This is a genomic window from Citrobacter sp. Cf118 (assembly GCF_030334095.1).
GTDB lineage: Bacteria > Pseudomonadota > Gammaproteobacteria > Enterobacterales > Enterobacteriaceae > Citrobacter > Citrobacter freundii.
On record NZ_JAOWES010000062.1, the window covers coordinates 230,687 to 345,100 of the forward strand.

Below are 114,414 nucleotides of genomic sequence, written 5' to 3' on the forward strand. Positions count from 1 at the left end.
GTGCTGTGCAGCAGATGGTCACCCTGGTTACGGGTCTGAACCAGCTCTTCAAACTTACGGTCAGATTCTGCGTTCGCTTCTGCTTCGCGAACTATTTTCTGAATTTCTTCTTCGTTCAGACCAGAAGAAGCCTTGATGGTGATCTTCTGCTCTTTACCGCTGTTTTTGTCTTTCGCGGAAACGTGCAGGATACCGTCGGCATCGATGTCAAAAGTAACTTCGATCTGCGGCATACCGCGCGGAGCCGGGCTGATACCATCCAGGTTAAACTGACCCAGATCTTTGTTATCAGCAGCGCGTTTACGTTCACCCTGCAGCACGTGGATGGTTACCGCAGACTGGTTGTCTTCAGCGGTAGAGAACACCTGGCTGTGCTTGGTCGGGATAGTGGTGTTTTTCGCGATCAGCGGAGTCATTACGCCACCCATGGTTTCGATACCCAGAGACAGCGGGGTAACGTCCAGCAGCAGCACGTCTTTAACATCACCGGTCAATACACCACCCTGAACAGCAGCACCGATTGCTACGGCTTCGTCCGGGTTAACGTCTTTACGCGGTTCTTTACCGAAGAACTCAGCAACTTTCTTCTGCACCATCGGCATACGCGTCTGACCACCAACGAGGATAACGTCGTTGATATCAGATACGGACAGGCCAGCATCCTGCAGAGCAACTTTCAGCGGCTCGATAGAACGGTTAACCAGGTCTTCAACCAGGCTTTCCAGTTTCGCACGGGTCACTTTGATGTTCATGTGTTTCGGACCGGTCGCGTCTGCAGTGATGTACGGCAGGTTCACGTCGGTCTGCTGAGCGGAAGACAGCTCGATCTTCGCTTTCTCAGCGGCTTCTTTCAGACGCTGCATCGCCAGCGGGTCATTACGCAGGTCGATACCCTGATCTTTCTTAAACTCGTCAACCAGGTAGTTGATCATACGGCTGTCGAAGTCTTCACCACCCAGGTGGGTATCACCGTTGGTTGCCAGAACTTCGAAGGTTTTTTCGCCGTCAACTTCGTCGATTTCGATAATAGAGATATCGAAAGTACCACCACCGAGGTCATATACCGCGATAGTACGGTTGCCGACTTCTTTATCCAGACCGTAAGCCAGCGCAGCTGCGGTTGGTTCGTTGATGATACGTTTTACTTCCAGACCTGCGATACGACCGGCGTCTTTAGTTGCCTGACGCTGAGCATCGTTAAAGTATGCAGGTACGGTGATAACTGCTTCAGTTACCGGCTCACCCAGGTAATCTTCAGCCGTTTTCTTCATTTTTTTCAGCACTTCAGCAGAAATCTGCGGCGGTGCCAGTTTCTGACCTTTTACGTCAATCCATGCATCACCGTTGTCAGCACCGATGATTTTGTACGGCATGATGGCTTCATCACGCTGTACTTCTTCGTCCTGGAAGCGGCGGCCAATCAGGCGTTTAATCGCAAACAGGGTGTTTTGCGGGTTTGTCACTGCCTGACGTTTAGCCGGCTGACCAACCAGAGTTTCACCATCCTGGGTATAAGCAATGATAGAAGGCGTGGTGCGATCGCCCTCGGCGTTCTCCAGCACACGTGCAGTAGTGCCATCCATAATCGCTACACAAGAGTTGGTAGTACCCAGGTCGATACCAATAATTTTACCCATCTAAACGTCTCCACTAAAAATTCGGTCATCATGTGGTTGTGAATCTGTAATAAGGGCGAAACGTGCGGTTTCAACTACCCTGAATCGTTTTTTTTCAGACTCACCACTGCGGTTGCTTACAAGATGGGGTCGTAACCCACTTCATCAAGGGGGGCATGAAAATTTTTTTTAGCCTTGTGGCAATAAAATCGCAGAAAAAAGGCTAAAAGATTAAAAAATGAATAGTCTCAAATCAAAATTAATTCATAAAACAGATAAATTCAGCACAGCCATTCACATAAAAATTGTAATAAAAAGAAAAGATTACAAGCATGAATCATGATTCTGACAGCGGTAAGATGGTCTGAAACGACACACTTTTACAGCCGTCAAAGAGAAATTCCATGAAATCCGTATTAACCCTTTCCGCCAGCCTGCTTATGGGCCTACTGCTGAGCAGCGCCGCACACGCTAACGATCATAAAGTCCTCGGCGTGATCGCCATGCCCCGTAATGAAACCAACGATCTGACGCTGAAACTTCCCGTTTGCCGCGTGGTGAAACGCATTCAACTTACGGCCGATCATGGTGATTTACAGCTCAGTGGTGCATCGGTTTATTTCAAAGCTGCCCGCATGTCCAGCCAGAGTCTGAACGTGCCTTCCTCCATCAAAGAAGGGCAAACGACCAATTGGATCAACATCAATAGCGACAACGACAATAAGCGCTGCGTGAAAAAAATTACCTTCTCCGGCCATACGGTGAACTCTTCTGATATGGCGACGCTGAAAATCATCGGCGACGACTAACTCCCCATACTTTTATTCAAAAGCCATAGAAACATGAATGTCACCTATTTGAATGACGACGATCTCGATTTTCTTCAGCATTGCAGCGAGGAGCAGCTCGCCAATATTGCCCGTCTGCTTACACATAATGAAAAGGGGAAAGCCCGTCTGTCGAGCGTTCTCAACCACAACGATTTATTTAAATCGATGGAAGGACATCCGGAACAGCACCGCCGCAACTGGCAACTGATTGCTGGCGAACTGCAGCATTATGGGGGCGACAGCATTGCCAATAAACTCCGTGGACATGGAAAACTGTATCGGGCGATTTTGCTGGACGTTTCGAAGCGTCTGAAGATTAAAGCTGATAAAGAGATGTCCACGTTCGAAATTGAACAGTCTCTGCTGGAGCACTTTTTACGCAACGCCTGGCAAAAAATGGATGCCGGACAAAAGCAGGAATTTCTGCAGGCTGTCGATGCAAAAGTTTCTGAACTGGAAGAACTGCTACCGTTATTATTGAAGGATCGTCACCTGGCAAAAGGCGTCTCTCACCTGCTCTCCGGCCAGTTAACCAAAATTCTGCGAACCCACGCCGCCGTCAGCGTAATAGGGCACGGATTACTGCGCGGAGCCGGACTTGGCGGCCCGGTAGGTGCGGCTTTAAACGGGGTTAAAGCGGTGAGCGGCAGCGCTTATCGCGTGACGATCCCGGCGGTACTCCACATTGCCTGCCTGCGCAGAATGCTCAACCACACACAAGCGTGATGCCCATCACAGGGAAAATAATTCGTTTTTCCTTCGTTAGATCATAGACAGTGCCCTCTCCCCTGATTATTATGCCGCGCCCCGAAGACAGCGATCGTTATTCGGGGAAACTATTTCACCATTCAATCAATGATGATTTTGAGGAATTATGGGCAACACTAAGTTGGCTAATCCGGCACCGCTGGGCCTGATGGGCTTTGGCATGACCACCATTCTGCTTAACCTGCATAACGCGGGTTTCTTCGCTTTAGACGTTATTATTCTGGCGATGGGCATTTTCTACGGCGGTATCGCGCAAATTTTTGCCGGTCTTCTGGAATATAAAAAAGGCAACACCTTCGGTTTAACCGCCTTTACCTCCTACGGTTCGTTCTGGCTGACGCTGGTTGCGATTCTGCTGATGCCGAAAATGGGCCTCGCGGATGCAACCAATGGTCAGTTCCTGGGCGCTTACCTGGGTCTGTGGGGCGTGTTCACTCTGTTCATGTTCTTCGGTACGCTGAAAGCCGCGCGCATGCTGCAGTTCGTGTTCCTGAGCCTGACAGTGCTGTTCGCCCTGCTGGCCGTTGGCAACATTGCAGGTAACGAAGCAATCATTCACGTAGCGGGTTGGGTTGGCTTAGTGTGTGGTGCAAGCGCCATTTACCTGGCGATGGGTGAAGTGCTGAACGAACAGTTTGGCCGTACCATCCTGCCGATTGGTGAAGCGCACTAATCTGACAATATCCCCCCTGAAGGGGGGATATTCCTTACAAACGCTGTAACTCTCCCTGTACGCTCGTATCGCGATGATAAATATCCTGTCGCAGCCAAATCCCCAGACCTAACCCCACCAGCGATAACGCCAGCACATACCAGGCCGGAGCCATTGGCGACACGCCCATTAACATCGTCACGGCAATTGGCGTCAGACCACCAAAAATGGCATATGAGACGTTATAGGAAAAGGAAATACCGGTAAAACGGACTTCCGCCGGAAACGCCCGCACCATTACATAAGGCACTGCGCCGACCACGCCAACGCATAATCCCACCAGCCCGTATAACAGGAACAAGTGCTGAGGATGGCTGCCGGTCAGGTGATAGAAAAACCAGCTCGAACAGGCCAGCAGCAGGCTGCCGACAATAAAGGTTTTGCTGGCGCCGACCCTGTCGACAATAAATCCGGCCAGCAGACAGCCGACGCACAGCATAATGGTAGCGACACTGTTGGCCTGTAGCGTTAGCGCGGGTGCAAAGCCATACTGCTTCTGCAACCAGACTGGTGACATCAGGATCACCACCACAATCCCGGCCGATAACAACCAGGTCAGCAGCATTGAAATAACCACCGCTTTTTTATGCTTACCCACCACCGACTTCACCGGTAGCTCTTGCGCAAGTGCTTTACGCTGCTGCATTTCGAGGAAGATGGGCGTTTCCTGCAACCAGCGACGCAGGTACATCGCCACCAGCCCAAAAACGCCCCCCAACAGGAACGGGATACGCCAGCCGTAGTCATGCACCGCCTGTTGCGTCAGGTTGGTATTCACCAGCGTCGCAACCACCGATCCCAACAGAATCCCCACCGTCAGCCCGGCGGTCAGCGTGCCACAGGCAATGCCGATGCGGCGCTCCGGTACATGCTCCGCCACGAACACCCACGCGCCCGGCACTTCTCCGCCGATGGCAGCGCCTTGCAAAATGCGCATCAGCAGTAACAACAGCGGTGCGAGGATCCCCATTGAGGCGTAGGTAGGCAAAAGACCAATCGCCAGCGTCGGTATCGCCATCAGCAAAATGCTCAGGGTGAACATTTTCTTACGCCCGACCAGATCGCCAAAGTGCGCCATGATGATGCCACCCAGCGGACGCGCCAGATATCCGGCGGCAAAAATGCCGAAGGTTTGCAGCTGACGTAGCCACTCAGGAATATCTGCCGGAAAGAACAGTTCACCAACAACAGCGGCAAAGAAGACGAAGATAATGAAATCATAAAACTCAAGCGCACCGCCGAGGGCAGCAAGCGTAAGAGTTTTATAATCCTGGCGATTCAGCGGTCGAGTGTGTTGTGACATAGCAAACCATCAGTCAGTGGAGTTATTGAATCTGTCTGTCGATACATGTAAAGCAAAAATTACTATATCGTAAACAATTCAATACTCCACTGTGATTGGCACTTATGTCACGATCGGGCTACTTTCAGGCGTTTGTATCGCGAATTGCGCTTTTAGGACGAAAAGATGCTACAACAGCCGGTGCGGTTTCCACATACGGCCCATCCAGCAACTGTATACAATACGGTACACTTGCAAAAATACCCGGTACGATAACCTTACCGTCGGCATCTTTCACGCCTTCCAGCGTTTCTTTGATCGATTTCGGCTGCCCAGGCAGATTCAGGATCAACGCCTGTTTGCGAATCACACCGACCTGGCGGGAGAGAATAGCCGTTGGCACAAAGTGCAGACTTATCTGGCGCATCTGTTCGCCAAAGCCTGGCATCTGGCGGTCAGCGACGGCAAGCGTAGCATCGGGGGTCACGTCGCGACGTGCCGGACCCGTTCCGCCGGTAGTCAGCACCAGATGACAGCTCATTTCATCCACCAGCTCGCATAAGGTCTGTTCGATGATCGCCTGTTCATCCGGGATCAGTCGCGTTTGCAGCTCAAAAGGGGTGGTAAGGGCAGATGCCAGCCACTCTTCAAGGGCCGGGATACCTTTATCCTGGTAAACGCCGCTGGAAGCACGGTCAGAAATGGAAACCAGGCCAATGCGTAAAGTATTCATGATTATTCCGTTTAAACAGTCTCGTTAAACAGAATGATACACTGCGAAAGGAAGGACAGACAGGTTTCAGAAGAGGTAGCGTGACCCATATCAGGGCCACGCTTAAATGATTACAGCAGATCGCCGATCATTTTTTCCAGTTTACCCTGGTCTACAGCAAACTTACGGATACCGTCCGCCAGTTTATCTACAGCCATCGGATCCTGGTTGTGCTGCCACAGGAACTCAGCTTCGGTGATGCGTGCAGGACGCGCTTTCACTTCGCCGGAGAAGGACAGTTTACGTTCGATAGCGCCTTCGCTTTCCGCCAGCTCTTTCAGCAGTGCCGGAGCAATCGTCAGACGATCGCAGCCTGCCAGCTCAATGATTTCGCCGATGTTACGGAAGCTCGCCCCCATCACCACGGTTTCGTAACCGTGCTGTTTGTAGTACTCGTAGATTTCCGTTACGGAAACCACACCCGGATCTTCTGCCGGTGCATACTCTTTCTTGTCGGTGTTGGCTTTGTACCAGTCAAGAATACGACCAACGAACGGAGAAATCAGGTATACGCCAGCTTCTGCACATGCACGTGCCTGCGCGAAGGAGAACAGCAGAGTCAGGTTACAGTTGATGCCTTCTTTTTCCAGCTGCTCAGCGGCACGGATGCCCTGCCAGGTTGAAGCCAGTTTAATCAGAATGCGATCGTTGCTGATGCCAGCGTCGTTGTACATCTTGATCAGACGTTTTGCTTTCGCGATGGACGCGTCGGTGTCGTAAGACAGACGAGCGTCAACTTCAGTAGAGATACGACCCGGGACCAGTTTCAGGATCTCCAGACCGATATTTACTGCCAGTTTGTCGGTCGCGTCGACGATCTGCTGTGCGCGGTCGTTGCTCTGCTGCTTAGCCCAGGCTACAGCGTCATCAATCAGCTTGCGGTATTCTGGGATCTGCGCTGCGTTAAGAATGAGAGAAGGGTTAGTTGTGGCATCCTGAGGCTGATACAGCTTCATTGCCGCGATGTCTCCGGTGTCGGCCACTACTGTGGTGAACTGACGAAGGGAGGTCAATTTGTCCGTCATGATAGCGATTCTCTTTAAACAGCTTGTTAGGGGGATGTAACCGATCTTCCCTGATGATAGCACGACGCACTCTCAGCGCAACCGCCTGGATTGTCCGACCCGCTGCTCAGCCCTGATTACGCATCTCAAAGCCTGTGATGCGCAATTGCGGGATATAACGATTGTTATGATAAACTCCCGCAATCACTCTCATGACAAGGTATATACTGGTCGATTATTGGTAGCGCTTACACGGAAATCTTCGCGCTTACCGGCATCAACAAGAGGGATGTTAATGCCTGATTTTTTCTCATTTATTAATGAAATACTCTGGGGATCGGTGATGATCTACCTCCTGCTTGGCGCAGGATGTTGGTTCACCTGGCGTACAGGGTTCGTGCAGTTCCGCTACATTCGCCAGTTTGGCACAAGTCTTAAAAACAGCATTAGCCCGCAGCCGGGCGGTTTAACTTCCTTTCAGGCTCTGTGCACCAGCCTTGCCGCGCGTATCGGTAGCGGGAACCTGGCCGGCGTAGCGTTGGCGATCGCCGCTGGCGGCCCTGGAGCCATTTTCTGGATGTGGGTCTCAGCGGTCATTGGTATGGCAACGTCATTCGCCGAGTGCTCACTTGCCCAACTGTATAAAGAACGCGATAGCAAAGGACAGTTCCGCGGTGGTCCTGCGTGGTATATGGCACGTGGTCTGGGCATGCGCTGGATGGGCGTCCTTTTTGCCATCTTTTTACTGATTGCCTATGGACTGATTTTTAACAGCGTTCAGGCGAACTCGGTCTCTCGTGCGTTGACCTTTGCTTTTGACATCCCTCCCCTCTTCTCCGGTATCGCACTGGCAATAGTGTCATTACTGGTCATCGTCGGCGGTATTAAAGGCGTCGCACGCCTGATGCAATGGTTCGTTCCGATGATGGCACTGCTGTGGGTTGGAAGTAGCATCATCATCTGTCTGTGGCATATCGGGCAGCTTCCCGACATTATCGTCACCATTATAAAAAGCGCCTTTGGCTGGCAGGAAGCGGCAGCGGGTGCGGCCGGATATACGCTAAGCCAGGCTATTGCCAACGGTTTTCAACGCGGCATGTTTTCTAACGAAGCCGGAATGGGATCTACGCCGAATGCAGCCGCATCGGCCGCCTCCTGGCCACCGCATCCTGCGGCACAAGGCATTGTGCAAATGATTGGGGTATTAGGCGACACTCTCGTGGTCTGTACGGCTAGCGCGATGATTATTCTGTTGGCAGGCAATGGCACCAGCTATGTGCCAATGGAAGGCATCCAGTTACTTCAAAAAGCAATGGTAACGCTGACGGGAGAATGGGGAGCCGGATTCGTGGCTTTTATTGTGATTCTCTTTGCCTTTAGCTCGATCGTCGCCAACTACATCTATGCGGAGAACAATCTCGTCTTTCTGAAACTGGACAATATGCGCGTCATCTGGCTATTGCGAATCGCTACCATTAGCACCATTATCGGCGGAACGTTTGTCAGCTTCCCGCTGGTCTGGCAGTTGGCCGATATCATTATGGCTTGTATGGCCATTACTAACCTGACAGCGATTCTGCTGCTTTCTCCGGTTGTCCATACCATCGCCAGCGACTATCTGCGCCAGCGTAAACTCGGGGTGCGCCCGGAATTCGATCCGCACCGTTATCCTGATATCAGACAACAGCTTGCCCCCGAAAGCTGGGATGAAACGCCGCGCGGATAGCGCGGCAATCACAACCATCGATCAAATATGTCGTTTTTTTTGCTAAAGTCGCAGTAAATTTCCTGCAAGGACTGGATATGCTGATTCTGATTTCACCTGCAAAAACGCTCGACTACCAAAGTCCGCTGGCAACAACACGCCATACGCTACCCGAACTGCTGGATCACTCTCAGCAGCTTATCCATGTGGCGCGCCAGCTCTCTGCGCCGCAGATTGGCAAGCTGATGGGAATTAGCGACAAACTGGCGGATTTGAATGCCACGCGTTTCCATGACTGGCAGCCTGACTTCACGCCGGACAATGCGCGCCAGGCCATTCTGGCATTTAAGGGCGACGTGTATACCGGGCTGCAGGCTGAAACCTTCAGCGAGGCGGATTTCGACTTCGCTCAGCAGCATTTACGGATGTTGTCCGGACTGTACGGCGTTCTACGTCCGCTGGATTTGATGCAGCCTTATCGTCTGGAGATGGGCATTCGTTTGGCCAATGCGAAGGGTAAAGATCTCTACCAGTTCTGGGGAGATATCATCACCGATAAACTTAATGAAGCACTTGAAGCACAAGGCGACAGCGTGGTGATTAATCTCGCTTCGGATGAGTATTTTAAATCGGTGAAGCCGAAAAAGCTCAATGCCGAGCTGATTAAACCAGTCTTCCTCGACGAGAAAAACGGCAAGTTCAAAGTCATCAGCTTTTATGCCAAGAAAGCGCGCGGCCTGATGAGCCGCTACATCATTGAGAACCGCTTAACGCAGCCGGAACAGCTGACCGCATTTAACAGCGAAGGCTATTTCTTTGATGAAGAATCGTCAGGGAAAGGTGAACTGGTGTTCAAGCGTCACGAGCAGTAGTGTACATGCCGGATGACGGCTAACGCCTCATCCGGCACAAGAATTACCCGCGGGTCATCATCAGCTTACGCAGTTGCGCAAAATCAGCAGGCAGGTGATGAGAAAGCAGCGGCAAGTCCGCGCGTTCCGCCAGCTCTTTTGGCAACGCCAGCGTCAGATCAAGAATCTCTTCAACGCTTTCTTTAAACTTCGCCGGATGCGCAGTACCAAGGAACAGGCCGTACTCGCCAGGGTTCAGTTGGTCACGCAGCGCACGGTAAGCCACCGCCGCATGCGGTTCTGAGGTGTAGCCTATCTCATGTAACTCACGCATGGTGTCCTGGGTCGTGGCATCATCAACGGCGGCATAACCCAGCTCATTCAGACGCCAGATTTTACGGCGGAACAGTTCTTCCACGCGCGGCCAGTTGTTCGGCTGGCTGACATCCATCGCATTCGATAACGTCGCCTGAGTCGCTTTCGGCGCCCACTCACCTTCAGCAAGGAAACGCGGAACCGTATCGTTAACGTTAGTCGCCGCGATAAAACGCTTCACCGGCAAGCCCAGTGATTTCGCCAGCAGCCCGGCGGTCAGATCGCCAAAGTTACCGCTGGGAACAGAAATCACCAGCTGATTCCGCGCCTCTTGCGGTAGCTGAGCCACAGCCTCAAAGTAGTAACAGATTTGCGCCAGCAAACGGCTGATGTTAATTGAATTAGCCGAGTTCAGTCCCAGAGCCACCTTCAGCTCTTCGTCATCAAACGCCTGTTTCACCAGCGCCTGGCAGGCATCAAAATCGCCATCAATCGCTACAGTTTCAATGTTACCGCCCAGCGTACAGAACAGTTTTTCCTGTAATGGGCTGATCTTGCCGTTCGGGTAGAGGATCACCACGCGCACATTTTTCAGGCCATAAAAGGCATGTGCAACCGCCGCGCCAGTATCACCTGAGGTCGCCGTCAGAATGGTTACCGGCTTGTCGCCGCTGATGTGCGTCAGCATTTGCGCCATAAAGCGTCCGCCAAAGTCTTTAAATGCAAGCGTAGGGCCGTGGAACAGTTCCAGACAACCGATATCTGCAGCAACCTGAGCAACCGGTGCCGGAAAAGCAAATGCAGCACGCACGCGTTTTTCCAGAATTTCCTGAGGGATCTCATCACCAATAAATGCGGACAGGATCTTCGCGCTGCGGCTAACGAAGTCCTGGTTCAGCATCTCATCCACTTCTGTCAGATTGAATTCCGGTAGATCGTGCGGAAAAAACAATCCCTGATTCTTGCCAAGCCCTTGCGTGACGGCCTGCGCAAAGCTGACCTGCTCGTTATGATCTTTCAGATTATACAGTTTCATTGATTATCCCAGTACCCGTGCGCCCGCCGTGTCCAGCCGGCAAATATGAACAAAGCCTTCCTGATTTTGCAGGTAATTTTTACTCAGCCAATCTGCTACGCGCTGCGCCGTATCCGGCTTATCGCACAAGGCGAACAGCGTCGGCCCTGACCCGGAGATCCCGCTGGCCAGCGCGCCAATTTCTGTTACCGCCTGACGCGCCTGACTAAAGCCTGGTAGCAAGCGGGTACGATACGGCTCAGCAATGACGTCCTTCATCAGCTTCGCGGCAAGCCCAGGCTGACGGGAATAGCAGGCATGGATAAATCCAGCCAGATGTCGCCCGTGGGCGATACAGTCCTGACGGCGATACTGCGCAGGTAGAATCGCCCGCGCTTCTGCCGTCGACACTTTAATCCCCGGATACGCCAGTACCCATAGCCACTCATCAAAGCCTGGCACCTGCTGGCTAATAATGCCGTTTTCTTCAATCATTAACTGCATGCCGCCCAAAAAGCACGGGGCAACGTTATCGTAATGAATACTGCCGGAGATACGCCCTTCCAGCTCGCCCATTATCGCCAACAGGCGCGTATCGTTGAGCGGCTTACCGCAGTGTTCGTTCATAGCGACTAATGCCGCCACGACGGAACAGGCGCTGGAGCCTAACCCGGAGCCAATCGGCATATTTTTTTCCAGCGTCATCGCCACCGGAACCGTTTTACCCAGCTCCTGGCAGAATCGCTCCCAACACTGATAGACAATATTTTCGCGCGGCTCTGACGGCAGCTTGTTGGCAAAGCGCCCAAGGTTGTTCAGGCTGAACTGATCAGCCGCCTCAACGGTCACCACATCGCCCAACAGCGAACCGTCCACCGGAGTTACCGCCGCACCGAGCACATCAAACCCGACGCTCATATTGGCACTGGAAGCCGGGGCATAAACTCTCACCATGTCAGACTCCTAACTTCCATGAAAGGGTGCGTAGCAGGTCGGCAAAGACGCCCGCTGCCGTCACGTCGTTACCCGCGCCATATCCGCGCAGAACCAACGGTAACGGCTGATAGTAGTGGCTATAGAATGCCAGCGCGTTCTCACCGTTTTTCACTTTAAACAGCGGATCGTTGCCGTCTACTGCATCAATTTTCACGCGACAAACGCCGTCCTCTTCGATATTGCCAACATAACGCAATACTTTTCCCTCATCACGGGCTTTCGCCACGCGCGCGGCAAACACGTCATCCAGCTGCGGTAATTTCGCCATAAACGCGGATACATCACCGGAATCATCAAATTCTTTTGGCAGAACTGGTTCAATGACCACGTCTGAAAGCTCCAGCTCACGACCGGTCTCACGGGCGAGGATCAACAGCTTACGTGCCACATCCATGCCGGAAAGATCGTCACGCGGATCGGGCTCGGTATAGCCCATCTCACGCGCCATGGTGGTGGCTTGCGAGAAGCTCATGCCTTCATCCAGCTTGCCGAAAATAAACGACAGCGAGCCGGAAAGAATACCGGAGAAACGCTGCAATTCATCACCTGCGCTGAGCAGGTTTTGCAGGTTTTCAATTACCGGCAAGCCTGCGCCCACGTTGGTGTCGTAGAGGAATTTACGCCTGGACTTCGCGGCGGCAAAACGCAGCTGATGGTAGTAATCCATCGACGAGGTGTTGGCCTTTTTGTTCGGCGTAACCACATGGAAGCCTTCGCGCAGGAAATCAGCATACTGATCTGCCACCGCCTGGCTTGACGTACAGTCGACAATCACCGGATTAAGCAGATGATATTCTTTCACCAGGCGAATTAAGCGCCCAAGGTTGAAAGGCTCTTTCGCACTTTCCAGCTCCGACTGCCAGTTTTCCAGATTCAGTCCGTGGACGTTGGTCAACAGGGCCTTCGAGTTCGCCACGCCGCACACGCGCAGATCGATATGCTTCTTTTTGAGCCAGGTTTGCTGACGTTTAAGCTGCTCCAGTAGCGCACCGCCCACGCCGCCTACACCAATCACAAACACTTCAATCACCTGGTCGGTGTTGAACAGCATTTGATGGGTCACGCGAACGCCGGTAGTCGCGTCGTCGTTGTTCACCACCACTGAAATAGAACGCTCAGACGAACCCTGGGCGATCGCCACGATATTGATGTTCGCACGAGCCAGCGCGGCAAAGAATTTCGCCGAAATGCCACGCAGAGTACGCATACCATCGCCAACAACAGAGATGATAGCCAGACGCTCAGTCACCGCCAGCGGCTCCAGCAGGCCTTCTTTCAGTTCGAGGTAGAATTCATCCTGCATCGCGCGTTGCGCACGCGCGCAGTCGCCCTGCGGGACGCAGAAGCTGATGCTGTATTCGGAAGAGGATTGGGTGATCAGCACTACCGAGATGCCCGCACGCGACATTGCGGCAAAAACGCGTGCCGCCATACCCACCATGCCTTTCATTCCTGGGCCGGAAACGCTAAACATCGCCATGTTATTGAGATTAGAAATACCTTTTACCGGCAAATCGTCGTCATCACTGCTGGCGCCAATCAACGTGCCAGGCGCTTGTGGATTCCCGGTATTTTTAATCAGGCAAGGGATCTGGAACTGGGCAATAGGGGTAATGGTGCGCGGGTGCAGCACTTTGGCGCCGAAGTAAGAAAGCTCCATCGCTTCCTGATAAGACATCGACTTCAGCAGTCGGGCGTCGGGTACCTGACGCGGATCGCAAGTATATACGCCGTCAACATCGGTCCAGATCTCACAACAATCCGCGCGCAAACAGGCGGCCAGTACGGCGGCAGAGTAGTCGGAGCCATTACGCCCCAGCACCACTAACTCACCTTTCTCATTCCCGGCGGTAAATCCGGCCATCAAAATCATGTGGTCCGCAGGAATACGGCTGGCGGCAATGCGGCGCGTAGATTCGGCGATATCAACGGTAGATTCGAGGTAATGGCCGACTGCCAGCAATTTCTCCACCGGATCGATGACCGTCACGTTGTGCCCGCGCGCTTCCAGCAGGCCAGCCATGATGGCGATCGACATTTTTTCGCCGCGGCAGATAAGCGCGGCATTGATGCTGTCCGGGCACTGTCCCAACAGGCTGATGCCATGCAGGACGTGTTTAATCTGGGCAAACTCTTGTTCAACAAAGGCTTTGAGCGGAGCCAGCGGAAAACCCGTCTGCGCAGCGGCCAAACCCACCAACAGCTCAGAGAAAATACGTTCGGCGTCGCTGATATTGGCTAAAGCATCCTGACCACCGATGGTCTTCTCAATCATCGCCACCAGATGGTTGGTAATTTTTGCGGGGGCAGAGAGCACGGTCGCGACCTGCCCCTGTCTGGCATTGCTTTCCAGAATATCGGCAACCCGCAGAAAGCGCTCTGCATTTGCCACTGATGTACCGCCGAACTTCAACACTCGCATGGTTTACCTCATTGCCTTTGGTCGAAAAAAAAGCCCGCACTGTTTAGGTGCGGGCTTTTTCTTGTGTTTCCTGTACGCGTCAGCCCGCACCGTTACCTGTGGTAATGGTGATGGTTGTGGTAATAGTGATGCTGATGCGTTTCATGATGTTGTGTGCTCTGTAATTATTATCTGTCTGTCTTGTATTCTTTTAGGGTTAAAGTATCTGCTGACCTAAGTCAATAAATTTTTAAATTGATCACATTCCGACACTTGTTCATGAGCGACTGCTTGCCCTTTTACTTTCAACCAATACAGTATGTCTCGCCCACTTGAAACCAGAGTAAAACACCACACAACAAACATTTATCAATACTTTATTTTGTTAGATTTTTTTCTATATCATGTAAAAAACGGTGCAACATTGCCGTGTCTCGCTGCTCTAACAGACCCATTCGCTGTTGCAGCCAGTCCGTCAACTTAATGTCGTCAGAAACGTTCAGCGTGGCTAATAAACGCAAAACACGTTCGCGCAATGCCTGTAGCTGATGCTCATCCGTCATCTCAATGTTTCTGGCCGGTTGTTGTATTAAACCTGCTAATTGATAGCAATATACCATCACCGCCTGCCCCAAATTGAGTGATGGATAGTCAGCCACCATAGGTACCCCGGTGAGGACATCCGCCAGAGCCAATTCTTCGTTGGTCAGCCCCGAATCTTCACGACCAAAAACCAGCGCGGCGTGATCCATCCACGTTGATTTTTCCTGCAACAGGGGAACCAGTTCGACCGGCGTAGCGTAATAATGAAACTTCGCGCGGCTGCGCGCCGTGGTCGCGACGGTAAAATCCACGTCGTGAAGCGCCTCGGCTAACGTTGGAAAAACGTTAATATTATCAATAATATCACCCGAACCATGCGCAACCCATCGCGTGGCGGGTTCCAGGTGGGCCTCGCTGTCAACGATTCGCAACTGGGTGAATCCCATGGTCTTCATCGCACGGGCTGCCGCACCAATATTTTCCGCTCTGGCGGGGGCAACCAGAATAATTGTTAAACGCATTTCGATACTCTTTTGGCCTGTGTGCAGGTAATAATGTGACATGCATCAACATATTACGCAGCGAGAATTTACATATTTTTAACATGAATCACTGAAAAAGCATTTCGCATCCGGTAAAAAATGCTAAACTATTTCCAGACTGAATTATTGCCCTTTATGTTAACAAAAGTTGCATATCCTTCTGTTTATCCATGATAATTTAATTTAAAATGGATCGCATTGGTTGGATTCATTACATTTATTAATTAGCGCGTGCAACTAGTTGTAATATTGCAATTTTGTGATGAAAGCAAACATTTGGATACGTTGATTTCATCAAACTGTTAACGTGCTACAATTGAACTTGATATATGTCAACGAAGCGTAGTTTTATTGGGTGTCCGGCATGTCTTAGCCTGTTATGTTGCTGTTAAAATGGTTAGGATGACAGCCGTTTTTGACACTGTCGGGTCCAGAGGGAAACTACCCACGACCAAGCTAATGATGTTGTTGACGTTGATGGAAAGTGCATCAAGAACGCAATTACGTACTTTAGTCATGTTACGCCGATCATGTTAATTTACGGCATGCATCAGGCAGGTCAGGGACTTTTGTACTTCCTGTTTCGATTTAGTTGGCAATTTAGGTAGCAAACATGCAGACCCCGCACATTCTTATCGTTGAAGACGAGTTAGTAACACGCAACACGTTGAAAAGCATTTTCGAAGCAGAAGGCTATGATGTATTCGAAGCGACAGATGGCGCGGAAATGCATCAGATTCTCTCTGAATATGACATCAACCTTGTGATTATGGATATCAATCTGCCTGGGAAAAATGGCCTCCTGTTAGCGCGCGAACTCCGCGAACAAGCTAACGTTGCGCTGATGTTCCTGACGGGCCGTGATAACGAAGTCGATAAAATTCTCGGCCTCGAAATCGGCGCAGACGATTACATCACCAAGCCGTTTAACCCGCGCGAACTGACTATCCGTGCTCGTAACCTGCTGTCGCGTACCATGAACCTGGGTACCGTCAGCGAAGAACGCCGTAGCGTCGAGAGCTACAAATTCAATGGCTGGGAGCTGGACATCAACAGCCGCTCTCTGATTGGTCCTGATGGCGAGCAGTATAAACTGCCACGCAGCGAATTCCGCGCCATGCTTCACTTCTGTGAGAATCCGGGCAAAATCCAGTCTCGCGCAGAACTGCTGAAAAAAATGACCGGTCGCGAACTGAAGCCGCATGACCGTACCGTTGACGTGACTATCCGCCGCATTCGTAAACATTTCGAATCAACGCCGGATACGCCAGAAATCATCGCCACCATTCACGGTGAAGGCTACCGTTTCTGCGGCGACCTGCAGGATTAATTCAATCCTCACAGGTAAAAAAACGGCGCAATATGCGCCGTTTTTCATTTCACCACAGCCCTATTTCCATAAGCGAAACTCGTCACTCTGCGCAGGCTGAGACTCCGAAATTTCTGTCGGCTTTGGTTTTGGCTGTGCCAGCGAGTGCCAGTCAAGATGACGCGTCAGGAACATCACGCCACACAACGCGACCAACAGCACGCCGGTTCCCAGCAGTAAAGAGCTGTCCTGTGAACGGAGCAACACCCACATCACACCGTCCAGCCCCAGCAGCGCTACGGTGAACAAAATACTCTTACGCCAACCCTGTAATATCGCCTGCAGATACACACCGTTCATCAACGCCCCCACCAGACTGGCCGTAATCCACGCGGCGGTAAAACCAATATGTTCTGACAACGCCAGCAGCAACAGATAAAACATCACCAGCGATAATCCCACCAGCAGGTACTGCATCGGGTGCAGTCGAAGGCTGGTCATGCTTTCAAGGACAAAGAAAGACATAAAGGTCAGCACAATTAGCAAAATGGCATATTTTGTCGCCCTGTCCGTCAGTTGGTATTGATCCGCAGGCGTGGCGACAGCGACGCTAAATGCAGGCATTCCCTCCCAGCCAATCTTTTCGCCATCAAAGCGTTCGCCGAGGTTATTGGCAAACCAACTGCTTTGCCACTGGGCATTGAATCCAGACTTACTGATTTCGCGCTTAGCCGGAAGAAAATCCCCAAGAAAGTTGGGATGCGACCAATTGCTGGTTAAGGTCATTTCACTGTTACGGCCAACCGGAACAACGGAGAAATCTCCTGTTCCGCTCAAATTCAGCAACAGCGTCATGCTCAGGTTTTGCTCCGCCCAGCTCGCGTCGTGTAACGGAATGTGAATCCCCTGCGCACGTCCATCCAGCCCCGTCCCCGGCTCAACCGCCAGCGACGTTCCATTGACCTGCGGCGCTTGCACCACACCAATCCCGCGCGCATCCCCCACGCCAACCACGATAAACGGTTTGCCGACGCTGACATTGGGATGGTTTAAATCACGCAAACGTTCAGCGTTAAACTCGGCCTTCACCGAGAGGTCATTGTGCCAGACCTGGCCCTCATAAATACCGATTTTACGCGCTTCAACGTTCTGACTCCCCTCAACCAGCAACGACTCCGGCAGCCAGAAATGGATATAGCTTCGCTTACGCTGGATCTCTTTGCCATCCTCCAGCGAGGTATAAAGCTCTGTCACCGGAATGGCTATCAACGGGCCGACCATCTTTTGCGGTCCGCTGGTGCTCTGGCGGATTGCATCTTCAACATCATTGCGATAATCCGATCGCTCTACGATTATCTGCCTGACCATTGTCAGGGGAATTAACAGCAGCAGCATGGCGCCACCCAGAGTGACGATTTTCCAGAACAGGGGTGATTTCAACATAGCGTTCTCCTTTGCAATATCAGCAAGGTAGAACAGCTATGTGCGGAGAATTTGAAGTTATGTGAAGTGACGGTGAAGCGTAAACGAAGCTTGTGCGCCGCCCTCTGGTCGGTTAGATAATGTCACCGCGCCTTCATGCAGTCGTGCAACTTCACTGACAAACGCCAGCCCCAAACCGCTGCTCTTGTGTCCATTCTCGCGGGGCAGCGAGTAGAAGCGCTCAAAAATACGTGGCAACGCAAAGTCAGGGATCCCGCTACCGCTGTCGGTAACCTGCAACGTGACCCGATCCTCGTGCTGATGTGCACTCAGCACAATCGTCCCGTCCTGTGGCGTAAAGTCGATAGCGTTGTCGAGTAAATTCCCCAATGCCTGCTCCAGTAACGCGGGATCGGCTGCGACGCTAAGCGATGAAGGCAAAATGGTCAGCGTGATGTTTTTTGCCGCCAGCTGCACGCTACGCGCCTCTTTGAGCTGAGCAAACAGTACATCTACCGCCACTGGCGTCAACGTAATGTCCTGCCGATTCTCCAGTCGCGCCTGACGTAACAAGGTTTCAACCAGCGCCTGCATGCGCGCATTTTGCGTCAGAATATTATCGGTAAAGCGCGCTACCACATTTGGCGGCGGACCTTCGCGCAGTATCTCTGCCGCGCCACGAATGGCCGCCAGCGGGCTTTTCAGCTCATGCGTTAACGCGTAGACATACTGCTCAATGTAGTTCTTGCCTTCGAGCTTCAGACGCATACTTTCCAGCGCCTGCGCCAGTTTGCGTAACTCGCTACTGCCTAAATCAGGCAGTGGGACGGGGCGATTCTCAGTAACGGAGTCGGCATAACGCGCCAGCCGGGCAATGGAGCGGTTTATCCACCATACCATCCCGAAGCCAATCACCAGGGCAATACCCAGCAATACGGCGCTGGCCCACAGCATTCGCCGTTCACTGCGTTTAATCACCGGCGCCATCGCTGCATTTGGTTTGCCGACACTGAGCACACCGATAATACGACCACCGTCTACAATCGGCGCGGCAACGTACATCACCGAGCTTTCCGGATCATCCGGGTTTTGCGGCGTACTACGAGCGCCATACTGCCCACGTAACGTTAACCACACGTCGTTCCAGCGGGAGTAGTCCTGACCGACGGCCTGGTTAGCTGAATCAAACACCACCTTGCCCTGCGCGTCCGTCATGTAGACATGGTATTCATTACGTACTTTGTTAATGCCGCTGATATTGGCGCGGAATGGGCGGTTATGCAGTTGCGAAAAGGCCTGCGCAAGCTTGCCGTTGGCGGGGGTATCAGAGAGTAAGTCATCACGCGCCAGCACAGCCAGCAGCGTGGCGGTATCAATCAATGTGCCCTCAGTCGCTCGACGGACGCCTGGCTTAATTTCCTGCACAAAGATAGACAGAACGAACCAGGCAGCGACGGCAACAATCAGAAAATAGCCGAGCAGCAAACGCATGCCAATGCGCATCAGACGCTCCTCAGGCTGTATCCCATACCACGATGCGTATTGATGGGGGAAAGCTCGGGGTTGATGGCCCGCAGCTTGGCGCGCAGCGTTTTGATGTGGGTATCGACCGTTCTGTCAAAGGTATCCTGCGCATCGGCCCAGACTAAATCCATCAGTTGTTGGCGGGAGTAAATACGTCCCGGCGACATCAGGAATGTTTTCAGCAGCAGGAATTCATAGCGCGTCAGGTTCAACGGCATGCCGAACCAGGTAATCTGCGCGGCCAGCTCATTAAGTTCAAAATCCCCACAGCGCGTTGTCAATGAAGGCGTGGAGAATTTTTGCACCCGCCGCAGCAGCGTACGCACACGAGCGCACACTTCACGCGGCGAGAAAGGCTTGGCAACATAGTCATCCGCGCCAATTTCCAGCCCCAACAGGCGATCCACTTCATCGCTGCGTGCGGTCAGAAACAGGATCGGCAACGCCGGGTGGCGTTCAAGTAAACGTCGGCACAGTTCAAAACCGCTTATATCCGGTAGCCCGACATCCAGAATGATGGCATCAGGGCATTGCTGGCGAGATTTCTCCAGCACGGGAAATCCGCGCTCAAACGCCTCTACGCTAAACCCCTCTTGCTGCAGCATGTAGATAAGCGTATCAGCGATTCCCTGCTCATCCTCAACCAACCAGATCAACGGCTGTTGCATTGTGCTTCCTTGTTATTGCCGCCACGGCATGATGGGTACCGCGCTAATGGCATTTTTGGGCGATCCATCGACGACTTTATCTGAATAAGCCAGATAGGCCAGCGCATTACGTTTCGCATCGTAAAAACGCACGACCTGTAAAGATTTAAACACCAGCGAGGTACGTTTTTTAAATACCACTTCGCCCTGAGCTTTACCGTTCTTGATTCTGTCGCTCAGTTCTACCGGCCCAACCTGCTGGCAGGAAATGGCGGCATCGGAGGTATCTTCCGCCAGCCCCAGACCACCTTTGATGCCGCCAGTCTTCGCCCGACTCACGTAGCAGGTCACGTTGGTAACATCCGGATCGTCAAACGCTTCGACCACAATTTTATGATCCGGGCCGAACATTTTGAACACCGTATCGACAGATCCAATCTGCTCCGCATGGGCAACCTGCGCCAACATCAGCAGAATTGAGGAAATGACTAAGCTCTTATATTTCATATTGTTACCATTTTTAAAAGTTACTCTGTGCAATTATTCGACATTCTAAGATAAAACGTATACAGATCACAGGATTACAATAATCACGCTTTCGTATGTCCGAAAAAAGCATTTATGAGCAAAAAAAACACTGAATGCTAAAACAGCAAAAAATGCTATTATCCTCATACCTGACGTCAGGTACTCGTTGTTGAAAGGATGAGGATATTTTATGGATCAGGCTGGCATTATTCGCGACCTATTAATCTGGCTGGAAGGTCATCTGGATCAGCCTTTGTCGCTTGACAATGTGGCGGCAAAAGCGGGCTATTCCAAGTGGCACCTGCAGAGAATGTTTAAGGACGTGACGGGCCATGCTATTGGCGCCTATATCCGCGCCCGTCGTTTATCGAAATCTGCAGTGGCGCTGCGCCTGACTGCGCGCCCAATTTTGGATATTGCGCTGCAATATCGCTTCGACTCTCAACAAACCTTTACTCGCGCGTTCAAGAAACAGTTTTCCCAAACGCCTGCGCTGTATCGTCGCTCCCCGGAATGGAGTGCGTTTGGTATTCGCCCGCCAATGCGCCTGGGTGAATTTGCGATGCCTGCGCACGAGTTTGTCACCCTGGAAGATACGCAACTACTCGGCACCACGCAAAGCTATTCCTGCTCGCTGGAACAGATTTCAGATTTCCGTCATGAAATGCGTATTCAGTTCTGGCGCGACTTCCTCAGTCAGGCTCCTGCGATCCCGCCAGTCCTGTACGGGCTTAACGAAACGCGTCCGAGCATTGAAAAAGATGACGAGCAGGAAGTGTTTTACACCACTGCACTGACGCCGGAACAGGCCAATGGCTATGTGCCGTCGGCGCAGCCTATCCTGTTACAGGGTGGCGAGTACGTGATGTTTACCTACGAAGGGCTGGGAACCGGCGTGCAAGAGTTTATCCTGACGGTTTACGGCACATGCATGCCAATGCTGAACCTGACGCGCCGTAAAGGACAGGATATCGAGCGATATTACCCGGCAGAAGATGCCAAAGCGGGAGATCGCCCGATCAACCTGCGCTGCGAATTCCTGATTCCGATTCGCCGCTAGCGCTGTAGTTCATCCAACGCAGGGGCGTCCAGATGTGAGATGTCCCCTGCCGTTTCAACGACCCATCCCGGCGCCAGCCATAAGCTTTCCTGGTAATCAACGCGAGAAATAGAACAGTTGCGCAGACGCAAGCGACGTTCAGCCCATGCCGGTAATCCAAGAATTGTACTCACCAGGCAACCCAGCGCGATACCGTGACTGACCAGCAGCGGACGACTTCCCGGCGGCAATTCCAGACAGGATGCCAGCGCTGCGTTGACGCGATCGCTCAATTCCTGCATCGATTCCCCTTCCGGGATACGACCATCCACCGTACCGTTCACCAACTGGCGACGCCAGCCCTCTTCCTCCGGCGTCAGCGTATCGATGTGACGTTTTTCCAGCACACCCATATTTAGCTCGCGCAGACGGGAGTCATAGGTGATATCACAGCCACAGGCCTGGGCGATGATTTCTGCGGTGCGTCGTGTACGACCAAGATCGCTACTGATGACATGCGTAATACCAAACGAGCGAGCGCGTTCACCCACCTGCATGGCTTGCTGTTCACCTTTAGCGGTTAGTGGGCTGTCTGACTGGCCTTGAATACGTCGCTCGGCGTTCCACTGCGTTTCGCCATGGCGAACAAGGTATACCTGTAACATGCTTTTTTTCCGTTATACTGCGATGCGATGAATTTTCAAACTGAGCTTAATTATGCACAAGGTTATCTCTGCGACCACCAATCCTGCCAAAATTCAGGCAATTCTGCGGGCATTTGAAGAGATTTTCGGGGAAGGATCCTGCCATATTGAACCCGTCGCCGTCGAGAGTGGCGTGCCGGAACAACCTTTCGGAAACCAGGAAACGCGCACTGGCGCACGAAATCGCGTTGATAACGCTCGCCGCCAGCACCCGCAGGCTGATTTCTGGGTCGCCATTGAAGCAGGAATTGACGACGATGCCACCTTCAGTTGGGTAGTAATTGATAACGGCATCCAGCGCGGTGAAGCCCGTTCAGCCACGCTGCCTTTGCCTACTGTCATTCTCGACAGAGTCCGCAAAGGTGAAGCACTCGGCCCGGTGATGTCGGACTATACAGGTATTGATGAGATTGGCCGTAAAGAGGGCGCAATCGGCGTCTTTACCGCGGGTAAGCTGACGCGTTCGAGCGTCTACCACCAGGCGGTGATTCTGGCGCTCAGCCCGTTTCATAACGCGGTGTATTTATAGCATTGTGCCGGATGTTCAATCGTAGGCCGGATAAGGCAAAGCCACATCCGGCGGATCAATTTTTCCCGAGCAACACCTGTTCCAGCCACTGACGCAGATCCACCGGTGCGGATTTGAGGCTGTTCGACCCTCGCGTAATAGTAGCAATCCCCGCCCCGAGCTCGTTTTTAAGCTCACGCTGGCTCATCTCACCGCGCAGCAGCTCTTCAATGATACGCACACGCGTGCCCAACGCTTCACGCTCATCCGGCGTTAACATCAAATTGAGCAGTGGCAGGTGTAAATCTTGTTCGTAGGCGTGTTTAAGCAGATCGACAAAACGTAACCACTCCTGGTGACGTTGTTCTGCCATCTCTGCTGAATAGGGTGATTGCTGAGTCATAAGATATCGCCATCGTTGCGGGGGAAGCGTGCTTGCCTCCCCCTTTTGTACTCTTTAACGAGTACGATAGCATAACACAATCGACACGATCAGTAACGACGTTGCCATTCTGCGTCGCTCATCAACTCCGGTTTATCGCCGAGGAAATAGCGATAGTACGCATCGTAAGCCAGCACGTTCTTCACATAACCACGCGTCTCTGAGAATGGAATGCTCTCGACAAACGCGACGGCATCAATGCGGCCAGCGCTATTGCCAAGCCAGGTGCGAACGCGTCCCGGACCGGCGTTATAGGCTGCTGACGCAAAGATGCGGTTATTGCCAAATTGCTGATACACGTACTGCAAATAGCTGGTTCCGATGTTGATGTTGGTATCAGGATCCAATAGCTGGCTCGGACTGCTGTAACCTGGAATCGAGAACATTTTCACCGTATGCGTCGCCGTACCCGGCATAATCTGCATCAGCCCGCTTGCGCCAACCGGTGATTTCACTTTCGGGTTCCAGGCGCTTTCCTGACGCGCTATCGCCATCGCATAGCTTGGCTGAATATCCTTGCCGCTGGTGTAACGGGTAAAAAGATCTTTATAGGCCAACGGGAATCGCTCTTCCAGATGATCCCACAACTTTCCGGCGATCGTCGCCTGAACGCTTAGATCCCACCAGTGATTGTTGAACGCGTAACGCGCCAACTGAGCCTGCTCGGACTTGGTACGGCTGGTGACCAGATTCGCCCATTCACTGCGCGCGGTATTATCCATGTTCCAGTACATTAGCTCGCGTACGCGTGCCATTTCCGGGCCCTGAGTCAGCGCAGAATCAACGTTAGCTGGTGCTTTATCCACTTTCAGCTCGTACTCTTCGCCCAGGCGCTGTGCCGCCACCATCGGATAGAAACCGCGCTGCTGCATGAGTTGGTGCAGGATCTCTTTGGCTTCCGCATCGCGTCCGCGCTCCAGCAGCAGATCCGCTTGCCAGTAGCGCCACTCATCTTTTTCTTTGGCTTCCATTGGCAGACGCGCCAGCCAGGTATTCAGGCCACGACGATCGCCGGTTCCCAGCGCCATGCGCACCCGGCGCTCCACAAGCGAGGTGGAGTTGGAGCGCATAATCGCATCATCACGCCATTTGGCCTGCTCGTCGGTAACGTCATTGCCCATCAGACGCCAGGCGACAATGTCGCGCAGCTCCTGGGTTTGCTCGTCATTAAGCTGTTGCGCCTGCACCAGGGAAGGGATCATCAGGCGGGCATTCTCCACATCCTGACGCGCCACGCTGGCAAAGGCGACCGCCGCCATCTGTCGGGTGAAATCCGTTGCGCCGGTGGTGCGAGCAAAGGTCATTACCGAATTCGGATCGTTGGCCAGCGCGATGATCGCTGAAGCAATGGTTTGGTATTGCGCGGGCATCTGTCCGGCCAACGCCGTGACCAGTCCGGTATTCCCGGCTTTCATCGCCAGACGAATACGTTCCAGATACGCCAGCGGATCCTGAGTGCCTGAGGCACGCCATACGCCGAATAATTTGTCACAGGCGTTCGGCTGACTTTTTCCGCTCAGCCACAGTTCTTTCGCCCCCTGCCAGGCTTCTTCAGTTTGTCCGGTACTCCATTTCGCGAAGTAATAGTTACATTGCGCTTCGGTGGTGCCCGGTTTTTCCGGACTGAACGCCAGCAGCCCACGCCAGTCTTCGCGGCGCGCCAGTTCATTCACGAAACGAGATTGCAGAGTACGCGCCGGGGGCAGCGTCGGGTTGGCGCGCACAAAATTGGTGACGGTAATGGTGGGCTGATTCATCAGAACGTCAGTGATCTGGCGATATTCCAGATAAGGATACAGAGGGTAGTTCTTCAGGCCAGGCATCATCTGCTCTACGACATCCATCTGTCGGTTATCCCAGGCCTGCTTAATTTGCGCATAGCGATTGCGCTGCTCATCCAGGGAATCCGCTCGCGCTACTTGACTGACCGTCAGCAGACATACGCTGGCAGCCAGCAGGCGCCAGGTAAATTGTTTGGCTTTGTCCACAAGCTCTTCCTCTTCTCATGTTACGTCTGTGCAGCATCATGCCGCTTAATTCATTCATGCTAACCAGACATTGCAGAATGCGCCACGTCACGGACACTTTTTTACTTTTGTTGCGAGTGGGATCTGCTGGCTGGGATTGGACAATGAAAAAGGCTACACTTCGCCTTTGATAACTATTTACCAATAATTAGCCCTAAATAATTCAAGTTGCAGCAAGGCGGCGAGGAAGTGAATCCCCTGAGCGTACAAAAGTACGTGACTGGGGTGAACGACACAGCCAACGCATCTGCGGCTTGAAGTATGACGGGATAAACATAGAGGCGAGTCCAACGTGGCCCAATTCGTTTATACCATGCATCGTGTCGGCAAGGTCGTTCCGCCGAAACGTCATATTCTTAAAAACATCTCACTGAGCTTCTTCCCTGGCGCCAAAATCGGTGTTCTCGGTCTGAACGGTGCGGGTAAATCTACCCTGCTGCGCATCATGGCCGGTATTGATACTGATATCGAAGGTGAAGCTCGCCCACAGCCTGGCATTAAAATCGGTTACCTGCCACAGGAACCAAAACTGAACCCGGAACATACCGTTCGTGAATCCGTGGAAGAAGCGGTTGCCGAAGTGGTTAACGCGCTGAAAGGTCTGGATGAAGTGTACGCCAAGTACGCCGAACCGGACGCTGACTTCGATAAGCTGGCCGCACAGCAGGGCAAGTTTGAAGAGATCATTCAGGCGCACGACGGTCATAACCTGAACGTGCAGCTTGAGCGTGCCGCTGACGCCCTGCGTCTGCCGGACTGGGACGCTAAAATTGAGAATCTCTCCGGTGGTGAACGCCGCCGCGTCGCGCTGTGCCGCCTGCTGCTGGAAAAACCAGACATGCTGCTGCTCGACGAACCGACTAACCACCTGGACGCCGAATCCGTCGCGTGGCTGGAACGCTTCCTGCACGACTTCGAAGGTACCGTGGTGGCGATTACCCACGACCGTTACTTCCTCGACAACGTTGCCGGCTGGATCCTGGAGCTGGACCGTGGTGAAGGTATTCCATGGGAAGGTAACTACTCTTCCTGGCTGGAGCAGAAAGATCAGCGTCTGGCCCAGGAAGCCTCTCAGGAAGCGGCTCGCCGTAAATCCATTGAGAAAGAGCTGGAGTGGGTTCGTCAGGGCGCGAAAGGCCGTCAGTCTAAGGGCAAAGCCCGTCTGGCACGCTTTGAAGAGCTGAACAACACTGAATACCAGAAACGTAACGAAACCAACGAATTGTTTATCCCACCTGGAGCACGTCTGGGCGATAAAGTCGTTGAAGTTACCAATCTGCGTAAATCCTACGGGGATCGCGTGCTGATTGACGACCTGAGCTTCTCGGTACCGAAAGGCGCTATCGTCGGCATCATCGGTCCGAACGGTGCGGGTAAATCAACCCTGTTCCGTATGATGTCCGGCCAGGAACAGCCTGACAGCGGTACCATCACGCTGGGTGAAACCGTCAAACTGGCCTCCGTTGACCAGTTCCGTGACGCCATGGACAACAGCAAAACCGTGTGGGAAGAAGTGTCCGGCGGGCTGGATATCATGAAGATCGGCAACACCGAAATGCCAAGCCGTGCCTACGTGGGCCGCTTCAACTTCAAAGGTGTGGATCAGGGTAAACGCGTTGGCGAGTTGTCCGGCGGTGAGCGTGGTCGTCTGCACCTGGCGAAGCTGCTGCAAGTTGGCGGCAACATGCTGCTGCTCGATGAACCAACCAACGACCTGGATATCGAAACCCTGCGCGCGCTGGAAAACGCCCTGCTGGAGTTCCCGGGCTGCGCGATGGTTATCTCGCACGACCGTTGGTTCCTTGACCGTATCGCGACCCACATTCTGGATTACCAGGATGAGGGTAAGGTTGAGTTCTTCGAAGGTAACTTTACCGAATACGAAGAGTACAAGAAACGCACGCTGGGCGCCGATGCGCTGGAGCCGAAGCGTATTAAGTACAAGCGTATTTCTAAGTAATTAGCGTTAAGCGCCGGATGGCGGCGTCATGCCACATCCGGCCTACGAGGTTAGTGCGACTTGTAGGCCGGATAAGCGCAGCGCATCCGGCATTAAAACCTACCTCTGCTCGCCCATCAACTCTTTCACCAACTCCACGCAGCGCAGGAAGCGACCATCGTAGTCCGGCTCCTGAACGTGCACAAAATTGATATTGTTCTCCTGCAGCATCTCGACCAACAGCGTCTGAAACGCTTTTCTGTCAACCGAACTTCCAAGGCTGCGCAAGCCATCCGCTACCCACGGGGTGTTGTTTTCCAGCAGGATAACCAGGTCGAAGCGATACTCGTCAATCAGCGCTTGCACAAACGGGTGTTCACGCCCTTCATACTTTTTGCAGAAAGCCTGAGTGGTCACAAAATCGGTGTCGATGAACGCCACTTTATTGGCGTACTTAACAGCAAAATCAATGTATTGTGCTTGTCCCAGGGCGATTTTATCGTAGTCAGAATACTGTAATGCCATCTCGTCGCCGCCCAAATGGGAGAAGACGTAATCACGCCCATATTCCCACGCACTGGTGGTGTTAAAGATGTTGGCGAGCTTGTTCACCAGCGTCGATTTACCGCTCGACTCCCCGCCGAGGATCGCCACGGTGCGCACGAAAAACGGCTTCACTTCGGTCGGAATATACTCCCAGTAGCGAAACGGGTTTTCACGGATTTGCCCGCCGCTGATGCTCATAAACGTCCGTTTGGGATCCACCAGCACGGTTTCGATCCCCAGATGTTCGAGATACTGCGGGGCATCTGATTCTTCAGAGGTGTAGATCCAGTTTGGCTGGATCCCTTTCTCCTGCATAAACGTTTTGATCCCGTTGCTCCACACGTCCCAACCGTGTGGATACGGCTCCATGCCCTCTTCGTTGAAGGCATGAATACGGATATTTTTCTGATACTTAAAGGTTTGCAGCAGCCAGCGTAGACGATCGGGCACCGTAGGCTGTTGCGACATGGCACTGTCTTCAAACAGGCTGCGATCGCGCGTGTCGTCATAGCCCATGATGATATGCAGTTCATCAACCTGACTACAGGCGCGCTGGATAAGATAGATATGGCCGGTATGCAGCGGATAAAACTTACCAAATACCACACCGATATTTTTCTGCTGGCGCGGAAACTCCAGTCCGAGAAAACGGTGCAACGCCTCCAGCTTTTGCGCGCTGGGGCTTTTAATTTTGGCATTCAGAAGCTGGCTTAGATATCCCTTGGTCATGCCACTGGCATCTGCCACCTGTTGCAGGGTACAACCCTTTTTCTTAATGGCGGTTTTCAGATAATCAAATGACACAAGAGCCTCCTGCTGGAAAAATCGCGTAACACTGCCTGATGACGCATCGCTTATCAGGCCTACAAATTCAGTACGTACGGGTATTTGATTATAGGTCGTCAAACACGCTTAACGCATCCGCAAGCTTCTTAACGCCAAAGACCTGCATCCCTTCCGGTACTTTTTTCGGTACGTTAGCGGCAGGAACAATCGCCCGGCGAAAACCGTGTTTCGCCGCCTCCGAAATACGCTCCTGCCCGCTGGGTACCGGACGGATTTCTCCCGCCAACCCCACTTCGCCAAAGACCACTAAATCCTGTGGCAGCGGCCTGTCGCGCAGGCTGGAGACCATTGCCAGCAGCAACGCCAGGTCGGCGCTGGTTTCGGTGACTTTTACGCCGCCAACTACGTTAACGAACACGTCCTGATCCGCCATCTGCAAGCCACCGTGACGATGTAACACTGCCAGCAGAATCGCCAGACGGTTCTGTTCCAGACCGACCGCCACACGACGCGGGTTCGCCATCATTGAGTGATCGACCAGCGCCTGAATCTCGACCAGCAGCGGGCGCGTGCCTTCCCAGACTACCATCACCGAACTACCGGAAGTGACTTCATCGCCACGGCTTAAGAAAATTGCAGAAGGGTTGCTGACTTCACGCAGCCCCTGTTCCGTCATGGCAAAGACGCCCAGCTCATTCACCGCGCCAAAGCGGTTTTTATGGCTACGCAGTGTACGGAAGCGGGAATCGGCGTCGCCGTCGAGCAACACCGAGCAGTCAATACAGTGCTCCAGTACCTTCGGCCCGGCCAGCGAGCCATCTTTGGTGACGTGGCCGACCATCACAATCGCCACGCCGCGCGTTTTAGCAAAGCGCGTCAGGTAAGCAGCGGTTTCACGCACCTGCGCCACGCTGCCCGGCGAAGACTGAATATCCGCCATGTGCATCACCTGAATGGAGTCGATCACCATCAGCTTCGGCTGTTCTTCTTCAGCAATCAGGCAAATTTGTTCGATACTGGTTTCCGACAGCATGTTCAGGTTCGCCGTCGGCAGGCCAAGCCGATGCGCGCGCATCGCCACCTGTTGCAGCGACTCTTCGCCGGTGACGTACAGGGTTTTCATCTGCTCGGCGAGCCTGCACAGCGTTTGCAACAGCAGCGTTGATTTGCCCGCGCCAGGGTTACCGCCAATCAGTATGGCGCTGCCGGGCACCACACCACCGCCGAGCACGCGGTCAAACTCTTTAAATCCGGTAGAAAAACGCGGCAGTTCCTCAAGGCTGATGTCAGAGAGCTTCTGCACTTTTGCAACGCCCGCATTTCCGGCGTAGCCGCTGAGTCGCTCGTTGCGCGCCACCGTTGGCGATGCGGCAAGGCGCACCTCGGTAATGGTATTCCAGGCCTGACAGGCGCTGCATTGCCCCTGCCAGCGCGGGTAATCGGCCCCGCATTCATTACAAACAAAGGCGCGTTTAGGAGCTTTTGCCACGTTTTACCTCATTATTTCTGATTCATACTGCCAGAGAGAATGCAGAACACGCCCATCAGGTCAGCGTGACGGATAGTAATCTCCGTCTTTTCATTCACTTTGGGTTTCGCATGATACGCAATCCCCAGCCCGGCCGTTTTGATCATCGGCAGATCGTTGGCACCGTCGCCGATCGCCACCGTCTGCGCCATCGGGATCTCATATTCTTGCGCCAGGCGGGTCAGAGTACTGGCTTTGTACTGAGCATCGACGATATCGCCGATCACGTTGCCAGTAAATTTACCGTCCATGATCTCCAGCTCATTCGCCACAGCTGCCGTCAGGCGCAGCTTGTTACGCAGATAATCGGCAAAGAAAGTAAACCCGCCGGAAGCGATAGCCACTTTCCAGCCAAGCGTTTCCAGTTTTAACACCAACTGAGTCAGGCCTGGCATTAGCGGCAATGTTTCGCGCACCTGGTGCAGAATATTGGCATCAGCGCCCTTCAGCGTCGCCACGCGGCTGCGCAGGCTGGCGGTAAAGTCCAGCTCGCCGCGCATTGCGCGTTCGGTGACTTCGGCAACCATCTCACCGGTTCCGGCCAGTTTAGCAATTTCATCAATGCATTCGATCTGGATAGCCGTTGAATCCATGTCCATCACCAGCAAACCCGGCGTGCGCAGATGCGGAATTTTACCCAGCGGCGCAACATCCAGTTTGGCGTCATGCGCCAGTTTTGCCGCACGCGGCGTTAACGAGCCCGCCAGACGAATTACCTGATAATCCTCAACGCACCACGCCGCCACGATCACCATCGCCGCGCCCAGTTTACTCTGGTATTGCGTTAACCGTTGTTTATCCAGCCCACGACCGTACAGCAGCCAGCCACTGCGGCCCGCGTGGTAATCTAGCGGCATCACTTCATCACCGCTTAAAGAGAGGGGCAGACCTGGCCACAGAGAGACATCTTCAGGTAGATCGCACCAGGTAATGTTAGGCATTAAAGCTCCTGTAAAATCGTTCGGGTCGGAATCATCAGGGGAAAATAACGCATGAGGCTACCCTGTAACCAGCGCTTCTGGCAACATTAAGTCTCAAATTTTCAGCAGGTGGAATATGGCTCGCACAAAACTGAAATTCCGACTTCATCGTGCAGTGATTGTATTGTCCTGCCTTGCGCTGCTCGTCGCGCTGATGCAGGGGGCTTCCTGGTTTAGTCAAAGCCACCAGCAGCAGCGTAATCCGCAGCTCGAAGAGCTGGCCCGCACGCTGGCCCGTCAGGTCGCGCTGAACGTCGCCCCGCTGATGCGTACCGAAACGCCGGATGAAAAGCGTATTAAGGCGGTGCTCACACAGTTGACGGAGAGTAGCCGTATTCTGGACGCAGGCGTGTACGACGAACAGGGAGACCTGATTACGCGCACCGGTGAGAGCGTCAATGTTCGTGATCGTCTGGCGCTCGACGGCAAAAAAGCCGGGGGCTATTTTAACCAGCAGATCGTCGAACCCATTCAGGGAAAAAATGGTCCGCTGGGCTATCTGCGCCTGACGCTGGATACCCACACTCTTGCCACTGAAGCCAAGCAGGTGGATAACACCACCAACATCTTACGCCTGATGCTGCTACTGTCACTGGCAATCGGTGTAGTGCTGACCCGTACCTTATTGCAAGGTAAGCGTACCCGCTGGCAGCAATCTCCTTTCCTTCTCACTGCCAACAAACCGGTGCAGGAAGAAGACAACGAGAAGATAGAGTAAAAGCTGTAAAAACTGTAAAACAGAAGGGAAATCAACATGACAACACTACGCCTGCTTATCTCAGACTCTTACGATCCGTGGTTTAACCTCGCGGTCGAAGAGTGCATTTTTCGCCAGATGCCCGCCACGCAGCGCGTTCTGTTCTTGTGGCGTAACGCCGATACGGTGGTAATTGGCCGGGCGCAAAACCCGTGGAAAGAGTGTAATACCCGCCGCATGGAAGAAGACAACGTGCGGCTCGCCAGGCGCAGCAGCGGTGGCGGCGCGGTGTTCCATGACTTAGGCAATACCTGCTTTACCTTTATGGCTGGTAAACCGGAATACGACAAAACCATCTCCACCGCGATCGTCCTCAATGCGCTGAATTCGCTGGGCGTAGAAGCTGATGCCTCCGGGCGTAACGATCTGGTGGTGAAAACGCCGGACGGCGATCGCAAAGTTTCCGGCTCTGCTTATCGGGAAACGAAAGATCGCGGATTCCACCACGGCACGCTGCTGTTGAATGCCGATCTCAGCCGCCTGGCAAACTATCTCAATCCCGATAAAAAGAAACTTGCCGCCAAAGGCATCACTTCGGTTCGCTCGCGCGTAGCGAATTTGACCGAGCTGTTACCGGGCATCACTCATCAACAGGTCTGTCAGGCCATCACGGAAGCCTTTTTCGCCCACTACGGCGAACGCGTAGAAGCCGAGATCATCTCCCCAGACAAAGCGCCGGATCTGCCGAACTTCGCCGAAACCTTTGCCCGCCAGAGCAGTTGGGAGTGGAATTTTGGGCAGGCGCCTGCCTTCTCGCACCTGCTGGACGAACGTTTCACCTGGGGTGGCGTTGAGCTGCATTTTGACGTCGAAAAAGGGCATATTACGCGTACGCAGGTGTTTACCGATAGCCTCAATCCCGCGCCATTAGAAGCGCTGGCGGGTCGTCTGCAAGGATGCTTGTACCGTGCGGATATGCTGCAACAGGAGTGCGAGGCTCTGCTGGTTGATTTCCCACAGCAGGAGAAAGAGTTACGCGAGCTGTCGGCATGGATTGCCAGAGCGGTGCGTTAAGCACTGGCCTGAAAAATGCCGGATGGCGGCTACGCCTTATCCGGCCTGCGAGAAGAATGGTAAGCCCGGCCAGCGCAGCGCCTCCGGGCCACAACAAAACTTACTCTTTATCGCCCAGCAGAACGGATTCCAGCGCGATTTTGATCATGTCGTTGAAAGTCGTCTGACGTTCTGCGGCAGTGGTCTGCTCGTGGGTACGGATATGGTCGGATACGGTGCAGATGGTCAGCGCTTTCGCACCGAATTCCGCCGCCACGCCGTAGATACCCGCCGCTTCCATTTCCACGCCCAGCACGCCGTATTTTTCCATCACGTCGAACATTTCACCGTCCGGAGAGTAGAACAGGTCAGCGGAGAACAGGTTGCCCACACGAGCGTCTACACCCAGCGCTTTTGCCGCATCAACTGCGTTACGCACCATGTCGAAGTCAGCGATAGCTGCAAAGTCATGATCTTTAAAACGGATACGGTTAACTTTGGAGTCGGTGCAAGCGCCCATACCGATAACCACGTCACGCAGTTTAACGTCCATACGCACAGCGCCGCAGGAGCCTACGCGAATGATTTTCTTCACGCCGAAGTCGGTGATCAGCTCTTTGGTGTAGATGGAGCAGGACGGGATACCCATACCGTGGCCCATTACGGAAATCTTACGGCCTTTGTAAGTACCGGTGAAGCCTAACATGCCGCGAACATTGTTCACTTCACGAACATCTTCGAGGAAAGTTTCAGCAATATGCTTTGCACGCAACGGGTCGCCCGGCATCAATACGACGTCAGCGAAATCACCCATTTCTGCATTAATATGTGGAGTTGCCATCTTCAGTTCCTTTTATATTGTTGTTTTTGCCGGGTGGCGGCTGCACCTTACCCGGCCTACAAAACCGTAGGCCCGGTAAGCGAAGCGCCACCGGGCAATTGCATCAGAGCATATTTTTACCGTAGTCCATCGGCGACGTACCAAAGTAGCTCGCCAGCGTCTGACCGATATCCGCGAAGGTTTCACGGTGACCTAAAGAACCTGGTTTCACTTTCGGGCCGTAAACCAGTACCGGAATGTGCTCACGGGTATGGTCAGTGCCGGTCCAGCTTGGGTCGCAGCCGTGGTCAGCGGTCAGGATCAGAATATCATCTTCACCCACCAGCTCCATCAGCTCAGGCAGACGGCGGTCGAACAGTTCCAGGCCCGCAGCATAACCGGCGATATCGCGACGATGTCCCCAGGAAGAGTCGAAATCAACGAAGTTGGTGAAGACGATGGTCTTATCACCGGCTTCTTTCATCTCTTTGATGGTGGCGTCGAATAGCGCGTCCAGACCGGTGGCTTTCACTTTTTTGGTGATGCCGCAGTTAGCGTAGATATCCGCGATTTTACCGACGGAAACCACGTGACCGTCTTTCTCGTCGACCAGTTTCTGCAACACGGTCGGTGCTGGCGGCTCAACGGCCAGGTCGTGACGGTTACCGGTACGCTGGAAGTTACCGGCTTTATCGCCGATAAACGGACGGGCGATAACACGACCGATGTTGTAACCACCTTCGGTCAGCTCTTCACGGGCGATTTCGCACAGCTCATAGAGCTTATCCAGGCCAAAAGTCTCTTCGTGGCAGGCAATCTGGAACACGGAGTCAGCGGAGGTATAGAAAATCGGCTTGCCGGTTTTCATATGCTCTTCACCCAGTTGATCCAGGATCACGGTACCGGAAGAGTGGCAGTTGCCGAGGTAGCCCGGCAGGTTGGCACGTTTTACCAGTTTATCCAGCAGTTCTTGCGGGAAGCTGTTTTCATGATCGGAGAAGTAACCCCAGTCAAACAGAACCGGAACACCCGCGATTTCCCAGTGGCCAGACGGCGTGTCTTTCCCGGAAGAAAGTTCATGCGCCCATGCGTAGGCACCAATCACTTCCGCGTTGCCGTCCATGCCAGCAGCAATTTTACCAGTAGAACCTTCGTGAGCTTTCACCAGGCCCAGACGGGTCAGGTTAGGCAGATTCAGTGGTCCTTTGCGACCATTGTCAGCTTCACCTTTCGCACAGGCTTCTGCAATGTGTCCCATAGTGTCTGAACCTACGTCGCCAAAGCGATCCGCATCTTCAGTCGCACCAATACCAAAGGAGTCCAGCACCATAATAAATGCACGTTTCATCTTGTTCTCCATACATCTGCGCCGCAAAAAAGCGATCAGATCAGTATACAGTTATTCGGTAATACGACGATAGACTGTCGGTGTAATTTCTGGCGCTTTATCGTCAAGGCTAATTGCCGCTTTGACCGCTTTCGCCGCTTCCTGCCAGCTGGCTTCGTCTTTGGCGCGGATCACCGCCAGTGGGCGCTGTCCGTCTACGCTGTCGCCCAGACGCGCCATATCGCTAAAGCCAACGCTGTAATCAATGGTGTCCGATGCCTGACGACGACCGCCCCCCATGGAAACAACCGCCATTCCCAGCGCACGGGTATCCATCGCGCTGACAAAGCCTTCAGTATCAGCATATACCGCTTTGCTGAGCATTGCCGTCGGCAGGTACTTCGCATAATTTTCGACGAAATCGGTCGGGCCTTTTTGCGCCGCCACCATGCGACCAAAAATCTCTGCTGCTTTGCCGTTATCCAGCACCGTCTGCAATTTCGCACGGGCTTCGGCGTCATCTTTCGCCAGGTTGCCGGAGATCAGCATTTCCACGCACAGCGCCATGGTGACGTCTAACAGACGTGGATTGCGGTATTCACCGGTCAGGAACTGCACCGCTTCGCGGACTTCGACCGCGTTACCTGCGCTGGAGGCCAACACCTGGTTCATATCAGTTAACAGCGCGGTGGTACGTACACCAGCACCGTTTGCCACGCCGACAATCGCTTCAGCAAGGGCTTCAGAAAGCTCGTAGGTCGGCATAAAAGCACCGCTGCCCACTTTCACATCCATCACCAGCGCATCCAGCCCTTCCGCCAGTTTTTTCGCCAGAATGGAACCGGTAATCAGCGGGATGGAATCCACCGTCGCGGTAATATCGCGGGTGGCATAAAAACGTTTATCCGCCGGTGCGAGCGAGCTGGTTTGCCCAATAATCGCCACACCCACGTCTTTAATAATTTCACGGAAACGCGCGTCGTCCGGGAAGATGTCAAATCCAGGAATCGCTTCCAGTTTATCGAGCGTACCGCCGGTATGCCCCAGGCCACGCCCGGAGATCATCGGAATATAGCCGCCGCACGCAGCAACCATCGGGCCTAACATCAGTGACGTTACGTCACCTACGCCGCCGGTAGAGTGTTTATCCACAATCGGGCCGTTCAACTGCAGGCTTTTCCAGTCCAGCACGGTTCCTGAATCACGCATTGCCATGGTCAGCGAAACACGCTCAGGCATTGTCATATCGTGGAAAAAAATGGTCATCGCCAGGGCGGCGATTTGCCCTTCAGAAATGGTATTGTCGCGAATGCCATTGATAAAGAAACGAATTTCTTCATCGCTCAGCGTATGACCATCACGTTTTTTACGAATAATTTCTTGTGCGAGAAACACGGTAACCCCCGGGGGAAAAGAGTAGAAGGCCGTTGTAAGCCGGGTAAGCAACGCGCCACCCGGCAGTCGTCTTAATGCCGGATGGCGGCTGCGCCTTATCCGGCCTACGGGCTTAGTAGCTGCTTGCGCTCTTGCCGTCGCCGTGACCCAGCGCTTTCAGCAAGCTAGCCAGCAGGCTGGATGCGCCAAAACGGTAGTGACGAGAATCAGCCCAGTCAGCGCCAAACAGTTCATCGGCAATCGCCAGGAACTGCTGTGCATCTTCTGCAGTACGCACGCCGCCAGCCGGTTTGAAACCTACAGTTTTAGAAACACCCATGTCGCGGATCACTTCCATCATGATGCGTGCGCTTTCCGGCGTCGCATTGACCGGCACTTTACCGGTAGACGTTTTGATGAAATCAGCACCGGCTTTGATGGAGATTTCAGATGCTTTGCGAATCAGTGCTTCTTCTTTCAGCTCACCGGTTTCGATGATCACTTTCAGCAGCACGTTTGCCGCCGCACACGCGTCTTTGCAAGCTTTAACCAGATCAAAACCAATCTGCTCGTTACCGGCGATCAGCGCACGGTACGGGAACACCACGTCAACTTCATCGGCACCGTAGGCGATCGCCGCGCGAGTTTCCGCCAGCGCAATCTCGATGTCGTCGTTGCCGTGCGGGAAGTTGGTGACGGTTGCAATGCGGATGTCCGGCGTACCCTGCTCTTTCAGAGTCTTACGCGCAATAGGGATGAAACGCGGATAGATACAGATTGCGGCAGTGTTGCCAACCGGGGTCTTCGCCTGATGACACAGCGCGATCACTTTTTCATTGGTGTCGTCGTCATTCAGAGTGGTCAGGTCCATCAGTTTCAGTGCACGCAGGCTGCTTGCTGTTAAATCGGTCATAACATTCTCCAACGGCATCGCCGTATAAAATTTCACCTTGCGAGTTTGTTAGTATTCTAACATCCGCTCGCTATTACACTTCGATATACATCACAGTTAATGAAAACCACATACAGATTTGCATTACTCTAATGAGATCTACTTCAAATAAATTACCTTTTCTAAAGGGATGCGGTGGCATCAGGCGCATCCGGATCAAAGGTTGTGGCGGCGTTGCTTTCTACAATGGCGTTACACCTTCGGGACAAAAAGGAATCAACGATGCCCACTTCAAGCGAACTCGCGCTGCAACAGCGTTGCCAACAAATCGTGACCAGCCCGGTGCTCAGCCCTGAGCAGAAACGCCACTTTCTGGCGCTGGAAGCTGAAAACGCGCTGCCTTATCCGCAACTACCTGCACAGGCACGTCAGGCGCTGGATGATGGGGTAATCTGCGATATGTACGAAGGTCATGCCCCGTTCAAACCGCGCTACGTTTTACCCGATTACGCGCGTTTTCTGGCCAATGGTTCATCGTGGCTAGAGCTGGAAGGGGCAAAGGATCTTGATGACGCGTTATCCTTACTCACCATCCTGTACCACCACGTTCCGTCAGTGACGTCGATGCCGGTTTATCTCGGCCAGCTCGATGCTCTGCTGCAACCGTATGTTAGAATTCTAACACAAAAAGAGATCGATATTCGAATAAAACGTTTCTGGCGTTATCTCGACAGAACCCTGCCAGACGCGTTTATGCATGCCAACATCGGCCCCACCGATACTCCAGTTACCCGTGCAATTTTACGCGCAGATGCAGAGTTAAAGCAGGTTTCGCCTAATCTGACATTCATTTATGACCCGCAAATCACACCTGACGATCTGCTGCTCAGCGTGGCGAAGAATATCTGCGAGTGCAGTAAGCCACATATTTCCAACGGCCCTGAAAATGATAAAATTTTCACAAAAAGTCAGTATGGCGTCGTCAGCTGTTACAACTCTTTGCCGCTCGCCGGGGGTGGTAGCACGCTGGTCAGGCTTAATCTGAAAGCCATCGCAGAGCGCAGCGCCTCTGTCGATGACTTCTTTACGCGCACCCTACCGCACTATTGCCAACAGCAAATCGCCATCATTGATTCACGATGTGAATTCCTCTATGAAAAATCACATTTCTTTGAGAATAGCTTCCTCGTGCAGGAAGGGTTGATTGATCCCGAACGTTTTGTGCCTATGTTCGGCATGTATGGCCTGGCGGAGGCGGTGAATCTACTGTGCGATAAGGCGGGACAAAATGCGCGCTACGGAAAAGATGAGTTCGCCAATCAGCTTGGCTATCGCATCAGCGCCCAACTGGCGGAGTTTGTCGAAAGCACCCCAGTGAAATATGGCTGGAAGCAGCGCGCGATGCTGCATGCACAGTCGGGGATCAGTTCTGACATCGGCACCACGCCGGGTGCACGCCTGCCTTACGGCGATGAACCAGACCCGATTACTCATCTGCAAACCGTCGCGCCACATCACGCGTTTTATCACGCGGGGATCAGCGACATTCTCACGCTGGATGAAACCATCAAGCGCAATCCTCAGGCGCTGGTGCAGCTGTGCCTCGGCGCATTTAAAGCCGGGATGCGTGAGTTTACCGCCAACGTGAGCGGCAACGATCTGGTTCGCGTTACCGGCTATATGGTGCGTCTGTCGGATCTGGAAAAATATCGCGCCGAAGGTTCTCGCACCAACACCACCTGGCTTGGCGAAGAAGCCGCGCGTAATACGCGCATTCTGGAACGACAACCTCGCGTGATTAGCCATGAACAGCAGATGCGCTTCGGTAAGTAAGATTATCCCTTTCTCCTGCGTCGACGGGCCGGGCAGTCGCCTGGCTCTGTTTCTGCAGGGATGTAATCTGCGCTGTAAAAACTGCCACAATCCGTGGACGATGGGACGCTGCAACGACTGCGGGGAGTGTGTGCTGCATTGCCCGCATGAGGCGCTGAGCCTGAGCGCGGGGAAAGTGTGGTGGCAGTCTGATTTATGTCAGCAGTGTGACACCTGCCTTCATATGTGCCCCCAGCAGGCCACACCGATGGCGCAGACCATGAGCGTTGATGAGGTGCTGCAGCATATTCGCAAGGCAGCACTGTTTATTGAGGGAATTACGGTCAGCGGCGGCGAAGCGACAACCCAGCTACCGTTTATTGTGGCGCTGTTTCGTGCGATCAAAACCGATCCGCAACTGCAACACCTGACCTGTATGGTCGACAGCAATGGCATGCTGAACGAAACCGGCTGGCAGAAGCTGCTGCCGGTGTGCGACGGCGTAATGCTGGATTTAAAAGCCTGGGACAGCACGTGTCATCGTCAGTTGACCGGTCGCGATAACACGCTGATTAAACAAAGCATTACCTTTCTTTCCGGGCAAGGGAAACTTGCGGAACTGCGCCTGCTGGTTATCCCTGGTCAGGTGGATTATCTACAGCATATTGATGCGCTGGCGGCGTTTATCAGAGGTTCAGGTGACGTGCCGGTACGGCTGAATGCCTTTCATGCGCACGGGGTGTATGGCGAAGCGAAGGACTGGCCGAGCGCCACGCCGGAGGATGTGGAACACCTGGCGCAAAGATTGCGCGAACGCGGGGTGGATAATTTGATTTTTCCGGCGCTGTACCTGTGATAGCCGGATGCGATGCAATAGCGCCGCATCCGGAATTCAAAAATCAAACAACGCCGTGGTATTACGATACAGCGCGTCAGCGATCACGTCCGCAGGTTCCGGGCGCAGTTCGCATAAGACGTCAAAGACTCTGACTACCTGCTCCGGGCGATTAGGCTGCCCCTGAAAGCCGTTGAGCGGCATATCCGGCGCGTCGGTTTCCAGCAACAGCGACTCCAGCGGCAGCTGCGCCATTACCTCGCGGGTTTTACTGGCACGCGGATAGGTAATGGTGCCGCCCACGCCAATTTTGTATCCCAGTTGCACAAAGCGTTCGGCCTGCTGCACGCTCCCGGAAAACCCATGCACCACGCCTGTTCGTGGCAAAGCATGGCGTTTAAGGTACATCGCCAGCTTGTCATGCGTGCGTCGCGAATGCAGGATCACCGGCAGTTCGTACCGCTTCGCCAGCTTAAGTTGCGCTTCCAGCACCCGCTCTTGCTTGTCGAATTGCGGATCGTCGCGATACAGATCCAATCCAATCTCACCTACCGCCACCAGCTTTTGTGGGCGCTTATCCAGCACCTGTTGCAACTGGTCCAGGCAGTCATCACTATGTTTTTCAATAAAAATGGGATGTAGACCAAGCGCGGCAAATAACGGAGGATAATTTTCCGCTAACGCCAGTACACGGGAAAAATTCGCCGCCTGGGTGGCCGGAACGATAATGCTCTGTACACCAACCTCCGCCGCGCGCTGAATGCTGGCAGGTTCATCGCCGGTAAACGGCGGGAAATCAAAGTGACAGTGCGTATCGATAAAACGATAACTCACGCCAAATCCTCATTATTAAACGTTGTATCGTTGGCCTGAGGCGCATTGGCCACCACCGGCGCGTGGGCATCGTTGGCCACCGGCGCGGGAGGAACCACCACCGGTCCCGGCACCACAATCTTCGGCGTCTGACGAGGCAGCGGCACGTTTTTCCCCAGCAGTTTGCCGACGGTAGCGAGGAAGTAACGACCGCACAGACGTCCGGTTTTGTAGTCTTCCCGCAAGGCCGGAATACGGCTTCCCAACGCCATGCTGTGGAGCGGTTTGGGAGGGTAGATCTCAAAGATACGCAGCTTGCCCGGCGGTTTCTCAATAAAGCTCTGAATCGCGCGATAGGTGGCCTCATGGTGCTGCACCAGATTCAACAGTGGTTGCAGGCTGCTTTCGCCCAGCCAGCGTTCCATACGCTTGAACCACTGCGGGGTGTAGTACATTTGCGAAGGCACAGTGCGGATAACCACCAGCGTTTTCGCCCCCTGCTTCGCCGCTTCCTGCACAGGAATGGCGTCGCTGACGCCCCCATCCAGGTAATTAACACCGTCCAGCACAACCCCTGTGCGGTAGAACCCGGGAATCGCGCTGGAGGCACGAATAAGATCGAGCCAGTTTTGCCGGTTCGGCGAAAAATAGCCCGGCGTGTAGTCATCACCCCGACAGGCGCACATATAAAACGCTTTCCCCGCGGCAAACAAGCGCTCAGCGTTGTCCATCGCCAGCGGCATTTGGGACGAGGTCGAATCCACCAGCCAGTCGAGATCGATTAAGTTTCCCCCGCGCACAAAGCGCACCGGGTCAAAAAACTCACGTCGGGTAGTGTAACGCATGATGACTTTACGACCGTAACCGGGCTGGTTACAGAGATAAGCTGAAAGGTTTTGCGCACCAGCGGACGTCCCGTAGAAGAGATCAAAGGGATTGAACTGCGCGCGCATGAATTCATCCAGTACGCCTGCGGTGAAGATGCCTCTTTGTCCCCCGCCCTCGCACACCAGCGCCATACTGCCTGGTTGAAACGGACGTAACGATAACGGCGCGATATTACCGAGCGTGACGGGTATTCTCTGCCCCACCTCTGCCTTCCTGTTGTTTTTGTAATAGGACAACAAAGTAACGCAAATTGCCTGCAGCTAAAACCGTAAAAGCCAGTCCGCTGGACTGGCTCAGTAGCAAGTTATCTTTACGGTTTACGTACTAGGGTCGTTTACGCCCGGTAAACAGGCTGACCAGAAACAGAATGATACCCACCACAAAAACAATTTTCGCTGCGCCTGCAGCGGTACCCGCCAGTCCACCAAAACCCAGTGCAGCGGCAATTAACGCGATAACCAGAAATATGATGCCCCATCGAAACATATGCTTCTCCTTTACCATAGTTAATTTCACCGCTTGATATGAGCGCTCAGGCTACCCATCGGCGATATTTTCAGTGTGGTGCACAATACGCCTCCCGACAAACGTCAGGAGGGCGAATTAAGTCTAATTAGTGAGTTTTGAGATCGTTTTTAACGCTTTTCACGCCATCAATCGCTTTGGCGATGCTCTCAGCGCGATCGCTTTGAGCTTGTGAATCGACAGAGCCTGAAAGTTGCACAACGCCATCGGTGGTCTCAACTTTCACCTTGCGTGAAGGGACAATATCATCGGCCAGCAGCTTGGCTTTTACTTCACTTGTGATTGCCGTATCGCCCGCATAGCCTTTAACGGAGGTTTCTTTACTATCACGCACGTGCAGTTTGTCGCTAACGGAGGTCACACCCTCAACGCCTTTCGCCACTTTCACCGCTTCTTCAGCCTGCGCCTGGCTTTCAACAAAGCCGCTTAGCGTTACTACTTTCTGATCGGTCTTGACGGAAATATCGGTGCTCTTAATGCTATCGTGGTCCACCAGCGCGGCTTTTACTTTCGCGGTGATGGTGCTGTCATCCATGAAATTACCGACTTTGTTCATAGAGCTATCGACTTTCTGCCCCGCACTTTCGACGCCGGATTGCGCTTTATCCATCGTGGCGTTTTCTGCATAAGCAGAACCCGTTGCAACAGCGGAGGTCAGCATCACGGCCAGCAGCGTTTTAGAAATCTTAAGTCCTGTCATTGTCATCGATGTATTCCTGTATGTTTTGCTAAAAGCCAGGCTCTGCCGTTACACGGCCTGAACCAGCAACTAATTTTGTAAGTGGAATAAATATCAGCAATAGAAGCTACAACAGGCAGCCTAAAAAGCATTAAACGCCGATATTTATGTCATCACATTGTTAAATATAGTTCAGGATTTCGTGATCGCTGCCCAACTTGACTAAAAAACAGGCAAACAAAAGAAAAACGCGAGGTTTTAAGAACATTCCGCAAGGGATTTAAAAGACAGGAAAAGTTGCAGGGCACGGCGGATACCGTGCCCTGGAAGGTCGATTAGTGTTCGCGTGTTTTACGGAACTGAACGTCCGGGTAACGTTCCTGGGTGAGATTCAGGTTAACCATGGTTGGCGCGATATAGGTGAGGTTATCGCCGCCATCCAGCGCCAGCTGAATTTCGTTCTTACGCTTAAATTCTTCGAATTTCTTCACGTCAGAACATTCTACCCAGCGCGCAGTCGCCACGTTGACGGATTCATAAATCGCTTCAACGTTGTACTCACTCTTCAGACGTGAAACCACCACGTCAAACTGCAGCACCCCCACCGCACCGACGATCAGATCGTTGTTGGCGATCGGACGGAATACCTGTACTGCACCCTCTTCTGACAGCTGAACCAGCCCTTTCAGCAGCTGTTTCTGCTTCAATGGATCCTTCAGGCGAATACGACGGAACAGCTCTGGCGCGAAGTTCGGAATACCGGTGAACTTCATCATTTCGCCCTGGGTAAAGGTATCGCCGATCTGGATAGTGCCATGGTTATGCAGACCAAGAATATCGCCCGGATACGCTTCTTCCACATGAGAACGGTCACCGGCCATAAAGGTGAGTGCGTCGGAGATCACCACGTCTTTACCAATGCGCACCTGGCGCATTTTCATGCCTTTCTCATACTTGCCGGATACCACACGCATGAACGCCACACGGTCACGGTGTTTCGGGTCCATGTTGGCCTGAATTTTAAACACGAAACCGGTGAACTTCTCTTCTGAGGCTTCGACGACGCGGGTGTCGGTTTTACGCGGCATCGGCGCAGGCGCCCACTCCACTAAGCCATCCAGCATATGGTCAACGCCGAAGTTACCCAACGCGGTACCGAAGAAGACCGGGGTGATTTCGCCCGCAAGGAACAACTCATGGTCGAACTCGTTGGACGCGCCCTGCACCAGCTCCAGCTCGTCGCGCAGCTGCTGCGCCAGGTCTTCACCCACGGCAGTATCAAGTTCCGGGTTGTTAAGACCTTTAACAACACGCACTTCCTGAATGGTGTGGCCTTTACCAGTCTGATACAGGTAAGTTTCATCTTTATAAAGGTGGTAGACACCTTTGAACAACTTACCGCAGCCAATCGGCCAGGTGATCGGCGCACAGCCGATTTTCAGTTCGTTCTCAACTTCATCCAGCAGCTCCATCGGATCGCGGATATCACGGTCGAGTTTGTTCATAAAGGTCAGGATCGGCGTATCGCGCAGACGGGTAACTTCCATCAGCTTACGGGTACGATCTTCAACGCCTTTTGCAGCATCGATAACCATCAGACAGCAGTCCACCGCCGTCAGAGTACGATAGGTATCTTCGGAGAAGTCTTCGTGCCCCGGGGTGTCCAGCAGGTTAACCAGGCAGTCATGATACGGAAACTGCATCACAGAGGTGGTAATGGAGATACCACGTTGCTTTTCCATTTCCATCCAGTCAGATTTTGCATGCTGGCTGGAGCCACGGCCTTTTACCGTACCGGCGGTCTGAATGGCCTGTCCGAATAACAGTACCTTTTCAGTAATTGTCGTTTTACCGGCATCCGGGTGAGAAATAATGGCAAAAGTGCGGCGTTTGGCCACCTCTTGCAAATAAGGAGACAACGTCATAGTCAAATCTTCTTAGGTAAGCACGGCAACGGGCCGGGCAAGTTGAATACGAAAAATTGCGGCTATTTTACCCATCAACGGGGGGGAGGCAATCAGTGTTTACACAGGAGCTGCTCCAGTTCGCTTAATGACGCTACGGTCCAGGTCGGCTGAATGCCCGCTGGCTGCTCGCGGTGGTGCGTATTTAGCCAGCAGGTGGATAGCCCGGCGTTAATGCCGCCAAGAATATCGGACTCTGCGGTGTCACCCACCATTAGCACGCGAGAACGGTCAGGATTGCCCGCCTGCTCCAGCGCATGGTCAAAAATACGGGAATCAGGTTTTGCCACCCCAACCTGCTCAGAAATCACCAGCAGGTCGAAATAATCGCGCAGCCCCGTCCGCTCAAGGCGGATTTGCTGCAACGCGGTAAAGCCGTTAGTAATGATGCCGATTTTCGCTTTATCACGAATCGCATTGAGCAGAGAAACCGCCCCCGGCAACGGCGAGCAGATCTCCGCCATCGCATTGATGAATGCATCATTAAGCTGGCCCGGTTCAACCTTCAGGCGTTCGGCCCAGCTCTGAAAACGGGCATGCTGCAGTTGTAATGAGGTAATCGCGCCGTTTTGGTAATCCACCCACAGCGGTTTATTCACGGCCTGGTAGTCCTGAAAATCTTCAGCGGTAAAGGTAATGCTATAGTCGAGAAACATCCGCTGTAAGCCGGTAAACGAGTCAAATGTAAACAGCGTTTCGTCGGCATCAAAGAAAATCCAGTCCCACTTCTTCATCATTACACCTTGTCTTACATGCTGATTGGCAACGCCATGATGATGGCGTCTTCGTGACCATCGGCCGTTGGATAGTAATTGCGACGGATTGTCGCCTCGTTAAAGCCTAAGCTTTCGTACAGCGCGATAGCGGCCGCATTCGAGGCGCGCACTTCAAGCCACAGCGTCAAAATGCCACGCTTTTCCAGCTCATCGATCAAATGCTCCAACAGCTCACGCCCCAGCCCACGGCGCTGAAAGTCAGGATCGACGGCAATATTGAACAGCGTAGCTTCATCCAGCACGACCTGCGTAATCGCAAAAGCCGCCATCACGTCATCAACTCTCAACTGAAAATTGAGGTAGCGATCGCCCTGGTTGCTGGCAAATGTTTTTTCACTCCACGGAAAAGCGTGGGCGCGTTTTTCAATATGAAATGCTGCGGGTAAATCAGTCGGTTCGAGGGAAGAAATCGTGTTCATATGCGCAGATTTGTTGCCATAACGCGGCGCGTGCCGCTGGGTTTTCCCGTAATTCATTAAACGCAGGACTCTCGACCTGAGCGCCCTCCAGCAGCAGCGGCTCTTCGGTTCCCAGCCGCCAGCTATTACAGCGACTGCCTTGCGGCAGCATGGCGACACGGTCAGGCGTCAGTTGTAAAACCTGATCCGGGCTGACGGTTAATGCGCGTAAAATATCGCTCATCAATGGTTCGGTTAGCGCGGGTAACTGTGCAGCAACCATCACCAAACGGACATGCGCAGGAATGGAAATCGCGATCTCGCCCTGCAGTGCGCCAGGACGACGCAACGACCACTGCGTAATGCCCAGTTGCTGTAACTGCCAGTCTCGTCGGGATGTCATAGCGAAACACTCCTGTCTATCAGGGGCGCAAATATAGCAAATTTGTCGAATCCGTGCCATCAAACAACTATAATCCCCCGCTGTACAATTTAAGGAGCATTCCATGTCTGCTTTTACCCCGGCAAGTGAAGTCTTGCTGCGCCACAGTGATGATTTCGAACAAAGCCGTATTCTGTTTGCCGGTGATTTGCAGGATGACCTGCCTGCCCATTTTGAAAGTGCCGCCAGCCGAGCGCACACTCAGCAACTTCACCACTGGCAGGTGCTTAACCGCCAGATGGGCGACAACGTCCGCTTCAGCCTCATCGCGCAGGCCGATGACGTTGCCGATAGCGATACACTGATCTACTACTGGCCGAAGAATAAGCCGGAAGCCCAGTTCCAGTTGATGAACATTCTGTCGCTGTTACCGGTTGGCACCGATATTTTTGTTGTCGGTGAGAATCGCAGCGGCGTACGTAGCGCAGAGCAGATGCTGGCCGAATACGCACCGTTAAACAAAGTCGACAGCGCACGTCGCTGTGGCCTGTACCACGGTCGTCTGGAAAAACAGCCGGTCTTTGATGCAGAAAAATACTGGGATGAATACCAGACAGAAAATCTGACCATCAAAACGCTGCCGGGCGTCTTCAGCCGTGACGGCCTGGATGTTGGCAGCCAACTGCTGCTCTCCACGCTAACGCCACACACCAAAGGCAAAGTGCTGGATGTCGGCTGTGGCGCAGGCGTTCTCTCCGTCGCCTTAGCCAGCCACTCGCCGAAAGTGCGCTTAACCCTGTGCGATGTTAGCGCCGCCGCCGTTGAAGCCAGCCGTGCAACGCTTGCAGCCAATGGCATTGAAGGTGACGTCATCGCCAGTAACGTCTTTTCTGACGTAACGGGCCGATTTGATATGATCATCTCCAACCCACCGTTCCACGACGGAATGCAGACCAGCCTTGATGCCGCGCAAACGCTGATTCGCGGCGCCGTGCGTCATCTGAACAGTGGCGGTGAACTGCGTATTGTGGCAAACGCCTTCCTGCCTTATCCGAAGATTCTGGATGAAGTGTTTGGCTTCCACGAAGTTATCGCGCAGACCGGGCGCTTCAAGGTCTATCGCACCATCATGACGCGCCAGGCGAAAAAAGCCTAACCGCTGTAGGCCAGATAAGGCGTTTACGCCGACATCCGGCATGACATCGAGCAACGCCGGATGGCGCTATCGCTTATCCGGCCTGCATAAAACGCCAAAGCCGAAGAAACGCCTTTTTTTTCGGCAATCACGTTAAGTTCGATAATTAACAGTTGACGCCCTGCATAAAATCTCTAGAATTCGCCTCCGTGGTAACGATACTTTTTGAGTGTCGATGGTATGCGAAGGTGGCGGAATTGGTAGACGCGCTAGCTTCAGGTGTTAGTGTCCTTTCGGACGTGGGGGTTCAAGTCCCCCCCCTCGCACCATAATCCACGTTGATATTGCTCGCACTGGGCGAAGGTGGCGGAATTGGTAGACGCGCTAGCTTCAGGTGTTAGTGTCCTTAGGATGTGGGGGTTCGAGTCCCCCCCCTCGCACCAACGAGGCGATATCAAAAAAATAAGATGACTGTGCGAAGGTGGCGGAATTGGTAGACGCGCTAGCTTCAGGTGTTAGTGTCCTTAGGATGTGGGGGTTCGAGTCCCCCCCCTCGCACCAATTATCTTATTTCCCTCTCGATTTCCTTCTCTAGTTTTGTTCATCCCTGATTCCAGTTCATCATTACCAGAACAATGCCACCTATCAGCGCCGCGCATGAAGGTAACAAAACAAAGTGCCGTAAACGCTTGTGGTACAACATGAGCGAAGTCAGTAGTAATCCTAATACAATCATCACCTTCCATACGTAGACCGACAGGTCGCTATATGCCATCCCGGCAATCAGCATTCCCGGCAGCAAAACACCCCATCCACTGCCCAGCGTACGTTGCAACATGATTCCACCTACGACATTGATAATGATAACCAATATCATATGATAAAATTTCTCATTTGTCAGCCGTGAAGCACTATCAATTATATGAGTTTTACTTAACGATTGATGACATGAATAATCCAAGGTGATAAATTGCTCACCGGTTAGCTCTTCAACTAAAAACAATAAAAACCTCTGCGAATGATACCCCGTTCGTTATTTGTTTTATTTACCAACACACCTTCGTACATTGCAGATAACTAACAATATTTACCTATGACAGTACAATCCTGGCGAACTCTGCGCACCAAAAAATACCAACTCTCTTTACGACTGTTTCTGCTGCTCAACGCAGTCTCCGCGCTGTTTACGCTTTTTTTCCCACTGTTTGCGGTCAAAGCCTTATCAGTACCGGCGTTGCTGATGCTGGTGATGAGTACACTGCTGCTGGTATGGCATGGGAAATACGTGGATAAAAGAATTAATCTCCCTTTTATTTCAATCGTTTTTGGCTTGTTATGGGCGTTACACATATTATTGAAATATAATGCTCTAGGTCAGAATGATTATTATTTCCTGTTAATAGCGCTTCTCAGCGTACTGTTTATTGGCTCTATCGCTTTTGCCAATAATATCATCGCGTTTACGCTCCACTCACTTCCCTCCGTCGCCGTTTGTTTATGGCTTAACGGCAGCGAGCATGGTTTGCGGATTTTCTATTTTATGGCGCTGCCTATGGCCGGTATCGCCATCCAGCATGTGATACAAAAGCGCTACGATGGGTTCGCTCAGCAACTGATGTACAAACTGCTGGAGGAACGAGAAACCCTGAACGGGCTCAGCATGCTCGACCCGCTAACCGGTTTGTATAATCGCCGGGGGCTGCAACACCGGCTCGACACGCTGTTGGCCCTAAGTAATTCGAGACACTTCGTTCTGCTGCTGGATATCGACCATTTCAAATCCTATAACGATCATTACGGACATATGATGGGCGACCAGGCGTTGATCCGTGTTTCTGCCGCCATCCGAGACTCCGTCCGCTCCAGGGATGTGGTGGCGCGTTTTGGCGGTGAAGAGTTTATGATTTTGCTGACCGCGGTCGATCCACAGCAGGCCCAGGCTGCCGCCGAACGTATCCGCCAGAAAGTGTACGACCTTAAAATCCCTCACATGTTTAATGAGAGCGTGGCAACCAACGTAACCGTCAGTATCGGCATTGCGCCTCTGGTCGAACAGGATATTGATGCTGCTATTGCCAAAGCGGATAAAGCCCTTTACGAGGCAAAGAATCTTGGGCGTAACAATACTCTGGTCAGCGATGAGCTACGGGTAAACTGCCCTTCTACCTGAGCTTTCTGTGCGGTGCCACCCGAGATGGCGACAAAGATCTTGCTATCGCTTAACACCAATTATAGGATTAGCAATCATTATCATTAAGATTAACATCCTTATATCAACATGGCTTATCGTTCCGCACCGATCGTTGAAGATGTCATCTGGCGTAGCCATCTCCCCTCAGAGATGCCCTCGCTGGCTGCTGCCGTACGCGCAACGATAGCCAAAACTCGCGAGCACTTGCTGGACTTCATTCGTCTTGACGAAACGCCTGTGCCAGGTGCAATGACGCTGCATGAATGGACGCAACCGACGACGCTAAGTTCATTGCTCGCTGTTTATTCAGACCATATCTATCGCAACCAGCCCACGCTGCCCCGCGAAAATAAGCCCCTGATATCTCTTTGGGCGCAATGGTATATCGGTCTGATGATGCCCCCGTTAATGGTGGCCCTGCTGACGCAAAAAGAGGCTATAGACGTCTCTCCTGAACACATGCACGTAGAATTCCACGAAACGGGCCGAGCAGCCTGCTTCTGGATCGATGTCCATCAGGATCATCTGGCTACAGCCCTGTCTCCTCAACAACGCATGGAAACGCTGATTATCTCAGCGCTAACGCCGGTTGTGCAGGCGCTTGAAGCGACGGGTGAGATCAACGCAAAGCTTATCTGGAGCAACACCGGATACTTAATTCACTGGTATTTAACGGAAATGAAGCCGTTGTTAGGTGAAGAACTGCTGACCACGCTGCGCCAGACCTGCTTTTTTGAGAAACAACTTTCCTGCGGTCAGGATAATCCTCTATGGCGTACCGTTGTTCCGCGTGAAGGGCTGTTAGTGCGCAGAACCTGCTGCCAACGCTATCGCCTGCCTGACGTTCAGCAATGCGGAGACTGCACACTGAAGTAAGCGAGGAGCCGTAGCCCCTCGCCAGATATTTATGCAACCTGCTGGTTTTCCTCTTCCATACGCTGCGCTTCTTCTTTTTCCTGCGCTAATAACTGCTTTTCGTAGACCTTAAAGAACGGGAAGTAGATAACGGCCGATACCAGCGCCAACAGCACCACCAGGATAGCCGCACGATAATCCCAACCTAACGCCCATGCGGCGCCAACCGGAGCCGGGGCCGTCCAGGGAACCACTGAAATTACCCGCCCAATTAAATCCAGTTTCATCGCCGCCCACGCCAGTACCGCATTCACCATCGGAGCCAGCAGGAAGGGGATAAAAAACACCGGGTTCATGACAATCGGCGTACCGAATATCACCGGTTCGTTAATATTAAAAATGCTGGGGACCACGCTCAGACGCCCAATCGAGCGTAGATGAGCGGAACGACTCCGCAGATAGCAAATCACCAACCCCATCGTCGCGCCGGAACCACCAACCACAATGAAGAACGTCCAGAACGCTTCCATAAAGATATGCGGTAACGGCGCACCCTGCGCCAGCGCCGACTGGTTCATCCCGAGATTGGTGAGCCAGAACATTTGCAGCATTCCCGACACAATAGCCGCGCCATGAATACCGGCAAACCACAGCAGATGGCCGATCAATACCGCCAGCAGGATCGCCGGGAGAGAATCTGCAGCCGACACCAGTGGTTTGAAAATGGCCATAATGGCCTGCGGGATCAGCATGTCAAACTGCGACTGTATCACAAGGCTTAGCGGGTACAGCGTCAGCACCACCACCAGCACCGGGATCAGCAGATCGAAAGAGTTTTTGATCATCGGCGGCACCTGATCGGGTAAACGGATGCCAATGTTGTGCGCCTTCAGGAAGCGCATCATTTCAACGCAGTAAATGGCTACCAGGATGGCGGTGAAAATCCCCGTTCCTCCCAGACTATCAACCGGCATCGTGCCTTTGATTTTTGGCGCGGCAATCAGCAAAAAAGCCATGATTGATAGCATCGCACACATAAACGGATCTAACTGATGCGACTTCACATAGTGCTTGCCCAGGTTATAAGCAATAGCCGCACATATGTAGACCGACATGATCCCCATCGTCATATCAAACGGTGTGAGGATTTGGCCTTCAAACTGTTTTGCCAAATCCAGCCACGCACGGGCGAATCCCCAGGTGGTATCCGGAGAAAACGGCGGATAGGCAAAAACCAGCAGAAAAGAGCCTACAATCATAAAAGGCATCGCCGAAATAAAACCGTCACGAATAGCCATGACATGACGTTGTGAAGAGATGCGCCCGGCAACAGGGCTAACATAGTTTTCAACAAAGCGGAAAATCACGTTAAACACAGCATGGTTAATAGACATAGCCGTTCTCCCGTTGTGCAAAATCCTGCAACCGTGTTGGCATCAACACCACCACGTAAAGCCCATTACCACTTTTCGCAACCGTGCCGGGAGGAACACCAGCACTACCGCTATTCGAGTTAAGTTTCATAGATGGCTCTTATTATGTGATACAGAGGAAGTGACAACTTCAGTATTAATCGTCATTTCAGCATTCTGCAACCGGTTACTGTAACCGGTTTCTTTGATTGTGAAGACGATCGAAAAACTGCTAATGTTGCTATGTTGTTACAATAAAATATTTACAGTACGGTTGCCCCTATGACAAATTACATCCTGCATGTTTTCTGCTGTGCAGGGTTATCTGTAAGCGATAGGGAGAGAAGAATGAGTTTGCAATCAGTACGTCAATTCCTGGCGCAACATGCACCAGATATTGAGATTATCGAATTAGATCAGAGCACAGCAACCGTTGATCTGGCAGCAAAAGCCCATAACGTTGAACCTGGCCAGATAGCGAAAACACTTTCGCTAAAGGTGAAGAACGACATCATCCTGGTCGTGGCAAAAGGTGATGCCCGACTGGATAATAAAAAGCTAAAGAGTACGTTCGGTGCCAAAGCCCGTATGTTGAGTAGTGATGAGGTCGTGAGCGCGACGGGGAATCCCGTTGGCGGCGTTTGCCCCTTCGGATTAGAAACACCGATTTCAGTGTACTGTGATGTTTCTCTGAAGCACTACGCTGAAGTGTTGCCTGCCGCAGGTGCCATCCACAGCGCGGTTCGCATCACGCCTGAGAGGATGGCTGAACTGACTTCTGCCACCTGGGTTGACGTGTGTCAGTAATGCTTCACGCGCCAAATCGGCGACCAAACCCGGCACAAAGCACGTCAACGTTGCCTGTCACGAAGCCACCTGCATAAAGGGCGCTGGCTCGCCAGCTCGCAGGTACAGCAGGATATCGGCAGCATCCAGTAACCCGGCATCTGAGCTTACTCCCAGTTTGGACATCACATTAAATTTGTGTGCCCGAATGGTTTTAATGTTCCGTTCAAGCTGAGCGGCAATCTGCGGCATCGAATAGCCATTTGACATAAAGCGCAGTATTTCTCGTTCTGTCGGACTGAGCATGCGGCTTTGATTAATATACCAATGGTTTTTCGTGCTTTCGGTTCCTCGGCTTGGGCTGCTTAACGCCGTAAATAAAGCGTCCTGTAGCACCGTTAACGAAGAAGCTTTACTCACAACGCCATCCAGCGGCAAGGGGGACAAGGAGCCAATTAAACGCGCTTCAGCGTCATCATCGGCAATCACCACACGGCGAATCCGTGGAAAATTTATCGCCAGTTCCGTTAAATAGGCCAACCCAGCTCTGCGATCGCTTCTGATTGCAGAGAGAGAAAAAATAACTGCCGAAAACGACATCTTTAACATTGCCTGACTAAAAGTGGGCTGGCTAGAAAAGAGATGAAGTTTATATTGGTCATCTGGCATGGTATTAAATAAACTATTAATACCTACACTGCTCATTGTACACTTTTCTACCAGTGCAACGTTTCTTTTGATGATTCTGCTTTCCATTCCGTGGTTTCTCCATAAACTGAAGGTAAATTAAGTTCTCGCGATCCTTGAGAACTATTTATCCAGGCATACATTTCTGCATTGCTATTTATCGACAAGCGACGCATAGCGCTATTCTTTTGGGCACTGATTGTTTTATTGCTTTTCTTCAGCAACATCGCAATCTGATTAATTCCCCAGCCTTTCCCAAGGAGGCGTAGCACTTTCCTTTCAGAGAGAGTGAGGACTATTGAGCGCGCGCTATGATCTAACAATTGCGGCATGGCAGGTGGAGAAAGTAGTGTCTTACTTATTCTTTCTGCTCGCGCATTTCCTGCGTGAATGACGCTCACTAAACTTTCTATCGGCTCTGCATCAGAGAGTAGCGAACTGACAGGACACATCAGTAGCTCAATAGCCAAAGGATAAAAAATACGAGAGACGAGAAAGACCCAGTGAATATCACGGTATTGAGATAATAAAGAATAATATTGTTCGCAGACTGAACGAGGATAATTGCAGTCTCCAGTTAAATCAGCAATCACCAAATCAGCGTACCGTAGTTGTAATAATGTTAGCTCTTCAACAGAACGACAGTATGTGAGTTCGTAATCGGCAAACTGCGCCTGTATTATACCTTTAAGCCCGGTCTGTATAATCGGTGATTTACTAATAATAATTGCGTTTTTGCAGCGTCCTTGCAACATATCCCCTCCACACTCACCAGTCCGTAATCGTACTTAATTCAGTTTTCCCGAATAAATTAATAGCCATTAATTCACGAGAAAATACTCCGAACAATAAACGGGGTGAATTGCTTATCCTTGGCGTTTATTAAAATAAAAGTATTGGCACTACAATCCAGATAAAGCCAAACTGTCAAGCTATTATTACATGATTACGCATAAATACGTTATTTGTAAAATTAAAATAACTACAATAGGTCGTTAGCATGGCTTATGTATTTGCCATCCGGATAAATAACGCTACATTACAGTCATGCGCCCTCTCATACCTCGGCGGGTGGGGAGTGTTAATATGCCATAACCGTATCGTCGGTGTCTTTTTTCGACACAAAGATTGATCTTAGCCAGAGCCAGCGGGCTCATGCTTCATGATAAAAGTAAACATTCGTCACTCAAAGAGATCCTTTTCAGTCAGAGCGAACCATGCAAACAGAGCAGTCGTCACAGCGAACGGTTACACGGTTATGTATTCAATGCGGTCTTTATTTACTTCAGCATGGGGCAGAAAGCGCGCTGGTTGACGAGCTTTCCACCCGCCTCGGGCTGGCGCTTGGCATGGATAGTGTAGAAAGCGCTATCTCCTCTAACGCTATCGTCCTGACCACCATTAAAGACGGGCAATGCCTGACATCAACGCGAAAAAATCAAGATCGCGGCATTAATATGCACGTCGTGACAGAAGTGCAGCACATTGTCATTTTGGCGGAACATAAACTGCTGGATGTTAAAGGCGTAGAGAAACGCTTTAGCCAGATTAAACCACTGCGCTATCCAAGATGGCTGGTCGCCCTGATGGTCGGTTTATCCTGCGCCTGTTTTTGTAAACTCAATAACGGCGGGTGGGATGGTGCGGTGATCACCTTTTTCGCCAGCATGGTGGCGATGTATATCCGCCAGATACTGGCATCCCGGCATTTGCATCCGCAAATCAATTTTTGCATCACCGCCTTTGTGGCGACCACCATTTCAGGCTTGCTGCTGACGTTGCCGACTTTTAGTAATACTCCGACTATCGCTATGGCCGCCAGCGTGCTACTGCTGGTTCCGGGTTTTCCGTTGATCAACTCCGTCGCGGATATGTTTAAGGGACACATTAATACCGGGCTCGCTCGCTGGGCTATTGCCAGTCTGCTTACGTTAGCAACCTGTATTGGCGTGATCGTGTCGATGACCTTATGGGGGCTGCGCGGATGGGCGTGATCGATTTCATACTGGCGCTGATGCAGGATATGATCCTGTCGGCGATCCCAGCGCTTGGCTTTGCCATGGTATTCAATGTCCCCCATCGGGCGCTCCCATGGTGCGCATTACTCGGCGCACTCGGTCACGGCTCACGAATGGTGATGATGACCGCAGGGTTTAATATTGAATGGTCAACATTTATGGCGTCGCTGCTGGTCGGCTGCATTGGGATCCAGTGGTCGCGCTGGTATCTGGCGCATCCGAAAGTCTTCACCGTCGCGGCAGTGATCCCTATGTTTCCGGGGATCTCCGCCTACACAGCCATGATCTCAGCAGTAAAAATCGGCCATTTTGGTTACAGCGAAGTGCTGATGATTACCCTGCTGACCAACTTCCTGAAAGCCTCATCGATTGTCGGTGCGCTCTCCATCGGTCTGTCCGTGCCAGGATTATGGCTGTATCGCAAACGTCCACGCGTTTGACGGTACACTTTCTTTAATGCCGTGCAGAGAGGGGAATCTCCCCTCACCTGCTGCTCTCCTTCTTCTCTGTGTTACTATAAAAGCAGTCCCCTTCTCGGTTGTTGTTCAGTATTGAGAAACATTATGCCCTGCAAAATTTTGACGCCAGACGTCACGAGCATTGACGCCTTACTACACGATCACCACGCTGTGCTGGCCAAGTCTGCGGGTGGCGCCGTAGCCGTATTCGCTAACAATGCACCAGCGTTTTACGCGGTGACGCCTGCGAGACTGGCTGAGCTGTTGGCGCTTGAGGAGAAACTGTCACGCCCGGGAAGCGATGTGACATTGGATGATCAATTTTATGAAGAGCCGCAAACCGCTCCCGTTGCCGTGCCAATGGGGAAATTTGCGATGTACGCTGCCTGGCAGCCTGATGCCGATTTTCAGCGTCAGGCCGCTTTATGGGGCGTAGCGTTGCGAGAGCCGGTTACTGCTGAAGAACTGGCCTCATTTGTTGCCTACTGGCAGGCTGAAGGCAAAGTCTTTCACCATATTCAGTGGCAGCAAAAACTGGCGCGCAGCATTCAGATTGGACGGGCCAGCAATGGCGGAATGCCAAAGCGCGATGTGAACAGCGTCAGTGAACCTGACAGCCACATTCCACCGGGTTTTAGAGGATAACGATGAAAAACGTTGGCGACCTGATGAAACGTCTGCAAAAAATGATGCCACCTAATGTCGAGCCCGCCTTTAAAACGGGCGAGGAGCTGCTGGCATGGCAAAAAGAGCAAGGTGAAATTCGTGCCGCAGCGCTGGCCCGCGAAAACCGGGCCATGAAAATGCAGCGCACATTCAACCGTTCCGGTATCCGTCCGCTGCATCAGAACTGTTCGTTCGAAAACTATCGGGTAGAGTGCGAAGGTCAGATGAACGCCCTGAGCAAAGCCCGCCAATACGTTGAAGAGTTTGACGGCAACATCGCCAGCTTTATCTTCTCCGGCAAACCCGGCACCGGCAAAAACCATCTGGCCGCCGCCATCTGCAACGAACTGCTATTGCGCGGCAAGTCGGTACTGATCATTACCGTGGCCGATATCATGTCGGCGATGAAAGAAACGTTCAGCAATCGTGAAACCAGCGAAGAACAGCTGCTCAACGATCTGAGCAATGTGGATCTGCTGGTGATCGACGAGATCGGCATGCAGACCGAATCCCGCTATGAAAAAGTGATTATTAATCAGATTGTCGATCGCCGTTCATCCTCAAAACGTCCGACCGGCATGTTAACTAACAGCAATATGGATGAAATGAACAAGCTGCTGGGCGAGCGCGTGATGGATCGTATGCGCCTTGGCAACAGCCTGTGGGTCATTTTTAACTGGGAAAGCTACCGTAGTCGGGTCACCGGTAAAGAGTATTAACGTATTAGGACCACTCCTAAGACTGCCAGCGCTATACTGCGCTGAAAAGGCATAACACGAGTTGCATATAATGATGAAAACTACCAAACGTCTGCTGTGCTGTGCGCTTGCCGCCAGCACGCTCATCTCCACCAGCGTTTTCGCTGCCTCCTGGCAGGACTCGCTCTCCAGCGCGGCCAGTGAGCTGAGCAAACAAAGCTCCGGCTCGCAAAGCAGCTCGTCGCTCTCTTCCCTGACCAGCCTGCTGAATGGCAGTAATCAGTCGTTGACCTCCAGCAGCATGAATAACGCCGCCGGGATCCTGGAATATTGCGCGAAACAGAAGCTGGCCTCGGTCACCGACACGCAAAACGTCAAAAACCAGGTGCTGGATAAACTGGGGCTCAGTGCTCCTGAGCAGAAGCAAGACACCAACTATATGGACGGGATTCAGGGTCTGCTCAACGCCAAAGATGGTCAACAGCTGGACCTGAACACGATTGGCAACAGCTCGCTGGCGAAGCAGGTTAAAACCAAGGCCTGCGATCTGGTGTTAAAACAGGGCATGAACTTCATTTCCTGACGCACGACATGCCGCGTATAACCTGCGCGGCATCTATTTTTTACCCCATTACATTCACACGTTAAATAACCAGTAAATCCCCTGCAAAAAACTCACATATCTAAACCAATTCTGAATAACAACGTAATTTAATGTCACTACAATTGCAGCAATATAACATCGCTATTACATTGTGCTTTCCCCTAATGATTAGCCTGCCAGGCATGTGCCCGGTTTATTGAGGATCGACCGTTGTCAGAATTAATCTCCATCACTCTGTTTCTCGCTTCAGTGCTGATTTACGCCTGGAAAGCGGGTCGCAACACCTGGTGGTTTGCCGCCACGTTAACGGTGCTGGGGATTTTTATTGTCCTGAATATCACGCTGTACGCCAGTGACTATTTCACCGGCGACGGGATCAATGACGCGGTACTCTACACGCTGACCAACAGCCTGACCGGCGCGGGGATTGGAAAATATATTTTGCCGGGGGTCGGCATCGCGCTGGCGCTGACGACGGTTTTTGTCGCGCTCGGTTGGATCCTGCGCCGCCGTCGCCATCACCCGCATCATGTGGGCTACAGTCTGCTGGCCCTGCTGCTGGCGCTGGCCTCCGTTGACGCCAGCCCGGCGTTTCACCAGATAACCGAACTGGTGAAGTCGCAGTCGCGCGATGGCGATCCGGATTTTACGACGTATTATAAAGAGCCGTCGAAAACCATTCCCAACCCGAAGCTGAACCTGGTGTATATCTACGGTGAGAGCCTCGAGCGCACCTATTTTAATAACGACGCGTTCCCGGATCTGACCCCGGAACTCGGCGCGTTAAAAAATGAAGGTCTGGATTTCAGCAATACCATGCAACTGCCGGGTACCGATTACACCATCGCTGGCATGGTCGCCTCCCAGTGCGGTATTCCGCTGTTTGCGCCATTTGAAGGCAACGCCTCGGCGTCGGTCTCAAGTTTCTTCCCTAACAATATCTGTCTGGGCGATATCCTGAAAAACTCCGGCTATCAGAACTACTTTGTGCAGGGTGCCAACCTGCGCTTTGCCGGCAAAGACGTGTTCCTGAAATCTCACGGCTTTGACCATCTGTACGGTGCGGAAGAGTTAAAAAGCGTGGTGGCGGACCCGGCCTATCGTAACGACTGGGGCTTCTACGACGATACCGTGCTGGACGAAGCATGGAAAAAATTCGAAGAGCTTTCGCGCTCGGGCCAGCGTTTTTCACTGTTTACCCTGACCGTGGATACCCATCATCCGGATGGATTTATCTCACGTAGCTGCAACCGTAAACGTTATGACATCGACGGGAAGGCCAACCAGTCGTTCAGCGCGGTCAGCTGTAGCCAGGAAAACATTGCCGAATTTATCAATAAAATCAAAGCATCGCCGTGGTTTAAAGATACCGTTATCGTGGTTTCTTCCGATCATCTGGCGATGAACAACACAGCATGGAAGTATCTGAACAAGCAGGATCGTAACAACCTGTTCTTCGTGCTGCGCGGCGACCAACCGCAACAGGACACGCTGGCGGTAAAACGTAATACGATGGATAACGGCGCAACGGTACTGGATATTCTCGGCGGCGATAACTTTATCGGTCTTGGCCGTAGCAGCTTGTCGAGCGAATCCGTGTCGGAAGTATTCCTGAACATTAAAGAAAAAATGCTGGCGTGGAAGCCCGATATCATTCGCCTGTGGAATTTCCCGAAAGAGATGAAAGAGTTCACCGTCGACCAGGACAAAAATATGCTCTCCTTCTCCGGCAGCCATTTCCGCTTGCCGCTGCTTTTACGGGTATCGGACAAACGCGTCGAGCCGCTGCCGGAAAGCGAATACTCGGCCCCGCTGCGCTTCCAGCTGGCTGATTTTGCCCCGCGCGATAACTTTGTCTGGGTCGATCGCTGCTACAAAATGGCGCAACTGTGGGCGCCGGAGCTGGCGCTTTCTACCGACTGGTGCGTTTCACAGGGTCAGTTAGGCGGGCAGCAAATTGTGCAGCACGTCGACAAAGCCAAATGGAAAAGTAAAACCGTATTTAAAGATACGGTGATCGACATGGAGCGCTACAAAGGTAACGTCGATACACTGAAAATTGTCGATAACGACATTCGCTACAAAGCAGATAGCTTCGTTTTCAACGTGGCGGGCGCGCCGGAAGAGGTGAAACAATTTAGCGGTATTTCACGCCCCGAATCCTGGGGACGCTGGTCCAATGCGCAGCTCAGCGAAGAAGTAACGATAGAGTACAAAGCCCCGTTGCCGAAGAAATTCGATCTGGTCATTACCGCGAAAGCCTTCGGCGACAATGCCAATCGTCCGATCCCCGTGCGCGTTGGCAACGAGGAACAGACGCTGGTGTTAGGCCATGACGTCAGCACCACTACCTTACATTTTGATAACCCGGCGAATGCCGATACGCTGGTTATTGTTCCACCCGCTCCGGTCGCCACCAACGAGGGCAATATTCTCGGTCACTCACCGCGTAAGCTGGGGATCGGGATGGTTGAAATCAAAATAGTGGCTGCTCAGGGATAAAAAAACAGCGCCCAACACCACACCGGGCGCTGCATGGCAACCTTATTCCAGACTGTTCACCGCCTGGCGCATACCCTGCACCAGAATCATCTCCAGGTTGGCCGTCACCTGCCCGGCAAGCCCAGGTAACAACGTCAAATCCTCTCCCCAGTGCGCCGCATCGCCAAGCACTGCATCCACCAGTTCACGCAGCGTTAAATCATTGCCAACTCGCGGCCACAGGCTGGCATAGAGGCTTACCCACTGCTCATCATCCTGTATCGGATAGCGTTCCCCGTTACGCTCTGCGCGATAAAACGACAGCAGCGCAGCGAGGGCAAACGTTAACCGCACTGGCCAGCGCCCATTTTGCTCACCCGCCAGCAGTTGCGGCAAAATTCGGGTGCGGAATTTAGTCATCCCGTTAAGCGCAATGGAAAGCAACTGGTGGCGAATGTAGGGGTTCTGAAAACGCCCGCTCACCGCATCGGCAAATTCTCGCAGTTCGTCCGCCGGGAGATCCAACACCGGAATAATCTCCTCACTAATCGCCCGCTCGACAAAGCGGCGGATATCAGCATCCTGCATCGCCTCGCCAACGGTCTCCAACCCGCACAGCCACGCCACCGGCACCAGCGCCGTATGCGCGCCATTGAGAATAGCGACTTTGCGCTCTTTGTACGGTTTGATATCGCTCACTACACGGATATTCAGCGGACACTGCGCCAGCTTCAGCTCCTCTGCCAGCCACTGCGGCCCCTGGATCACAAACAGGTAAAAATGCTCCGCGGTATCGAGAAACGCATCGTGATAGCCAAGTGTAGCCTCCAGCGCAGCGGCTTCTTCGCGCGGGTAGCCGGTGACAATACGGTCAACCAGCGTGGAACAGAACGTATTTGCCGTCTCCACCCAGTCGGCAAATGCCGGAGGAAGCTGCCACTCCTGCGCATACCGCAGCACCAGGGTTTTGAGCGCCTCACCGTTATAGTCGATAAGCTCGCACGGGATAATTACCCAGCCCTTATCCACCGCGCCCTCAAAGTGGTTAAAGCGCTCCAGCAGCAGGCGCGTCAGTTTGGCCGGAAAGCTTACTGGCGGCGCATCATCCACACAGTCTGCCGCGTGATAGCTAATTCCGGATTCGGTAGTATTTGAAAACACAAAACGGATATCTGCATTGTGCGCCAGCGCCAGATACGACGCGAAATCCTGGTACGGGTTGATTTCGTGATTCACCGAACGGATAAGCCGCGCCTCACTCACCGCCTCACCCTGCTCGTTTAGCCCGCGAATAAGCGTGGTATACAGCCCGTCCTGGGTATTCAGCGACGGCGGGAAATCGGTATTAATTGGCCGAACGATAGTCACGCCAGCGTTCAGATCGGTATGCTCGTTGAGGATATCCAGTTGCCAGTCGACAAACGCCCGCAGAAAGTTACCTTCTCCAAACTGGATCACACGCGTTGGGTAGCTGGCTCCCGGAAAATCACGTCGATTCAATGTTTTCATCCTGTTTTCCCTCTCAGAACGTGATCACGCCTTTAATCAGTTCACGGTTGTTGATCACATCCCGCTCGTAGATTTCAGCCAGTGTGGCAAACGCGTAACAGTGCGTAAGCATCATGTCGGCGGTCAATTTGCCTTCCGACATCAGGCGGCCCACTTTAGCGAAATCTTCCGGCGTGGCGTTGCGACTGCCCATCATGGTGGTCTCTTTCTTGTGGAACTCAGGGTCAGAGAACTGCAAATCGCCTTTAAACAACCCAACGAAAACGATGCTGCCACCATGACGAATCAAATTCACCGTGTTATTCATCGCATGCTGATTCCCCGTGGCATCAATCACCTTTTGCGCCAGCGAACCGCCAAACTGAGCGCGCAGCTGCGCATCAAAATCTTCAGCGGATGGGTCGATAACCGGGAGTCCCAGGCGGGAAACCACATGGTCTCGGCGCGCCGGACTGGTATCGGCGACCACCACCTGTGCGCCATCGGCTTTGGCAATCGCTGCTGCCCCCAGGCCAATCGGACCAGCGCCGACCACCAACACCTGCTCACCCGACGCCACCGCCGCCCGGCGTACCGCATGCGCGCTGATGGCATAAGGCTCAATCAGCGCCGCCGCCTGCGGGTCAATCCCCTGCGCATCCAGCAGGTTGGTCACCGGAACGGACAAATATTCACTGAAACCGCCATCCTGGTGCACGCCAATTACTGAAATCTTCTCACAGCAGTTGGTGCGCCCGCTCAGGCATGCCGGACACTGCTGGCAGGCCACGTAAGGAATAACCGCCACCTGCTGACCATTTTTCAGATTCTGTATATTCTTACCCAGCCCGACAATTTCCCCACATATTTCATGCCCTAATACACGTGGGTAGCTGAAAAAAGGTTGATTGCCACCCCAGGCATGAATATCGGTACCACAAATCCCTACCGATTTAATTTTTATTAATGCTTCACTCTCACCCGGAATAGGTATTTCGCGTTCTTTCCAGACTAATTTTTTAGGTTCCTGGCAAATCAACGTATTCATCGTAGACATGATTCTGCTCTCCTGTTTTTTGTTGCCTCAGATATCAACGAAAATAAAAAAGACGGAGAAAGCAGAAACACAATCTGTGAATCCCAGCGCATAAAAATGTTTTAAATCGGGTTTTAATAGATAAAAAGGAGAAGCCATGAGCCGTTCGCAGAACTTACGCCACAATGTGATTAACCAGATTATCGATGATATGGCGCGTGGTCATATCCCTTCCCCGCTCCCCTCACAAAGTGCACTGGCAGAGATGTACAACATCAGCCGCACCACCGTGCGCCATATGCTGAGCCACTTAGGCGAGTGCGGCGTGCTGACCCAGGTCGGCAGCCACTATGTTATCGTGCGTAAACCCGACCATGACGACGGTTTTGCCTGCACCACCGCCTCCATGACCGAGCAAAACCGGATTTTTGAGCAGGCTTTTTTCACCATGATCAACCAGCGCCAGCTGCGTGCAGGCGAGAGCTTCTCCGAACTGCAGCTTGCCAGAGCCGCGGGCGTCAGTCCGGTAGTCGTACGGGAATATCTTTTAAAATTCGAACGTTACAACCTGATCAAAAACGAAAAACGCGGTCAATGGAGCATGAAGCAGTTCGATCAGGCCTATGCGGAGCAGCTGTTTGAACTCAGAGAAATGCTGGAAACCCATTCCCTGCAACATTTTCTCAATCTGCCCGACGATGACCCACGCTGGCTGCAGGCGAAAACGCTGCTGGAACGCCACCGGATCCTGCGCGACAGCATCGGCAGCAGCTTTCGTATGTTCTCGCAGTTAGACCGTGAGTTTCATGCCTTGCTGCTCTCTGCTGCCGATAATATATTTTTCAATCAATCACTTGAAATCATCTCCGTGATTTTCCACTTCCACTATCAGTGGGATGAGAGCGACCTCAAACAACGCAACATCATTGCCATCGATGAGCATATGACCATCCTCAGCGCGCTGATCTGCCGCAGCGACCTGGATGCCACCCTGGCGCTTTGTAACCATTTGAATTCAGCCAAACAATCAATGATTCGTTCCATCAACCAGAGTCATAGCGCCGCCCATTAAGTACCGATAAAAAACAGCAAATCATTACCGGGAGCACGATTTTATAAAAATAAAAACGCCTGAAAAATACCTCTTGCCTATGCTCACGCTAAGTCGACTGTATTAAAACTTTTGTGAGCGGTGATGAGCAAATTGATTCATCACCGGTATTTTTTCAATACTGCACAGTCCTGCTGTGTGAAAAATAAATTATTGAGGTTCAGGAGTCCGGCGTGGAAAAAAATAATATTACCCTCGACCCGAGTTCTTCGTTTGGCACGTCATCATCTGCGGATATTAATGTTCCGCCTGAGGGCATGGTGCAACGCAGTAGCCGAATAAAACGTATTCAAACCACGGCAATGATTTTATTATTTTTTGCTGCGGTTATTAATTACCTCGACCGCAGTTCTCTGTCGGTCGCCAACTTAACGATTCGTGAAGAACTGGGGCTGAGCGCCACGCAAATCGGCGTGCTGCTGTCGGTATTTTCTCTCGCTTATGGTATTGCGCAATTGCCCTGCGGCCCGCTGCTGGATCGCAAAGGTCCGCGCATTATGCTGGGGCTGGGGATGTTCTTCTGGTCGCTGTTTCAGGCGATGTCCGGCATGGTACACAGCTTCACCCAGTTTGTGTTGGTGCGTATCGGGATGGGGATCGGCGAAGCGCCAATGAACCCGTGCGGCGTAAAGGTCATCAACGACTGGTTTAACATCAAAGAGCGCGGCCGCCCGATGGGATTATTCAACGCCGCCTCCACCATCGGGGTTGCCATTAGCCCGCCGATTCTGGCTGCCATGATGCTGGTAATGGGCTGGCGCTGGATGTTCATCACCATTGGCGTGCTGGGTATTTTCCTCGCCATCGGCTGGTACATGCTGTATCGCAACCGCGAGCAAATTGAGCTGAGCGCCACGGAACAAGCGTACCTGAACGCTGGTAGCGTCAATGCCCGCCGAGATCCGCTGAGCTTTGCCGAATGGCGCAGCCTGTTTCGCAACCGTACCATGTGGGGCATGATGCTGGGCTTTAGCGGCATCAACTATACCGCATGGTTATACCTGGCCTGGCTGCCGGGCTACCTGCAAACCTCCTACAACCTGGATTTAAAAAGCACCGGATTAATGGCGGCGATCCCGTTCCTGTTTGGCGCAGCCGGCATGTTGATTAACGGCTTTGTCACCGACTGGCTGGTAAAAGGCGGTATGGCACCGATTAAGAGCCGTAAGATTTGTATAATCGCCGGGATGTTCTGCTCTGCAGCCTTCACCTTCGTTGTGCCGCAGGCCACAACGTCGATGGCCGCCGTGTTACTGATCGGTATGGCGCTGTTCTGTATCCACTTCGCCGGTACCTCGTGCTGGGGCCTGATCCACGTCGCCGTCGCCTCACGCATGACCGCTTCCGTGGGCAGTATCCAGAACTTTGCCAGCTTTATCTGCGCATCGTTTGCGCCGATCGTCACCGGATTTATTGTTGATACCACCAACTCTTTCCGCCTGGCGCTGATCATCTGTGGCTGCGTCACCATGGTGGGGGCCCTTGCCTACATCTTCCTGGTTCGCCAGCCCATTAGCGATCCACGTAAAGATTAATCCTCCAGATGCCCGATAACACCGTGCTTATCGGGCATGTTATGCTCCTCGTATGAACATCACCTTACGCGCTACTACTCTGGCAGACGCAGCCGCTCTTCCCGCCATCGAACGATCTGCGGGGCAACGTTTTTTACAGATCCCAGAACTGGCGTGGATTGCTGATGAGCAGATTATATCGGCTGCTCAGCATCAGGCATTTGCCGCCACTGGCTTGAGCTGGCTGGCGCAGGCCGATGAGCATCCGGTCGGCTTTTTAGTCGCCGAAACGCTGGATTCATCGCTGTTTATTGCGGAACTGTCGCTGCATCAGGAGTGGCAGGGAAAGGGAATTGGCCGCCGATTAATTTGCTATGTTGCCGAACAGGCGGGCGAGAAAGGTTACACATCGCTCACGCTGACCACCTTCCGCGATGTGCCGTGGAATGCGCCATGGTACGCGCGTCTGGGATTTGAAATGTTGGCTGAAGAGACGCTGCCTGCAAAGTTGCGCCAGAAAAGAGAAGAGGAAGCAGCGCATGGACTGGCGTATGAATCACGCTGCGCCATGCGCCTGATGCTTACTTAGAACGTTTCCCAGTTATCCCCGGCATCCGCTACCGCGGCTTTACGCGGCTGGACCGTTGAAACCGGTTTAGCGGCCGCAACGTCACGCGCGCGCTGTTGGTCATGCTGAATACGGAACACGGCAACGGCTTGAGTCAGGCGGCTGGCCTGCTCTTCCAGCGCGGCAGCGGCAGCGGCGGACTCTTCCACCAGCGAGGCGTTCTGCTGCGTCACACGATCCATCTCGGCAACGGCCAGACCAACCTGATCAATACCGCGGCTCTGTTCATCAGAAGCAGAGGCGATTTCACCCATGATATCGGTCACGCGGGTTACCGCATTAACGATCTCATCCATGGTTTCACCGGCGCTTTCAACCAGCGTTGAACCGACATCCACACGGCTGACCGAGTCTTCAATCAGGCTCTTAATCTCGCGCGCGGCCTGTGCACTACGCTGGGCCAGGTTACGCACTTCACCCGCCACCACCGCAAATCCACGGCCCTGCTCGCCCGCACGTGCGGCTTCTACTGCGGCGTTGAGTGCCAGAATATTGGTCTGGAAGGCAATGCCGTCGATGACACTAATAATGTCAGCGATCTTCTGCGAACTGGAAGCGATATCACGCATGGTTTGCACCACGTTGTCCACCACTTTGCCGCCTTTCTGCGCGGTTTCCGACGCACTCAGCGCCAGATGGCTGGCCTGACGCGCGTTTTCGGCGTTCTGCTTCACAGTTGCCGTCAGCTGTTCCATGCTGGCTGCGGTTTCTTCCAGAGATGCAGCCTGCTGTTCGGTACGCGAGGAGAGATCGTTATTGCCCATCGCAATCTCGCTGGCCCCGCTGTAAATCGCGTTGGCGCCGTTACGCACGTCACCCACGGTGTTCATCAGCTCACCCTGCATGTGACGCAGGCTTTCCGCCAGTTGCCCAATCTCGTTGGAACCTTCCACTTCAATACGCTTCACCAGATCGCCGCTGGCGATATGACGAATGCTGTCAATCAGACGGTTCATTGGGGAAATAAGAGTCAGTTTGATACCAAACCAGACCGCAATAATCGCCGCCAGAACGGTGATCAGCACACAAACCAGCACCCACATCGCCTGGCTGTAAGAGCTGTTGTTATCTTCCACCGCGATGTCATACAGGCGATCGTTCTGCTGCATGTAATTGATATACTGCTTCTCAAAACCATCCTGATAACTCTGCGTCGGTTGATCAAAGAACGCATTGATCTTCCCGTCACCCAGTAACTGGATCAGCTCCGCCAGCGCACCGTGATAGATGTCATAGGTGCGGTTGATCTCCTGAAAAGCGGCTTCGCTTTGGCGCGGATCGCGCGGGAGCGACTCGTAAATCGCCCAGTTTTTTTCCGTCAGCTTCAGCGCCGTACTCGCCACCTGCATCAGCTCGGCAACGGTCGCGCCGCTGCCGATATTGCTCTGATCCATCATGTAGCGAATGCCTGCCCGGTTCAGGGTGTTACGCGTTTGCAGCAGTTCAACCCAGGTGGCGTTCAGCGCAGACTGTTGCTGGCGAATGGTTTGCAGAACGGTAAAGTTCTCTTTGTCATTCTTAAGTGAGTTAAAAAACAAGCCGCCCGAGGCGAGCTGTAAAAGGCCAAATAGCGCCAATACCAGCAGTAAGCTGGTAACAATCTTCATACGTTTTAACATGTTTTCTCTTTCCGCTAGACAGATGTCAGAATTTTCGGCCTGGAAAGGGAAAACTTTATGAAATTTGTGCTAGTTGAATCGATCTCAGCATCGACGATTCGTCGATCTACGCCGTCTGCCAAAGCGCTAAGCGGGTTTATTAGTGATCTCAATCACATAAATATACCCGTTAGTCCCCACCGCTTACCGCTCGCTGACACTTGGGACCGCTTAAGCTGACATACAACCGCTCACTTATTTACCTTACTTTACGCGCGTAATTCTCTGGCAAGATCCCCCCAACATAGCAGTCAAATAACCTCCTCAAACACAAGATCTAACCCACGCGGCTTCGGCCAATTATTAATTAGATACCAGGTTTTACTATGGATACGAAAAAGATATTCAAGCACATACCCTGGGTGATTCTCGGAATCATCGGTGCATTCTGCCTCTCGGTAGTGGCATTACGTCGGGGTGAACACATTAGTGCCCTGTGGATCGTAGTCGCCTCAGTTTCTGTTTATCTGGTGGCTTATCGTTACTACAGTTTGTACATCGCCCAAAAGGTGATGAAACTTGACCCGACGCGCGCCACGCCGGCGGTCATCAACAATGATGGTCTGAACTACGTTCCAACCAACCGTAACGTGTTGTTTGGTCACCACTTTGCTGCTATCGCAGGTGCAGGTCCGCTGGTTGGGCCGGTACTGGCCGCGCAGATGGGCTACCTGCCTGGTACGCTGTGGTTGCTGGCGGGCGTAGTGTTGGCCGGTGCAGTACAGGACTTCATGGTGCTGTTTATCTCTTCTCGCCGTAACGGCGCATCTCTGGGTGAGATGATCAAAGAAGAGATGGGCCCGGTGCCGGGAACCATTGCGCTGTTCGGCTGCTTCTTAATCATGATCATCATCCTCGCGGTACTGGCGTTGATCGTGGTGAAAGCACTGGCTGAAAGCCCGTGGGGTGTGTTCACCGTCTGCTCAACCGTACCTATCGCGCTGTTTATGGGGATCTACATGCGATTCCTGCGCCCAGGACGCGTGGGCGAAGTGTCGGTGATTGGTATTGTGTTGCTGGTTGCCTCCATCTACTTCGGCGGCGTGATTGCGCACGACCCGTACTGGGGCCCGGCGCTGACCTTTAAAGACACCACCATTACCTTTACCCTGATCGGTTACGCGTTTATCTCTGCGCTGCTGCCGGTATGGCTGATCCTCGCCCCGCGCGACTATCTGGCTACTTTCCTGAAAATCGGCGTTATCGTCGGTCTGGCGGTGGGGATTGTTATCCTCAACCCGGAACTGAAAATGCCGGCGATGACCCAGTACGTTGATGGTACTGGCCCGCTGTGGAAAGGCGCTCTGTTCCCGTTCCTGTTCATCACCATCGCGTGTGGTGCGGTATCTGGCTTCCACGCGCTGATCGCTTCCGGTACTACACCGAAGCTGCTGGCCTGTGAAACCGACGCGCGTTTCATTGGTTACGGCGCGATGCTGATGGAATCCTTCGTGGCGATTATGGCGCTGGTTGCTGCATCCATCATCGAACCGGGTCTGTACTTCGCAATGAACACCCCGCCTGCTGGCCTTGGCATCACCATGCCGAACCTGCATGAAATGAGCGGTGAGAACGCCCCACTTATTATGGCGCAGTTGAAAGACGTTACCGCACACGCAGCGGCAACCGTCAGCTCCTGGGGCTTTGTGATTTCACCTGAGCAGATCCTGCAAACCGCGAAAGACATCGGCGAGCCGTCCGTTCTGAACCGCGCAGGTGGTGCACCGACGCTGGCCGTTGGTATCGCCCACGTGTTCCACAAAGTGCTGCCGATGGCTGACATGGGCTTCTGGTACCACTTCGGTATCCTGTTCGAAGCGCTGTTCATCCTGACCGCACTGGACGCCGGTACCCGTTCTGGCCGCTTTATGCTGCAAGATTTACTGGGTAACTTCGTTCCGTTCCTGAAGAAAACCGACTCTCTGGTTGCGGGTATCATTGGTACTGCGGGCTGCGTAGGCCTGTGGGGTTACCTGCTGTATCAAGGTGTTGTTGACCCGCTGGGCGGCGTTAAGAGCCTGTGGCCGCTGTTCGGTATCTCTAACCAGATGCTGGCTGCCGTGGCGCTGGTTCTCGGCACCGTGGTGCTGGTTAAAATGCAACGCACCAAATACATCTGGGTTACCGTGGTTCCGGCAGTATGGCTGCTTATCTGCACCACCTGGGCGCTGGGTCTGAAACTGTTCAGCACCAACCCGCAGATGGAAGGCTTCTTCTTCATGGCGAATCAGTACAAAGAGAAGATTGCTAACGGCGGCGAACTGACCGCTCAACAGATTGCCAACATGAACCACATCGTCGTCAACAACTACACCAACGCAGGCTTGAGTATTCTGTTCCTGGTGGTGGTGTACAGCATCATTTTCTACGGGTTCCGTACCTGGCAGAAAGCCCGCGCCATCGACGGTCGATCTGATAAAGAGACACCGTATGTACCGGTGCCGGAAGGCGGCGTGAAAACCTCTTCACATCATTAAGCCGTAATTGCCGGATGGCGCTGCGCTCATCCGGCCTACAAAATGTGGAGTATGTAGGCCGGATAAGGCGCAAGCCGCCATCCGGCTTTATTCATTAACAGGACGGCAGAATGTTTGGTACTTTAGGTCAGGCAAAAAAATATCTCGGTCAGGCGGCAAAGATGCTGATTGGCATTCCGGACTACGACAACTACGTCGAGCACATGAAGACCAACCATCCCGATAAGCCGTACATGACCTACGAAGAATTCTTCCGCGAGCGCCAGGAAGCCCGCTACGGTAGCGGCGGAAGCAGTTGCTGTTAGAAGGAGAAGTGAATGACCCCGATTGCAGTTACCCTACTCACCGGTTTTCTTGGCGCGGGTAAAACCACCCTGCTGCGCCATATTCTCAACGAGCAGCACGGTTACAAGATTGCCGTTATCGAAAACGAATTCGGCGAAGTCTCGGTGGACGATCAGCTGATTGGCGATCGCGCAACACAGATCAAAACCCTGACCAACGGCTGCATCTGCTGCACCCGTTCGAGCGAACTGGAAGACGCGCTGCTCGATCTGCTCGACAACCTCGACAAAGGCACCATCAATTTCGACCGTCTGGTGATCGAATGCACCGGCATGGCCGATCCCGGCCCGATTATTCAGACCTTTTTCTCCCATGAAGTAATTTGCGAACGCTACCTGCTGGACGGTGTGATTGCGCTGGTTGACGCGGTGCATGCCGACGAGCAGATGAACCAGTTCACCATTGCCCAGTCGCAGGTAGGCTACGCCGACCGCATCCTGCTGACCAAAACCGACGTAGCAGGTGAAAGCGAAAAACTGCGTGAGCGCCTGGCGCGCATCAACGCCCGCGCCCCGGTGTATACCGTCACGCATGGCGATATCGACCTTTCGCAACTGTTCGACACCAACGGTTTTATGCTGGAAGAGAACGTGGTCAGCGCCAAACCGCGCTTCCACTTTATCGCCGACAAACAAAACGATATTTCCTCGATCGTCGTCGAGCTGGATTACCCGGTGAACATCAGCGACGTGTCCAGGGTGATGGAAAATCTATTGCTGGAATCCGCCGAGAAGCTGCTGCGCTACAAAGGCATGCTGTGGATTGAAGGCGAACCAAACCGCCTGCTGTTCCAGGGCGTCCAGCGCCTATACAGCGCCGACTGGGACCGCCCGTGGGGCGACGAACAACCGTACAGCCAACTGGTGTTTATTGGTATTAATCTGCCGGAAGACGAGATCAGAGCCGCGTTTGCGGGATTGAAGAAGTAGATTTTTTGTAGGCCGGATAAGGCGCAGCCGCCATCCGGCATTCCAACCACTCACTCGGTGATCACAAATCGTGTCGCCGCAAAGCAGTTCAATATCCGGTGCACCAGAAATACCATCGTTAACGTGGCCAGCAGCGCGACGGTAACGGAAGTGATGCGGTAGAGATCGCTGAATACCAGGTCCTGATCCGGATGCAGGTTCTGGCCGAACATAATGCCGATGGTGGTGATACTGGCAAAACCCACGCCCGCACCGACTTTTTCCATTACATGCAGGCGGGCGCTGAACGCCAGCCCGAGGCCAATCAGCGGCATCATCAACAGCATATGGTTGCTGAAATCATACACCAGCAGTTGCACCAGCAGAATGTACAGACAAGCCAGAACCACGCCGACCACGCGCCAGAGAGAGCTCAACACCGCGCCGCGATAATGCATCGGAAACAGGATCAAAACGCCCGCCATCAGCGCCGACAGCGAATCGCTCAAGTCGCAAATCTGAAAGACTACAAAAATCATTGTCGCCACCGAACCGGAAAGCAGCGACTCGTGACGAACCCGAGCATCATCTTTTTCAATGCGCGGCGGCGGCTGGCGGTGTTCCACGTCCGGGATCAGATAATGCAGCAGCGCGCTCAGCGCCACCGCCATGACGCAGGCCTCCATATTGGAGAACATCAGCGTATGCCAGTTGGTGTTGGGATAGCTCATAAAGTTGAGCATCGTGCTCTGGCACACCACGCCCATTGAACCGAACAGAAACAGCGGCCCTTTACTCATCAAACGAAAACGCATCACGTACAAGCCAAATACCACCAGCGTCATAATCAGCGGCCATTGTGAGAGATAGCCGACAATCAGCACCATTTCGACGCAATTCACCGCCGCGCTGAACACAAACTGTTTTGCCACATGGCGGTTGAACACCGGTACCAGCGACAGCAGCATCAGCGGATAAACCACAAAGAACACGCCGTACTGCACGTTGTAAAAGGTCGAGATACTCAGCGCGATTGTCCCGGCAACCGAGATACGCAGGGTCTGGCGAAAATCATTGGCAGTGTAGACAATATTCCCGTGCGGCGTAAAGACGTGGGCCAGGGTGTTAATAGACATAATGCAGCCAGCTAACGAGATGGATCTGCGCCCCGGCAAAGGTGCGGGCGAACATCCCCTCGCTGTTGTACAGCTGTACCGTGGCGCGCGCCCCGGTCGGCAACGACGTGTCGAGCGGTTCGTTCAGCGCGACGTGAATACGCATACGTTGGGCGTCGCGCACCCAGCGGGTAGACTGTTCCGGTTGCGACAGCTGGCCGTTAACCTGCTCCTGTCCTGCCAAAATACCGGCATCGCTGCTGGTGACGCGAGCAGAGAAAACCTTGCCCGGCATGGCGTCGAACACCACCGCGGCATCGGTATCCACTTTAGTGTGACGCAGGCTTTTCTCGCGAAAGTCGGCCACGATATCGGTCTGGTGGCTGACCAGCGCCAGCAATGGCGTGGCGGCAGTGGCGTAAAGTCCGGGGCTAAGCTGGAGGTTGCTCACCGTACCGTCGGTCTGAGCATACACTTTGCTCCAGCCGAGGTTCAGTTGCGCCTCGTCCAGTGCATTACGGTATTTTTGCAGCGTCACGTTGCGGTTTTCATCGCGCTCGCCGCGCTGAATCAGCAGGTTCTGAATACTGGCATTGAGCGCCGACACCGACTGCTCGCTGGTTTGCCAGGCGGTGCGCACCTTGTCGAGATCGGCTTGCGACACGTTCTGCATGGTGCTCAGGCGCTGATAGCGGTCAAAGGTGGTCTTGTCGTTCCGGGCGTTGAATTGCGCGGTGCGCAGGTTGGCACGCACAGAGGCGATCTGCGCATCCAGCTGTTGGTTGCTCAGCTTTGCCTGCTCAAGGGCGATTTGCGCAGCCTCGACCTTATTGATAAACGGCGTCGGATCCAGTTCGTACAGCAAATCGCCCTTTTTCACTTGGCTATTGTTATGTACATGCACCTGCGAGACGTAGCCGGATACGCGTGAGGAAACAGGCGTTACCACACGCATCACCGTGGAGTCCGGTGTTAGCGGGATCCAGATATCGGCAACGATAAACCAGGCGAATATAACCAGGAAAGCGGCAATACTCACCCTTACCCAACGGGCAAATTTTTGTTCTGGGGTCATCATAGTTTTTTAGTGTTGATTGTCTTCTTCGCGGATTGTCCGCAAATTGCAGGCGAGTTGATTTAAGGTCGAGCTGAAGGCGGCAAGCTCCGCTTCAGGGATGGTACACGTAACGCGATGTTGATAGTTCTCAATCACCCGGTTTAGTTCTTCCAGCCTTGCGCGGCCTTGCTCGGTCAGCGTGAGCAGGCGAATGCGTTTGTCATAAGGCGATGTGGAACGCAGCAGATAGCCGTGCTTTTCCAACTGTGAGAGGGTGCGCATCAGCGGCGGCAGTTCAATACCCTGCACCTCCGCCAGTTCACTGACCGAGACGTTGTCTCCCAGTTGATACAGCTGCATCAATACCGTCCAGCTTGACTGCGTCAGGCCAGTGTCGGTAATGGCTGCATCAATAATGGCCCGCCACTGGCGCACCACCATTGCCATGCGCATCCCCATCGGGCGGCGGGCAAACAGTTCATCTTCAGTCATGTATCCTTCCCCTCATCGCTGATGAAGAAAATAATACTTATCATGGTAAGTATCAAGAAACACATCATTCAGAAGCATGAATTGATAAATACCATGAATACAAAAGAGGCCGGGCGATAACCCCCAGCCTCTGCCGATGAAAGAAAATCACTCCACCTGATCGCGTCGCAGCCCGACGTCCCGCAGCCGCTCGTCGCTCATCTGTTGCAATAGGCGCCGCGTTTGCGCTCGCAGCCGCCACGCCTTGTATGCCCGCCAGATCAGTACAAACCCAATAAACGGCTGTTTTGCTTTATTCTCGTGAAATTCCATACCTTGCCTCCCCGCCTTGCCAGAGGCTTTATCTTCACGGATTTGGCCCAAAACAATACAGACTCACAAAGTACTTTTATTTAACATACAGATTGGTTAAAAAGAGTTCTGCATCGCTTTTTTCACGCCAATCTGTACTGGTTTATTAATCTGTATGGTACCCATGAGGGATACAGCATGACGCGTTACCAACATCTGGCCAATCTGCTGGCCGAACGCATTGAGCAAGGTCTGTATCGCCATGGCGAAAAACTGCCTTCGGTACGCAGCCTGAGCCAGGAGCACGGGGTCAGCATCAGCACCGTCCAGCAGGCGTATCAGACGCTGGAACAATTACGGCTGATCACGCCGCAGCCGCGTTCCGGTTATTTTGTCGCACCACAAAAAGCACAGCCGCCGGTGCCGCTGATGTCACGCCCGGTCCAGCGTCCAGTTGAGATAACCCAGTGGGATCAGGTGCTGGACATGCTTGCAGGTCATGCAGACAAATCGATAATCCCTTTTAGCAGTGGCGTGCCCGATATCAATCAACCCAGCCTGAAGCCGCTCTGGCGCGAGCTAAGTCGCGTGGCGCAGCATAATCTCAAGGCGGTTCTGGGCTACGATGAATTACCAGGCTGTCGCGAATTGCGTCAACAGATTGCCCGGCTCATGCTGGACGGAGGTTCGGTCATCAATGCGGATGATATTGTGATCACCAGCGGGAGTCAGAGCGGGATGTCACTGGCGCTGCTGGCAGTCTGCCAGCCAGGAGATATCGTCGCCGTAGAATCGCCCGCCTATTACGGCACGATGCAGCTGCTACGCGGATTAGGGATCAAAGTTATAGAGATCCCAACCGATCCGGATACAGGGATCAGCATTGAAGCGCTGGAACTGGCGCTGGATCAGTGGCCGATTAAAGGGGTGATTCTGGTTCCTAACTGCAATAATCCCCTCGGATTTATTATGCCGGATGCACGTAAGCGGGCGGTCCTCGCCCTCGCCCAGCAGCACGATATTGTTATTTTTGAAGATGATGTGTACGGAGAGCTTGCCACGGAATATCCCCGTCCGCGCACAATACACTCCTGGGACAGCGATGGTCGGGTGCTACTGTGCAGTTCATTTACCAAATCCGTGGCGCCGGGGTTGCGCGTCGGTTGGGTTATTCCCGGTCGTTATCACGATAAATTTCTGCATATGAAATATGCCGTCATCGGCACTAACGTTCCTGTTACGCAGCTGGCGGCCGCCGCTTTCGTGCGCGAGGGGCATTATCATCGGCATGTTCGCCGTATGCGTCAGATCTACCAGCGGAATATGGAGATCTACACCTGTTGGGTACGGGAATACTTCCCCTGCGGGATCTGCGTCACCCGACCGAAAGGCGGCTTTATGCTGTGGGTCGAGCTGCCGCACCAGGTCGATATGGTCTGTGTCGCTAAGCAGCTCTGTCGCCTCAAAATCCAGGTTGCGCCGGGTTCGCTGTTCTCCGCATCAGGAAAGTATCGCAACTGCGTACGCATCAACTGCGCGTTGCCGCCAAACGAGAAGCATCGGGAAGTGATGCAAAAACTCGGGGAAGCGGTAAAGGTGGCGATAGAGTAAATCAGACCACCCGGTGCTACCGGGCTGGCGATTGCACGGTTTAGGTCATTTCTAATGGCTTACGCCCTGAATATCTTCAACGGAAAGTCGGGTAATTTTTTGCACCGTGCTGAGATCAGTACCGTCGGCCAGCATGGTGCGGGCAATGCGCAACGCCTCAGTACGTCGCCCCTCGATTAGGCCTTCTTGTTTACCTTCTTGTTTACCTTCCTGCTTACCTTCCTGCTTACCTTTTTGCTGGCCCTCTTGCAGACCCTCAAGCCACCCTTTTTGAAATCCAGCCTCATGCAATCTGTCTGCGATCGTCATTAAATGCTCCTTATGCTGCGGTGAACGTTCAGCAACCCCACGAATAAACTCACTGAAGCGAGGTGCATCGCCAGTTTGCAAAATATAATTAAACAGCGTCTTTATCTGGCTGTCATTAGTCACTCCCGTAAGTAGCAGGGAAACAATTTGCTCAACAAGCCCCATAAGATCGCGCTGACGGATATGTTTTTGGATTAACTCCAACAGCGCCATGCGTCGATGCTGCACAATTTCGTCATCTGGGATAACCGTAATATCCACCAGCGGAAACGCCGCAGCATACACCTGACGTGCCAGCTTCGGGTTGGCAAACTCGTCCAGCCAACATAGCGAATAAGGGTACGGACTTTTAGCGCCGTGATAGAACAGCATCGGCACCACCAGCGGCAACTGCTGATGTCCGGCATCCAGATGTTTCTGCATGGCCGCAACTGCATAGCGCATCAGTCTGAATGCCATATGCGCATCCGGTGTACTTTGGTGTTCAATCACCACATAAATATATCCATCCCCTTCTGTCGTATTCACCGACCACAGCACATCGGAATAGTACGCACGTAAATCCTCTTCAATGAAACTGTCTGACTCGAGTTTCAGCGTCTGAAGATCGCAAAGTTCACGTAGAGAGGCAGGAAGATGTATTTGCAGAAAATCCCGTGCAGTCTCAGGGTGACGTAAAAATGTTTTAAAAACCGCATCATGCGGTGTGGAAGTCGGCGCTTTGTTCATGGCGATCCGTCACCTGGAAATAAGATGCCATGACTGTAGCGCCGCAAAGCCACACCCTCACCTGCAACTTTCTCTGTTTGCGAGACGATTTCCGGGATAAAAACGTCCCTATGTAACTTCTGCATTTGTCTGGAACCCGTCACGCAGAATCGCTATCTCAATGCACATTCCCACTTTTTCACCACTCGGCCTGTGCTATAACGAATCATTACTTTCAGGGAGGACGCGATGTGACGCACACCCGGGATATTCCACAATCGTTCTGGCGTGATGAACTGCTCCCGTGGCTGGAACTGCGCAGCACCTGGCAAAGCCTGCAGGCCTATAAGCGGCATCACCACTCTCAGCTCTCGATTGGGGCAATTCTCGAGGGGGAAACGTGCTGCCTGTGCGATGGCAAGGAATACCATCTGCAGGTGGGCGATCTGATTGTGATCCCGCCGCTGGCACCTCACAGCTGTAATCCTGTTAACGGACAGTTTCGCAGCTATCACATGCTTTATCTTGATGCCCGGTGGTGCCTTGCCCATCTGCCTGCACAGAACAACAATCAGCGGCTTTGCACGCGCGATCGTGTTATCCGCGATCGGCAATTGTTCCAGCGCTATGTAAACCTCGTGGCACTTATGCAGCAACGGCAAACGACGCGGGTAACGGATGCCGCACAAGCATTGCTGCGTTCGCTGCCATTGCAATCGGTAGCACCGGAAAACCTAAGCGCCGCCAGCCAGTATCTGCGCGAACGGTTGCAGTCCAACCTGCAGGCTCCGCCCTCACTCGATGAGCTGGCACATGAGTGTCACATGCGTAAAGAAACGCTGATCCGTACCTTTAAGCAGGACACCGGGCTGACGCCAGGAAGTTATCTGAACATCATACGGATTGACTATGCCCGCCAGCGGCTGCGAGCCGGGGACGAAATTGCCGATGTCGGCTATCAGAGCGGGTTTGCCGACCAGAGCCATTTCCATCGCACCTTTGTTCGCTACACCGCCGCCACACCGCGCCAGTACGCGTTGGGGCGATCAATATCAGACAATAATTAGCGCTGCGTCAGGCGTACGGTGATCTCAGATTCATTGTCTGAGGTCGCTATGTCGCTGCTTTCTTTACTTTTTCCGTCTGCTTTTCCCGCGCTGGCGCTGGCACATTTTGTCGCACTACTCAGCCCCGGTCCGGACTTCTTTTTACTGGTCGGTTATGCCGTACGATACCGGATGCGCGGCAGCACCGGGCTGTGCGTGGGGATCGCTATCGGCAACGGGCTGTATATCCTGCTGGCAATTATCGGTTGGGGGATCCTGCGCCAGCTTCCCCTGCTGTTTACCATTATTGAGCTGCTGGGCGCGCTCTATTTATTGTGGATAGGCAGCCTGCTGATACGCAGCCGCCCGCAAACTCTGACCGGAGCGGATGCCCGGTCTACCTGTCCAGGATTTGGTAAACAGCTGCTGCTGGGATTGGGTTCGTCACTGCTTAACCCAAAAAATGCACTGTTCTATCTGGCGCTAATGACCGCCCTGCTCGGCCCGTCGGTGACGCTGCTGCAACAAACCATGAGCGGGATCTGGATGACCAGCGTGGTGCTGTTCTGGGATCTGCTGATCGTGATGTTCATCGGTTTACCGCAGATCCAGCGGCGGTTAACCAGAGGGATCTTGTGGGTAGAGCGTATCGCTGGCGGTGTATTGATTATCTTCGGTTGTGCTATCGCGCTGCGGTTTTTGCAGAGCATCGTAGTCTGATTTGCAGTGCGATTTTCTACACATAAACAGGATAAACTCGTTTAATTAATATCCAATCCGCATTACACTGCGGATGGTTATTACCCGTTCAACTTACTCTTCCTGAGGTGCGATGTGCTGATTGTTACCTGTAATCGTTACGTTTTCTGACCCCGCGTTAGTGAGCGTTTCTCCTGTTTGCGCTTCACGCAGGCAGCGTTTTTGATTACATGAAATTCAGTACATTTGCAGTCTGCTTTTATTCTGTCATCGGCCTGACGTCTCAAAGACGGTATTGAATTTCGCTATTCCCGTTGAGGGTTTTCTCCCGACAAGGAGCTGTTTTATGCAACGGATTCTCGCGTTTTTCTCCCAACGCGCCACAACGTTATTTTTTCCTATTGCGTTGATTTTGTATGATTTCGCAGCCTATCTGTCGACGGACTTGATTCAGCCCGGCATCATTAATGTCGTACGCGATTTCAACGCCGACGTCAGCCTGGCGCCCGCTGCGGTGAGCCTCTATCTGGCAGGCGGCATGGCGCTGCAATGGCTGTTGGGGCCACTTTCCGACCGGATTGGCCGTCGACCGGTGCTGATTGCGGGGGCGTTAATCTTTACCCTCGCCTGCGCTGCCACACTGTTTACTACTTCAATGACGCAATTTCTGATCGCCCGATTTGTGCAGGGCACCAGCATTTGCTTTATCGCGACCGTTGGCTATGTCACGGTGCAGGAGGCGTTTGGGCAAACGAAGGCCATTAAGTTAATGGCGATAATCACTTCCATTGTGTTGGTTGCACCGGTTATCGGCCCGCTCTCCGGAGCGGCGCTATTGCACTTTGTACACTGGAAGATCCTGTTTGCCATCATTGCCGTCATGGGGCTTATCGCCCTGATTGGGTTAATGCTAGCCATGCCGGAAACCGTCCAGCGCGGCGCGGTACCGTTCAGTGCACGCGGCGTACTGCGTGATTTCCGCGACGTTTTCCGCAACCGGGTATTCCTGTTTGGCGCAGCCACGCTATCGCTAAGCTATATCCCGATGATGAGCTGGGTGGCGGTCTCACCGGTGATACTGATTGATGCGGGCGGCATGACTACATCGCAGTTTGCCTGGGCACAGGCCCCGGTGTTTGGCGCAGTGATCGTCGCCAATATGGTGGTGGTTCGTTTCGTGAAAGATCCGACCCGACCACGCTTTATCTGGCGGGCCGCACCTATACAGCTGAGCGGGCTGGCGGTGCTGATTGTCGGCAATTTACTGTGGCCGCACGTCTGGCTGTGGTCGGTGCTGGGAACCAGCCTGTATGCGTTTGGTATTGGGATGATCTTCCCGACGCTGTTCCGCTTTACGCTGTTTTCCAACAACTTACCTAAAGGAACGGTCTCGGCATCGCTGAATATGGTGATCCTGACGGTGATGGCGGTTTCTGTCGAAATTGGACGCTGGCTATGGTTTAACGGTGGCAGGATTTCGTTTCATCTGCTGGCGGTTGCGGCGGGGCTCGCTGTCGTGTTCACGCTGGCAGGCTTACTCAAACGGGTACGCCAACATGAGGCAACGACGTTAGCCACTGAAAACTAACCTGCCCGCTTATCCGGCCTACGACAACTATGTAGGCCGGATAAGGCGCTTGCGCCGCATCCGGCTACGCTCACATCATCTTAAGCAATGCGTGCAAATCCCGCTTCGAGATCGGCAATCAGGTCGCCAATATCCTCCAGGCCAATATGCACCCTGACCAGCGTGCCGCTGAAATCCACCTCTCCAGCCGGGCGAATGCTGTTCAGCTCTTCCGGCTGGTTCGCCAGAATGAGCGACTCAAATCCACCCCACGAATAGGCCATATGGAACAGCGAGAAATTATCGAGGAAATTCGCCATCTGTTCGTCGGTGAGTCTCTTTTTCAGCACAAATGAGAACAGGCCTGAGCTTCCGGTAAAATCACGCTGAAAATACTCATGGCCCGGACATTCCGGTAACGCCGGATGGTTCACCCGCGCCACTTCCGGTCTTGCCGACAGCCAGCGAGCAATATGGATACTGCTCTCCTGATGCTGCTTAAGGCGTACCGCCAGGGTACGCAATCCGCGGCTGCCGTTGTAGGCGGTATCGGCATCCAGCGTTTGCCCCATCAGATAGGAGTTCTCGCGCAGACGATCCCAACAACGGGCGTTAGACACCGCCGTGCCCAGCATGCCGTCCGAATGACCGATGGTGTACTTCGTTCCCGCCTGAATGGAAATATCCACGCCATAATCCAGCGCTTTGAACAGCACACCCGCCGCCCAGGTGTTGTCGATCATTATGACAATCTCCGGATTCACCGCGCGGATAGCCTTAACCATCCCCGGCACGTCCTGGACTTCCATGGTGATAGAACTTGGTGACTCAAGGAATACAACCTTCGTTTCCGGACGCAGAAGATCGACGATACCTGCACCAATCAGCGGATCGTAATACGTTGTTTCCACATTGAATTTACTCAGGATCTTATTGCAAAAATCCTGGGTTGGCTCGTAGGCCGCGCCGGTCATCAGGATATGATCGCCACCCTGAACAAACGCCAGAATCGCGTTGGTCACCGCCGCAGCACCACATGGGTACAGCGCGCAGCCAACGCCGCCTTCCAGTTCGCTCATTGCCTTCTGGAAGGCAAAGTGGGTATAGGTTCCGCGACGACCGTAAAACAGCTCACCGTTTGCGCGATTGGCGGTGGCAAATTTCTTGTCCTTCACGGTATCAAATACCAGTGAAGAGGCACGTTGGATAACCGGATTCACCGCTCCCTGGGTGTAGCGTTTGTCACGACCAGCAACAACCAGTTGCGTCTCAAGCTTCATTGCGTCTTTCATAACATCTCCTGTTCTTAATCCGTGTGAAACCTATACCACCGCAGCAGTAGAGTTTATTTCAGTGTTGGTCTGCTTTTTTCCAGCGAACCGTTCAACAATCTGCGCCGCATTCAAATCATGGATAACGTTAATCAGTGTGGCCGGCGCATCGGTAATGGTGCCCAGCACCACCAGCATCGGGATTGCTTCCATCGGCAGGCCCAGCGTGGTAACGATAAAGATTTCACCGAGGAACGCCCCGCCCGGCACGCCACCAACGATAATGGCGGAGAGCACCGCAATCAGCATCGTCAGGAAGAAGGTTTCGGTGGTGAATTCCATCCCCAGCACGGAATAGATAAAGACGATTTTCAGCGCGGCAATCATCGCCACACCGCCTTTGTTCAGGTTAACCAGCAGTGGAATGGAAACATCAACGATTTCCGGGTTAATCCCCATCGCCTTACCGGCACGCAGCGTCACCGGGAGCGTCCCCAGCGAAGAGCAGGTCCCCAGCGCAGTTGCAGACGGTTCAATCGCGTTACTCCAGAAGGCTTTGACCGCCGGAATACCGCCGCCAATATACGAATAGAGAATCGAGCCAAAAACAAAATAGACCAGCGTGGCAACCATAAACAGGCCGATGGCGCGGGCAAAGGTTAACAATAGTGCAGAGTCCTGACTGGCCATGGTGGCGGCGAAGTAGCAGCCCAGACCAATCGGCGCGACCTTCATAATGATCGAAACGATCTTCATGATCACGGTATTGGCGTCTTCCAGCAGCGACGCAATACGTTTACCGGCCTGATCCGACTGACCAATCGCCACACCGGCGATGATCGCCATCACGATCAGAGCCAGAATATTGGACTTAGAGAACAGCCCAATAAAGTCGCTGGTGGTGATCATGCTGACAAAATCCATCTTGCCGCTGCCCGCCTGCACCGACTGCGAGAGATCGATAGTGACGCCCTGCGCCGGGTTATACCAGAGCGCCAGCGCGACGATCCCGGCCGCCGGAATAAAGGCCATCGCGATCGAAACAATAAAGATAATCGCCATAATACGCCCCAGCCTTTTCAGGTCGGTCATACTGGCGATCGAAGACATGACGCTGATCCCCACCAGCGGCACAATAATCATAAATAACAGGTTTAAGAATATCTGACCTATTGGCTGGAGTTTACTTGCAAACGATGGGGCATAAATACCTAATAAGCCGCCAATCACCAGAGCAACTAATAAAATAATCGACGATCTGTAGGGTTCGAGTCGTGACCACATAATCGGTACCTTTAGAATAATAATTAATGAGATTAAATTCACAATGTGATGAGTTTCCGTTTCGCCTCCTTTTAATTTGTGACGTAACTCACCTAAGTTGTTATTTTTTCATTTTGCCAGCAAGTTGTTTCCTGTGATTCAATAGTTGCATGTTTAAAAGGCGAATGTAACGGCCTATTCGTACCGTTTTTGCAAATCACTTGTGAATTTAAGGAAATTATGAGTACGCCGATTTCACTCAAGCATCTGGAGTTTTTTACTAAAATCGTCGACTGCGGAGGATTGTCAGAAGCCGCGGCGCAGCTCAACGTCTCGCCGTCTGCGGTCAGCAAAAGCCTGGCAGCGATGGAAGATACGTTAGGCACGACATTAATTAAACGCACCACCCGCAGTATTACCCTGACCGACGCCGGGCAATATCTCTTCAACCGCGCTAATAAGCTGTTGAAAGAATTCGATGAAACGCTGAATACCACCTCCGGTTATTACCACAGCCCGCAGGGTGAATTACGCATAACCTGCTCAATTGCGTTTGGTTATTCCCGGCTGGTGAACCTGGTGGATAAATACCGCTCCCAGTTCCCGGATGTGAATCTGTATATCGATCTCAACGATAACTTCGTCAATCTGAACGAAACGGATTTCGACATTGCCCTGCGAATTTCCATCGCGCCGCCGCAAAACTATGCGATGCGCAAGCTGGTGCCTGTTCGCTGGGCGTACTGTGCCTCACCCGGCTACCTCGCTAAAAAAGGCATGCCCCAGCGTCGCAGCGATCTGGTAGATCATGATTGCCTGGTTTACCCGGGCCTCACGCCGGTACTGAAGGTGGCAGATGAACAGGATCGGCTGCATCAGTTGAAACTACATATGCCGATCCAGGCCAACAGCAGTCTGGTGCTGTTGAAGTCGGTGCTAGAAGATCAGGGGGTGGCATATTTGCCCACTTATTTGATTGGTGATCATATTCAAAAAGAGGAGATCACGCCGCTGATGCTCGACGGCACCATCACCTGTGAAACTCATGCCCTGTATGCGCTGTACTTTCCCAGCAAGTACAGCAATCCGAAGGTGCGATCGTTTATCGATTTTCTGGTCGCAGAACTTGGTCCCTTACCGGCGTGGGATAACTGGATCCCTGGATAAATGCTTCCCGCCTGAAAATGGGAGACGCACCACAATTTTTGCGCGATCCCCCCGTCTGGCTCTATCCTTAAGCCTATGAATAAAATTGCTGAACTCAAACGTGCCAAGCGACTGGCGCTCTCATTGCTGCTGATCGCTGCCGCGACCTTCGTCATCACGCTGTTTTTGCCGCCCAACTTCTGGGTACTCGGGATCAAAGCGATCGCTGAAGCGGCGATGGTTGGCGCGCTGGCGGACTGGTTTGCCGTGGTGGCGCTTTTTCGCCGGGTGCCGATCCCGTTTATCTCGCAACACACGGCTATTATCCCGCGCAATAAGGATCGGATCGGCGAAAATCTTGGTCAGTTTGTACAAGAGAAATTCCTCGATACCCAGTCGCTGATAGCCCTGATCCGCCGCCATGAACCGGCGCTGTTGATCGGCAACTGGTTCAGCCAGCCGGAAAACGCCCAGCGCATCGGCCAGCATCTGTTGCAGATCATGAGCGGTTTTCTCGAACTGACCGACGACTCGCGCATTCAGCGGCTGATCAAGCGGGCGGTGCACAAGGCCATCGACAAAGTCGATCTCTCCGGAACCAGCGCGCTGATGCTGGAAAGCATGACCAAAAACAATCGCCATCAGGTGCTGCTCGATACGCTGATCGCCCAACTGATCGCCCTGCTACAGCGCGACAGCTCACGAGCGTTTATCGCCAGACAAGTAGTGCACTGGCTGGAAACCGAACATCCGCTGAAAGCGAAGATCCTGCCAACCGAATGGCTGGGCGAACACAGCGCCGAGCTGGTGTCTGATGCCGTTAACTCCTTGCTGGATGACATCAGCCACGATCGCGCGCATCAGATCCGCCATGCCTTCGATCGCGCTACATTTAAGCTCATCGATAAGCTCAAACACGATCCGGAGATGGCCGCGCGGGCCGAAAGCATGAAAAGCTATCTGAAGGAAGATGAAGCCTTCAACCGTTATCTTGGCGAGCTGTGGGCAGACCTGCGTCAGTGGGTGAAAACCGACATTAACGCAGATGATTCCCGCGTGAAGCAGCGCATCGCCAGCGCCGGGCAGTGGTTCGGCGAAACGCTGGTAGCCGACAGCGCCCTGCGTGCCTCACTAAATGGGCATCTGGAGCAGGCCGCGCATAAAGTTGCCCCGGAGTTCGCCACCTTCCTGACGCGCCATATTAGCGACACGGTGAAAAGTTGGGATGCTCGCGATATGTCGCAGCAAATTGAGTTAAACATCGGTAAAGATTTGCAGTTTATTCGCGTCAACGGCACGTTGGTTGGCGGTTCAATCGGGCTGGTGTTATATCTGTTGTCGCAAATTCCGTCCCTGCTGACGCTGGCGAATTTTTAAGGAGAAAGATTCTGAGTCATTTTATTTTTACTTTTCATTATCATTTACGCATGTAATATAACAATTATCAGCTAACAGCGCGAAATGAGAGTCCGTATGTCCCAGGGAAGCCCAGATTCAAATCGCCATGCCATCAGTGTCGCGCTCTTTGGCATGCTGGTCTTAACGCTGGGCATGGGGATTGGGCGCTTTCTGTATACGCCAATGCTGCCGGTGCTGCTGTCAGAAGGTCAATTTACCTTTGACCAACTCTCGTGGATTGCCAGCGCCAACTACGCCGGGTATCTGGCGGGAAGTCTGCTCTTCTCCTTTGGGCTCTTTCATCTTCCCTCACGCTTACGTCCAATGTTGCTAACGTCCGCGCTCGCTACCGCAGGGCTGATTCTGGCGATGGCCAGCTTTACGCAGCCCGCACTGGTGATGCTGATCCGCTTTCTGGCGGGCGTCGCCAGTGCCGGTATGATGATCTTTGGCTCGATGATCGTTCTGCATCATACCCGGCATCCCTTCGTGATCGCGGCGTTGTTCTCCGGCGTTGGCGCAGGCATTTTGCTGGGCAATGAATATGTCATTAGCGGTCTGCATTTTGCGCTGTCCTCGCACACGCTCTGGCTGGGCGCGGCGGCAGCCTCGGCTCTGTTCTTTGTGCTACTGGTTATACTCCTGCCATCTCGCGACCACGTGCTCCCCGCCGCGGCCCCGGTAAAAACAGAGCATCAGCCTATGTCCTGGTGGCTGCTGGCGCTGCTGTACGGGCTGGCCGGATTTGGCTACATCATTGTCGCCACCTACCTGCCGCTAATGGCGAAAAGCGCCGGTTCGCCGCTGTTGACTGCCCATCTCTGGTCGCTGGTCGGCATATCGATAATTCCGGGGTGTTTCGCCTGGCTGTGGGCCGCCCGACGCTGGGGAGTATTGCAATGCCTGACGGCGAATTTGCTGATTCAAAGCGCCTGCGTGCTCATGACGCTCGCCAGCGGCTCTTTGCCGCTGCTGGTGATAAGCAGCGTGGGTTTTGGCGCAACGTTTATGGGAACCACTTCACTGGTGATGCCGCTTGCCCGACAACTTAGCGTACCGCGCAATATTAATCTGCTGGGCCTGGTCACTCTGACTTACGGCATTGGGCAAATACTTGGTCCGCTATTAACCAGCCTGCTGGGAAGCGGCGCACTGGCGATCGTTAACGCCACGGTGTGCGGCGCCGTCGCGTTGTTGATTGCGGCACTTATCAGCCTCACGCAATTATACAAACAACGTTTCGCCTCGCCAAAAAGGGTATAACCGGCAATCGTCTAAAGAAGGTATATTCGGATTAGTCCGCAATTAAATGTCAACATTTAATAAACCTAAAATAATCGGTAATTACCCGCCAGACAATTTATAATTCCCGCCTGTTCATTTATAAAATCAATTTAAAATGCGTAAAAATGGACATATTAATTCAACATCAACACTATCTTCGGGAAAATACATGTTGTGGTTTAAAAAAATATTACTGGGGTTAATTATTTTGGCGGGTTTAATTGGCACGATAAAAGATTATAAAGACTTTGGCCTGTTTGGCGCACTGGGATTGTTTATTATCTTTCTGTTATCAACAACATTTTTATGGCAATGGGCCTCTGGCAGGTTACCGGAGATAACAAAGTTACATGCCATACTTATTTTACTGGCCAGCGCGATAGCCTCTATTTTTGTTATCAATATGGCCATTGCCGGAAATTTGCATGTGGATTTAATGGAGGTCATGCGCGTTACCATTACGCATAATCCACTTTTTTATCTGATTCTCTGCGTGGTTGCATGGGTAAAAGTGGGCATCTGGCAATGGCTGTTTAGCGGTGTACAGCAGGAAGAGAGTCAGCCGGTTTAAACGCCGGCAGATATAAAAAAAGGCGTCTTAACCAGGACGCCTTTTTCATACCAGAACAAAAAGTTAGAACTGATAGGTCAGACCCGCAGCAACCTGGTTATCGCTGTCTTTACCATCGAGCAGGTTAATCTTGTAACCTACATCAGCCACGATGTTTTTGTTGAAGTAGTAATCTGTACCCAGCGCGACGTATTCGGTCAGGTCATTATTGTTGTTATCACGCGCGTGGACGTAAGCCACGTTTGGACGCAGACCAAAATCAAACACATACGCGGCCATCGCTTCAAAGTGCTCAGCTTTGTCCGCATCCTGAATCAGGTTGTGGGACTCTCCGTACATAGTCGCTACATAGATAGCATTAGCATCATATTTCAGACCCGCGCCCCAGAACTCTGCGTTTTCGCCATTCCAACCTTTTTGTTTCTGCTGAGCAGTCACAGAACTGTTGGTATAGGCCGCAATTGCAGATATGCCAGAATCCGCAATGTTGTCATAACCCAGGGAGAAGCCGTAGCCATTGCCGTGTTGTTTCGTCGGATCCTTATTGGTATCGTCCTGACCCTGATATTGCGCGCCAACATTCAGACCATCAACGGCACCGAACAGATTTTTGGTGCGAAGTGTTGCAACGCCAGAAGTGCGTGTAGTAAGGAAGCGGTCAGTATTTTCAAAGGAGTCACCGCCGAACTCTGAGAGAGTATCAGTATAAGCTCCCACATCGTAAGCGATACCATAGTTGCGACCATAGTCAAAACTGACGTCATGACCATAATCCAGGCCAGCAAACGCCAGACGTGTATTAACGCCATTCTGCGAACCTTCTGCTTTAGCGGCATCAAACTGACTTTCAAATTGCCCGTAACCGGTCAGTTGATCGTTGATTTGCGTCTCACCGCGAAAACCCAGACGTGCGTAGGTTTCATCAGCATTAGTACCATCAGTCCAGGAATGGGCTGCTTTTACTTTGCCGTAGAGATCCAGCTTGTTGCCATCTTTATTATAAATTTCCGCTGCATGAACGGAGGTTACCCCTAATGCCATTACAGCTAATGCCACTACTGACTTTTTCATGTTATTACTCACTTTTAATTGTGAATTTGGCTATCAACTTTGTTATGCAGGCAGAATACCTGCATAAAAAAGTCCCCTATGGATTAAGGGGCAATACCAATAACACACCAAAAAAATACCAATGAAGGTAATAATGAAGTGGCAAGACATAATTCATTTTTGGATTTTCAATCAAAACCGGACAGCGATAATTACTCGAGACTTTCACTCTCATTAACTGAGCGATGCAACATTAATGCTTCAGCAATAATATCTTGTTTACTTTTACGGGTTTCAAATGCCAGCGTTCGCACATATTCCCACAAAGAGGTATCGACACGGGCACTTAAAAGAACCATATCTTTTGATCGGGTCCCTCTGGGTTTTCGAATATCGGGATAGTCTCGAGATGGCATTTTCAACTCCTGAACGTAATAACACGCTTATGGCGATGAAATATGCAGTTAGTGTAAAAACATGTCAACGGTAAAATACAGTCATAATAGTAATGAAAGTGTTAATAAACCAATGAATAATGGAACGATATTTCAAATGAAAGATAACTTGTTTATGGAATAATGTGTAATGTTAACTTTACGCATATTGGCTTTTATTCATTTGATTAAAAAAACATGAGGAATTTACATTAGACATATCACAACTCAAAACATCATTATGACCAATAAGTTACGCACCGTTATTAATGTCTACATTTACGCGAACCGCTTGTTTTTATGTGTAGTTATGCCGGTAAACCTTATCCTGATTACTGCAGAGATCGCGTTGATTCTCACTTAACCCAGACCCATTTTGTCTAAAAATAAGCACGGAAAGGTAAAAATAAGGTAAATGACACATTTTTTCGCATGCGAAAATAAGTTGTTTTTAATTGATTTAAATCAATTTGCACCGCACAAAGGGGACGAAAAAATGTTCATCCGAGGCGATGGAAACAATTTTTTACGTGACTTTCAGAACGTGAAAAGCGGCCCTGCCGGGCAATGAATGAGGATGCGGAAAACGCGGTGCGGGCCGCAATAGCCCGCGTATGAGAGGAAGGAAAATCAGGCGTTAACTTTATCCAGCGGCCAGGAATCAAACAGATAACCATCAAAATCAATGTCATCGACATTTGAAAACTCCAGCAGACGCTGTTTGACATTTTCCAGATGCTGCCACATGGCCAGCTTGGCCGCGCGGGCATCTTTTTTGATTAATGCAGCCAGGATCTGTTTATGGTCGCCCATCCACTCTTTCCGGTAGTGGGTATCGTCGAGGTGGCTATGGAGCTGGATCCACATCGGGTTGTTCTCACGCCACTGCCATGACTGGCGAAACAGCTCCACCAGCATGCTGTTATGCGTGGCTTCAGCTATGGCGAGATGGAACTGCATGTCGCCGCTTTCAGAACCGTTCGGCTCGCTGGAAGCCAGCTCCCGCTCTTCCAGTTGCAACGCCTGGCGCATTTTGACGATATCTTCGCGGGTAGCCTGCAGCGCGGCAAATTCGGCAATGTTGCTTTCCAGCAGCTGTCGCGCCTGCAACAGTTCAAACGGGCCCGCATCATTGCAATGATTTGCATCCGTACTGTCGATAGTCTGCGCATCCGCATTGTCGAGCACGTAGATCCCGGCTCCGCGGCGCACGTCCACCAGGCCTTTAATTTCCAGCATGATTAACGCTTCGCGAACTACCGTGCGAGTGACATTGAGCATCTCGGCAATTTCACGCTCTGGCGGCAAGCGTTCACCGGGCTGGTACGGCGTCTGGACAATCAGATCGCGGATCATGGCACCCACTTCCTGGTAGGGTCTTTGCTGAGAAGTGTTCGATTTCATCGTGTTATGTCCGTCAGATGCGTGTAATCAGATACGGGGAATAGGTATCGAACTATAGCATTTGCGGGAGGGCAAAAACAGAAAACGGGTCAACCAAACCAATATTTTGATTGACCCGTCATAGTTCGGAGGTTATGCGTCAGCGCTTAATGCTGCAACGCACTCACGTGCGCCGTGTTCACATAGCTGTTGATACGTCGCGATAATGGTCTCCACAAAGCCAGCGTTTTCCGCCAGGTCATGACCAAAAATGCCAGACAGCCCCAGCAGCGCCGTCACGCGCTCGGCTCCCTGGTACTGTTGGTTAATGTGTTGAAATTCAGCCAGCATAGGGTCGACAACATCAATGGCCTGCCCTTGCTCATCCACACCGTGGGTGTAGCGCATCCAGCCCGCCACGCCCAGCGCCAGGTGACGCCAACTGCTGGCATTTTGCAGGTGCAGACGCACCGGATCCAGCAGGCGCTGCGGCAGTTTCTGGCTGCCGTCCATCGCAATCTGCCAGGTACGGTGGCGCAGAGACGGGTTGCTGAAACGCTCGATCAGCAGTGTCGCGTAGGCGTTGAGATCGGTGCCTTCCGGCATCGAGAGCGTCGGCGCCTGCTCCTGCATCATCAGCGCAAACGCTGCTTTGCGGTACGCCGGATTGGTCATGGTATCGGCGATGGTTTCATAGCCGCCGAGATAGCCCAGATACGCAAGGAAAGAGTGGCTGCCGTTGAGCATGCGCAGTTTCATCATTTCAAACGGCACCACGTCGGCCACGAACTGTGCGCCAACCTTGTCCCAGTCAGGACGACCGTTGACAAAATTGTCTTCAATTACCCACTGACGGAACGGCTCACAGGCGATAGCACACGGATCGTAAACGCCCAACTGGTCGGCAATCTCCTGCAACGTTTCCGGCGTCGCCGCCGGAACAATGCGGTCGACCATAGTGCACGGGAAAGTCGCATTAGCTTCAATCCACTGCGCCAGCTGCGGATCGCGCGCCTGCGCCAGCCCCAGAACTGCGACTTTCGCCACATGCCCATTTTCACGCACGTTATCGCAGGACATCACGGTAAAAGCCGCCAGCCCCTGCTCACGGCGCAGGTACAGCGCTTGTACGATGTAACCAATCGCTGATTTCGGCGCGGTCGGATTCGCCAGATCGTGTTTAATCAGCGGGTTATTGAGATCTAACTGACCGCTGGCCGCATCGGTGCAGTAGCCTTTTTCGGTGACCGTCAGCGAAACAATTGCCGTCTGCGGGCGCGCCATCGCCTGTAAAATACCGTCACATCCGTCAAGATCCGGGTGCAGCGCTTCTTTCATTGATCCGATCACTTTCAGCACGGTGTTGTCCGCGCCTTTTTCCGCCACGGTATACAGCAGTTGCTGCTTGCGCAGATTTTCAATCAGTACGCAGTCGTTACCCGGCATCAGGTTAACTTCACAGATCCCCCAGTCGCTGTCAGTGGTTTCCAGCAAATGATGGGTGTACAGCGCCTGATGCGCGCGGTGAAAAGCGCCACATCCCAGGTGAACAATGCGGGATTGCAGGCGCGCGCTGTCCCATGCAGGGCGCGCAACCGGCAGGTCGCTATTGGCAATTGTCGTTGTCATCGTGAACTCCAGAACCCGTTGAAAGGCCAACGGATGAGAAAAGAAAAAGCCGGCCAGACAGGTGGCCGGCAACTCGCTTTAGCGGCTAAAGAAAGCGCGCTGGATAGCCATCTCAACGCCTCGCACTTCCGCCAGCCCTTTCAGGCGACCAATCGCGGAGTAGCCTGGGTTGGTTTTCTTTTTCAGATCGTCCAGCATCTGGTGGCCATGGTCCGGACGCATCGGGATCAGATCCTCTTTACCCTCGGCTTTACGGCGTTGTTCTTCTTCAACGATCGCTTTCACCACCTCGTACATGTCGACATCGCCATTAAGATGCGCCGCTTCATGGAAGGTTTTCGGGTTATCTTCACGCAGCGTGGAGCGCAGATGGGTGAAGTAAATGCGTGGGCCAAACTGTTTGATCATGTCGACCAGATCGTTGTCCGCCCGCACGCCATAGGAGCCGGTGCACATGGTGAAACCGTTCGCCATGCTGTTGACCGTATCGACCATCCACTGCATGTCTTCCACCGTGGAAACAATGCGCGGCAGGCCAAGGATCGGGCGCGGCGGATCGTCCGGGTGTACCGCCATGCGTACGCCAGCTTCTTCCGCCACCGGAATAATCGCCTTCAGGAAGACGGCGAAATTCTCACGCAGCGCGGCTTTGTCGATATCTTTGTAGCGCGCAAGATGCTGGCGGAACTGGTCGAGGGTGTAGCCCTCTTCCGCACCCGGCAGACCGGCGATGATGTTGCGGGTCAGACGCGCTTTGTCTTCATCGCTCATGGTGGCGAAGCGTTCATTTGCCTGAGCAATCTCTTCGGCGGTGTAGTCCGCTTCCGCGCCCGGACGCTGGAGGATATGCAGCTCAAAGGCGGCAAACTCAATCTGGTCAAAACGCAGCGCTTTGGAGCCGTCCGGCAGAACGTATTCCAGGTCGGTACGGGTCCAGTCGAGAACCGGCATGAAGTTGTAGCACACGGTACGAATACCGCACTGAGCCAGGTTACGCAGGCTTTGCTGGTAGTTGGCGATCCACTGCAGATAGTTGCCGGAACGGGTTTTAATGTCTTCGTGGATCGGCACGCTTTCGACGACCGACCAGACCAGGCCCGCCTGCTCAATAATGGCTTTGCGTTTTAGGATCTCATCAACCGTCCACACTTCCCCGTTCGGGATATGGTGCAAGGCGGTGACAACGCCTGTGGCACCCGCCTGACGTACATCCGCTAAGGTGACCGGATCGTTAGGACCATACCAGCGCCATGTCTGTTCCATGTTTTATTCCTCGTTACGTTATGGACTCGACGATATGGCACATAAATTCCTCCTTTTGGTATGACATGTCAACCTGAAGCTTAAAATTGGTTAACCAAATCACGATTTATTCTATTGAGATCGCCATTTTACGGCCATGTTGCTCAGTAAGAATGTAAACATGTAACGCAATGTGACATTCATCGCATCAATGGTTAACCAATATATGTAACATCTCAACCAAAATCATAATAGTTCAACCAATAAAGGTAGACGTTATATGCACGTTCTCAATATTCTGTGGGTCGTATTCGGCATCGGTCTGATGCTGGTGCTCAATCTAAGATTCAAAATAAACTCGATGGTCGCCCTGCTGCTGGCGGCGCTCTCGGTCGGTATGCTGGCGGGTATGGATTTGATGGAGCTGCTGCACACCATGAAATCCGGCTTTGGCAGCACGCTGGGTGAACTGGCGATTATCGTGGTATTCGGGGCGGTCATCGGTAAGCTGATGGTTGATTCCGGGGCGGCGCATCAGATTGCCCATACGCTGCTGGCGCGCCTCGGCCTGCGCTATGTGCAGCTGTCGGTGATCATTATTGGTCTGATCTTCGGCCTGGCGATGTTCTATGAAGTGGCATTTATTATGCTAGCGCCGCTGGTGATCGTCATTGCTGCAGAAGCGAAGATCCCGTTCCTCAAGCTGGCGATTCCTGCCGTTGCCGCCGCCACCACCGCCCACTCGCTGTTCCCACCGCAGCCGGGTCCGGTGGCGCTGGTTAACGCCTACGGTGCGGACATGGGCATGGTTTACATCTACGGTATTCTGGTGACCATTCCGAGCGTGATCTGCGCCGGGCTTATCCTGCCGAAATTCCTCGGCAACCTCGATCGCCCAACGCCGTCATTCATGAAGGCCGACGTACCGGTTGACCAGAATAACCTGCCATCCTTCGGTGTTTCTATCCTGGTGCCGCTGATCCCGGCAATCATCATGATCTCCACCACCATCGCCAACATCTGGCTGGTGAAAGGGACGCAGGCGTGGGAAGTGGTCAACTTCTTAGGCTCTTCACCGATTGCAATGTTTATCGCTATGGTTGTTGCCTTCGTGCTGTTTGGTACTGCGCGTGGTCACGACATGCAGTGGGTGATGAATGCCTTTGAAAACGCGGTGAAAAGCATCGCCATGGTGATCCTGATCATCGGCGCGGGCGGTGTACTGAAGCAGACCATTATTGATACCGGCATTGGCGATACCATCGGCATGCTGATGTCGCACGGCAATATTTCTCCGTACATCATGGCGTGGTTGATAACCGTGTTGATTCGTCTGGCAACGGGTCAGGGCGTAGTCTCAGCCATGACGGCAGCAGGGATTATTAGCGCCGCCATTCTCGACCCGGCAACCGGTCAACTGGTAGGCGCCGATCCGGCGTTACTGGTACTGGCAACGGCGGCGGGCTCCAACACCCTGACCCATATCAACGATGCCTCGTTCTGGCTGTTCAAAGGCTACTTTGACCTGTCGGTGAAGGATACGCTGAAAACCTGGGGTCTGCTGGAGCTGGTGAACTCCGTGGTTGGCCTGATTATCGTATTGATCATCAGCATGATTGCATAACGTCGATACCGCTCTGGCCCGCAGCGCCAGAGCGGTTATCCATCCTGCCTCAACAATCCTCAATAATCAGATACACCGCCTTCACCGGGCCATGCACTCCAACCACCTTGATAAGCTCAATATCCGCCGTCGAGCTGGGCCCACTAATGATGTTAATGCACGATGGCATACGCTCACCGGCCTGCGCCTTCTGATGCAGTTTTTCTGCCAGTTGCGCCACGCGCGGCAGGATAGTGCTTTTACGCAGCACGAAAATTGAGGATTCCGGCAACAGGCTCAGGGAACGCCCGCGCTCCGGCGCGGAAAACAGCACCACGCCGCCGGACTCGGTCAGGCCATACTCGGCATACACCACGCCCACTTTCGCCTTTTCGGCCTGGGTAATATTTTCGCTGCCACGCGCCGGCTCCCAGACCACGGCGTTGCATTCCTGTTGCAAGCGTTCGGTAATGCCCAGCGCCGCCAGCCGGCTGTCGCCGCTCAGCACCACCGGCTGCTGACCCAATTCTTCGCACAGACGGAGCGCCGCGTCTGCGGCCTGGTCCTCGCGAGTCAGCTCACAGCGAGCCAGCATCACTTCACTGGCAAACTGGACAAATGCATCGCAGCGCTGCTGCGGGCTAAGTTCGGTCAGGCGCTCGTTAGCATAGTTGTTAACCGGTGCGACATCCGCTTGCGGTTCGAAGCGCAGCGGGCGACCCAGCGCCTGGGCGATGGTATTTAAAAACGCGGTACGGTTATCCATTCTTTTTCTCCTGCGCCTGATGTTTCTTAAACCAGCTACGGAAGCTCTCGCCGTCGGCATCAGGCAGATCGCGCGCCTCCATCCAGTCACCAATCGCGCCAACCTTGAGCGGCGTTTTGCCGCCATTGATAAACCAGCTTGCCGCATGTGCGCCCGCCATCATCCCGACTTTCCACAGCCCCGGATGGCTATTGGCGTAGGCGAACATTTTGATCGCCCGTCGCTCGGCTTTCGGCGTAATGCCCTCCTCGGCCATCACCCGGCGATGACGCAGGATCAGTTTTGACAGCGGAATCTTAACCGGACAAACGCTGTCACAGGCCGTGCATAATGAACAGGCGTATGGCAGATCTTTAAAATCTTTATAGCCGCCGAGCAGCGGAGAGATCACCGCGCCGATAGGGCCGGGATAGATAGAACCATAACCGTGTCCGCCAATGTGGCGGTACGCCGGGCAGGTGTTCATACAAGCCCCGCAGCGGATGCAGCGCAGCACATCACGAAACTCTGAGCCCAGCACCTGCGAGCGGCCGTTATCGACAATCACCAGATGGAACTCTTCCGGGCCGTCGACGTTATCCGCCTCACGCGGTCCGGTCAGCCAGGTGTTGTAGCCCGTCAGACGTGCGCCCACGGCGCTGCGCGCCAGCATGGTGATCAACACATCCACCTCGGCAAAGGTCGGCGCGATACGCTCCATGCCCATCACCGCAATGTGCGTTTTCGGCAACGTGGTGCACATGCGCGCGTTACCTTCGTTGGTCACCAGGCAAACAGAGCCGGTTTCCGCCACGGCAAAGTTACAGCCGGTAATACCGATTTCGGCACTGAGGAAATCCTCGCGGATCTTCTGGCGAATGAACAAGGTCATGGCTTCCGGGGTTTCCGGGCCGTCATACCCCAGACGCTCATGCAGCACGCGGCGGATCTGATAGCGATCTTTATGAATAGCCGGGACCACGACGTGCGAAGGCGGATCCTGATCCAACTGCAGGATATATTCGCCGAGATCGGTTTCGATCACCTGAATTCCGGCATCCTGCAGCACATGGTTGACACCGATCTCTTCGGTCACCATCGACTTGGACTTCACCACCTTCTTCGCATTTTTACGCTGCGCAACCTGCAGAATGTAGCGGGTGGCGTCTTCTTTGGTTTTGGCGAAATAGACGTGCCCGCCGTTTTCCGTCACTTTCTCGGAGAGTTGATACAGGTAAGCATCGAGGTTGCTCAGAACGTGGTCGCGGATCTGGCTGGCACGATCGCGCCATTCTTCCCAGTGGCCTAGCTCATCAACCATTTTCTGCCGATTCGCACCAATACGCTCCTGCGCGTTGGCCACGGCTTTGCGCATGATCGGATCTTCGATCTGCTGACGAATGCGCAGTTTAAATTCTACATCGCTGGTTTTTATCGACATCTCTTTCCCCTCAGCGGCTCATCAGCACTTCAGCAATATGCATCACTTTGACCGGCTGGCCTTCGCGTTGCAGTCGGCCGCCAATATTCAGCAGGCAGCTGACGTCAGCGCCGATCAAAAACTCCGGCTTCGCATCCATCAGATGTAAAACTTTCTCTTTCACCATCTCGCCGGAGATCTCGGCCATCTTGACCGAGAACGTCCCGCCAAAGCCGCAGCAGGTGTCCTGATCGGCAAACGTCAACAGCTCCAGTCCGCGCACGTTTTTCAGTAGCGTGAGCGGCTCTTCCTTCACCCCCAGTTTGCGGGTCAGGCTACAGGAAGGATGATACACAGCGCGGCCCTGCAGGCTGGCACCCACGTCCACCACGCCCAGTTTGTTGACGATAAAAGAGGTGAGATCCTGCATACGTCCGGCAACCTTCTCGGCGCGCAGCGCCCATTCAGGCTCATCCACCAGATACGTCGGGTAGCTTTTTACTGCGTAGGTGCAGGAGCCTGCTGGGGAGATAATCGGATCGTCGTTGTCTTCCAGGGCGGCGATCAGGTTTTTCATCCCGGGGATCGCCTCTTTGATGTAACCGCTGTTGATGGCTGGCTGACCGCAACACCCTTGCTTTTCGGGGAAATTAACGCGACAACCCAGTTTTTCCAGCAGCAATACGGAGTCTCGTGCCATCCGTGATTTCAGTGCGTCACCAATACAGGTAACAAAGAAATTTACATTCACAATAACTACTCCATTGCTTCATTTCTGTTTATTGCGCTTGATATCGCGATATCAAACAAATGTTCATTCGTATTTCATACCCAGTTTTTCTGTTTGCTGGTTTTACCAATACCTGGGTTCATGGTGATGCTCTGATCGTTTTCCTTTGATGGCGACTCTCCTCTTCTTATATCAGGACAATCGCAAATGTCTGTATTTTCATTTGTATGACAAAACCAAATAATCCCCTAATCGACTCGCACATGCAATACCCTGGTTTATTTATTTCGGCCTCGCTCACATTTTTATATTGGAAACCACAGCGTTATTAACACCTTAGAAAACAGTTTCAGGTGATTACCACTGTTGTCACTACCATTATTAAAAAGTTTATTAAATAACCACTTATAGGTATTTAATCGGCACTTAAGTATATTTACCCGGCATTGGATTTTAATTAAAAGATTACAATAGTTACAAAACTACAAATCATAATTACTTTATTCACTGAAGCGATTCAGTTTGCATACTTTATTAGAACAGCAATGTAGCCTCCCCACCATAAATATAAATCAGGTTTAATGAACCAATTGGGAATAGCAATGAACGAATATTTTATGTTTGCCCTGGCACTCTCTCCGTTACTACTGATGGTATTTTTAATATTGAAATTGAAAATGCCCATCCATTATTCAGTACTGATCTCTTTGGTATTCACCGCTGCACTATCGGCAATATTCTGGGAAATGCCCGTACAAAATCTGAAAGCCGCGATAGGCTATGGCGCGCTGAAGGGATTATGGCCGATTGTGATTGTGATCCTCGGCGCTATCTTCAGTTATAACGTCATGCAGGCGACCAAAGCGCTGGATATTCTGCGCGATATTCTCGCCAGTATTAGCGAAGATAAGCGTATTCAGGTGCTGCTGATTTCATGGTGCTTTGGTGGATTTCTTGAAGCCGCGGCGGGTTATGGTACAGCGGTCGCCATTCCGATCGGTATTCTTATCGCATTGGGTTTCAATCCCCTGAAGGCGGCGATTGCCTCTCTGGTGGCAAATACCGTTCCCACTGCATTCGGCGCGGTCGGGATCCCGGTTTCTATTCTGGCAGAACAGGTTAACCTGCCGGTTTATACCTTAGGCGGAACCATTATTCTGCAGCTCGCGCTGTTTAATATCCTGCTGCCGTTTGTGATTGTCTGCATTATTGGCGGCGGCCTGAAAGCCATTCGCGGCGTATTTCTGATCACGTTGATTTGCGGTATTACCACGCTGGTTCCGCAGTATTTTGTCGCTATTCATCTCGGTGCTGAATTACCCGCCTTTGCCGGTAGCCTGGTCAGCCTGTTTGCCGTGGCGATGGTTAGCCGTCTGCGCAAAGGGAAAACCGATCCCGAGTGGCGAATTGAAGTCAGCCATACCCGCGAAACCACGCCGCGCTCGGCAAAAGTGTTGTTCCGAGTTGGCTCTATTTATCTGTTTATTTTTGTGTTTATCCTGATGTGTTCGCCACTTTTCCCGACGATAAAAGGCGCAGCCTCACAACTGGCCTCGGTGCTACATTTCACGTTGGCTGACGGCAAAACGATGGCGTTGAAAGTTGAATGGGTGACCACGCCAGGGATGCTGATCATCTTTGCGACCATTATCGGTGGTTTTATTCAGGGAGCGTCCGCACGCGGGATGCTGGAAGTATTTATCAAAACGATTTTCCAGCTTAAAAACTCTATCGTCGCAATTATGGCGATCGTCGCGCTGGCCACGGTGATGGATCTCAGCGGGATTATCTCCACGCTGGCACAGTCAATTGTCGATCTGACCGGCAGCTCGTACGTCTTCCTCGCTCCGGTGATTGGCGCGCTGGGCACGTTCGTTACCGGCAGCGATACCAACTCGAACATTTTGTTCGGAAAACTGCAAACCATTGCCGCCAGCAAACTGCATATCGATCCCAACTGGCTGGCGGCGGCCAACACTTCTGGCGCAACGGGCGGGAAAATGATTTCGCCGCAAAGCATCGCCATCGCGGTATCCGCCACAAAAATGGACGGTCAGGCCAACCAGATCATGTCTGGCACCATGAAATACTGCTGCGCCTATATCGTGATCCTCGGCTTAAAGGTTGGCCTCTTTTATTACTGGTTTATGGCATAAGCCATTGTCAACCCCGTCAAATTTGCGGCAACCGTATTTGACGACGCGGTGACCAAAAAGGTTTACACCTCCCCGGGAACGGAACGAGGCGACAGACTTTACGATTTGTCGGCGCTGACTAAAATAGCGCCGATGTTTCAAATCGAGGATTGTTGTTATGTTGTTCTGGAAAAAGATGGTGAAGAAGTTCGACGCCTTTTCCGCGTTGATTCCACCACGCTACTTCCGCGTGTAATACTGGGCACTTATGCCTGATGGCGCTTCGCTTATCAGGCCTACGTTTCGCATTCATTTGTAGGCCTGCGTTTCACGCTCATTTGTAGGCCGGATAAGGCGCTAGCCGCATCCGGCAGCAGCGTAAAATGTTCACCCCTTTCTCTTACGCAGTCCGCACGCTCTTAACATCACAACCCAAATACGAAGCCATGCAAAACGGTAGACCAGCGGATGCTGAAACCTCAGCAATGTCAGAAACACAGAGCCCCCTTGCGGCGTCAGATCACCGTTGCCTGATAGCGAACCTGTGGGTCCATAATCTGGTGGCGTGCGTCTATCAGCCGCAGTTCATACGAATCATGCTCTTTCGTCAGCCGCATTACCGCGTCAACAACACTGGTGGTCCGCTCCAGTGCCTGCTTGTCCTCGTAACCATTGAGCAGTGAGGCCAGCATCACGCTGCAAATCAGATCCCCAACGCCCACCGGCATTTTGGCAAAGGTATACAGCGGCCGGGCAATGTGTAACGTCTGTTCCGGCGTCACCAGCAGCATTTCAAACGCCTGTTTGTTCCGCGAACAGTCGCCGAGATGCTTCACCAGCACCTTCTTTACGCCCCACGACACCAGTTGCCGCGCCGCTTCCACCACCTCGTCAAAACTACGCAGTTGTCTGCCCGTCAGCACGCCCAGCTCATAGAGATTCGGTCCCATCATGTCGGCCAGCTGAATGGCGTCATCGACAAAAAATGACGCCACGCCCTGCGCGACAATGCAGCCTTTTTGCGGGTCGCCCATTACCGGATCGCAAAAATAGAGCGCCTGCGGATTACGCTGACGAATGGTGATGACCGCGTGCTTCACCTCTTCACAATGGCGTTTATCTCCAAGATACCCGGACAATACGGCATCGCATTGCGCCAGCTTTTGCAGGTCATCCAACCCGCTGATGATCGCGCTCAGCTCGCCGTGCGGCATCGCCATGCCCTGCCACATCCCATATTGGGTGTGGTTGGAAAACTGTACGGTGTAAAACGGCCAGACATCGATCCCCGAGAGCTGCATCGGCAACACAGCGGCTTTATTTCCGGCATAGCCATAAACAACCGACGACTGAACAGACAACACGTTTTTCATTTTGACTCCGTCTAACGAAACGTTGGCAGCAGACCAAATACGTCCAGAACAACCGTCAGATAGACAACCGCTCCGCAGACAATCACCAGGTTAAGCACGGTGTTATTACAGGGCGCGGTATAGCTGGCGGTTGGGAAACGTTTCCGCGCGGCTTTCACCAGGAACGGCGGCAGGATCACGCTCCAGATGGTAAAGGCCAGACCGGCGTAACCAATCGCGTGCACAAAACCGTTCGGGAAGAAAAAGCACACGGCGGCTGGCGGGAAGTAGGTCACCAGCGCGGTTTTCAGGCGGCCCATACCGTCGTCCGGGAAGTGAAACAGATCGGCGATGTAATCGAACAGGCCAAGCGTCGCCGCCAGCAGGGAACTGGCTACCGCGAAGTTGCCGAAAAAGGTGAGGATCAGATCCATATACCGGCTGGTGAACAGCCCGCTGATGGCCTCGACAAACACATCGATATTGCCGCCTTTGGCGATGATCGGCGGGAATGAGGAACGGCTGATGTTACCCATCGTCACGCCCAGCCAGAAAATATACAGCAGCAGAGCAAACAGCGTACCGATGATAATCGAACGCGTAATATTCGAGACTCCGCTTGTGCCATACAGTTTGACCAGGCTCGGCACGTTACCGTGAAAACCAAACGAGATAATACAGAACGGCAGCGTCATCAGGATGTACGGCAGATACTGCGAATTGGGCAACGCCACCGCCACGCTGTCGATGAGTTTTGCCACTTCGATATGGCCAATCAGCCCGGAGAACGTGGCAAAGAACGCCACAAACTTACCGATAATCAGCACGGTAGTGATGCGTCCAACCAGTAGGGAACTATACCAGGCAATCGCGCCGACCAGCATACTGACGATCACCACCGAGATATTCGCCGGAAAGCGCACGCCGCTGTATTTGAACACAGTTTGCGCCATCACCGCCGACGAACCGGAGATATAGGCATAGGTCAGAATATACAGCACAAAGCCGAAAGCGATACCAACCACGATATTCCACTTCCGGCCTAATAAATCCTGAGTAAAGGTATTAAAACTGGCACCGGCGCCATAATGCAGGTTAACTTCGACCAGCATCAGACCGGTTAATAACATCATGATGGCGATAAATAGAAGAATAACAGACGCACCGGGGAACCATACGCCGGCCATCGCAATCGGCAGGGAGAACATCCCACCACCCACTACGGTCGCGATAACCAACATGGTTCCGCTAATCAGTCCGGGGGTACTACTCTGTCGCTCAATGGCATTAATATCCATGATAAATGTTCCTGTAGACTATTCGTTATAATTACAGCTGTCATTTGTACATCATGCGGATAATAAAAATGTCGGAGTCAGGGTTTACTTTTTTTTAGTTATGTCACGGTAACGGGCACCGTAAAGGCTTCCTGTTCATGGAAAAGGAATACAAAAAAGCCCCATCACGTGATGGGGCCATAACTATTTTTTAGATGTAATCAAAGCGTGCAGTAAAGAAACGCAACTGCTTCGGCTCGTAAATAAACTTCAGCCCGCGAATATCTTCTTTGTGCTGGTAAAGTTTAATAATACCGTCAGCCACAACATCCATATGTGCGTAGGTATAAACACGACGTGGAATAGTCAGACGCACGGTTTCCAGTTTCGGTCTGTGGTGTTCACCGGTCACGTTATTACGGCCCGCAGAGATAATACCGCGCTCCATGCTGCGCACGCCGGTCTCCACATAAATGCTCGCCGCCAGGCTCTGCGCCGGGAACTCATCTTGCGTCAGATGCTCGCAGAAGCGACGCGCATCGAGGAATACCGCGTGACCACCTACCGGTTCAACAATCGGTACGCCAGCGGCTTTCAGTTTGTCGCCCAGATAGCGAACCTGCTTCACGCGGTGCTCAATATATTCGTACTGCATGGCTTCGCGCAGGCCAATCGCCATCGCTTCCATATCACGTCCGGCCAGGCCGCCGTAAGATGGCATCCCTTCGTAGACCACGACTAACTCTTTGGCAGAAGAGAACATTTCGTCATCGTTCATGCACAAGAAACCGCCGATGTTCACCAGACAGTCTTTTTTACCACTCATGGTACAACCGTCGGCGTAGCTGAACATCTCATGCACGATCTCGGCGATGCTCTTATTCTCAAAGCCCTGCTCTTGCTCTTTGATAAAGTAGGCGTTTTCTACGCAGCGGGTAGCGTCGTAGAACACTTTAATGCCATGCGCTTCTGTCAGTTCACGCACCGCACGCATGTTTGCCATGGAGACCGGCTGCCCGCCAGCGAGGTTAACCGTCACCGCCAGGCAGATATACGCAATATTCTCTGCGCCTTTTTCATCAATCAGCTTTTGTAATTTTTTAAGATCGATATCACCTTTAAACGCAATATTCAGACCGGCATCGTGCGCTTCGTCACGAACGATATCGACAAACACCGCACCATTTTTTTCCTGGTGATAACGGGTGGTAGTGAAATACATATTCCCGGCAACATATTGCCCAGGTTTAATAGCCAGCTGCGATAACAGGTTTTCTGCGCCACGCCCCTGGTGAGTCGGAACAATATGTTTAAAGCCAAACAGTTCCTGCACTGTTCTTTCCAGATGATAGAAGTTTTCGCTGCCCGCGTACGCTTCATCACCCATCATCATTCCGGCCCACTGCTTGTCGCTCATTGCGTTAGTGCCACTGTCTGTCAGCAGGTCAATATAAATATCTTTCGAATTTAACAGGAAAGTATTGTAACCCGCTTCCTGCATTTTCTTGAGGCGTTCATCACGCGGGATCATAGATACAGTTTCAACGCTTTTAATACGGAAGGGTTCTGCCGGATAATTCATTTTGTTTCTCCAGTAACAGTGGTCATGTACGTATTAATGTGAAGTAAATCATACCTGGTTCATCAACAAATCCTGATGAAATATAACTATTCGCCTCCTGAGTCAGGGGAGAAATAATGTGGAGGCACTATGCAAGATTTGATTGATTATGGAAATAGCCCGGTCAACATTAATCACTGGCAATAATTTAAAAAGCTGTAAATGTGAGTGATGCAAATCACACGTCATTTTTTTACCCGTTAATATTCAACAAGTTTTTTTTTGCGTTTCGATTTGTCATTCGTCGTAGTGTGTCTGCGGAGAGTGGAAATACTGAAAACATAACTTTCCAGGCTGGGCGCATAATGTATTGGTGAATGAGTACACCTCATTTTGTGAGAGTCGGATCACTTCACGGAGTGATATTTGTGATTCACATCACTAAAAGTGTAAAGCAAAGTGTACAAAACCGTGTTGTTTCAGAGTTTGCTATTTGCTTCAGTGAGTTAGATCGCATTTTTGGCCAGATGCAGAGGAGCATTATTTTCTGGAAATGGCAGGTATTTGGCGGATTGGATGAGAATGGATTTATACGGTGAATAATACCGGATTCATTGGGGTGAAGGCGTTTTCTATTTATTCCGAAAGCGTGCTATTCGCGCTTATTTCATCTTATTTACATCTGGACTTCCCCCAGGATACTGGCGTAATTTACAGGGGTTTTATTAGCGCGATGCGAAGGTGCGCCAACACCTGCACATCGCTAATCACAGTAACTATTTCACGAGAATAGCCATCATGACTGATACGCATTGTATTGCAGTTTCGTTTGATTCAGAAGTCCACGCCGCAGATAACCGTCGCCTGAAGGTGGGTTATGCGAGCCGTTATCCTGATTACAGCCGTATTCCGGTGAAGTACGTCCAGTTTCCGTCCATCGTGATGAAGGGCCAGTGGCTGAAAGCCGCCGGATTCGACACCGGCACCAGCGTTGATGTGCGCGTAATGCAAGGCTGCATCGTATTAACCGCCCGCACCGCCGACCCCGAAGAGTCAGAACTGATGAAATCCCTGCGCGCCGTGGAAAAGCTCTCCGCGCGTAAGCAAAAGCAGGTACTGGAGTTTATCGGGGTGATTGCGGGGAAAGCGTTGAAGGGGTGAGATTGTAATTGTGATTGTCATTGAGGCGCCTGCGGGGCGCCTTTTTTGAGGAAGCATTTTCATATGATTTTTTATATCAGCACTAGAATATTTAGCTCAAGAATTAATATCTCTAATTAATAACCAATGTCGATATTCTTAATGTTATTTGAGAAACTGTTACTCAGGTCAACTATTTCACCATCTATTTTTGTTATTTACATGCTTTCATTTCTAGCCATCTTATTTTATTAAAGGATTGCCATGGCCGATATAGAAGGCATTGCAAGAAGGATCTATAACATTATCATTTCACCTGATACAGTACAATCTTTTGTTGATTCTATACATACTGGACATACAGAAGACAAGCCTTTTTTTATAAAAATTATTGAGTTAGTGGAAGAACACTTAAACAGTAAGTCTAAGGACTGGTAACATGAAAAAACTAATCACCCTAATAATAAACTCATTGTTTTGTGGGTATGTTGCCACCCTTTGTTTAATTTCTCTCATCGAATTCGATTCATGGCAGGATAAAATCCTTGCCATTATTATCATCGTTGTAAGCGCTTATATTATCGCCTTTATAGCCAATAGGTTCTTACCAACAAAGATACACCTGATGGGGGGAGTTCTTGATCTATTATCCGGTCCATTGCTAATCGCAGGAGGCCTCGCCTGTTTCGCTTTTCTTGAACCCTGGCCCATAAAAATTATTGGAACATTCGTTTGGATTCTCATCATGCTTTATTTCCCTTCCCGTATAAATATAGATAAGGACTAATCATGTCAAACCCAGCCTATCTGTGGTTAACCGATGCAAATGGCTCCCCCGTAATGGGAAGCTCACAAGTCGCTGGACGCATTGGTGCTATTGAACTGAAAGCAGTCACTCATCACCTGTCTGTCCCTGTAGATGGAAATACAGGTAGACTGACAGGAACGCGTGTGCACGCGCCGATTACAATACAGAAGGAGTTTGATAAAACAACGCCCCTTTTGTATAAAGCGTTAAGTGAAAGCCAGACATTAAAATCAGCCACAATAAAAATGTATCAAATTCTGGAGGTTGGTATTGAAAGTGAATATTTCAATATCATTTTAGAAAATGTAAAAGTGACAGGAATCACACCAAATTTATTCCCCGGTTCGGGAACAGGAACCCACAATGAAACTATTCAGCTAAGATATGAGGCTATTACATGGAAGCACTGCGATGGAAATATCATTTATAAGGATGCCTGGAGTCACAGAGTAATTTCGTAACTGCCATTGAGTATTTCACCAGCACAGAAAGAATGTGCTGGTGGTGAAAGCATACGTTTTATGAACAAACGAGGTCATTCCTCTCTAATAAACAGCGAGATACACCACCAAAACTTTTGAGTAAACTGATACTGCCATTATTCTTCGTATAATTATTTCCCAGATTTTGTCAATGCAATCAACATCTAATTGCGTCAGTATCCTCTGTAAGCATACAGTCAATCATATAACCAGTGACCTGCTCTGGCTGATTCTGCGAACATACGCACAGTAAGCGGTTTTGACACTTGTTTGATGGGTTCTTTCGTAAACCACTTTCGATAGACCGATTCTCTTTCCCTGGGGTAATAGGCTTCGAAATCAATGACTGAAACCTCAACGTTATATTTCTCTCCAAAATCTTCAATGGCATACGGTAATTCATCCCATTCAGCGTAACCTTGCAGCGGCGTATCAAGTTCAATCGGGATAAGCTTGAAAGTAAACGTTACCGCGAGAGATAACTCCCCCCGAAAAAATTCCAATACCTCGTTATCCTTCACCATCAAAGATCCTTCGATATGCAATAATTTGCTTACTTATTGTACTCCTGCGTCTCCAGTTTGGGGAACGGTAAACGCCATGGCGTATGTGTTTTTCAGAAAACATAAAAGTGATGTCGGTAGCGCATCAACCCGTCTTTGCTTGATCAGGTGATATTTTGCGAGCATCATCGCAATTATTTACCTGATAATGAAATCAATGACTTCCAGTAAAACCCTGCAACAGGCGATTGCCGACATCACCATCTGGCGTAAAGGCGAGCAGCGTGCGCCGCACAAGCCCCTGCTGCTGCTTCATGTGCTGGCCAGTTATCAGCAGGGTCACGGTCGCCTGTTTAACTACGGTACGGAAGTTCGCGACCCGTTGCATAGTCTGCTGGAGCGATTTGGACCACAGCGCGCGCAATACCGCCCGGATATGCCTTTCTGGCGCTTACAGGGAGATGGGTTCTGGGAGCTACAAAACGCAGAGCACTGTTCAACATCCGGTAGCAGCAAACAGCCTCCTGCCGGAGAACTGGTGTCGCACAACGTTACCGGAGGTTTTGATGAACAGCATTTTGCCCTGCTGAAAAAGAGCAAGAGCCTCATCAACGCCCTGGCCCAGCAAATCCTCGAGGCGCACTTCACCGAAAGCATCCAGGAAGAGATCGCGGATGAACTGGGATTTGATATCCTGCAAATCCGCAAACAGCGGGATCCATTGTTCCGCCAGCAGGTTCTGCGTGCCTATAACTATGAATGCGCCATTTGTGGCTTCAATATGCGCCACGACAGCACCTCAGTCGCCCTGGAAGCCGCCCATATCAAATGGAAACAGCACGGCGGCCCGTGTGAGATTTCAAACGGCCTGGCGTTGTGTGCAATCCACCATAAAGCCTTTGATAAAGGTTCGATTGGGCTGGATGAGCGTATGCGAGTACGAATTTCGTCTGCAGTAAATGGCAGCGGCATGGTGGGCAGGCTGTTCTGGGATTTCGACGGGAAGGAGATTGCTCTGCCGATAATGCACGAGAATTATCCAAAAGAAGGGTTTGTTGAGTGGCACAGGAGAGAGGTGTTTAGAGGGTGAGTGCGAAGGCCGGACTCGCACATTTAACTTAACCTCATGATTTAAAATAATTAATAAAAAACAATCAAATGTTATACCAACACAGATACCAACACATAATTTCATTGATTTTCGGCATCGAACCCGAACAAGTATGCAAGGTTAAGATGCCGACCTCTGTCAGTCATTATCTTCCTCAACCGAATCCAGTACATCGAGCGAGATTCGGACCATCGCAACAGAGCCAATACGGATGAAAGCATCCTCTCCATCCTCATCGGTTATCTGGTATCGCTCTGTTGATTCAGGCTCTAACTCCAAAGTATCAAACAATGCGTTCAACTGACCAATATCGTCAAATTCATCGTTCTCCGATACCTCGGACTCACAGCATAGCTCAATGACTGGGCCACCGTTCACCATTGTAATATGGACATTACCATAGCTTCCTTCATTAGTATCGCTGTCCTCGTCATCAGGGATAGGTGGAAAACCATCAAACAAGAATTGGTGGAAAATGACTTCTCGGACATTTATGGCATAACGATGCTGCTCTGAATCGAAAACAAAAAAACGCTCATGATCTGGGACAGTGCTTTCTTCAAAGTATGAGTAAAAACGACGCTTATCAGCCGGAGAAATGGGTAGTAGCAAATAATCTTTCTGCCCCCGTAACCAGAGCTTTACCGTCCAAAAGCGGCCATCCATCTCAATTCCGCTTGCGGCAATATCTTTCAGTTCGTCGCTGCTACGACTACCTTGATTACGCAATTTCTGTAGCAGGTTGTCACTATCAGGAAAAACAGCGTTCAACGGCTTTTTTAAAACAGCACTGATTGCTTGTGCCAGCCCTAACTTAGCCGCAACTTTCCCTGTTTCGATACGTTGAATCTGTTGCTGGCTGGTACCAACCATATCGGCCAATTCACGCTGAGTGATTGACAGTTGGGTACGAAGTTCTTTGATTTTGTTTTGCAAGATGGCATACCTCCGACATAAATGTGATGAATGCCATTAAAACACAATATTGAGTAAAAAACACAAAAATGAGTTTAATGGTGATAAGCAACACTCATTAATGTAAAAAGTACTCCCTCAACATTCTCCTTTTTATGCCGGAGACGTACGGTGTAGATAGCCCTATCAGGGAGCCCGTAATCTTTGAATCATATTTTTTGACCTTCCCCCCTGCTTATAAAAACATCACACTTCATCTTGCTGGCAAAGCCTTCGGATAGTGCTTTGCCACGATATCATTCATCTTTTCGATCAGATCCAAACGCTTAAACGTGATATGCCCACTCCCTTTCTGGAAATAGCGAATAATGAAGAGGTCGTCCTCAAATATCTGCGCACGAGGATTATCGCGGATAAAATCCATAAACCTGATGGATACATCATGTCGGCTATCTGGAATGGTTTGACCATCCAGTAGGCGGAGCATCCTTTCCAGATCGACAAGCTGGTCGCGTCGCCAGCCCCAGTTCAGGCTATAGCCCCATCTGTCATGCTTCACCAGATTGTTGACGATAATCTTCTTACCGAAATAACAGGGATTATTGGTTTTGTAGTCCCAGCTTAACCCTTTAAATACATTGATAATCCCACGTTCGAAAACGTCTTGCTTATTGTGGTGAAGTTGTTCAAAGGTATTCAGGATGTTGGCTTCGCTAATAGCCGGGAGATCGCCCTCCTCTAGATTCTTCGCCCACTGACTGCGGGCTTCGGCATCCATCAAGGCCAACATCCCGGATTTCAGCATCAGGTCACGCCAGATGCTACGGTCGATATTCCGGGTGATGACTGGCATCGCTTTGCCCACTGGTTGCATCAACCAGCAGTCAAAGGAGCCACCCTGTCTCATCGCCCAGTGATCCGCATTATTGCCACCAATCATGGAAGTCAGTCGGGAGATTTCTTCAAGTTGAAGAATCAGAGATTCAATTTCCTTAAGCGCGGTATCACGACCAGTAACAATACGTTCAATACTGGTCGAGCAAATTAGCTCACTATGAGCGGTTAATACTTCAGCTTCAGTTTGCATGATATTTTGTCCGTAAAAATCAAACGCGCCCGCCGGGAATGGCAGGCGCATTATGCAATGAGTAAATAAGGAAGAAAGATCGGGAATGTAATTCGGGAAGACGGCTCGCAAGATTCAGCGTGTCGAAGGATGATAGCTTTGCCGCAAAAGGCCGGTTGCTTGCCTTGCCCGTAAAATATCTACTGCCCGAAGATAAGGTGATTGCTTCTGACAGTTAAAACCTCTGCGATCGATACGAACCAGTTCGTACTTTTCCACCAGAAAGTTAACGGCATCAGCCAGCGTAATACCGGCGTTGATATGCTCCTGAATAACGTTCTCATCACTGAATGGTGTATCGTTCAGTGCCAAGCCGTAGTGTTGCTTCAGCAGGCGTGTAAGTAGCGTTTGCCAGACAAGTACTGGCGGCGGGCATGGCTTCGCCACCCGCTGATTTGCAGGAAGAGATTTCATAAAGTTGTTTCCGTAAAGGTTAAGGCTGGGGTTGGTCAGCGCTGAGTGGGATAGATGACTATATAGACATAGCCATAGGAACCCAGAGTATCTGCTTCACACGTGAGTTCGTCCTGGTACAGAGTGATGCAGTGCGCATGACGGGGATTCAGTTCATCGGTGGTCAGCATCGACTCCATCTGGCTGATAAAGTGCGGGAATGTTTCATCCAGCTTCCGGCATTCGGCGTCACTGAATTTACCAGTGATGCTGGCCCGGTCAGCCAGATAGTGCAGCCGGTTTCCTTCCTGTACCAGACGGGCCCCCAGGCGCGGTGTGATATCCCGCTGCAGCCCCATTTGATGTTGCCCATTGATAAACTCCTTTATTGTCAGTTCAGGGTAATACTCATCAGGCAGGTATACGGTCCGTTGCGGTCCTGGCGGCGTTCGGCGTACACAGCCAGGACTCCTGTGATATCCGGAACTTCCCTGCCGGTGTAATGGCAGACGCTACCGTGCCACTGATATTTGCCGGTGCAGAAACGAAAGATTCGGGACTCAGGATGCTGGCGGTATATCGTCATTGCCCGGCGTTTACTGATAATTTTCATGTAATACCTCACAGCAGACCGTGTTCAGCGAATGAATAGATTTGCCTGCCACCGACAATCAGATGGTCAGGGATGCGGATATCAACCAGTTGAAGTACCTGAACCAGTCGCTGCGTGAGGGCTTTGTCAGCCTGACTGGGCGTCGTCTCGCCGGAAGGATGGTTATGCGCCAGTATCACCGCCGCCGCGTTGAAGTACAGAGCGCGCTTGACCACCTCCCGGGGATGCACCTCGGTACGGTTAATCGTGCCACTAAAGAGCGTCTCATGGGCGATAAGCTGGTTCTGATTATCCAGATACAGCACCCGGAACTCTTCCCGCTCAAGCACGGCCATATGCAGCCGCAACCACTCCCGGACGGCATGAGTGGAGGTGAAGGCTACCCCAGGCTCATGCAGGTGCCGCTCCAGAGCCCTGAGCGCCCGCTGAATGAGACGCCGGTCCTGTGGCGTCATTTCGTCAGGTAAAAAGGAAAGCTGTTTCATCCGTTGTTCCTCTGTTCAATCAATAATGCTCAGAATGGCGTGAGCTTCGGGATGCTGCAGGGCATAGTCCCGCAGGCGGTAATAGTGCGCGGTCATGGCATCGCACCCCGTGCGACAGGCGTGGTGGCTAAACTCAATCAGGCAGACAGCAATGCCTGCTGCTTCAGCACTCATGTCCGCGCCATTGCCGTTCATACCGTTGAACAGATGCCATTTATCGTCACTGTCAGCATCAGGGGCCATAAACGCGCCGCCATTGCTGAGCGTGTAAAAGGACCAGATACCACCGCTGTACTCATCACAGAAGCGGTCCATCCAGACGAAAATGCGGGGTTCCAGCGTTATCCATTGTGGGGTAGCGCCAAAGTGCTGCGGCCAGAAACGAATACGCTGTTCGTCGGGAACCTGCGTTACTGTGAGTTTGAAATCGGATTCGTTAGCGGATACGGGGACGCACTGTGTCTGTGTTGTCATGTGAATTTATCCTTCAATAAAAAACGCCAGCGGTGATGGCTGGCGTGTGGGGAATAATGGATGGTCCGGAAGATGGTCGTCAGGAATGGCATTGTCAGTCGGTGAGTGACGTCCTGTGGATGCCATAGCGCCGGATATATGGGTTGAGTCCTGCACCGGCATCGGGCTCAAAATTCCAGGCACGTCAGACCATGCTGCCATCATCGTCGCGCACAACCAGACGAAAATGCGTGGTCTGGTCATCTTCGATGGTGACGCTGTGGTAACAACTGATAATGGCTTCGGCCTGCTGCCGGGTAAAAGAGCCAGGTGGCAGCAACGGGGACGCAGGCATGATGAACACTTTAAAAAGTAAAAAGCCCTGTTGCACATGGGCAACAGGGCTGGTCGAATTACTTATAATGAAAAGCCATCAGGGTTGATCGAGACAATCCTGCCAGGTGATATCTTTCAGCGCATCGTGCAAGCCATGGGCACTGAACGGTTTCGATTCCCCTGACTGAAAGGCGGTGAAAGCCAGTGTGTCTTTTGCTCCTGTGTGCTTCATTGCTTCAAAAGCCACCTTAGCCGGAACAGCCTCGCCCGGAAGCAGTGTTTCATTCTCAAGCGAGTATTTTTCATTGTTTATCAGAAGATACACCTCGCTCATTCCTTCATCAGAGGTGGCGCGGTAATCCTCCTTCGGGAGCTGCCAGGCCACAACCATCTTTTTATTGCTGCAACTGATGGTCAGCTTCTCTCCGGCCTGATTGTCGCTGCTGAGTGCAAACTCCATACCGCCCGTATTGCCGTACCATTCACCCCACTGTTGTTCGGTCACTGTTGCATGAGTGAAGGCCGGGGCCAGAAGAGACAGCAGGACAGGTAAACAGGGTTTAATTTTCATACTGTTATCCTTTTCAGTTCATTAGCGCTGATTCAGTTTTTCTTTATACGCGTCTATCTGTGCCTTTAGCTGTGCCAGCGCAGCCGGTGCAATATCGGCGTCAACACGGATAAAATCCTCCTGAATCACGCTGAACCTGACCGGAATTTTAAATGTACTGGCACCCGGTCCTCGCAGAATAGCCGTTCCTGTTTGAGTGTTATCACCGACCTGCTGCGCATTCTCAATCATCAGGCATGAAACATTTTCCTGAATGGAATCCCATACTTTTTGACCAATGGCCCCGCAGGCGGCTGAGTGATATTGAGTAAGGTTCAGATGTGCCTTTTTCGCTTTATCGAACTCGCTCTCTTTTTGCGGGTGGGCTTTATAATAATCGAGCTTTTTCTGTAACTGCTCTTCCCGGCGCTTTTGCGCCTGCTGCTGATTGAGCTTATCAATCTCATCCGTGTCCGGACGTGCCGTAATGACACCGTCACTGAGGGTCATGCGGACCGGGTAGATATTGCCATTACTCAGGTTAGCAACCGCCAGATAACGGCCTTCAGATAAGGTTCTGGTGATATCGACTGAAACACAGGACTCCCGCGAATTGAGATTCTCAAGCATATCATTTACTGCCAGACAGCCTGATGCTTTGACCGTACTCTCCGGTGATGCAGCAAAGCTGGAGCCAGCAATCATTGCCATCAGAGGTAATAATTTAATCAGTTTCATTTTTTTCCTTACTGAAATCAGATGAATAGTTTTTGTGAATACATAAATGCCCCGGATAATACCCACCGGTACATCAGTGGGCAGTGTCAGGGCAAGGAGTCGGCTGAATCCCCCGATTTTTGACGATACTGGTGATAACAGCATCGGGCTCCTCTTTGCTGCCAGGTGGATAAAAAACTGCACTATTCCGGCCTGTTATCAGCCGGAACAAACGCAAGCAGTGACTGCTGAATAAATCGAAAATGGGGTAAGGCCTGAATGAACACCGGGTCTTCAGCCAGACGACATAAACTGTCGTTACGCCGGAAAGATTCCTGCAGGGGTTGAACCAGATGAATTTCATCCAGCGTGAACACGGCAATATGTCCGTTATGCTCGGCAATCAGATACCAGGTCTGCTGGTGGATGAGTAACCGGCACGGAGCCAGTCGCTCGCAGCGCTGCCCGTCAGCAAGCAGCGTGACTTTTCTGCGGTCAGTAATTGCCTGAACCAGTCGCCAGAATGACAGAGGCTCTGACGGTGAGGATGCCGGACTGGCAGGTGGTATAACGCAGGGGGCTTCATCACACATCAACAACGCATTCACCAGTCGGCGGTCAAGGCCCGGAAAAAGCCCGGCCAGCCCGCTGCGGTGGGCAAAGATAAGCACATCCGGCACCATCTGCATCTCACTGCCAGCGGTGCGCAGGCGGCAGTAAC

General features: G+C 52.3%; 113 protein-coding genes, 3 tRNA genes, 1 pseudogene and 1 other annotated feature (2 of these 118 only partly in view). Of the genes and pseudogenes, 47 read left to right on the forward strand and 70 right to left on the reverse strand.

Annotated features, from left to right (window positions below; genetic code table 11):
• Positions 1-1,637: the 5' portion of a molecular chaperone DnaK gene (gene dnaK, locus OGX67_RS05880; protein WP_286526126.1), read on the reverse strand. 286 nt of this gene lie to the left of the window's left edge; only the first 1,637 of its 1,923 coding nucleotides appear in the window; it begins with the start codon at positions 1,635-1,637; its stop codon lies beyond the left edge, outside the window.
• Positions 1,638-2,020: 383 nt separating this feature from the next.
• Between dnaK and OGX67_RS05885 the strand changes: the two genes are divergently transcribed.
• The 3 genes from OGX67_RS05885 to satP all read left to right on the forward strand — a co-directional run bounded on the left by OGX67_RS05885 (position 2,021) and on the right by satP (position 3,887).
• A complete protein-coding gene (locus tag OGX67_RS05885) occupies positions 2,021-2,425 on the forward strand; it encodes a DUF2541 family protein (RefSeq protein ID WP_003018965.1) in 405 nt (134 codons plus the stop codon).
• Positions 2,426-2,458: 33 nt separating this feature from the next.
• Positions 2,459-3,172 carry an acidic protein MsyB gene (gene msyB / locus OGX67_RS05890; RefSeq protein WP_257651254.1) on the forward strand — a complete coding sequence of 238 codons (714 nt, stop codon included), beginning with the start codon at positions 2,459-2,461 and terminating at the stop codon, positions 3,170-3,172.
• 148 nt (positions 3,173-3,320) lie between these two features.
• Positions 3,321-3,887, forward strand: coding sequence for an acetate uptake transporter (gene satP / locus OGX67_RS05895; protein ID WP_003018969.1), 567 nt, complete (start codon positions 3,321-3,323; stop codon positions 3,885-3,887).
• 34 nt (positions 3,888-3,921) lie between these two features.
• On the opposite strand, the gene OGX67_RS05900 is transcribed toward satP, so the two are convergent.
• The 3 genes from OGX67_RS05900 to tal form a co-directional block, all read right to left on the reverse strand.
• Positions 3,922-5,229: an MFS transporter gene (locus OGX67_RS05900; protein WP_257651255.1), complete on the reverse strand. Its 1,308-nt coding sequence runs from the start codon at positions 5,227-5,229 to the stop codon at positions 3,922-3,924.
• Between the two features lie 124 nt (positions 5,230-5,353).
• Positions 5,354-5,941, reverse strand: coding sequence for a molybdopterin adenylyltransferase (gene mog, locus OGX67_RS05905; RefSeq protein ID WP_003018973.1), 588 nt, complete (start codon positions 5,939-5,941; stop codon positions 5,354-5,356).
• 110 nt (positions 5,942-6,051) lie between these two features.
• The gene (gene tal / locus OGX67_RS05910; protein ID WP_003018974.1) at positions 6,052-7,005 is read right to left on the reverse strand and encodes a transaldolase; all 954 of its coding nucleotides are present in this window, start codon (positions 7,003-7,005) and stop codon (positions 6,052-6,054) included.
• Between the two features lie 274 nt (positions 7,006-7,279).
• On the opposite strand from tal, the gene OGX67_RS05915 reads away from it, so the two are divergent.
• Positions 7,280-8,710, forward strand: a complete 1,431-nt coding sequence (locus tag OGX67_RS05915; protein WP_003018976.1) for an alanine/glycine:cation symporter family protein — start codon at positions 7,280-7,282, stop codon at positions 8,708-8,710.
• Between the two features lie 77 nt (positions 8,711-8,787).
• A complete protein-coding gene (gene yaaA, locus OGX67_RS05920; RefSeq protein WP_071696561.1) occupies positions 8,788-9,561 on the forward strand; it encodes a peroxide stress protein YaaA in 774 nt (257 codons plus the stop codon).
• 43 nt (positions 9,562-9,604) lie between these two features.
• On the opposite strand, the gene thrC is transcribed toward yaaA, so the two are convergent.
• The 6 genes from thrC to yjjY form a co-directional block, all read right to left on the reverse strand.
• Entirely contained in the window at positions 9,605-10,891 is a 1,287-nt protein-coding gene (gene thrC, locus OGX67_RS05925) for a threonine synthase (protein ID WP_115454601.1), read from the reverse strand.
• 3 nt (positions 10,892-10,894) lie between these two features.
• Positions 10,895-11,824 (reverse strand): homoserine kinase, encoded by a 930-nt coding sequence (gene thrB / locus OGX67_RS05930; protein ID WP_048219758.1) that lies wholly within the window; start codon positions 11,822-11,824, stop codon positions 10,895-10,897.
• A 1-nt stretch (position 11,825) separates the two neighbouring features.
• On the reverse strand, positions 11,826-14,288 hold the full coding sequence (thrA, locus tag OGX67_RS05935; protein ID WP_204584141.1) for a bifunctional aspartate kinase/homoserine dehydrogenase I: 2,463 nt from the start codon (positions 14,286-14,288) through the stop codon (positions 11,826-11,828).
• 23 nt (positions 14,289-14,311) lie between these two features.
• Positions 14,312-14,438: a sequence feature (Thr leader region), on the reverse strand.
• On the reverse strand, positions 14,368-14,433 hold the full coding sequence (thrL, locus tag OGX67_RS05940) for a thr operon leader peptide (RefSeq protein WP_032337689.1): 66 nt from the start codon (positions 14,431-14,433) through the stop codon (positions 14,368-14,370). Its footprint overlaps the feature before it by 66 nt.
• 206 nt (positions 14,439-14,644) lie before the next feature.
• Entirely contained in the window at positions 14,645-15,331 is a 687-nt protein-coding gene (locus OGX67_RS05945; RefSeq protein ID WP_003018988.1) for a tRNA/rRNA methyltransferase, read from the reverse strand.
• A gap of 398 nt (positions 15,332-15,729) precedes the next feature.
• Positions 15,730-15,870: a YjjY family protein gene (gene yjjY / locus OGX67_RS05950; RefSeq protein WP_042998021.1), complete on the reverse strand. Its 141-nt coding sequence runs from the start codon at positions 15,868-15,870 to the stop codon at positions 15,730-15,732.
• 95 nt (positions 15,871-15,965) lie between these two features.
• Here yjjY and arcA point away from each other — a divergent pair, with 95 nt between their 5' ends.
• Positions 15,966-16,682: a two-component system response regulator ArcA gene (gene arcA / locus OGX67_RS05955; protein WP_001194359.1), complete on the forward strand. Its 717-nt coding sequence runs from the start codon at positions 15,966-15,968 to the stop codon at positions 16,680-16,682.
• Between the two features lie 60 nt (positions 16,683-16,742).
• Here the strand turns inward: arcA and creD are convergent, their stop codons facing one another.
• The 4 genes from creD to creA are packed head-to-tail and all read right to left on the reverse strand — an operon-like array spanning position 16,743 to position 20,761.
• On the reverse strand, positions 16,743-18,104 hold the full coding sequence (creD, locus tag OGX67_RS05960) for a cell envelope integrity protein CreD (protein ID WP_204584143.1): 1,362 nt from the start codon (positions 18,102-18,104) through the stop codon (positions 16,743-16,745).
• A gap of 57 nt (positions 18,105-18,161) precedes the next feature.
• Positions 18,162-19,586 (reverse strand): two-component system sensor histidine kinase CreC, encoded by a 1,425-nt coding sequence (gene creC, locus OGX67_RS05965; protein WP_257651256.1) that lies wholly within the window; start codon positions 19,584-19,586, stop codon positions 18,162-18,164.
• Positions 19,586-20,275 (reverse strand): two-component system response regulator CreB, encoded by a 690-nt coding sequence (gene creB, locus OGX67_RS05970; protein WP_016149520.1) that lies wholly within the window; start codon positions 20,273-20,275, stop codon positions 19,586-19,588. Before creB ends, creC begins: the two co-directional genes overlap by 1 nt.
• 12 nt (positions 20,276-20,287) lie before the next feature.
• Complete coding sequence (creA, locus tag OGX67_RS05975) at positions 20,288-20,761, reverse strand: protein CreA (RefSeq protein ID WP_003018998.1); 474 nt, start codon at positions 20,759-20,761, stop codon at positions 20,288-20,290.
• 211 nt (positions 20,762-20,972) lie between these two features.
• Here creA and robA point away from each other — a divergent pair, with 211 nt between their 5' ends.
• Positions 20,973-21,842: an MDR efflux pump AcrAB transcriptional activator RobA gene (gene robA / locus OGX67_RS05980; RefSeq protein ID WP_003837295.1), complete on the forward strand. Its 870-nt coding sequence runs from the start codon at positions 20,973-20,975 to the stop codon at positions 21,840-21,842.
• Here the strand turns inward: robA and gpmB are convergent.
• A complete protein-coding gene (gene gpmB / locus OGX67_RS05985) occupies positions 21,839-22,486 on the reverse strand; it encodes a 2,3-diphosphoglycerate-dependent phosphoglycerate mutase GpmB (RefSeq protein WP_003019006.1) in 648 nt (215 codons plus the stop codon). The two genes, robA and gpmB, sit on opposite strands and share 4 nt — an antisense overlap.
• A gap of 52 nt (positions 22,487-22,538) precedes the next feature.
• Here gpmB and yjjX point away from each other — a divergent pair, with 52 nt between their 5' ends.
• Positions 22,539-23,054 carry an inosine/xanthosine triphosphatase gene (gene yjjX / locus OGX67_RS05990; protein ID WP_003019009.1) on the forward strand — a complete coding sequence of 172 codons (516 nt, stop codon included), beginning with the start codon at positions 22,539-22,541 and terminating at the stop codon, positions 23,052-23,054.
• A 55-nt stretch (positions 23,055-23,109) separates the two neighbouring features.
• Here yjjX and trpR read toward each other — a convergent pair whose 3' ends face one another.
• Both trpR and sltY read right to left on the reverse strand, forming a co-directional pair.
• Positions 23,110-23,436 (reverse strand): trp operon repressor, encoded by a 327-nt coding sequence (gene trpR / locus OGX67_RS05995; protein WP_003837292.1) that lies wholly within the window; start codon positions 23,434-23,436, stop codon positions 23,110-23,112.
• Between the two features lie 89 nt (positions 23,437-23,525).
• Positions 23,526-25,463 (reverse strand): murein transglycosylase, encoded by a 1,938-nt coding sequence (gene sltY, locus OGX67_RS06000; RefSeq protein ID WP_286526135.1) that lies wholly within the window; start codon positions 25,461-25,463, stop codon positions 23,526-23,528.
• 331 nt (positions 25,464-25,794) lie between these two features.
• Between sltY and ettA the strand changes: the two genes are divergently transcribed.
• A complete protein-coding gene (gene ettA / locus OGX67_RS06005; RefSeq protein WP_003019019.1) occupies positions 25,795-27,462 on the forward strand; it encodes an energy-dependent translational throttle protein EttA in 1,668 nt (555 codons plus the stop codon).
• Between the two features lie 99 nt (positions 27,463-27,561).
• Here ettA and nadR read toward each other — a convergent pair whose 3' ends face one another.
• The 3 genes from nadR to serB form a co-directional block, all read right to left on the reverse strand.
• Positions 27,562-28,791, reverse strand: a complete 1,230-nt coding sequence (gene nadR, locus OGX67_RS06010) for a multifunctional transcriptional regulator/nicotinamide-nucleotide adenylyltransferase/ribosylnicotinamide kinase NadR (protein WP_003019021.1) — start codon at positions 28,789-28,791, stop codon at positions 27,562-27,564.
• An 88-nt stretch (positions 28,792-28,879) separates the two neighbouring features.
• Positions 28,880-30,262 carry a DNA repair protein RadA gene (gene radA / locus OGX67_RS06015; RefSeq protein WP_001728171.1) on the reverse strand — a complete coding sequence of 461 codons (1,383 nt, stop codon included), beginning with the start codon at positions 30,260-30,262 and terminating at the stop codon, positions 28,880-28,882.
• A gap of 11 nt (positions 30,263-30,273) precedes the next feature.
• The gene (gene serB, locus OGX67_RS06020) at positions 30,274-31,242 is read right to left on the reverse strand and encodes a phosphoserine phosphatase (protein WP_003019027.1); all 969 of its coding nucleotides are present in this window, start codon (positions 31,240-31,242) and stop codon (positions 30,274-30,276) included.
• A 115-nt stretch (positions 31,243-31,357) separates the two neighbouring features.
• Here serB and OGX67_RS06025 point away from each other — a divergent pair, with 115 nt between their 5' ends.
• Together OGX67_RS06025 and lplA are read left to right on the forward strand one after the other, a co-directional pair.
• On the forward strand, positions 31,358-31,999 hold the full coding sequence (locus tag OGX67_RS06025) for a YtjB family periplasmic protein (protein ID WP_003019032.1): 642 nt from the start codon (positions 31,358-31,360) through the stop codon (positions 31,997-31,999).
• A 36-nt stretch (positions 32,000-32,035) separates the two neighbouring features.
• On the forward strand, positions 32,036-33,052 hold the full coding sequence (gene lplA / locus OGX67_RS06030; RefSeq protein ID WP_257651257.1) for a lipoate--protein ligase: 1,017 nt from the start codon (positions 32,036-32,038) through the stop codon (positions 33,050-33,052).
• Between the two features lie 100 nt (positions 33,053-33,152).
• On the opposite strand, the gene deoD is transcribed toward lplA, so the two are convergent.
• From deoD to deoC, 4 genes are all read right to left on the reverse strand, one after another.
• Positions 33,153-33,872 carry a purine-nucleoside phosphorylase gene (deoD, locus tag OGX67_RS06035; RefSeq protein WP_000224864.1) on the reverse strand — a complete coding sequence of 240 codons (720 nt, stop codon included), beginning with the start codon at positions 33,870-33,872 and terminating at the stop codon, positions 33,153-33,155.
• 103 nt (positions 33,873-33,975) lie between these two features.
• A complete protein-coding gene (deoB, locus tag OGX67_RS06040) occupies positions 33,976-35,199 on the reverse strand; it encodes a phosphopentomutase (RefSeq protein ID WP_003019037.1) in 1,224 nt (407 codons plus the stop codon).
• Between the two features lie 51 nt (positions 35,200-35,250).
• The gene (gene deoA / locus OGX67_RS06045) at positions 35,251-36,573 is read right to left on the reverse strand and encodes a thymidine phosphorylase (protein WP_257651258.1); all 1,323 of its coding nucleotides are present in this window, start codon (positions 36,571-36,573) and stop codon (positions 35,251-35,253) included.
• 112 nt (positions 36,574-36,685) lie between these two features.
• Complete coding sequence (deoC, locus tag OGX67_RS06050) at positions 36,686-37,465, reverse strand: deoxyribose-phosphate aldolase (protein WP_003019042.1); 780 nt, start codon at positions 37,463-37,465, stop codon at positions 36,686-36,688.
• Between the two features lie 261 nt (positions 37,466-37,726).
• Between deoC and OGX67_RS06055 the strand changes: the two genes are divergently transcribed.
• Together OGX67_RS06055 and OGX67_RS06060 are read left to right on the forward strand one after the other, a co-directional pair.
• Positions 37,727-39,277, forward strand: coding sequence for a YjjI family glycine radical enzyme (locus OGX67_RS06055; RefSeq protein WP_257651259.1), 1,551 nt, complete (start codon positions 37,727-37,729; stop codon positions 39,275-39,277).
• Entirely contained in the window at positions 39,249-40,112 is an 864-nt protein-coding gene (locus OGX67_RS06060) for a YjjW family glycine radical enzyme activase (RefSeq protein ID WP_048219763.1), read from the forward strand. The genes OGX67_RS06055 and OGX67_RS06060 overlap by 29 nt, the downstream gene beginning before the upstream one ends.
• A 36-nt stretch (positions 40,113-40,148) precedes the next feature.
• Here OGX67_RS06060 and OGX67_RS06065 read toward each other — a convergent pair whose 3' ends face one another.
• From OGX67_RS06065 to holD, 8 genes are all read right to left on the reverse strand, one after another.
• A complete protein-coding gene (locus OGX67_RS06065; RefSeq protein ID WP_204584157.1) occupies positions 40,149-40,925 on the reverse strand; it encodes a metal-dependent hydrolase in 777 nt (258 codons plus the stop codon).
• Positions 40,922-41,995, reverse strand: coding sequence for a patatin-like phospholipase family protein (locus tag OGX67_RS06070; protein ID WP_003837277.1), 1,074 nt, complete (start codon positions 41,993-41,995; stop codon positions 40,922-40,924). The genes OGX67_RS06065 and OGX67_RS06070 overlap by 4 nt, the downstream gene beginning before the upstream one ends.
• 121 nt (positions 41,996-42,116) lie before the next feature.
• Entirely contained in the window at positions 42,117-42,278 is a 162-nt protein-coding gene (locus OGX67_RS06075; RefSeq protein ID WP_003019081.1) for a DUF1328 domain-containing protein, read from the reverse strand.
• 127 nt (positions 42,279-42,405) lie between these two features.
• A complete protein-coding gene (gene osmY / locus OGX67_RS06080) occupies positions 42,406-43,023 on the reverse strand; it encodes a molecular chaperone OsmY (protein ID WP_048216855.1) in 618 nt (205 codons plus the stop codon).
• Between the two features lie 308 nt (positions 43,024-43,331).
• A complete protein-coding gene (gene prfC / locus OGX67_RS06085; RefSeq protein ID WP_003019086.1) occupies positions 43,332-44,921 on the reverse strand; it encodes a peptide chain release factor 3 in 1,590 nt (529 codons plus the stop codon).
• Positions 44,922-45,013: 92 nt separating this feature from the next.
• Positions 45,014-45,694, reverse strand: coding sequence for a pyrimidine 5'-nucleotidase (gene yjjG / locus OGX67_RS06090; protein WP_003019088.1), 681 nt, complete (start codon positions 45,692-45,694; stop codon positions 45,014-45,016).
• A 14-nt stretch (positions 45,695-45,708) separates the two neighbouring features.
• Positions 45,709-46,155 carry a ribosomal protein S18-alanine N-acetyltransferase gene (gene rimI, locus OGX67_RS06095; RefSeq protein ID WP_003019092.1) on the reverse strand — a complete coding sequence of 149 codons (447 nt, stop codon included), beginning with the start codon at positions 46,153-46,155 and terminating at the stop codon, positions 45,709-45,711.
• Positions 46,124-46,537 carry a DNA polymerase III subunit psi gene (gene holD / locus OGX67_RS06100; protein WP_003837254.1) on the reverse strand — a complete coding sequence of 138 codons (414 nt, stop codon included), beginning with the start codon at positions 46,535-46,537 and terminating at the stop codon, positions 46,124-46,126. Before holD ends, rimI begins: the two co-directional genes overlap by 32 nt.
• 103 nt (positions 46,538-46,640) lie before the next feature.
• Here holD and rsmC point away from each other — a divergent pair, with 103 nt between their 5' ends.
• From rsmC to OGX67_RS06120, 4 genes are all read left to right on the forward strand, one after another.
• Positions 46,641-47,672 (forward strand): 16S rRNA (guanine(1207)-N(2))-methyltransferase RsmC, encoded by a 1,032-nt coding sequence (rsmC, locus tag OGX67_RS06105; RefSeq protein ID WP_257651260.1) that lies wholly within the window; start codon positions 46,641-46,643, stop codon positions 47,670-47,672.
• A gap of 221 nt (positions 47,673-47,893) precedes the next feature.
• Positions 47,894-47,980: transfer RNA gene (locus tag OGX67_RS06110), tRNA-Leu, on the forward strand.
• Between the two features lie 28 nt (positions 47,981-48,008).
• Positions 48,009-48,094 (forward strand) — tRNA-Leu (locus OGX67_RS06115).
• 32 nt (positions 48,095-48,126) lie between these two features.
• A tRNA-Leu gene (locus OGX67_RS06120) sits at positions 48,127-48,212 on the forward strand.
• Positions 48,213-48,252: 40 nt separating this feature from the next.
• On the opposite strand, the gene OGX67_RS06125 is transcribed toward OGX67_RS06120, so the two are convergent.
• Complete coding sequence (locus tag OGX67_RS06125; RefSeq protein ID WP_003019100.1) at positions 48,253-48,489, reverse strand: DUF1435 domain-containing protein; 237 nt, start codon at positions 48,487-48,489, stop codon at positions 48,253-48,255.
• 255 nt (positions 48,490-48,744) lie between these two features.
• On the opposite strand from OGX67_RS06125, the gene OGX67_RS06130 reads away from it, so the two are divergent.
• Positions 48,745-49,821 carry a GGDEF domain-containing protein gene (locus tag OGX67_RS06130; RefSeq protein WP_003019105.1) on the forward strand — a complete coding sequence of 359 codons (1,077 nt, stop codon included), beginning with the start codon at positions 48,745-48,747 and terminating at the stop codon, positions 49,819-49,821.
• A gap of 108 nt (positions 49,822-49,929) precedes the next feature.
• The gene (gene fhuF / locus OGX67_RS06135) at positions 49,930-50,718 is read left to right on the forward strand and encodes a siderophore-iron reductase FhuF (protein ID WP_008322135.1); all 789 of its coding nucleotides are present in this window, start codon (positions 49,930-49,932) and stop codon (positions 50,716-50,718) included.
• Positions 50,719-50,747: 29 nt separating this feature from the next.
• Here fhuF and OGX67_RS06140 read toward each other — a convergent pair whose 3' ends face one another.
• Entirely contained in the window at positions 50,748-52,091 is a 1,344-nt protein-coding gene (locus tag OGX67_RS06140; RefSeq protein ID WP_257651261.1) for a PTS sugar transporter subunit IIC, read from the reverse strand.
• The gene (locus OGX67_RS06145) at positions 52,081-52,221 is read right to left on the reverse strand and encodes a hypothetical protein (RefSeq protein WP_008322136.1); all 141 of its coding nucleotides are present in this window, start codon (positions 52,219-52,221) and stop codon (positions 52,081-52,083) included. The genes OGX67_RS06140 and OGX67_RS06145 overlap by 11 nt, the downstream gene beginning before the upstream one ends.
• A 236-nt stretch (positions 52,222-52,457) precedes the next feature.
• Between OGX67_RS06145 and OGX67_RS06150 the strand changes: the two genes are divergently transcribed.
• On the forward strand, positions 52,458-52,916 hold the full coding sequence (locus OGX67_RS06150; protein ID WP_257651262.1) for a YbaK/EbsC family protein: 459 nt from the start codon (positions 52,458-52,460) through the stop codon (positions 52,914-52,916).
• 57 nt (positions 52,917-52,973) lie between these two features.
• Here the strand turns inward: OGX67_RS06150 and bglJ are convergent, their stop codons facing one another.
• Positions 52,974-53,651: a DNA-binding transcriptional activator BglJ gene (gene bglJ / locus OGX67_RS06155; protein WP_257651263.1), complete on the reverse strand. Its 678-nt coding sequence runs from the start codon at positions 53,649-53,651 to the stop codon at positions 52,974-52,976.
• Entirely contained in the window at positions 53,612-54,337 is a 726-nt protein-coding gene (locus tag OGX67_RS06160) for a helix-turn-helix transcriptional regulator (RefSeq protein ID WP_003019119.1), read from the reverse strand. The genes bglJ and OGX67_RS06160 overlap by 40 nt, the downstream gene beginning before the upstream one ends.
• 462 nt (positions 54,338-54,799) lie before the next feature.
• Between OGX67_RS06160 and OGX67_RS06165 the strand changes: the two genes are divergently transcribed.
• The 6 genes from OGX67_RS06165 (at position 54,800) to opgB (ending at position 60,528) form a co-directional block, all read left to right on the forward strand.
• The gene (locus OGX67_RS06165) at positions 54,800-55,576 is read left to right on the forward strand and encodes a threonine/serine exporter family protein (RefSeq protein WP_257651264.1); all 777 of its coding nucleotides are present in this window, start codon (positions 54,800-54,802) and stop codon (positions 55,574-55,576) included.
• Positions 55,567-56,040, forward strand: coding sequence for a threonine/serine exporter (locus OGX67_RS06170; RefSeq protein WP_003019127.1), 474 nt, complete (start codon positions 55,567-55,569; stop codon positions 56,038-56,040). Before OGX67_RS06165 ends, OGX67_RS06170 begins: the two co-directional genes overlap by 10 nt.
• Before the next feature lie 123 nt (positions 56,041-56,163).
• Entirely contained in the window at positions 56,164-56,703 is a 540-nt protein-coding gene (dnaT, locus tag OGX67_RS06175; RefSeq protein WP_003019130.1) for a primosomal protein DnaT, read from the forward strand.
• A gap of 2 nt (positions 56,704-56,705) precedes the next feature.
• A complete protein-coding gene (gene dnaC, locus OGX67_RS06180) occupies positions 56,706-57,443 on the forward strand; it encodes a replicative helicase loader DnaC (RefSeq protein ID WP_003019133.1) in 738 nt (245 codons plus the stop codon).
• 70 nt (positions 57,444-57,513) lie between these two features.
• On the forward strand, positions 57,514-58,005 hold the full coding sequence (locus OGX67_RS06185) for a YjjA family protein (RefSeq protein ID WP_003830016.1): 492 nt from the start codon (positions 57,514-57,516) through the stop codon (positions 58,003-58,005).
• Between the two features lie 231 nt (positions 58,006-58,236).
• A complete protein-coding gene (gene opgB, locus OGX67_RS06190) occupies positions 58,237-60,528 on the forward strand; it encodes a phosphatidylglycerol--membrane-oligosaccharide glycerophosphotransferase (RefSeq protein WP_257651265.1) in 2,292 nt (763 codons plus the stop codon).
• 42 nt (positions 60,529-60,570) lie between these two features.
• Here the strand turns inward: opgB and OGX67_RS06195 are convergent, their stop codons facing one another.
• Together OGX67_RS06195 and OGX67_RS06200 are read right to left on the reverse strand one after the other, a co-directional pair.
• Entirely contained in the window at positions 60,571-62,016 is a 1,446-nt protein-coding gene (locus tag OGX67_RS06195; protein WP_268043142.1) for a tagaturonate reductase, read from the reverse strand.
• A 13-nt stretch (positions 62,017-62,029) separates the two neighbouring features.
• Entirely contained in the window at positions 62,030-63,052 is a 1,023-nt protein-coding gene (locus tag OGX67_RS06200; protein WP_057063135.1) for a zinc-binding alcohol dehydrogenase family protein, read from the reverse strand.
• A gap of 136 nt (positions 63,053-63,188) precedes the next feature.
• Here OGX67_RS06200 and OGX67_RS06205 point away from each other — a divergent pair, with 136 nt between their 5' ends.
• The 3 genes from OGX67_RS06205 to OGX67_RS06215 all read left to right on the forward strand — a co-directional run bounded on the left by OGX67_RS06205 (position 63,189) and on the right by OGX67_RS06215 (position 66,245).
• On the forward strand, positions 63,189-64,103 hold the full coding sequence (locus OGX67_RS06205) for a GntR family transcriptional regulator (RefSeq protein ID WP_003019148.1): 915 nt from the start codon (positions 63,189-63,191) through the stop codon (positions 64,101-64,103).
• Positions 64,104-64,315: 212 nt separating this feature from the next.
• Positions 64,316-65,677 (forward strand): MFS transporter, encoded by a 1,362-nt coding sequence (locus OGX67_RS06210; RefSeq protein WP_003845612.1) that lies wholly within the window; start codon positions 64,316-64,318, stop codon positions 65,675-65,677.
• A gap of 52 nt (positions 65,678-65,729) precedes the next feature.
• Positions 65,730-66,245, forward strand: a complete 516-nt coding sequence (locus tag OGX67_RS06215; RefSeq protein ID WP_257651267.1) for a GNAT family N-acetyltransferase — start codon at positions 65,730-65,732, stop codon at positions 66,243-66,245.
• Here OGX67_RS06215 and tsr read toward each other — a convergent pair.
• Positions 66,242-67,903 (reverse strand): methyl-accepting chemotaxis protein, encoded by a 1,662-nt coding sequence (gene tsr, locus OGX67_RS06220; protein ID WP_003019155.1) that lies wholly within the window; start codon positions 67,901-67,903, stop codon positions 66,242-66,244. The genes OGX67_RS06215 and tsr overlap by 4 nt on opposite strands.
• Before the next feature lie 365 nt (positions 67,904-68,268).
• Between tsr and btsT the strand changes: the two genes are divergently transcribed.
• The 3 genes from btsT to yjiA all read left to right on the forward strand — a co-directional run bounded on the left by btsT (position 68,269) and on the right by yjiA (position 71,693).
• Positions 68,269-70,419: a pyruvate/proton symporter BtsT gene (btsT, locus tag OGX67_RS06225; protein WP_003019158.1), complete on the forward strand. Its 2,151-nt coding sequence runs from the start codon at positions 68,269-68,271 to the stop codon at positions 70,417-70,419.
• Positions 70,420-70,529: 110 nt separating this feature from the next.
• A complete protein-coding gene (locus OGX67_RS06230) occupies positions 70,530-70,724 on the forward strand; it encodes a YbdD/YjiX family protein (RefSeq protein ID WP_003830038.1) in 195 nt (64 codons plus the stop codon).
• A gap of 12 nt (positions 70,725-70,736) precedes the next feature.
• Positions 70,737-71,693 carry a GTPase gene (yjiA, locus tag OGX67_RS06235; RefSeq protein WP_032948466.1) on the forward strand — a complete coding sequence of 319 codons (957 nt, stop codon included), beginning with the start codon at positions 70,737-70,739 and terminating at the stop codon, positions 71,691-71,693.
• Between the two features lie 50 nt (positions 71,694-71,743).
• Here yjiA and OGX67_RS06240 read toward each other — a convergent pair whose 3' ends face one another.
• From OGX67_RS06240 to OGX67_RS06255, 4 genes are all read right to left on the reverse strand, one after another.
• Positions 71,744-72,808, reverse strand: a complete 1,065-nt coding sequence (locus tag OGX67_RS06240; protein WP_071696551.1) for a DUF2955 domain-containing protein — start codon at positions 72,806-72,808, stop codon at positions 71,744-71,746.
• Positions 72,798-73,865: an HlyD family secretion protein gene (locus OGX67_RS06245; protein ID WP_257651268.1), complete on the reverse strand. Its 1,068-nt coding sequence runs from the start codon at positions 73,863-73,865 to the stop codon at positions 72,798-72,800. Before OGX67_RS06245 ends, OGX67_RS06240 begins: the two co-directional genes overlap by 11 nt.
• 6 nt (positions 73,866-73,871) lie before the next feature.
• A complete protein-coding gene (locus tag OGX67_RS06250) occupies positions 73,872-74,336 on the reverse strand; it encodes a MarR family winged helix-turn-helix transcriptional regulator (RefSeq protein ID WP_003019178.1) in 465 nt (154 codons plus the stop codon).
• Positions 74,337-74,483: 147 nt separating this feature from the next.
• Entirely contained in the window at positions 74,484-74,648 is a 165-nt protein-coding gene (locus tag OGX67_RS06255) for a DUF1127 domain-containing protein (RefSeq protein ID WP_003019180.1), read from the reverse strand.
• A gap of 177 nt (positions 74,649-74,825) precedes the next feature.
• On the opposite strand from OGX67_RS06255, the gene OGX67_RS06260 reads away from it, so the two are divergent.
• A complete protein-coding gene (locus OGX67_RS06260; protein ID WP_016149495.1) occupies positions 74,826-76,238 on the forward strand; it encodes an aminotransferase-like domain-containing protein in 1,413 nt (470 codons plus the stop codon).
• 51 nt (positions 76,239-76,289) lie between these two features.
• On the opposite strand, the gene OGX67_RS06265 is transcribed toward OGX67_RS06260, so the two are convergent.
• The gene (locus OGX67_RS06265; RefSeq protein WP_257651269.1) at positions 76,290-77,276 is read right to left on the reverse strand and encodes an Rpn family recombination-promoting nuclease/putative transposase; all 987 of its coding nucleotides are present in this window, start codon (positions 77,274-77,276) and stop codon (positions 76,290-76,292) included.
• 230 nt (positions 77,277-77,506) lie between these two features.
• Here OGX67_RS06265 and OGX67_RS06270 point away from each other — a divergent pair, with 230 nt between their 5' ends.
• From OGX67_RS06270 to mdtM, 3 genes are all read left to right on the forward strand, one after another.
• The gene (locus tag OGX67_RS06270) at positions 77,507-78,322 is read left to right on the forward strand and encodes an AraC family transcriptional regulator (RefSeq protein WP_057063846.1); all 816 of its coding nucleotides are present in this window, start codon (positions 77,507-77,509) and stop codon (positions 78,320-78,322) included.
• 48 nt (positions 78,323-78,370) lie between these two features.
• Entirely contained in the window at positions 78,371-79,021 is a 651-nt protein-coding gene (locus OGX67_RS06275) for a LysE family translocator (protein ID WP_257651270.1), read from the forward strand.
• 325 nt (positions 79,022-79,346) lie between these two features.
• Positions 79,347-80,588: a multidrug efflux MFS transporter MdtM gene (mdtM, locus tag OGX67_RS06280; RefSeq protein WP_257651271.1), complete on the forward strand. Its 1,242-nt coding sequence runs from the start codon at positions 79,347-79,349 to the stop codon at positions 80,586-80,588.
• 80 nt (positions 80,589-80,668) lie between these two features.
• Here the strand turns inward: mdtM and metC are convergent, their stop codons facing one another.
• Positions 80,669-81,859: a cystathionine beta-lyase gene (metC, locus tag OGX67_RS06285; RefSeq protein WP_003019195.1), complete on the reverse strand. Its 1,191-nt coding sequence runs from the start codon at positions 81,857-81,859 to the stop codon at positions 80,669-80,671.
• A gap of 30 nt (positions 81,860-81,889) precedes the next feature.
• Entirely contained in the window at positions 81,890-83,122 is a 1,233-nt protein-coding gene (locus OGX67_RS06290; RefSeq protein ID WP_136397524.1) for a dicarboxylate/amino acid:cation symporter, read from the reverse strand.
• Between the two features lie 219 nt (positions 83,123-83,341).
• On the opposite strand from OGX67_RS06290, the gene OGX67_RS06295 reads away from it, so the two are divergent.
• The 4 genes from OGX67_RS06295 to OGX67_RS06310 all read left to right on the forward strand — a co-directional run bounded on the left by OGX67_RS06295 (position 83,342) and on the right by OGX67_RS06310 (position 87,500).
• Complete coding sequence (locus OGX67_RS06295) at positions 83,342-84,268, forward strand: LysR family transcriptional regulator (protein WP_268043164.1); 927 nt, start codon at positions 83,342-83,344, stop codon at positions 84,266-84,268.
• 75 nt (positions 84,269-84,343) lie between these two features.
• On the forward strand, positions 84,344-85,624 hold the full coding sequence (locus tag OGX67_RS06300; RefSeq protein ID WP_044699088.1) for a DUF445 domain-containing protein: 1,281 nt from the start codon (positions 84,344-84,346) through the stop codon (positions 85,622-85,624).
• Positions 85,625-85,720: 96 nt separating this feature from the next.
• Complete coding sequence (locus OGX67_RS06305) at positions 85,721-86,908, forward strand: MFS transporter (protein ID WP_257651273.1); 1,188 nt, start codon at positions 85,721-85,723, stop codon at positions 86,906-86,908.
• Between the two features lie 136 nt (positions 86,909-87,044).
• Positions 87,045-87,500, forward strand: coding sequence for a hypothetical protein (locus OGX67_RS06310; RefSeq protein ID WP_257651274.1), 456 nt, complete (start codon positions 87,045-87,047; stop codon positions 87,498-87,500).
• A 63-nt stretch (positions 87,501-87,563) separates the two neighbouring features.
• On the opposite strand, the gene OGX67_RS06315 is transcribed toward OGX67_RS06310, so the two are convergent.
• The 5 genes from OGX67_RS06315 to uxuA form a co-directional block, all read right to left on the reverse strand.
• Positions 87,564-88,571 (reverse strand): porin, encoded by a 1,008-nt coding sequence (locus tag OGX67_RS06315; protein ID WP_008322158.1) that lies wholly within the window; start codon positions 88,569-88,571, stop codon positions 87,564-87,566.
• A 191-nt stretch (positions 88,572-88,762) separates the two neighbouring features.
• Complete coding sequence (locus OGX67_RS06320; protein ID WP_008322159.1) at positions 88,763-88,966, reverse strand: hypothetical protein; 204 nt, start codon at positions 88,964-88,966, stop codon at positions 88,763-88,765.
• Positions 88,967-89,614: 648 nt separating this feature from the next.
• On the reverse strand, positions 89,615-90,388 hold the full coding sequence (gene uxuR, locus OGX67_RS06325) for a Uxu operon transcriptional regulator (RefSeq protein WP_003033268.1): 774 nt from the start codon (positions 90,386-90,388) through the stop codon (positions 89,615-89,617).
• 132 nt (positions 90,389-90,520) lie between these two features.
• Complete coding sequence (locus OGX67_RS06330) at positions 90,521-91,996, reverse strand: fructuronate reductase (protein ID WP_061548391.1); 1,476 nt, start codon at positions 91,994-91,996, stop codon at positions 90,521-90,523.
• Positions 91,997-92,074: 78 nt separating this feature from the next.
• Positions 92,075-93,259 carry a mannonate dehydratase gene (uxuA, locus tag OGX67_RS06335; protein ID WP_003837169.1) on the reverse strand — a complete coding sequence of 395 codons (1,185 nt, stop codon included), beginning with the start codon at positions 93,257-93,259 and terminating at the stop codon, positions 92,075-92,077.
• Between the two features lie 259 nt (positions 93,260-93,518).
• Between uxuA and gntP the strand changes: the two genes are divergently transcribed.
• On the forward strand, positions 93,519-94,862 hold the full coding sequence (gntP, locus tag OGX67_RS06340) for a gluconate permease GntP (protein ID WP_257651275.1): 1,344 nt from the start codon (positions 93,519-93,521) through the stop codon (positions 94,860-94,862).
• Positions 94,863-94,911: 49 nt separating this feature from the next.
• On the opposite strand, the gene OGX67_RS06345 is transcribed toward gntP, so the two are convergent.
• The 3 genes from OGX67_RS06345 to OGX67_RS06355 are packed head-to-tail and all read right to left on the reverse strand — an operon-like array spanning position 94,912 to position 97,757.
• A complete protein-coding gene (locus OGX67_RS06345) occupies positions 94,912-95,607 on the reverse strand; it encodes a LutC/YkgG family protein (RefSeq protein ID WP_071696543.1) in 696 nt (231 codons plus the stop codon).
• Positions 95,600-97,027: a LutB/LldF family L-lactate oxidation iron-sulfur protein gene (locus OGX67_RS06350; RefSeq protein ID WP_257651276.1), complete on the reverse strand. Its 1,428-nt coding sequence runs from the start codon at positions 97,025-97,027 to the stop codon at positions 95,600-95,602. Before OGX67_RS06350 ends, OGX67_RS06345 begins: the two co-directional genes overlap by 8 nt.
• A 10-nt stretch (positions 97,028-97,037) precedes the next feature.
• A complete protein-coding gene (locus tag OGX67_RS06355; RefSeq protein ID WP_003033252.1) occupies positions 97,038-97,757 on the reverse strand; it encodes a (Fe-S)-binding protein in 720 nt (239 codons plus the stop codon).
• Between the two features lie 581 nt (positions 97,758-98,338).
• On the opposite strand from OGX67_RS06355, the gene OGX67_RS06360 reads away from it, so the two are divergent.
• Positions 98,339-99,892 carry an L-lactate permease gene (locus OGX67_RS06360; RefSeq protein WP_003837161.1) on the forward strand — a complete coding sequence of 518 codons (1,554 nt, stop codon included), beginning with the start codon at positions 98,339-98,341 and terminating at the stop codon, positions 99,890-99,892.
• A gap of 494 nt (positions 99,893-100,386) precedes the next feature.
• Here the strand turns inward: OGX67_RS06360 and pdxY are convergent, their stop codons facing one another.
• The 3 genes from pdxY to OGX67_RS06375 all read right to left on the reverse strand — a co-directional run bounded on the left by pdxY (position 100,387) and on the right by OGX67_RS06375 (position 104,082).
• Positions 100,387-101,244 carry a pyridoxal kinase PdxY gene (pdxY, locus tag OGX67_RS06365; RefSeq protein ID WP_257651277.1) on the reverse strand — a complete coding sequence of 286 codons (858 nt, stop codon included), beginning with the start codon at positions 101,242-101,244 and terminating at the stop codon, positions 100,387-100,389.
• Positions 101,245-101,255: 11 nt separating this feature from the next.
• Positions 101,256-102,521 (reverse strand): aromatic amino acid transporter, encoded by a 1,266-nt coding sequence (locus OGX67_RS06370; protein WP_003837156.1) that lies wholly within the window; start codon positions 102,519-102,521, stop codon positions 101,256-101,258.
• A 190-nt stretch (positions 102,522-102,711) separates the two neighbouring features.
• Positions 102,712-104,082, reverse strand: a complete 1,371-nt coding sequence (locus OGX67_RS06375; RefSeq protein WP_003837154.1) for a tyrosine phenol-lyase — start codon at positions 104,080-104,082, stop codon at positions 102,712-102,714.
• Between the two features lie 777 nt (positions 104,083-104,859).
• On the opposite strand from OGX67_RS06375, the gene symE reads away from it, so the two are divergent.
• The 4 genes from symE (at position 104,860) to OGX67_RS06395 (ending at position 106,470) form a co-directional block, all read left to right on the forward strand.
• Positions 104,860-105,222, forward strand: coding sequence for an endoribonuclease SymE (gene symE / locus OGX67_RS06380; protein ID WP_257651278.1), 363 nt, complete (start codon positions 104,860-104,862; stop codon positions 105,220-105,222).
• Between the two features lie 243 nt (positions 105,223-105,465).
• Positions 105,466-105,639 carry a hypothetical protein gene (locus tag OGX67_RS06385; RefSeq protein WP_257651279.1) on the forward strand — a complete coding sequence of 58 codons (174 nt, stop codon included), beginning with the start codon at positions 105,466-105,468 and terminating at the stop codon, positions 105,637-105,639.
• 1 nt (position 105,640) lies between these two features.
• Positions 105,641-105,988 carry a hypothetical protein gene (locus tag OGX67_RS06390; protein ID WP_257651280.1) on the forward strand — a complete coding sequence of 116 codons (348 nt, stop codon included), beginning with the start codon at positions 105,641-105,643 and terminating at the stop codon, positions 105,986-105,988.
• A 2-nt stretch (positions 105,989-105,990) separates the two neighbouring features.
• Entirely contained in the window at positions 105,991-106,470 is a 480-nt protein-coding gene (locus OGX67_RS06395; RefSeq protein WP_257651281.1) for an Hcp family type VI secretion system effector, read from the forward strand.
• 218 nt (positions 106,471-106,688) lie between these two features.
• Here the strand turns inward: OGX67_RS06395 and OGX67_RS06400 are convergent, their stop codons facing one another.
• Positions 106,689-107,015, reverse strand: a complete 327-nt coding sequence (locus tag OGX67_RS06400; protein WP_040230261.1) for a DUF1493 family protein — start codon at positions 107,013-107,015, stop codon at positions 106,689-106,691.
• 196 nt (positions 107,016-107,211) lie between these two features.
• Between OGX67_RS06400 and OGX67_RS06405 the strand changes: the two genes are divergently transcribed.
• Positions 107,212-108,084 carry a phosphorothioated DNA-binding restriction endonuclease gene (locus OGX67_RS06405; RefSeq protein WP_257651282.1) on the forward strand — a complete coding sequence of 291 codons (873 nt, stop codon included), beginning with the start codon at positions 107,212-107,214 and terminating at the stop codon, positions 108,082-108,084.
• Between the two features lie 159 nt (positions 108,085-108,243).
• On the opposite strand, the gene OGX67_RS06410 is transcribed toward OGX67_RS06405, so the two are convergent.
• The 11 genes and pseudogenes from OGX67_RS06410 to OGX67_RS06460 form a co-directional block, all read right to left on the reverse strand.
• Entirely contained in the window at positions 108,244-109,041 is a 798-nt protein-coding gene (locus OGX67_RS06410) for a helix-turn-helix transcriptional regulator (RefSeq protein WP_110249216.1), read from the reverse strand.
• Positions 109,042-109,273: 232 nt separating this feature from the next.
• Complete coding sequence (locus OGX67_RS06415) at positions 109,274-110,107, reverse strand: DUF4942 domain-containing protein (RefSeq protein WP_200042926.1); 834 nt, start codon at positions 110,105-110,107, stop codon at positions 109,274-109,276.
• Positions 110,108-110,221: 114 nt separating this feature from the next.
• Positions 110,222-110,560, reverse strand: coding sequence for a TA system toxin CbtA family protein (locus tag OGX67_RS06420; RefSeq protein WP_110249215.1), 339 nt, complete (start codon positions 110,558-110,560; stop codon positions 110,222-110,224).
• Between the two features lie 35 nt (positions 110,561-110,595).
• Entirely contained in the window at positions 110,596-110,898 is a 303-nt protein-coding gene (locus tag OGX67_RS06425) for a type IV toxin-antitoxin system YeeU family antitoxin (protein ID WP_126957115.1), read from the reverse strand.
• 32 nt (positions 110,899-110,930) lie between these two features.
• Complete coding sequence (locus tag OGX67_RS06430) at positions 110,931-111,152, reverse strand: DUF987 domain-containing protein (RefSeq protein WP_110249213.1); 222 nt, start codon at positions 111,150-111,152, stop codon at positions 110,931-110,933.
• 8 nt (positions 111,153-111,160) lie between these two features.
• The gene (locus tag OGX67_RS06435; protein ID WP_126957113.1) at positions 111,161-111,637 is read right to left on the reverse strand and encodes a JAB domain-containing protein; all 477 of its coding nucleotides are present in this window, start codon (positions 111,635-111,637) and stop codon (positions 111,161-111,163) included.
• A gap of 15 nt (positions 111,638-111,652) precedes the next feature.
• Positions 111,653-112,111: an antirestriction protein gene (locus OGX67_RS06440; RefSeq protein WP_126957111.1), complete on the reverse strand. Its 459-nt coding sequence runs from the start codon at positions 112,109-112,111 to the stop codon at positions 111,653-111,655.
• A 94-nt stretch (positions 112,112-112,205) separates the two neighbouring features.
• Positions 112,206-112,445, reverse strand: a pseudogene (locus tag OGX67_RS06445) (DUF905 domain-containing protein).
• Positions 112,446-112,523: 78 nt separating this feature from the next.
• Positions 112,524-112,997, reverse strand: coding sequence for a hypothetical protein (locus OGX67_RS06450; protein WP_200042925.1), 474 nt, complete (start codon positions 112,995-112,997; stop codon positions 112,524-112,526).
• Between the two features lie 21 nt (positions 112,998-113,018).
• Entirely contained in the window at positions 113,019-113,714 is a 696-nt protein-coding gene (locus tag OGX67_RS06455; protein WP_200042924.1) for a hypothetical protein, read from the reverse strand.
• 182 nt (positions 113,715-113,896) lie between these two features.
• Positions 113,897-114,414 carry the 3' portion of a DeoR family transcriptional regulator gene (locus OGX67_RS06460; protein ID WP_149330776.1) on the reverse strand. Its footprint extends 184 nt past the window's final position, so 518 of the gene's 702 nt are visible here — the last part of the coding sequence; the start codon falls outside the window, past its right edge; the stop codon is at positions 113,897-113,899.

Bases quoted from the DNA above. Each gene is read 5' to 3' on its own strand.
- dnaC (WP_003019133.1), top strand. From the start codon at position 56,706: ATGAAAAACGTTGGCGACCTGATGAAACGTCTGCAAAAAATGATGCCA.
- OGX67_RS05900 (WP_257651255.1), bottom strand. From the start codon at position 5,229: ATGTCACAACACACTCGACCGCTGAATCGCCAGGATTATAAAACTCTT.
- OGX67_RS06245 (WP_257651268.1), bottom strand. From the start codon at position 73,865: ATGATGACCCCAGAACAAAAATTTGCCCGTTGGGTAAGGGTGAGTATT.
- OGX67_RS06140 (WP_257651261.1), bottom strand. From the start codon at position 52,091: ATGTCTATTAACCATGCTGTGTTTAACGTGATTTTCCGCTTTGTTGAA.
- OGX67_RS06330 (WP_061548391.1), bottom strand. From the start codon at position 91,996: ATGACAACGACAATTGCCAATAGCGACCTGCCGGTTGCGCGCCCTGCA.
- holD (WP_003837254.1), bottom strand. From the start codon at position 46,537: ATGACATCCCGACGAGACTGGCAGTTACAGCAACTGGGCATTACGCAG.
- OGX67_RS06165 (WP_257651264.1), top strand. From the start codon at position 54,800: ATGCAAACAGAGCAGTCGTCACAGCGAACGGTTACACGGTTATGTATT.
- OGX67_RS06425 (WP_126957115.1), bottom strand. From the start codon at position 110,898: ATGGGGCTGCAGCGGGATATCACACCGCGCCTGGGGGCCCGTCTGGTA.
- mdtM (WP_257651271.1), top strand. From the start codon at position 79,347: ATGCAACGGATTCTCGCGTTTTTCTCCCAACGCGCCACAACGTTATTT.
- OGX67_RS06150 (WP_257651262.1), top strand. From the start codon at position 52,458: ATGAGTTTGCAATCAGTACGTCAATTCCTGGCGCAACATGCACCAGAT.
- tsr (WP_003019155.1), bottom strand. From the start codon at position 67,903: ATGTTAAAACGTATGAAGATTGTTACCAGCTTACTGCTGGTATTGGCG.
- OGX67_RS06390 (WP_257651280.1), top strand. From the start codon at position 105,641: ATGAAAAAACTAATCACCCTAATAATAAACTCATTGTTTTGTGGGTAT.
- OGX67_RS06125 (WP_003019100.1), bottom strand. From the start codon at position 48,489: ATGTTGCAACGTACGCTGGGCAGTGGATGGGGTGTTTTGCTGCCGGGA.
- lplA (WP_257651257.1), top strand. From the start codon at position 32,036: ATGACAACACTACGCCTGCTTATCTCAGACTCTTACGATCCGTGGTTT.
- creB (WP_016149520.1), bottom strand. From the start codon at position 20,275: ATGCAACAGCCGTTGATCTGGTTGGTTGAGGATGAGCAGGGAATCGCT.
- prfC (WP_003019086.1), bottom strand. From the start codon at position 44,921: ATGACGTTGTCTCCTTATTTGCAAGAGGTGGCCAAACGCCGCACTTTT.
- OGX67_RS06170 (WP_003019127.1), top strand. From the start codon at position 55,567: ATGGGCGTGATCGATTTCATACTGGCGCTGATGCAGGATATGATCCTG.
- tal (WP_003018974.1), bottom strand. From the start codon at position 7,005: ATGACGGACAAATTGACCTCCCTTCGTCAGTTCACCACAGTAGTGGCC.
- uxuA (WP_003837169.1), bottom strand. From the start codon at position 93,259: ATGGAACAGACATGGCGCTGGTATGGTCCTAACGATCCGGTCACCTTA.
- OGX67_RS06240 (WP_071696551.1), bottom strand. From the start codon at position 72,808: ATGTCTATTAACACCCTGGCCCACGTCTTTACGCCGCACGGGAATATT.
- symE (WP_257651278.1), top strand. From the start codon at position 104,860: ATGACTGATACGCATTGTATTGCAGTTTCGTTTGATTCAGAAGTCCAC.
- deoD (WP_000224864.1), bottom strand. From the start codon at position 33,872: ATGGCAACTCCACATATTAATGCAGAAATGGGTGATTTCGCTGACGTC.
- OGX67_RS06395 (WP_257651281.1), top strand. From the start codon at position 105,991: ATGTCAAACCCAGCCTATCTGTGGTTAACCGATGCAAATGGCTCCCCC.
- OGX67_RS06415 (WP_200042926.1), bottom strand. From the start codon at position 110,107: ATGCAAACTGAAGCTGAAGTATTAACCGCTCATAGTGAGCTAATTTGC.
- pdxY (WP_257651277.1), bottom strand. From the start codon at position 101,244: ATGAAAAACGTGTTGTCTGTTCAGTCGTCGGTTGTTTATGGCTATGCC.
- OGX67_RS06265 (WP_257651269.1), bottom strand. From the start codon at position 77,276: ATGAACAAAGCGCCGACTTCCACACCGCATGATGCGGTTTTTAAAACA.
- OGX67_RS06430 (WP_110249213.1), bottom strand. From the start codon at position 111,152: ATGAAAATTATCAGTAAACGCCGGGCAATGACGATATACCGCCAGCAT.
- OGX67_RS06195 (WP_268043142.1), bottom strand. From the start codon at position 62,016: ATGAAAACATTGAATCGACGTGATTTTCCGGGAGCCAGCTACCCAACG.
- rsmC (WP_257651260.1), top strand. From the start codon at position 46,641: ATGTCTGCTTTTACCCCGGCAAGTGAAGTCTTGCTGCGCCACAGTGAT.
- OGX67_RS06055 (WP_257651259.1), top strand. From the start codon at position 37,727: ATGCCCACTTCAAGCGAACTCGCGCTGCAACAGCGTTGCCAACAAATC.
- arcA (WP_001194359.1), top strand. From the start codon at position 15,966: ATGCAGACCCCGCACATTCTTATCGTTGAAGACGAGTTAGTAACACGC.
- OGX67_RS06455 (WP_200042924.1), bottom strand. From the start codon at position 113,714: ATGAAACTGATTAAATTATTACCTCTGATGGCAATGATTGCTGGCTCC.
- robA (WP_003837295.1), top strand. From the start codon at position 20,973: ATGGATCAGGCTGGCATTATTCGCGACCTATTAATCTGGCTGGAAGGT.
- uxuR (WP_003033268.1), bottom strand. From the start codon at position 90,388: ATGAAATCGAACACTTCTCAGCAAAGACCCTACCAGGAAGTGGGTGCC.
- OGX67_RS06435 (WP_126957113.1), bottom strand. From the start codon at position 111,637: ATGAAACAGCTTTCCTTTTTACCTGACGAAATGACGCCACAGGACCGG.
- OGX67_RS06075 (WP_003019081.1), bottom strand. From the start codon at position 42,278: ATGTTTCGATGGGGCATCATATTTCTGGTTATCGCGTTAATTGCCGCT.
- OGX67_RS06405 (WP_257651282.1), top strand. From the start codon at position 107,212: ATGACTTCCAGTAAAACCCTGCAACAGGCGATTGCCGACATCACCATC.
- OGX67_RS06185 (WP_003830016.1), top strand. From the start codon at position 57,514: ATGATGAAAACTACCAAACGTCTGCTGTGCTGTGCGCTTGCCGCCAGC.
- thrC (WP_115454601.1), bottom strand. From the start codon at position 10,891: ATGAAACTGTATAATCTGAAAGATCATAACGAGCAGGTCAGCTTTGCG.
- OGX67_RS05885 (WP_003018965.1), top strand. From the start codon at position 2,021: ATGAAATCCGTATTAACCCTTTCCGCCAGCCTGCTTATGGGCCTACTG.
- serB (WP_003019027.1), bottom strand. From the start codon at position 31,242: ATGCCTAACATTACCTGGTGCGATCTACCTGAAGATGTCTCTCTGTGG.
- osmY (WP_048216855.1), bottom strand. From the start codon at position 43,023: ATGACAATGACAGGACTTAAGATTTCTAAAACGCTGCTGGCCGTGATG.
- btsT (WP_003019158.1), top strand. From the start codon at position 68,269: ATGGATACGAAAAAGATATTCAAGCACATACCCTGGGTGATTCTCGGA.
- OGX67_RS06315 (WP_008322158.1), bottom strand. From the start codon at position 88,571: ATGAAAAAGTCAGTAGTGGCATTAGCTGTAATGGCATTAGGGGTAACC.
- OGX67_RS06440 (WP_126957111.1), bottom strand. From the start codon at position 112,111: ATGACAACACAGACACAGTGCGTCCCCGTATCCGCTAACGAATCCGAT.
- deoC (WP_003019042.1), bottom strand. From the start codon at position 37,465: ATGACCGATTTAACAGCAAGCAGCCTGCGTGCACTGAAACTGATGGAC.
- OGX67_RS06260 (WP_016149495.1), top strand. From the start codon at position 74,826: ATGACGCGTTACCAACATCTGGCCAATCTGCTGGCCGAACGCATTGAG.
- OGX67_RS06420 (WP_110249215.1), bottom strand. From the start codon at position 110,560: ATGAAATCTCTTCCTGCAAATCAGCGGGTGGCGAAGCCATGCCCGCCG.
- metC (WP_003019195.1), bottom strand. From the start codon at position 81,859: ATGAAAGACGCAATGAAGCTTGAGACGCAACTGGTTGTTGCTGGTCGT.
- creA (WP_003018998.1), bottom strand. From the start codon at position 20,761: ATGAAATATAAGAGCTTAGTCATTTCCTCAATTCTGCTGATGTTGGCG.
- deoB (WP_003019037.1), bottom strand. From the start codon at position 35,199: ATGAAACGTGCATTTATTATGGTGCTGGACTCCTTTGGTATTGGTGCG.
- OGX67_RS06400 (WP_040230261.1), bottom strand. From the start codon at position 107,015: ATGGTGAAGGATAACGAGGTATTGGAATTTTTTCGGGGGGAGTTATCT.
- msyB (WP_257651254.1), top strand. From the start codon at position 2,459: ATGAATGTCACCTATTTGAATGACGACGATCTCGATTTTCTTCAGCAT.
- OGX67_RS06370 (WP_003837156.1), bottom strand. From the start codon at position 102,521: ATGGATATTAATGCCATTGAGCGACAGAGTAGTACCCCCGGACTGATT.
- OGX67_RS06230 (WP_003830038.1), top strand. From the start codon at position 70,530: ATGTTTGGTACTTTAGGTCAGGCAAAAAAATATCTCGGTCAGGCGGCA.
- OGX67_RS06295 (WP_268043164.1), top strand. From the start codon at position 83,342: ATGAGTACGCCGATTTCACTCAAGCATCTGGAGTTTTTTACTAAAATC.
- OGX67_RS06385 (WP_257651279.1), top strand. From the start codon at position 105,466: ATGGCCGATATAGAAGGCATTGCAAGAAGGATCTATAACATTATCATT.
- gntP (WP_257651275.1), top strand. From the start codon at position 93,519: ATGCACGTTCTCAATATTCTGTGGGTCGTATTCGGCATCGGTCTGATG.
- trpR (WP_003837292.1), bottom strand. From the start codon at position 23,436: ATGACTCAGCAATCACCCTATTCAGCAGAGATGGCAGAACAACGTCAC.
- OGX67_RS06350 (WP_257651276.1), bottom strand. From the start codon at position 97,027: ATGTCGATAAAAACCAGCGATGTAGAATTTAAACTGCGCATTCGTCAG.
- OGX67_RS06145 (WP_008322136.1), bottom strand. From the start codon at position 52,221: ATGAAACTTAACTCGAATAGCGGTAGTGCTGGTGTTCCTCCCGGCACG.
- OGX67_RS06160 (WP_003019119.1), bottom strand. From the start codon at position 54,337: ATGTTGCAAGGACGCTGCAAAAACGCAATTATTATTAGTAAATCACCG.
- thrB (WP_048219758.1), bottom strand. From the start codon at position 11,824: ATGGTGAGAGTTTATGCCCCGGCTTCCAGTGCCAATATGAGCGTCGGG.
- mog (WP_003018973.1), bottom strand. From the start codon at position 5,941: ATGAATACTTTACGCATTGGCCTGGTTTCCATTTCTGACCGTGCTTCC.
- fhuF (WP_008322135.1), top strand. From the start codon at position 49,930: ATGGCTTATCGTTCCGCACCGATCGTTGAAGATGTCATCTGGCGTAGC.
- dnaT (WP_003019130.1), top strand. From the start codon at position 56,164: ATGCCCTGCAAAATTTTGACGCCAGACGTCACGAGCATTGACGCCTTA.
- bglJ (WP_257651263.1), bottom strand. From the start codon at position 53,651: ATGGAAAGCAGAATCATCAAAAGAAACGTTGCACTGGTAGAAAAGTGT.
- thrA (WP_204584141.1), bottom strand. From the start codon at position 14,288: ATGCGAGTGTTGAAGTTCGGCGGTACATCAGTGGCAAATGCAGAGCGC.
- OGX67_RS06290 (WP_136397524.1), bottom strand. From the start codon at position 83,122: ATGTGGTCACGACTCGAACCCTACAGATCGTCGATTATTTTATTAGTT.
- OGX67_RS06130 (WP_003019105.1), top strand. From the start codon at position 48,745: ATGACAGTACAATCCTGGCGAACTCTGCGCACCAAAAAATACCAACTC.
- creD (WP_204584143.1), bottom strand. From the start codon at position 18,104: ATGTTGAAATCACCCCTGTTCTGGAAAATCGTCACTCTGGGTGGCGCC.
- OGX67_RS06300 (WP_044699088.1), top strand. From the start codon at position 84,344: ATGAATAAAATTGCTGAACTCAAACGTGCCAAGCGACTGGCGCTCTCA.
- OGX67_RS06375 (WP_003837154.1), bottom strand. From the start codon at position 104,082: ATGAATTATCCGGCAGAACCCTTCCGTATTAAAAGCGTTGAAACTGTA.
- OGX67_RS06060 (WP_048219763.1), top strand. From the start codon at position 39,249: ATGAACAGCAGATGCGCTTCGGTAAGTAAGATTATCCCTTTCTCCTGC.
- rimI (WP_003019092.1), bottom strand. From the start codon at position 46,155: ATGAACACGATTTCTTCCCTCGAACCGACTGATTTACCCGCAGCATTT.
- creC (WP_257651256.1), bottom strand. From the start codon at position 19,586: ATGCGCATTGGCATGCGTTTGCTGCTCGGCTATTTTCTGATTGTTGCC.
- satP (WP_003018969.1), top strand. From the start codon at position 3,321: ATGGGCAACACTAAGTTGGCTAATCCGGCACCGCTGGGCCTGATGGGC.
- OGX67_RS06310 (WP_257651274.1), top strand. From the start codon at position 87,045: ATGCGTAAAAATGGACATATTAATTCAACATCAACACTATCTTCGGGA.
- OGX67_RS06025 (WP_003019032.1), top strand. From the start codon at position 31,358: ATGGCTCGCACAAAACTGAAATTCCGACTTCATCGTGCAGTGATTGTA.
- OGX67_RS06305 (WP_257651273.1), top strand. From the start codon at position 85,721: ATGTCCCAGGGAAGCCCAGATTCAAATCGCCATGCCATCAGTGTCGCG.
- gpmB (WP_003019006.1), bottom strand. From the start codon at position 22,486: ATGTTACAGGTATACCTTGTTCGCCATGGCGAAACGCAGTGGAACGCC.
- OGX67_RS06215 (WP_257651267.1), top strand. From the start codon at position 65,730: ATGAACATCACCTTACGCGCTACTACTCTGGCAGACGCAGCCGCTCTT.
- OGX67_RS05945 (WP_003018988.1), bottom strand. From the start codon at position 15,331: ATGCGTTTAACAATTATTCTGGTTGCCCCCGCCAGAGCGGAAAATATT.
- OGX67_RS06450 (WP_200042925.1), bottom strand. From the start codon at position 112,997: ATGAAAATTAAACCCTGTTTACCTGTCCTGCTGTCTCTTCTGGCCCCG.
- OGX67_RS06255 (WP_003019180.1), bottom strand. From the start codon at position 74,648: ATGGAATTTCACGAGAATAAAGCAAAACAGCCGTTTATTGGGTTTGTA.
- OGX67_RS06275 (WP_257651270.1), top strand. From the start codon at position 78,371: ATGTCGCTGCTTTCTTTACTTTTTCCGTCTGCTTTTCCCGCGCTGGCG.
- yaaA (WP_071696561.1), top strand. From the start codon at position 8,788: ATGCTGATTCTGATTTCACCTGCAAAAACGCTCGACTACCAAAGTCCG.
- OGX67_RS06205 (WP_003019148.1), top strand. From the start codon at position 63,189: ATGAGCCGTTCGCAGAACTTACGCCACAATGTGATTAACCAGATTATC.
- OGX67_RS06320 (WP_008322159.1), bottom strand. From the start codon at position 88,966: ATGCCATCTCGAGACTATCCCGATATTCGAAAACCCAGAGGGACCCGA.
- OGX67_RS06200 (WP_057063135.1), bottom strand. From the start codon at position 63,052: ATGTCTACGATGAATACGTTGATTTGCCAGGAACCTAAAAAATTAGTC.
- OGX67_RS06360 (WP_003837161.1), top strand. From the start codon at position 98,339: ATGAACGAATATTTTATGTTTGCCCTGGCACTCTCTCCGTTACTACTG.
- yjiA (WP_032948466.1), top strand. From the start codon at position 70,737: ATGACCCCGATTGCAGTTACCCTACTCACCGGTTTTCTTGGCGCGGGT.
- yjjX (WP_003019009.1), top strand. From the start codon at position 22,539: ATGCACAAGGTTATCTCTGCGACCACCAATCCTGCCAAAATTCAGGCA.
- OGX67_RS06345 (WP_071696543.1), bottom strand. From the start codon at position 95,607: ATGGATAACCGTACCGCGTTTTTAAATACCATCGCCCAGGCGCTGGGT.
- yjjG (WP_003019088.1), bottom strand. From the start codon at position 45,694: ATGAAGAAGTGGGACTGGATTTTCTTTGATGCCGACGAAACGCTGTTT.
- OGX67_RS05915 (WP_003018976.1), top strand. From the start codon at position 7,280: ATGCCTGATTTTTTCTCATTTATTAATGAAATACTCTGGGGATCGGTG.
- yjjY (WP_042998021.1), bottom strand. From the start codon at position 15,870: ATGACTAAAGTACGTAATTGCGTTCTTGATGCACTTTCCATCAACGTC.
- OGX67_RS06250 (WP_003019178.1), bottom strand. From the start codon at position 74,336: ATGACTGAAGATGAACTGTTTGCCCGCCGCCCGATGGGGATGCGCATG.